Source organism: Ponticaulis profundi, from assembly GCF_042659465.1.
Lineage (GTDB): Bacteria > Pseudomonadota > Alphaproteobacteria > Caulobacterales > Hyphomonadaceae > Ponticaulis > Ponticaulis profundi.
This window is the reverse complement of sequence record NZ_JBHSSW010000001.1, coordinates 55438-169182: the sequence shown is the minus strand read 5'-3', so window position 1 is coordinate 169182 and position 113745 is coordinate 55438. Positions and strand designations below refer to the sequence as shown.

The 113745-nt window shown below is 56.9% G+C and carries 111 protein-coding genes and 2 tRNA genes (2 of these 113 cut by a window edge); 39 read left to right on the top strand and 74 right to left on the bottom strand.

Annotated elements, in window-relative coordinates:
- Positions 1-73, top strand: partial view of a hypothetical protein gene (locus tag ACFQDM_RS00865; protein WP_377374220.1) — the 3' end only. Its footprint begins 578 nt before the window's first position; only the last 73 of its 651 coding nucleotides appear in the window; the start codon falls outside the window, past its left edge; its stop codon occupies positions 71-73.
- A gap of 12 nt (positions 74-85) precedes the next feature.
- Here ACFQDM_RS00865 and ACFQDM_RS00860 read toward each other — a convergent pair whose 3' ends face one another.
- Complete coding sequence (locus ACFQDM_RS00860; RefSeq protein WP_377374217.1) at positions 86-568, bottom strand: CinA family protein; 483 nt, start codon at positions 566-568, stop codon at positions 86-88.
- Positions 569-673: 105 nt separating this feature from the next.
- Here ACFQDM_RS00860 and ACFQDM_RS00855 point away from each other — a divergent pair, with 105 nt between their 5' ends.
- A complete protein-coding gene (locus ACFQDM_RS00855) occupies positions 674-1150 on the top strand; it encodes a MaoC family dehydratase (RefSeq protein ID WP_377374214.1) in 477 nt (158 codons plus the stop codon).
- Here ACFQDM_RS00855 and ACFQDM_RS00850 read toward each other — a convergent pair.
- Complete coding sequence (locus ACFQDM_RS00850; RefSeq protein ID WP_377374211.1) at positions 1147-1332, bottom strand: hypothetical protein; 186 nt, start codon at positions 1330-1332, stop codon at positions 1147-1149. The genes ACFQDM_RS00855 and ACFQDM_RS00850 overlap by 4 nt on opposite strands.
- Before the next feature lie 87 nt (positions 1333-1419).
- Between ACFQDM_RS00850 and ACFQDM_RS00845 the strand changes: the two genes are divergently transcribed.
- The 4 genes from ACFQDM_RS00845 to ACFQDM_RS00830 all read left to right on the top strand — a co-directional run bounded on the left by ACFQDM_RS00845 (position 1420) and on the right by ACFQDM_RS00830 (position 3597).
- Positions 1420-2358, top strand: coding sequence for a lipid II:glycine glycyltransferase FemX (locus ACFQDM_RS00845; RefSeq protein ID WP_377374209.1), 939 nt, complete (start codon positions 1420-1422; stop codon positions 2356-2358).
- Between the two features lie 52 nt (positions 2359-2410).
- The gene (locus ACFQDM_RS00840) at positions 2411-2548 is read left to right on the top strand and encodes a hypothetical protein (protein WP_377374208.1); all 138 of its coding nucleotides are present in this window, start codon (positions 2411-2413) and stop codon (positions 2546-2548) included.
- A gap of 105 nt (positions 2549-2653) precedes the next feature.
- Complete coding sequence (locus tag ACFQDM_RS00835; RefSeq protein ID WP_377374206.1) at positions 2654-3286, top strand: glutathione S-transferase family protein; 633 nt, start codon at positions 2654-2656, stop codon at positions 3284-3286.
- A gap of 98 nt (positions 3287-3384) precedes the next feature.
- Complete coding sequence (locus tag ACFQDM_RS00830) at positions 3385-3597, top strand: hypothetical protein (RefSeq protein WP_377374203.1); 213 nt, start codon at positions 3385-3387, stop codon at positions 3595-3597.
- On the opposite strand, the gene ACFQDM_RS00825 is transcribed toward ACFQDM_RS00830, so the two are convergent.
- The 6 genes from ACFQDM_RS00825 to ACFQDM_RS00800 all read right to left on the bottom strand — a co-directional run bounded on the left by ACFQDM_RS00825 (position 3598) and on the right by ACFQDM_RS00800 (position 8680).
- Entirely contained in the window at positions 3598-3738 is a 141-nt protein-coding gene (locus tag ACFQDM_RS00825) for a hypothetical protein (RefSeq protein ID WP_377374200.1), read from the bottom strand.
- Positions 3739-3803: 65 nt separating this feature from the next.
- Entirely contained in the window at positions 3804-5597 is a 1794-nt protein-coding gene (locus ACFQDM_RS00820; protein WP_377374198.1) for an ATP-binding protein, read from the bottom strand.
- Between the two features lie 218 nt (positions 5598-5815).
- The gene (ccmE, locus tag ACFQDM_RS00815; protein WP_377374195.1) at positions 5816-6259 is read right to left on the bottom strand and encodes a cytochrome c maturation protein CcmE; all 444 of its coding nucleotides are present in this window, start codon (positions 6257-6259) and stop codon (positions 5816-5818) included.
- A gap of 34 nt (positions 6260-6293) precedes the next feature.
- The gene (locus tag ACFQDM_RS00810; RefSeq protein WP_377374192.1) at positions 6294-7670 is read right to left on the bottom strand and encodes an ATP-binding protein; all 1377 of its coding nucleotides are present in this window, start codon (positions 7668-7670) and stop codon (positions 6294-6296) included.
- On the bottom strand, positions 7670-8359 hold the full coding sequence (locus ACFQDM_RS00805) for a response regulator transcription factor (protein WP_377374190.1): 690 nt from the start codon (positions 8357-8359) through the stop codon (positions 7670-7672). The genes ACFQDM_RS00810 and ACFQDM_RS00805 overlap by 1 nt, the downstream gene beginning before the upstream one ends.
- 18 nt (positions 8360-8377) lie before the next feature.
- Positions 8378-8680 (bottom strand): PepSY domain-containing protein, encoded by a 303-nt coding sequence (locus ACFQDM_RS00800; RefSeq protein WP_377374188.1) that lies wholly within the window; start codon positions 8678-8680, stop codon positions 8378-8380.
- Positions 8681-8819: 139 nt separating this feature from the next.
- Between ACFQDM_RS00800 and ACFQDM_RS00795 the strand changes: the two genes are divergently transcribed.
- A complete protein-coding gene (locus ACFQDM_RS00795; RefSeq protein WP_377374185.1) occupies positions 8820-10061 on the top strand; it encodes an APC family permease in 1242 nt (413 codons plus the stop codon).
- 72 nt (positions 10062-10133) lie between these two features.
- Here the strand turns inward: ACFQDM_RS00795 and ACFQDM_RS00790 are convergent, their stop codons facing one another.
- Positions 10134-11072, bottom strand: coding sequence for a DnaJ C-terminal domain-containing protein (locus ACFQDM_RS00790; protein WP_377374183.1), 939 nt, complete (start codon positions 11070-11072; stop codon positions 10134-10136).
- Between the two features lie 185 nt (positions 11073-11257).
- On the opposite strand from ACFQDM_RS00790, the gene ACFQDM_RS00785 reads away from it, so the two are divergent.
- Entirely contained in the window at positions 11258-11803 is a 546-nt protein-coding gene (locus ACFQDM_RS00785) for a low molecular weight protein tyrosine phosphatase family protein (RefSeq protein ID WP_377374180.1), read from the top strand.
- Positions 11804-11811: 8 nt separating this feature from the next.
- On the opposite strand, the gene ACFQDM_RS00780 is transcribed toward ACFQDM_RS00785, so the two are convergent.
- Complete coding sequence (locus ACFQDM_RS00780) at positions 11812-13056, bottom strand: Glu/Leu/Phe/Val family dehydrogenase (RefSeq protein ID WP_377374178.1); 1245 nt, start codon at positions 13054-13056, stop codon at positions 11812-11814.
- Here ACFQDM_RS00780 and ACFQDM_RS00775 point away from each other — a divergent pair.
- A complete protein-coding gene (locus tag ACFQDM_RS00775) occupies positions 13055-13975 on the top strand; it encodes a thioesterase family protein (protein WP_377374176.1) in 921 nt (306 codons plus the stop codon). The two genes, ACFQDM_RS00780 and ACFQDM_RS00775, sit on opposite strands and share 2 nt — an antisense overlap.
- On the opposite strand, the gene ACFQDM_RS00770 is transcribed toward ACFQDM_RS00775, so the two are convergent.
- From ACFQDM_RS00770 to ACFQDM_RS00700, 15 genes are all read right to left on the bottom strand, one after another.
- Positions 13972-17835 (bottom strand): baseplate multidomain protein megatron, encoded by a 3864-nt coding sequence (locus ACFQDM_RS00770; protein ID WP_377374174.1) that lies wholly within the window; start codon positions 17833-17835, stop codon positions 13972-13974. The two genes, ACFQDM_RS00775 and ACFQDM_RS00770, sit on opposite strands and share 4 nt — an antisense overlap.
- On the bottom strand, positions 17836-18276 hold the full coding sequence (locus ACFQDM_RS00765) for an NlpC/P60 family protein (protein WP_377374171.1): 441 nt from the start codon (positions 18274-18276) through the stop codon (positions 17836-17838).
- The gene (locus ACFQDM_RS00760) at positions 18273-18920 is read right to left on the bottom strand and encodes a DUF2163 domain-containing protein (protein WP_377374168.1); all 648 of its coding nucleotides are present in this window, start codon (positions 18918-18920) and stop codon (positions 18273-18275) included. The genes ACFQDM_RS00765 and ACFQDM_RS00760 overlap by 4 nt, the downstream gene beginning before the upstream one ends.
- Positions 18917-19543 carry a phage distal tail protein, Rcc01695 family gene (locus tag ACFQDM_RS00755; protein WP_377374166.1) on the bottom strand — a complete coding sequence of 209 codons (627 nt, stop codon included), beginning with the start codon at positions 19541-19543 and terminating at the stop codon, positions 18917-18919. The genes ACFQDM_RS00760 and ACFQDM_RS00755 overlap by 4 nt, the downstream gene beginning before the upstream one ends.
- The gene (locus ACFQDM_RS00750) at positions 19540-19968 is read right to left on the bottom strand and encodes a phage tail tape measure C-terminal domain-containing protein (RefSeq protein ID WP_377374163.1); all 429 of its coding nucleotides are present in this window, start codon (positions 19966-19968) and stop codon (positions 19540-19542) included. Before ACFQDM_RS00750 ends, ACFQDM_RS00755 begins: the two co-directional genes overlap by 4 nt.
- A 3-nt stretch (positions 19969-19971) precedes the next feature.
- Entirely contained in the window at positions 19972-20160 is a 189-nt protein-coding gene (locus tag ACFQDM_RS00745; RefSeq protein WP_377374161.1) for a phage tail assembly chaperone, read from the bottom strand.
- Entirely contained in the window at positions 20150-20449 is a 300-nt protein-coding gene (locus tag ACFQDM_RS00740; RefSeq protein ID WP_377374158.1) for a gene transfer agent family protein, read from the bottom strand. Before ACFQDM_RS00740 ends, ACFQDM_RS00745 begins: the two co-directional genes overlap by 11 nt.
- Before the next feature lie 19 nt (positions 20450-20468).
- Positions 20469-20885, bottom strand: coding sequence for a phage major tail protein, TP901-1 family (locus ACFQDM_RS00735; protein ID WP_377374155.1), 417 nt, complete (start codon positions 20883-20885; stop codon positions 20469-20471).
- A gap of 193 nt (positions 20886-21078) precedes the next feature.
- On the bottom strand, positions 21079-21495 hold the full coding sequence (locus tag ACFQDM_RS00730; protein WP_377374152.1) for a DUF3168 domain-containing protein: 417 nt from the start codon (positions 21493-21495) through the stop codon (positions 21079-21081).
- Positions 21492-22067 carry a head-tail connector protein gene (locus tag ACFQDM_RS00725; RefSeq protein ID WP_377374150.1) on the bottom strand — a complete coding sequence of 192 codons (576 nt, stop codon included), beginning with the start codon at positions 22065-22067 and terminating at the stop codon, positions 21492-21494. Before ACFQDM_RS00725 ends, ACFQDM_RS00730 begins: the two co-directional genes overlap by 4 nt.
- 56 nt (positions 22068-22123) lie before the next feature.
- The gene (locus ACFQDM_RS00720) at positions 22124-23320 is read right to left on the bottom strand and encodes a phage major capsid protein (protein ID WP_377374148.1); all 1197 of its coding nucleotides are present in this window, start codon (positions 23318-23320) and stop codon (positions 22124-22126) included.
- 97 nt (positions 23321-23417) lie between these two features.
- Positions 23418-23834 (bottom strand): HK97 family phage prohead protease, encoded by a 417-nt coding sequence (locus ACFQDM_RS00715; RefSeq protein WP_377374145.1) that lies wholly within the window; start codon positions 23832-23834, stop codon positions 23418-23420.
- Positions 23824-24963, bottom strand: coding sequence for a phage portal protein (locus tag ACFQDM_RS00710; protein ID WP_377374143.1), 1140 nt, complete (start codon positions 24961-24963; stop codon positions 23824-23826). Before ACFQDM_RS00710 ends, ACFQDM_RS00715 begins: the two co-directional genes overlap by 11 nt.
- A gap of 8 nt (positions 24964-24971) precedes the next feature.
- The gene (locus tag ACFQDM_RS00705; RefSeq protein WP_377374141.1) at positions 24972-26213 is read right to left on the bottom strand and encodes a DNA-packaging protein; all 1242 of its coding nucleotides are present in this window, start codon (positions 26211-26213) and stop codon (positions 24972-24974) included.
- Complete coding sequence (locus tag ACFQDM_RS00700) at positions 26182-26523, bottom strand: hypothetical protein (RefSeq protein ID WP_377374139.1); 342 nt, start codon at positions 26521-26523, stop codon at positions 26182-26184. The genes ACFQDM_RS00705 and ACFQDM_RS00700 overlap by 32 nt, the downstream gene beginning before the upstream one ends.
- 170 nt (positions 26524-26693) lie before the next feature.
- Here ACFQDM_RS00700 and ACFQDM_RS00695 point away from each other — a divergent pair, with 170 nt between their 5' ends.
- From ACFQDM_RS00695 to ACFQDM_RS00675, 5 genes are all read left to right on the top strand, one after another.
- A complete protein-coding gene (locus ACFQDM_RS00695) occupies positions 26694-27815 on the top strand; it encodes a serine hydrolase domain-containing protein (protein WP_377374136.1) in 1122 nt (373 codons plus the stop codon).
- Between the two features lie 102 nt (positions 27816-27917).
- Positions 27918-28214 carry a hypothetical protein gene (locus ACFQDM_RS00690; protein WP_377374133.1) on the top strand — a complete coding sequence of 99 codons (297 nt, stop codon included), beginning with the start codon at positions 27918-27920 and terminating at the stop codon, positions 28212-28214.
- Positions 28215-28298: 84 nt separating this feature from the next.
- Positions 28299-29576 (top strand): O-acetylhomoserine aminocarboxypropyltransferase/cysteine synthase family protein, encoded by a 1278-nt coding sequence (locus ACFQDM_RS00685; RefSeq protein ID WP_377374130.1) that lies wholly within the window; start codon positions 28299-28301, stop codon positions 29574-29576.
- A gap of 202 nt (positions 29577-29778) precedes the next feature.
- Positions 29779-31746 carry a transglycosylase domain-containing protein gene (locus tag ACFQDM_RS00680; RefSeq protein ID WP_377374127.1) on the top strand — a complete coding sequence of 656 codons (1968 nt, stop codon included), beginning with the start codon at positions 29779-29781 and terminating at the stop codon, positions 31744-31746.
- A 101-nt stretch (positions 31747-31847) separates the two neighbouring features.
- Positions 31848-32795: a M20/M25/M40 family metallo-hydrolase gene (locus ACFQDM_RS00675; RefSeq protein WP_377374124.1), complete on the top strand. Its 948-nt coding sequence runs from the start codon at positions 31848-31850 to the stop codon at positions 32793-32795.
- A gap of 3 nt (positions 32796-32798) precedes the next feature.
- On the opposite strand, the gene ACFQDM_RS00670 is transcribed toward ACFQDM_RS00675, so the two are convergent.
- The 3 genes from ACFQDM_RS00670 to ACFQDM_RS00660 form a co-directional block, all read right to left on the bottom strand.
- On the bottom strand, positions 32799-33269 hold the full coding sequence (locus ACFQDM_RS00670) for a PaaI family thioesterase (protein WP_377374121.1): 471 nt from the start codon (positions 33267-33269) through the stop codon (positions 32799-32801).
- 90 nt (positions 33270-33359) lie between these two features.
- A complete protein-coding gene (locus ACFQDM_RS00665; RefSeq protein ID WP_377374118.1) occupies positions 33360-34385 on the bottom strand; it encodes a response regulator in 1026 nt (341 codons plus the stop codon).
- Between the two features lie 227 nt (positions 34386-34612).
- Positions 34613-35920, bottom strand: coding sequence for a methyl-accepting chemotaxis protein (locus tag ACFQDM_RS00660; protein WP_377374115.1), 1308 nt, complete (start codon positions 35918-35920; stop codon positions 34613-34615).
- A gap of 138 nt (positions 35921-36058) precedes the next feature.
- Between ACFQDM_RS00660 and ACFQDM_RS00655 the strand changes: the two genes are divergently transcribed.
- Complete coding sequence (locus ACFQDM_RS00655) at positions 36059-36259, top strand: hypothetical protein (protein ID WP_377374114.1); 201 nt, start codon at positions 36059-36061, stop codon at positions 36257-36259.
- A gap of 133 nt (positions 36260-36392) precedes the next feature.
- Complete coding sequence (locus tag ACFQDM_RS00650; RefSeq protein WP_377374111.1) at positions 36393-36827, top strand: FKBP-type peptidyl-prolyl cis-trans isomerase; 435 nt, start codon at positions 36393-36395, stop codon at positions 36825-36827.
- A gap of 79 nt (positions 36828-36906) precedes the next feature.
- Here the strand turns inward: ACFQDM_RS00650 and ACFQDM_RS00645 are convergent, their stop codons facing one another.
- The gene (locus tag ACFQDM_RS00645; RefSeq protein ID WP_377374108.1) at positions 36907-37356 is read right to left on the bottom strand and encodes a hypothetical protein; all 450 of its coding nucleotides are present in this window, start codon (positions 37354-37356) and stop codon (positions 36907-36909) included.
- A gap of 309 nt (positions 37357-37665) precedes the next feature.
- Between ACFQDM_RS00645 and ACFQDM_RS00640 the strand changes: the two genes are divergently transcribed.
- Positions 37666-38424 carry an SDR family NAD(P)-dependent oxidoreductase gene (locus tag ACFQDM_RS00640; protein ID WP_377374106.1) on the top strand — a complete coding sequence of 253 codons (759 nt, stop codon included), beginning with the start codon at positions 37666-37668 and terminating at the stop codon, positions 38422-38424.
- Between the two features lie 70 nt (positions 38425-38494).
- On the opposite strand, the gene ACFQDM_RS00635 is transcribed toward ACFQDM_RS00640, so the two are convergent.
- Positions 38495-40564, bottom strand: a complete 2070-nt coding sequence (locus tag ACFQDM_RS00635; RefSeq protein WP_377374103.1) for a hypothetical protein — start codon at positions 40562-40564, stop codon at positions 38495-38497.
- Between the two features lie 179 nt (positions 40565-40743).
- Between ACFQDM_RS00635 and ACFQDM_RS00630 the strand changes: the two genes are divergently transcribed.
- The gene (locus ACFQDM_RS00630) at positions 40744-41343 is read left to right on the top strand and encodes a hypothetical protein (RefSeq protein WP_377374101.1); all 600 of its coding nucleotides are present in this window, start codon (positions 40744-40746) and stop codon (positions 41341-41343) included.
- 41 nt (positions 41344-41384) lie between these two features.
- Here ACFQDM_RS00630 and clpB read toward each other — a convergent pair whose 3' ends face one another.
- From clpB to ACFQDM_RS00610, 4 genes are all read right to left on the bottom strand, one after another.
- The gene (clpB, locus tag ACFQDM_RS00625; protein ID WP_377374098.1) at positions 41385-44009 is read right to left on the bottom strand and encodes an ATP-dependent chaperone ClpB; all 2625 of its coding nucleotides are present in this window, start codon (positions 44007-44009) and stop codon (positions 41385-41387) included.
- Between the two features lie 189 nt (positions 44010-44198).
- On the bottom strand, positions 44199-45608 hold the full coding sequence (locus tag ACFQDM_RS00620; protein ID WP_377374095.1) for an efflux transporter outer membrane subunit: 1410 nt from the start codon (positions 45606-45608) through the stop codon (positions 44199-44201).
- Positions 45605-48745 carry an efflux RND transporter permease subunit gene (locus ACFQDM_RS00615; RefSeq protein ID WP_377374093.1) on the bottom strand — a complete coding sequence of 1047 codons (3141 nt, stop codon included), beginning with the start codon at positions 48743-48745 and terminating at the stop codon, positions 45605-45607. The genes ACFQDM_RS00620 and ACFQDM_RS00615 overlap by 4 nt, the downstream gene beginning before the upstream one ends.
- A 12-nt stretch (positions 48746-48757) precedes the next feature.
- The gene (locus ACFQDM_RS00610) at positions 48758-49984 is read right to left on the bottom strand and encodes an efflux RND transporter periplasmic adaptor subunit (RefSeq protein ID WP_377374091.1); all 1227 of its coding nucleotides are present in this window, start codon (positions 49982-49984) and stop codon (positions 48758-48760) included.
- Between the two features lie 104 nt (positions 49985-50088).
- Between ACFQDM_RS00610 and ACFQDM_RS00605 the strand changes: the two genes are divergently transcribed.
- Positions 50089-50682, top strand: a complete 594-nt coding sequence (locus ACFQDM_RS00605; protein WP_377374089.1) for a TetR/AcrR family transcriptional regulator — start codon at positions 50089-50091, stop codon at positions 50680-50682.
- An 11-nt stretch (positions 50683-50693) separates the two neighbouring features.
- Here the strand turns inward: ACFQDM_RS00605 and ACFQDM_RS00600 are convergent, their stop codons facing one another.
- The gene (locus ACFQDM_RS00600; RefSeq protein ID WP_377374087.1) at positions 50694-51572 is read right to left on the bottom strand and encodes a branched-chain amino acid aminotransferase; all 879 of its coding nucleotides are present in this window, start codon (positions 51570-51572) and stop codon (positions 50694-50696) included.
- 188 nt (positions 51573-51760) lie between these two features.
- Here ACFQDM_RS00600 and ACFQDM_RS00595 point away from each other — a divergent pair, with 188 nt between their 5' ends.
- Genes ACFQDM_RS00595 through ACFQDM_RS00585 form a run of 3 tightly spaced genes read left to right on the top strand, consistent with a single transcriptional unit; the run spans position 51761 to position 54231 of the window.
- Positions 51761-52201, top strand: a complete 441-nt coding sequence (locus tag ACFQDM_RS00595) for a MarR family winged helix-turn-helix transcriptional regulator (protein WP_377374084.1) — start codon at positions 51761-51763, stop codon at positions 52199-52201.
- Entirely contained in the window at positions 52198-52881 is a 684-nt protein-coding gene (locus ACFQDM_RS00590; protein ID WP_377374082.1) for a response regulator, read from the top strand. The genes ACFQDM_RS00595 and ACFQDM_RS00590 overlap by 4 nt, the downstream gene beginning before the upstream one ends.
- A gap of 3 nt (positions 52882-52884) precedes the next feature.
- On the top strand, positions 52885-54231 hold the full coding sequence (locus tag ACFQDM_RS00585) for an ATP-binding protein (RefSeq protein WP_377374079.1): 1347 nt from the start codon (positions 52885-52887) through the stop codon (positions 54229-54231).
- Positions 54232-54418: 187 nt separating this feature from the next.
- On the opposite strand, the gene ACFQDM_RS00580 is transcribed toward ACFQDM_RS00585, so the two are convergent.
- The 4 genes from ACFQDM_RS00580 to ACFQDM_RS00565 all read right to left on the bottom strand — a co-directional run bounded on the left by ACFQDM_RS00580 (position 54419) and on the right by ACFQDM_RS00565 (position 58353).
- Positions 54419-56269: a lysozyme gene (locus ACFQDM_RS00580; protein WP_377374076.1), complete on the bottom strand. Its 1851-nt coding sequence runs from the start codon at positions 56267-56269 to the stop codon at positions 54419-54421.
- Positions 56270-56344: 75 nt separating this feature from the next.
- Entirely contained in the window at positions 56345-57736 is a 1392-nt protein-coding gene (mgtE, locus tag ACFQDM_RS00575) for a magnesium transporter (RefSeq protein WP_377374074.1), read from the bottom strand.
- 186 nt (positions 57737-57922) lie between these two features.
- Positions 57923-58007: transfer RNA gene (locus ACFQDM_RS00570), tRNA-Leu, on the bottom strand.
- A 94-nt stretch (positions 58008-58101) separates the two neighbouring features.
- Positions 58102-58353, bottom strand: a complete 252-nt coding sequence (locus ACFQDM_RS00565) for a FliM/FliN family flagellar motor switch protein (RefSeq protein ID WP_377374072.1) — start codon at positions 58351-58353, stop codon at positions 58102-58104.
- A 67-nt stretch (positions 58354-58420) separates the two neighbouring features.
- Here ACFQDM_RS00565 and lipB point away from each other — a divergent pair, with 67 nt between their 5' ends.
- Complete coding sequence (gene lipB / locus ACFQDM_RS00560; RefSeq protein ID WP_377374069.1) at positions 58421-59125, top strand: lipoyl(octanoyl) transferase LipB; 705 nt, start codon at positions 58421-58423, stop codon at positions 59123-59125.
- Between the two features lies 1 nt (position 59126).
- Here the strand turns inward: lipB and ACFQDM_RS00555 are convergent, their stop codons facing one another.
- The 8 genes from ACFQDM_RS00555 to ACFQDM_RS00520 form a co-directional block, all read right to left on the bottom strand.
- Positions 59127-59639, bottom strand: coding sequence for a GNAT family N-acetyltransferase (locus tag ACFQDM_RS00555; RefSeq protein WP_377374066.1), 513 nt, complete (start codon positions 59637-59639; stop codon positions 59127-59129).
- A gap of 3 nt (positions 59640-59642) precedes the next feature.
- Positions 59643-62294 (bottom strand): alanine--tRNA ligase, encoded by a 2652-nt coding sequence (gene alaS / locus ACFQDM_RS00550; RefSeq protein WP_377374063.1) that lies wholly within the window; start codon positions 62292-62294, stop codon positions 59643-59645.
- Between the two features lie 113 nt (positions 62295-62407).
- A complete protein-coding gene (gene recA / locus ACFQDM_RS00545) occupies positions 62408-63484 on the bottom strand; it encodes a recombinase RecA (RefSeq protein WP_377374061.1) in 1077 nt (358 codons plus the stop codon).
- A gap of 161 nt (positions 63485-63645) precedes the next feature.
- Entirely contained in the window at positions 63646-66219 is a 2574-nt protein-coding gene (locus tag ACFQDM_RS00540; protein WP_377374058.1) for an ATP-binding protein, read from the bottom strand.
- Positions 66220-66284: 65 nt separating this feature from the next.
- On the bottom strand, positions 66285-67349 hold the full coding sequence (gene flhB / locus ACFQDM_RS00535; protein WP_377374055.1) for a flagellar biosynthesis protein FlhB: 1065 nt from the start codon (positions 67347-67349) through the stop codon (positions 66285-66287).
- A 3-nt stretch (positions 67350-67352) separates the two neighbouring features.
- Entirely contained in the window at positions 67353-68105 is a 753-nt protein-coding gene (gene fliR / locus ACFQDM_RS00530) for a flagellar biosynthetic protein FliR (RefSeq protein WP_377374052.1), read from the bottom strand.
- Positions 68106-68369, bottom strand: coding sequence for a flagellar biosynthesis protein FliQ (gene fliQ / locus ACFQDM_RS00525; protein ID WP_377374050.1), 264 nt, complete (start codon positions 68367-68369; stop codon positions 68106-68108).
- A gap of 140 nt (positions 68370-68509) precedes the next feature.
- Positions 68510-69487, bottom strand: coding sequence for a D-2-hydroxyacid dehydrogenase (locus tag ACFQDM_RS00520; RefSeq protein WP_377374047.1), 978 nt, complete (start codon positions 69485-69487; stop codon positions 68510-68512).
- Between the two features lie 138 nt (positions 69488-69625).
- Between ACFQDM_RS00520 and ACFQDM_RS00515 the strand changes: the two genes are divergently transcribed.
- Together ACFQDM_RS00515 and ACFQDM_RS00510 are read left to right on the top strand one after the other, a co-directional pair.
- The gene (locus ACFQDM_RS00515; RefSeq protein WP_377374044.1) at positions 69626-71584 is read left to right on the top strand and encodes a DUF885 domain-containing protein; all 1959 of its coding nucleotides are present in this window, start codon (positions 69626-69628) and stop codon (positions 71582-71584) included.
- A 210-nt stretch (positions 71585-71794) separates the two neighbouring features.
- A complete protein-coding gene (locus ACFQDM_RS00510; RefSeq protein ID WP_377374041.1) occupies positions 71795-72106 on the top strand; it encodes a UrcA family protein in 312 nt (103 codons plus the stop codon).
- Between the two features lie 131 nt (positions 72107-72237).
- On the opposite strand, the gene ACFQDM_RS00505 is transcribed toward ACFQDM_RS00510, so the two are convergent.
- On the bottom strand, positions 72238-72876 hold the full coding sequence (locus tag ACFQDM_RS00505) for a class I SAM-dependent methyltransferase (protein WP_377374039.1): 639 nt from the start codon (positions 72874-72876) through the stop codon (positions 72238-72240).
- A 263-nt stretch (positions 72877-73139) separates the two neighbouring features.
- Between ACFQDM_RS00505 and ACFQDM_RS00500 the strand changes: the two genes are divergently transcribed.
- The 5 genes from ACFQDM_RS00500 (at position 73140) to ACFQDM_RS00480 (ending at position 79115) form a co-directional block, all read left to right on the top strand.
- Positions 73140-75017, top strand: coding sequence for a DUF885 domain-containing protein (locus ACFQDM_RS00500; protein ID WP_377374036.1), 1878 nt, complete (start codon positions 73140-73142; stop codon positions 75015-75017).
- 177 nt (positions 75018-75194) lie between these two features.
- Complete coding sequence (locus tag ACFQDM_RS00495; protein WP_377374035.1) at positions 75195-76673, top strand: hypothetical protein; 1479 nt, start codon at positions 75195-75197, stop codon at positions 76671-76673.
- A gap of 200 nt (positions 76674-76873) precedes the next feature.
- On the top strand, positions 76874-78349 hold the full coding sequence (glpK, locus tag ACFQDM_RS00490; protein WP_377374032.1) for a glycerol kinase GlpK: 1476 nt from the start codon (positions 76874-76876) through the stop codon (positions 78347-78349).
- 11 nt (positions 78350-78360) lie between these two features.
- Entirely contained in the window at positions 78361-78852 is a 492-nt protein-coding gene (locus ACFQDM_RS00485; RefSeq protein WP_377374031.1) for a DUF3429 domain-containing protein, read from the top strand.
- A gap of 71 nt (positions 78853-78923) precedes the next feature.
- Entirely contained in the window at positions 78924-79115 is a 192-nt protein-coding gene (locus ACFQDM_RS00480; protein WP_377374028.1) for a hypothetical protein, read from the top strand.
- A 6-nt stretch (positions 79116-79121) separates the two neighbouring features.
- Here the strand turns inward: ACFQDM_RS00480 and ACFQDM_RS00475 are convergent, their stop codons facing one another.
- The 7 genes from ACFQDM_RS00475 to ACFQDM_RS00445 all read right to left on the bottom strand — a co-directional run bounded on the left by ACFQDM_RS00475 (position 79122) and on the right by ACFQDM_RS00445 (position 83322).
- On the bottom strand, positions 79122-79301 hold the full coding sequence (locus ACFQDM_RS00475; RefSeq protein WP_377374025.1) for a hypothetical protein: 180 nt from the start codon (positions 79299-79301) through the stop codon (positions 79122-79124).
- Between the two features lie 9 nt (positions 79302-79310).
- A complete protein-coding gene (locus ACFQDM_RS00470) occupies positions 79311-79595 on the bottom strand; it encodes a hypothetical protein (RefSeq protein ID WP_377374022.1) in 285 nt (94 codons plus the stop codon).
- A 14-nt stretch (positions 79596-79609) separates the two neighbouring features.
- Positions 79610-80029 carry a D-Ala-D-Ala carboxypeptidase family metallohydrolase gene (locus ACFQDM_RS00465; RefSeq protein WP_377374019.1) on the bottom strand — a complete coding sequence of 140 codons (420 nt, stop codon included), beginning with the start codon at positions 80027-80029 and terminating at the stop codon, positions 79610-79612.
- Between the two features lie 26 nt (positions 80030-80055).
- Positions 80056-81444 carry a DUF2793 domain-containing protein gene (locus ACFQDM_RS00460; protein WP_377374017.1) on the bottom strand — a complete coding sequence of 463 codons (1389 nt, stop codon included), beginning with the start codon at positions 81442-81444 and terminating at the stop codon, positions 80056-80058.
- Positions 81445-81574: 130 nt separating this feature from the next.
- Positions 81575-82000, bottom strand: a complete 426-nt coding sequence (locus ACFQDM_RS00455; protein ID WP_377374014.1) for a type II toxin-antitoxin system VapC family toxin — start codon at positions 81998-82000, stop codon at positions 81575-81577.
- A complete protein-coding gene (locus ACFQDM_RS00450; RefSeq protein WP_377374011.1) occupies positions 81997-82248 on the bottom strand; it encodes a FitA-like ribbon-helix-helix domain-containing protein in 252 nt (83 codons plus the stop codon). Before ACFQDM_RS00450 ends, ACFQDM_RS00455 begins: the two co-directional genes overlap by 4 nt.
- Positions 82249-82323: 75 nt before the next feature.
- Positions 82324-83322 (bottom strand): NAD(P)H-dependent flavin oxidoreductase, encoded by a 999-nt coding sequence (locus ACFQDM_RS00445; protein WP_377374009.1) that lies wholly within the window; start codon positions 83320-83322, stop codon positions 82324-82326.
- Positions 83323-83531: 209 nt separating this feature from the next.
- Between ACFQDM_RS00445 and ACFQDM_RS00440 the strand changes: the two genes are divergently transcribed.
- On the top strand, positions 83532-84782 hold the full coding sequence (locus tag ACFQDM_RS00440; protein ID WP_377374007.1) for a mechanosensitive ion channel family protein: 1251 nt from the start codon (positions 83532-83534) through the stop codon (positions 84780-84782).
- 27 nt (positions 84783-84809) lie between these two features.
- Here the strand turns inward: ACFQDM_RS00440 and ACFQDM_RS00435 are convergent, their stop codons facing one another.
- From ACFQDM_RS00435 to ACFQDM_RS00425, 3 genes are all read right to left on the bottom strand, one after another.
- A complete protein-coding gene (locus tag ACFQDM_RS00435; protein ID WP_377374005.1) occupies positions 84810-85910 on the bottom strand; it encodes a DUF2336 domain-containing protein in 1101 nt (366 codons plus the stop codon).
- A 189-nt stretch (positions 85911-86099) separates the two neighbouring features.
- The gene (locus tag ACFQDM_RS00430) at positions 86100-87950 is read right to left on the bottom strand and encodes an ABC-F family ATP-binding cassette domain-containing protein (protein ID WP_377374249.1); all 1851 of its coding nucleotides are present in this window, start codon (positions 87948-87950) and stop codon (positions 86100-86102) included.
- Between the two features lie 106 nt (positions 87951-88056).
- The gene (locus ACFQDM_RS00425; protein ID WP_377374002.1) at positions 88057-90225 is read right to left on the bottom strand and encodes a TonB-dependent receptor domain-containing protein; all 2169 of its coding nucleotides are present in this window, start codon (positions 90223-90225) and stop codon (positions 88057-88059) included.
- A gap of 381 nt (positions 90226-90606) precedes the next feature.
- Between ACFQDM_RS00425 and ilvD the strand changes: the two genes are divergently transcribed.
- A complete protein-coding gene (gene ilvD, locus ACFQDM_RS00420) occupies positions 90607-92454 on the top strand; it encodes a dihydroxy-acid dehydratase (RefSeq protein WP_377373999.1) in 1848 nt (615 codons plus the stop codon).
- A gap of 444 nt (positions 92455-92898) precedes the next feature.
- Here the strand turns inward: ilvD and ACFQDM_RS00415 are convergent.
- The 5 genes from ACFQDM_RS00415 to ACFQDM_RS00395 form a co-directional block, all read right to left on the bottom strand.
- Positions 92899-92975, bottom strand: a tRNA-Pro gene (locus ACFQDM_RS00415).
- 138 nt (positions 92976-93113) lie between these two features.
- Positions 93114-93926, bottom strand: coding sequence for a hypothetical protein (locus ACFQDM_RS00410; RefSeq protein WP_377373998.1), 813 nt, complete (start codon positions 93924-93926; stop codon positions 93114-93116).
- 25 nt (positions 93927-93951) lie between these two features.
- Positions 93952-94689: a hypothetical protein gene (locus ACFQDM_RS00405; RefSeq protein WP_377373995.1), complete on the bottom strand. Its 738-nt coding sequence runs from the start codon at positions 94687-94689 to the stop codon at positions 93952-93954.
- A 199-nt stretch (positions 94690-94888) separates the two neighbouring features.
- Complete coding sequence (locus ACFQDM_RS00400) at positions 94889-95332, bottom strand: hypothetical protein (protein WP_377373992.1); 444 nt, start codon at positions 95330-95332, stop codon at positions 94889-94891.
- Positions 95333-95465: 133 nt separating this feature from the next.
- Complete coding sequence (locus tag ACFQDM_RS00395) at positions 95466-96686, bottom strand: NADP-dependent isocitrate dehydrogenase (protein ID WP_377373989.1); 1221 nt, start codon at positions 96684-96686, stop codon at positions 95466-95468.
- A 215-nt stretch (positions 96687-96901) separates the two neighbouring features.
- Here ACFQDM_RS00395 and ACFQDM_RS00390 point away from each other — a divergent pair, with 215 nt between their 5' ends.
- A complete protein-coding gene (locus ACFQDM_RS00390) occupies positions 96902-98776 on the top strand; it encodes an acyltransferase family protein (RefSeq protein ID WP_377373986.1) in 1875 nt (624 codons plus the stop codon).
- A gap of 50 nt (positions 98777-98826) precedes the next feature.
- Here ACFQDM_RS00390 and ACFQDM_RS00385 read toward each other — a convergent pair whose 3' ends face one another.
- Positions 98827-99027 (bottom strand): hypothetical protein, encoded by a 201-nt coding sequence (locus tag ACFQDM_RS00385; protein ID WP_377373985.1) that lies wholly within the window; start codon positions 99025-99027, stop codon positions 98827-98829.
- Between the two features lie 27 nt (positions 99028-99054).
- Here ACFQDM_RS00385 and ACFQDM_RS00380 point away from each other — a divergent pair, with 27 nt between their 5' ends.
- Positions 99055-99864, top strand: a complete 810-nt coding sequence (locus ACFQDM_RS00380) for a putative zinc-binding metallopeptidase (protein WP_377373982.1) — start codon at positions 99055-99057, stop codon at positions 99862-99864.
- A 16-nt stretch (positions 99865-99880) separates the two neighbouring features.
- On the opposite strand, the gene ACFQDM_RS00375 is transcribed toward ACFQDM_RS00380, so the two are convergent.
- Positions 99881-100483 (bottom strand): exopolysaccharide biosynthesis protein, encoded by a 603-nt coding sequence (locus ACFQDM_RS00375; RefSeq protein WP_377373979.1) that lies wholly within the window; start codon positions 100481-100483, stop codon positions 99881-99883.
- A 137-nt stretch (positions 100484-100620) separates the two neighbouring features.
- Here ACFQDM_RS00375 and ACFQDM_RS00370 point away from each other — a divergent pair, with 137 nt between their 5' ends.
- A complete protein-coding gene (locus ACFQDM_RS00370; protein ID WP_377373977.1) occupies positions 100621-101256 on the top strand; it encodes a DUF1579 domain-containing protein in 636 nt (211 codons plus the stop codon).
- A gap of 6 nt (positions 101257-101262) precedes the next feature.
- Here the strand turns inward: ACFQDM_RS00370 and ACFQDM_RS00365 are convergent, their stop codons facing one another.
- Positions 101263-101913, bottom strand: coding sequence for a TetR/AcrR family transcriptional regulator (locus ACFQDM_RS00365; RefSeq protein WP_377373974.1), 651 nt, complete (start codon positions 101911-101913; stop codon positions 101263-101265).
- Between the two features lie 157 nt (positions 101914-102070).
- Between ACFQDM_RS00365 and ACFQDM_RS00360 the strand changes: the two genes are divergently transcribed.
- From ACFQDM_RS00360 to ACFQDM_RS00350, 3 genes are read left to right on the top strand one after another with little or no spacing between them, the layout of a single operon-like run.
- Positions 102071-102610, top strand: a complete 540-nt coding sequence (locus ACFQDM_RS00360) for a cupin domain-containing protein (RefSeq protein WP_377373972.1) — start codon at positions 102071-102073, stop codon at positions 102608-102610.
- A 20-nt stretch (positions 102611-102630) separates the two neighbouring features.
- Positions 102631-103428 carry an SDR family NAD(P)-dependent oxidoreductase gene (locus ACFQDM_RS00355; RefSeq protein ID WP_377373969.1) on the top strand — a complete coding sequence of 266 codons (798 nt, stop codon included), beginning with the start codon at positions 102631-102633 and terminating at the stop codon, positions 103426-103428.
- 10 nt (positions 103429-103438) lie between these two features.
- Positions 103439-104500 carry a zinc-binding dehydrogenase gene (locus tag ACFQDM_RS00350; RefSeq protein ID WP_377373966.1) on the top strand — a complete coding sequence of 354 codons (1062 nt, stop codon included), beginning with the start codon at positions 103439-103441 and terminating at the stop codon, positions 104498-104500.
- Positions 104501-104588: 88 nt separating this feature from the next.
- On the opposite strand, the gene ACFQDM_RS00345 is transcribed toward ACFQDM_RS00350, so the two are convergent.
- Positions 104589-105362 carry a hypothetical protein gene (locus ACFQDM_RS00345; RefSeq protein WP_377373963.1) on the bottom strand — a complete coding sequence of 258 codons (774 nt, stop codon included), beginning with the start codon at positions 105360-105362 and terminating at the stop codon, positions 104589-104591.
- 188 nt (positions 105363-105550) lie between these two features.
- Here ACFQDM_RS00345 and ACFQDM_RS00340 point away from each other — a divergent pair, with 188 nt between their 5' ends.
- Entirely contained in the window at positions 105551-106915 is a 1365-nt protein-coding gene (locus ACFQDM_RS00340; protein ID WP_377373961.1) for a serine hydrolase domain-containing protein, read from the top strand.
- 4 nt (positions 106916-106919) lie between these two features.
- Here the strand turns inward: ACFQDM_RS00340 and ACFQDM_RS00335 are convergent, their stop codons facing one another.
- The 7 genes from ACFQDM_RS00335 to ACFQDM_RS00305 all read right to left on the bottom strand — a co-directional run.
- Entirely contained in the window at positions 106920-108341 is a 1422-nt protein-coding gene (locus ACFQDM_RS00335) for a M20/M25/M40 family metallo-hydrolase (protein WP_377373960.1), read from the bottom strand.
- A gap of 121 nt (positions 108342-108462) precedes the next feature.
- Positions 108463-109185 (bottom strand): hypothetical protein, encoded by a 723-nt coding sequence (locus ACFQDM_RS00330; RefSeq protein ID WP_377373957.1) that lies wholly within the window; start codon positions 109183-109185, stop codon positions 108463-108465.
- Entirely contained in the window at positions 109182-109922 is a 741-nt protein-coding gene (locus tag ACFQDM_RS00325) for a hypothetical protein (protein ID WP_377373956.1), read from the bottom strand. The genes ACFQDM_RS00330 and ACFQDM_RS00325 overlap by 4 nt, the downstream gene beginning before the upstream one ends.
- Positions 109919-110740 (bottom strand): hypothetical protein, encoded by an 822-nt coding sequence (locus ACFQDM_RS00320; RefSeq protein ID WP_377373953.1) that lies wholly within the window; start codon positions 110738-110740, stop codon positions 109919-109921. Before ACFQDM_RS00320 ends, ACFQDM_RS00325 begins: the two co-directional genes overlap by 4 nt.
- Positions 110741-110855: 115 nt before the next feature.
- Positions 110856-111113: a YjhX family toxin gene (locus ACFQDM_RS00315; RefSeq protein ID WP_377373950.1), complete on the bottom strand. Its 258-nt coding sequence runs from the start codon at positions 111111-111113 to the stop codon at positions 110856-110858.
- Positions 111114-111662: 549 nt separating this feature from the next.
- The gene (locus ACFQDM_RS00310; RefSeq protein WP_377373948.1) at positions 111663-113270 is read right to left on the bottom strand and encodes an outer membrane protein assembly factor BamB family protein; all 1608 of its coding nucleotides are present in this window, start codon (positions 113268-113270) and stop codon (positions 111663-111665) included.
- Positions 113271-113385: 115 nt separating this feature from the next.
- Positions 113386-113745: the 3' end of an outer membrane protein assembly factor BamB family protein gene (locus ACFQDM_RS00305; protein WP_377373945.1), read on the bottom strand. Its footprint extends 1326 nt past the window's final position; only the last 360 of its 1686 coding nucleotides appear in the window; the start codon falls outside the window, past its right edge; it ends in the stop codon at positions 113386-113388.

Sequence of the window (113745 nt, the reverse complement as noted above, 5' to 3'; positions counted from 1 at the left end):
CGAGCTCATGCAAATAGAAGCTGAAGGACGTATGGCGATTTTCAATCGCTGCCTCTCCCAGATCGAAGAGTAAAACACGCATCGATCAGGACAGTGTTTCCAGGGCGAATTCGAGTGCGAATTTTGCAAACAGGCGCATGTTTTCAACCCGGTCTGTCAGCCCGGTTTCCAGCGTGCGGGAAATGTTGACGCCATCGCCGACCATCGCAACGCAGACATGACCTGCCGCGTCACCATAACCATTGCCTGATGGCCCGGCAGCGCCGGTCTCGCACAATCCCCAGACGCCGCGGGTCTTCGCCCGGATCGTGCCTGCAATCATGCGCGCATAAGGCTCGGTCGCCGAGCGCATGCCTTCAATATCTTCACGGGTGAGGCCGAGCAGTCCTTTATAGGCCTGCGGCGTATAAATGACGCCGCCGCCCCGATAAAAGGTCGATGCCCCGGCTTGCGCCAGCAGGGATGCGGATATCAGCCCGCCAGCGGAGGATTCAGAAACCGCGAGATTTTCACCGCGGGCTTTCAGCCGTTCGCCCACGGCTTCGGCAAGAGGAAGAAGTGTCTGCATGGGTCCATCATGACAAGCCCGCTCCGAAGCGCAAGAAAAAGCGTGACGCTTCGTTTGACGCCCCCTCATGATGTATCTACAAATCTCGCACGGAGGGCATATTGAATGCGATATTATGAAGACCTGGTCGTGGGTGAAGTGTCTCACTCTTCGCGCAGCTATGACGTTACCCGTGAAGAGGTGATCGAATTTGCGGGGAAATACGACCCTCAGCCATTTCACCTGGACGATGAGGCTGCCGCGAAGACGTTTTTCGGGCGTCTGTCAGCGTCTGGCTGGCATACGGCAGCCATGACCATGCGAATGATGGTCGAGACCTGGAAAGACGGGGAACCGACGGCAAGCCTTGGCTCACCCGGCGTTGATGAACTGAAATGGATCAAGCCGGTTTATCCGGGCGATACGCTTCGCGTGGTCATGACCCTGATCACCAAGCGCCGCATGAACAGCCGCCCGGAAATGGGGCTGATGAAATCCAAGCAGGAAGTCTTCAACCAGAATGATGAACTGGTCATGAGCATGGTCAGCAATGGCCTGATCAAGGTGCGCAATCCCGACGTTTTCGAAGACGAAACCGCCTAGCCCCGCACGCACCAAAGACCGGTGCACACACCGAATATCAGCTGGGTGGCCAGATCGAGCAGGCCGCCCAGCAGTAGAATTGGCAATCCAATCCAGACAAACGCCAGCCAGATGGCCGTCAGCGTCACGCGCGGTTCTGGCAAGCGATGACCAGAGATGGTCTGCACTTTTCCTTTGCTCATGATCGCCTCCTCAGACATGTTTGACTGATCTTATGGTTAACTGACCGTCGAGAAAGCATTAACCGAAACTGGCTAATGCTTCGTTTCATGAGCGAGACCTGGCATATCCGTTTTGATGATCTGAGCCGCCCGCAATGGGATGGCGCGCTCGCTGGCACGCCTGCGCCCTACCAGCAGGACTGGGCCTATGGCGTTGTGATGGCCGAAAATGGTGCCAGGCTGAAGCGCATAGCGATTTATGATCAGGATGATGTGCTGGTCGGCCTCGCACAGATGCTGCTGAGGCCATTCGCACTGATCGCGACCTTCGGATTGTGCAGTTACGGTCCGGTCTGGCTGAAAGATCTCGACGAAGCGGAGAAGACGGCAGCTCTGGTCGCGCTGCGCAAGGCAATCAAGCTTCGCTGGCCGCGCCTTGTTGCGTTCACACTGGATGAGACCTTTGCGCCGAAAGGGTTTCGGCGTGTGATGACGGGCGATGCGACCATCCGGCTGGACCTTACCCAGGATGAAGACGCATTGCGCAAAGCGCTGGATGGCAAATGGCGCAACCGGCTCGTCGCCGCTGAAAAATCCGATTTGCGCTTTACGAGCGCGGGGACCAAGCCCGGACAGTATCAATGGCTGCTGGATGAAGAGATCAAGCAACGCAAATCGAAAGGCTATCGCGGCCTGCCGGTCGGCCTGACGCATCACTGGCAGAGCGAGAAATCGCGCGCCAGGGGCGCAGACAAGCGCGGCGGCGTTTATGTCTATCGCGCTGATCTCGGCAAGGAAGCCGCCGGTGCCATGCTGTTTCTCACGCATGGCGCCATGGCGACCTATCATATCGGGTGGAGTTCCGATGACGGACGCAAGACCGGCGCACACAATCTGGTGCTCTGGAACGCCATGCTGGCCCTGAAGGAAAAAGGCATTCGCGTGCTGGATCTTGGCGGCGTGAACACGCAGTCCGGCGCAGGCATTGCCCGCTTCAAGATCGGCACGGGCGGCGCCCTGCATCAACGCAGCGGAACATTTGTATAAGGCACCAACAACGCCTAACTAAAAGCCATACTGCCCTGATCGAGATAGTTCCGTGTTTGCCTTGTTCCTTTTGCCCATCCTTATTGTTCTGTTTTTCGGCTATCAGGCCATGCGCAAAAACCGGCTGAAGAAGCAACGCGCGCGCGACTATCCGGACCGGGATGATTTCAAACCCGGCGATTTCGGCTAGCGGCCATTCACGAAGCCGTGAACAACCCTCTCCCCGCGTCATGGATTGCTGTTTCACACGCAGACGCGACACTGCTTGCGAGCATTTAACGCCAGGGAGCACGCCATGATTACCATTCACCATCTGGGCATTTCGCAGTCGGAGCGGATCATCTGGCTGTGCGAGGAATACGCCATTCCCTATGAGGTGAAGCGTTATGAACGCAATGAGCACAATCGCCTTGCGCCGGATGACTATAAAGCGCTGCATCCCATCGGCACGGCACCTGTGATCACCGATGGCGATGTCACACTCGCCGAAACCGCCGCGATCTTTGATTATCTCCTGGGAAAATACGCGCCAGGTAAGGGGCATTTGGCGCCGGACGATCCGAACTTCGCCAATTATCTGTTCTGGTATCACTACACCAATGGCAGCTTCACGCCTGCCGCGATGGTGCGGATGACGGCTGCGGCTCTGGGCGATGCTCTGCCGGAAGCGGCGCGAGAGGGCCTGAGCGGCCGATTTACGCGCGGCATGGATATGCTGGAAAAGCAGCTCGCCGACAACGACTGGCTGGCCGGTCCGGCCTTCACGCCGGCTGACATCATGATCGCATTCTGTTTCACGACCATGCAGCATTTCGTGCCGATGGATTTATCCAGCTTCCCGGCGATCACCGCTTATGTCGAACGTGTGAAAAAGCGCGAGAGTTATCAGCGCGCTATGAAAGCCGCGGAACCGGACTTTGCTTCATAAATGTCTGAAAGAAGCGACGTCGAACTGACATGAAACCCTGCTAGCGTTTTTCACTCCTAAGGCGAATCAGGCCTACGAAAACAGGAGGGAACGCTGGCATGAGAGAGTTCGACGCGGAAAGCCAGAGCCTGCTCAGGCAGATCGCGCGCAATACGGCGCGGCAGATCGCTGAGCTTGGGTCCATCGCCTATATGACCGGTCTGTTTCTGTCACTCGGGATGAATCTGGCTCTGGATGACGGTAATATTCTCTGGTGTTTCTTTTCCTGGGTGAATGTGGGTCACATCCTCACCAACCTTTTGGGTGGATGATCAGATCCCGGCACCAAAGAAGACAAAGAGCAGACCAACAACGAGCGCGGCCGCAATGGTTGAGACCGCCAGGACTGTTGGCATACCTGATTTGCGTTCGCCTTGGCGTGCTTGTTCAGTATCCAGATTTGGGTGACTCATGCTTTTTTCTCCTTCGCCAAATCAACGCAGGCGCCGGAGGAAAAGTTCCGATTTTTCAGAAATGATCAGGGGGTGTGATAGTCACGAACCTGATCAAGCTTGGTGATCAGATCGACGGCCCGAACCGGCTTGGCGATATGATCGTCGAAACCATCGGCCAGGTATTGTTCGACCTGGTGCTTCATCGCATGTGCCGTCAGAGCAATGACCGGGACCCGGCGTTTATCAGTCTCCGCCTCGATCTCACGAATGGCTTTTAGGGCGCTCACGCCGTCCATAATGGGCATCTGAATGTCCATGATGATGAGCTGAACCTTGTTCGTCTGATACATGCGGACCGCTTCTTCGCCATTCACGGCAAAGATCAGCTCCGGGTTCAGAGGCTCCAGCATAAGCTCCAGCATGCGACGGTTCTGCGGATGATCCTCGGCAACCAGAATGGTGAAGCTCTCTTCAAGGTCCGGCGCCATCACGGGCTGAGTTTTATGTTCGGTCACTGGCCGACAGGTTCGACCGTCCGCGCATTCTTCGGTCGCGACCGGAAGCACGCATGAAAAGCGGAAGGTTGATCCCTTGCCGAGCTCGCTCTGAACCGAAAGCTTGCCGCCCATTTGCTGCGCGAACTGATTGGCGATGGAGAGCCCGAGCCCCGTGCCGCCATGAATGCGGCTGAGTTCGACATCGCCCTGCATGAAGGGCAGAAAAATCCTGGTTTGCTCATACTCGCTGATGCCGGGGCCCGTATCGATGACATCAAAGGCCGTGTGAACGGTCTGCGCGTCTTCATCAAGCTGCGTGGAAACGCGCAGCGTGATCGTACCCGTTTCCGTGAACTTGATGGCGTTCGACACAAGATTGCTGACAATCTGGCGAATGCGGATCTCGTCACCCATGAGACACAGCGCCTGCGCCGCATCGACGTCCCTGACGAACAGTAACTGCTTCTCCAGCGCGCGCACTTCTGCGGTCGCGCTGATCGTATTGATCAGGTCTTCCAGATTGAACGCCTTGATTTCCAGATTGATCTGGCCCGCTTCGATCTTGGAGAGATCAAGCACGTCATCAATGACCCGGATCAGCGTATCGCCGGAGGCCTGAATGATATCGACCATTTCTTTCTGGCGTGGTGACAGCACGGTCTCATCGAGCAGTGCAGCCATGCCCAGAACACCGTTCATGGGGGTGCGGATTTCATGGCTCATATTGGCCAGAAACGCACTTTTCGACTTGTTGGCAGACGCCGCTTCAATGATCGCCCGGCGCAGCTCAGCCTGCTTGCGGATGAACTTGTTGGTCGTCGTGACCGCATAATAAAAAAGGGTCGCAAAACAGGTTGCGACCACAATCTTGTAGGTAACGTCTGCCTCGCCGAAGACCACCATGGTCGGCAGGACCAAAAGGCCTGTCGCCAGCGGCAGCATGGAGCAAAAAGCCCCCTTCCACCAATCGGAATAATTGAACGCGACATGGAGTGTCCCGCCAATAATGATCGCGATGGCAAAGAGGTTTTCAGCCGTATTCCAGGACGTCCAGAGATAGATGGCAAGGCCAGACCACATCGAACCGCCGCAGACCCAGTTGAGCAGATGGGCATACAGAATACGGGGACGAAAGGCCGGGTTTTTCAGGAGTGCGCGATTGAGATTGACCTCAATGATTTCGTTCACGCTGATCAGGGTCATCCAGATAATCGCTTCGGGAATGCGTCCCAGAAGCGCGAGCAGGATGGCTGCGATGACGGCCGGGGCAAAGCGTCGCCAAAGGTCTGCCTGCAGGACAGCGACCATAACGCGCGCATCTCTGTCGTCATCAAGACCGATTTTCAGAAAGTCAAATCGGTGCCAGCCCCGCCCCGACATGACTACTTACCCCAAACCAATATGCACACCCTCCCAAGGCGTCGTTCGACACTTGTACGGGTTTACTTTACGCGTTCAAGTAAATTTTAAAAATTCACGCAATCTGAAAGCGCGCACCGCAAAGCCCCACCGCGCAGTACTCATTCAAATACCCACTCAGGAGTACACACGCGTAAACTGTGCCGAATTGGCACTTTTCCTTGCGTAGGGTCAAGCCTTTATTGAACAGCGCCCTTGAAGACACCCTGCTCTTTCAATTTGTCTTCAAGTTCTTTCGGCATGTAGGATTCATCATGCTTGGCGAGCAGTTCATCGGCGCGGAAAGACCAGGCTTCGGTAAACTGACCGTTTGCAACCACGCCCTGCCCTTCCCGGAAAAGATCCGGCACGAAGCCGTTATAGCTGACGATAATCTCACCCGAGCCGTCTTCGACAACGAAGCGGATGTCACCACTGTCGAGCTGTTCAAGCGTGCCTTCCTTGACCAGTCCACCGATGCGGGCGCGTTCACCAATCTGGCCACCGCCTTGGGCCACCAGATCAGCAGGCGTATAGAAAAGTGCCACCTGATTGCGCAGCGCAAACAGGGTCAGACTGACCGCGCTGATCAGAATCGCTCCGGATACAATGACAAGCCAAAGTCGGCGGGTGCGGGCACGCATACGTCTACTCCATAAATCGTCGGCTCTATCTGGATCAGGCCGCCGGGAGCTTCAATGTGGCACGAAGTCCCCCCCAGGGACTTTCACTGAGCTCGAAGCGCCCTGAATACATTTCAGCCAGGTCTTTGACAATGGAAAGCCCCAGTCCGGTGCCGGGCGCGGTTTCATCGAGACGCACACCGCGTTCGACAGCCTGTTTGCGTTCGTCTTCCGTCAGTCCCGGACCGTCATCATCCACATGAATGAGCAGCAGGCCGTCTTCGTCATCCCTCATGGCGGAAACGCGCACTTTGGTTTTGGCCCATTTGCAGGCGTTCTCCAGGAGATTCCCCAGCATCTCTTCCAAATCCTGACGTTCGCCTCTGAAACTCAGTTCGTCCACCCGGCCCGGCGCGACGCTCAGCCCCTTTTCCGTGAACAAGCGCTGCAACAACCGCGTCAGATCGTCGATTGGGCCAGCAATCGGCGTTCGCGCCCCAAGCGTTTGCGCGCGGGCAGCGGCTTGTGCGCGCTTGAGATAATGATTGACGTTGGAGGACATGTTTTCGGTCTGACGGCGGACCAGAACAGCGAGCGGATCATCGCCCCGCGCTTCATTCATCAGCACAGCAATCGGTGTTTTCAGCGCATGCGCCAGATTGCCGACATGGGTCCGCGCCCGCTCCACAACCTTGCGATTGTGTTCGATCAGCTTGTTGAGCTCGACAGCAAGCGGCGCGATCTCCTGCGGATAATCTTCGCTCAGCTTCTCGCGAGACCCTGCGCGGATTTCCGAAAGATGCTTCTCAATCCGTCCAAGCGGCTTCAGGCCAATACGCACCTGAATGAGCATTGCGATGATCAGGCCGACGGCCAGAACAATCATGGCGAGCGTCAGCGTGATCAGGAATTGCTGTGTGATCCGGTCGGTTGGGCTGCGATCAGCCGCCGCAATCAGCAGAACGGGAATATCCTGCCCCAGCAGCACGGATTTTGCCGCGTAATGCAGGCGTTCGCGGTCCGGGCCCAACGTATCGCCATAATAAATCTGGCCGGGATTTTCGCTCGCTTCCGTCAGCTGCAGGTTTGACCAGGGCACGCTCCAGTCCCAGACAGAGTTGGAGTTCTGATAGCTGGCCACCTGTCCGTTCTCATTGAGACGCGCAACCAGCCAGTACCGGCCAGAAAGTGGCCGTGTGAAACGCTCATCCGTCGGCGCGAAATTGCGAAAGAGCGTGACCTCGCCGCTTTCCGACACATCTGCCGCACGCGTCAGCGTCGTCAGGGTGGCATCAAGCTCGGCCTGTAACAGCCGGACCGTCTGAGACTGATTGAGAACGGTCAGAATGGAGCCCGTCACGATCAGCATGATCAGGCTCCAGACAGCGGCGCCAACGAACAGGCGCCGGGCAAGCGACCAGTTACGCCCCATCAGGCGTTATCGGCGCTGGCGTCTTCTGATGTCGGGTCGATCAGGCGATAACCGAGGCCGCGCTCCGTCTGGATATAGTCAGACCCGATCTTCTTGCGCAGACGACCGATAAAGACCTCAATCGTGTTGGAGTCGCGGTCAAAGTCCTGATCGTAAATGTGTTCAACCAGTTCGGTACGCGGCACGACGCGGCCCTGATGGTGCATCATATAGCTCAGGACGCGGTATTCATGCGCCGTCAGCTTGATCGGCTGACCTTTGATCGTCGCGCGGGCTGCGCGCGTATCGACCCGAAGGTCCCCCAGTTCCAGATGCGCACTTGCATGACCGGATGCCCGGCGCAGCAGAGCCCGCAGACGTGCCAGCAGTTCTTCGGTGTAGAATGGCTTGGTCAGATAATCATCTGCGCCGGCATCAAAGCCCGCCACTTTTTCTGACCAGCGATCACGGGCTGTCAGGATGAGGACCGGAAACAGTTTGCCATCTTCGCGCCAGCGCTCGAGAACGGAAACGCCATCGAGAATCGGCAGACCAAGATCCAGGATCACCGCATCATAAGGCTCGGTATCACCCAGGAAATGCCCCTCTTCACCATCGGCAGCCTGATCGACTGCATATCCTGATTGGGTCAGCGCATCCGTCAGCTGTCGGCGCAGATCCGGGTCATCTTCAACGACTAGAATTCTCATAGGACTCCCCTCTCTCGACTATCCAGCCCCGCGTTCGCTCATCACCCGGCCCGTGCGCGCATCGACCTCAAGGTCCAGAACGCGACCGCCGCCGGTTTCCCAACGAATCTGATAGGTATCACCGTTTCGCAATTGCGCGTCCAGCGCCTTGCCACCATAACGCTTGCGAAGGCCGGAATAGATGTCGGACAGGCTTTTGATATCGCCTTTCTTGACGGCATCACGCGCCTGAGACGGCGACCAGTTGTTCTGGCTCCACTGAGCCTGAGCAACAGGGACGGTCAGGCCGCCAAGAAGAAGTGCAATTACGACAGATTTCATAGTCACAGGCTCTACGCTTGAATCCCTGAACGGTGTCTGAACAAACCGTTTGGGTTGCATTGGCCACCTTTGCGTCTTGCCGCTTTCCAGGTCCAGCCCCGCACTGGAACTTTTCACATCTCCTGGAATTAAGCCCCGTATGAGCAAACCGCAGGCAAAGGCAGAATCATCTGCCAAACTCGAACGCTCGATGGGACTAACCGGGCTCATCTTCTATGGTTCAGGGACCATTCTGGGTGCCGGCATCTTCGTGGTCATTGGTGAGGTCGTTGGTGAGGCAGGTGCCTTGTCGCCCCTCGCTTATTTGCTCGCAGGACTGGTCGCTGTCACGACGGCGCTGTCCTTTTCAGAAATCGGTGCGCGCGTACCGACAGCCGCCGGTCCAATCGACTATCTGCAGCAAGCCTTTCACAGCAGACACCTTGGCACGATCACAGGATGGGCGCTCATCCTTGCCAATATCGTTAGTGGAGCGACCATCACAACTGGCTTCGTCAGTTACCTATCGACGATTTTCGCCATGCCCGACTGGGTCGCGACGCTGGGGCTGATTGTGCTGCTTGGTATCATCTCTATCGCTGGCATGAGGGCCAGCGCCGTCTTCATGACGATCACCACGGTCGTCGGCATTCTCACACTGCTCTTCGTTCTGTTTGTGACGCGTGAATCCCTCGCCGCAGCGCCAGAACGCTTGATGGCTGACCTCAATGCGTTCGATCGCACGGCAATGAGCGGTCTTTTCGCCGGAGCATTTCTCGCCATCTATTCCTTCATCGGCTTCGGAGATATGGCGCAAACCGCGGAAGAGGTAAAAGACGTCAAGAAGAACCTGCCTCGCGCGATTATCATTGCCATCTTCATCGTCTTCTTTTTCTACCTTGCGGTCTCGGCAGCCCTGATCGGGCGCGAAGACACCGCCGCCATCACAGACGCTGAAGCCCCCCTGGTCCAGGCCGTCGTTCGTGAAGGCTGGCCGGGCCTACCGGTCGCGCTTGCCAGCCTGTTCGTGATTGTGAATGGCGCCCTGACCCAGATCATCGCCGCGGCGCGACTGCTAATGGATCTCGGTCGGGACAATCGCATGGCGCCGAGCATTCTGGGCAAGGTCAATCGCAAAACCAACACGCCTGTTGTCGCGACCTCGCTGACACTCGCGGTCGTGCTCGTTCTGGCGCTGTTCATTCCGCTGAAGGAACTTGCGAGCGTGACCAGCCTGACCATTCTGATCATTTTCACGGCCGTGAATGCTGCATTGTGGCGGATGAAACAGGAAAGTCAGCCAGACTCTGTGCCGAATATCTGGCGCATCATCCCGGCCCTTGGTGTCCTGTTCTGTCTGACGGCCATTCTTGGTCAGGTCTGGATCTGGGTCGTCGGTTAAGGTCGGCGCGCGTGATTTGAAACCGTGGCACAAAGCAAGAAAGGGCACCATCGGGCGCCCTTTTCAGTATCATTATCGCTTCGGCGTTTCGTCTCGCTGGTCCCAGTCTTTCAGGAACTTCTTGAAGTCTGATGATGGCTTCTCGGGCAGCATGATCTGCAGCTCAATATAGAGATCACCGGGCTTGTCCTTCACCTGAACACCAAGTCCGCGCATGCGCAGAACGCCGCCGGAATTCGCGCCGGATGGCACGGATAGAGACTTGCGCCCCATCGGCGTTTCGACCTGCACTTTGGCACCTTCGACCGCTTCGACGATGGAGATCGGCAGTTTTGTCCGCAGGTCATTGCCATCGCGTGTGAATTTCGGGTGCTTCTTGATCCGCACTTCCAGAAGCGCATCGCCGGGAGGTGCACCGCCAACGCCTGGATGGCCCTGACTGCGCAGGCGCAGTTTCTGTCCGGTTTCGACACCTGCCGGAATGTTCACATCCAGCACTTTGCCATCGGTCATGGCAAGGCGGCGCTTTGCGCCGGTGACCGCATCCATAAAGTCGACATCGACAACATATTTCGCATCCTGACCGCGCGCGGACTGCCGACGTCGCTGACCACCAGCGGCGCCGCCTCCGAACAGGCCGGAAAACAGGTCTTCAAACCCGTCAACGCCCGGCTCGCCGCGTCCCTGACCAAAGCCATGATGGCCGCTGCGAAAGCCGCCACCACCGCCGCCGAACGGGTTGCCGCCACCACCTCCAAAAGGATTTCCGTGGAACTGTGCCCGTTCCTGACCTTCTTCGTCGATTTCGCCGCGATCATATCGCGCTTTCTTGTCCGGATCAGACAGCAGATTGAACGCAGCCGTCGCACGCTTGAAGGTCTCCTCTGCTTCAGGATCGTTCGGGCGTACGTCGGGATGGTTTTCCTTGGCCAGCTTGCGATAGGCCTTTTTGATAGCGGCAGCATCTGCGCCTTTCGAGAGGCCAAGCGCCGCGTAGGGGTCCCAACTCACTAGTATGATATCCTTAGTTTTTACTCAGGGTATTTCTCTTACATCACAAGTAGGTGAGGTCTATCGCTATTTCAAATACACGAACGTGTTGAATCAGCCTTGTTCACGCCTTTATTTGCAAGTATTGACCGATCCCATTCGTGTTGCCGCGGCTGCTGAACCCGACAGCACGAAAGGAATGGGCCATGCCCTTCACAAAAAGAGACCGCGCCTGGAGACGGGCGCAGAAGCAGCGCCATGATGATCATCATGGTCCGAGAACCCGTGGCTTTCGCTATGGCGATCCCTGTCCGAAGCGTTGGTATGAGGTGTATTACCGACGCAACAAGCTTGCGCGCGCCCGTCAGATCGGGCTGATCTGGCCATATGCAGAATGGAAAGCCCTCATGACGGACACAACGACGCTGAACCTGTTGTTCATCTGCTCGCACAATAAGTGGCGCAGTCCGACCGCCGAAAAGCTGTTTGCCGATCTGGAGGGCGTGTTCACCCGATCTGCCGGAACGGCGCGATCAGCCCGGCATCAGGTCAGCCTGAACGACATTCGCTGGGCCGACATGATCTTTGTCATGGAAGACAAGCACGCCAATCGGCTGAAAGCGGACTTCCGTCAGGAGGTCGCTTACAAGCCGCTGCATGTTCTGGATATTCCGGATGACTTCGCTTTCATGGATGTGAAACTGATCGAGGAGCTCAAGCTGAGTGTCCTGCCTTTGCTGGACCGTGCCTGAGCAAGGCTTCAATAGTCAGCCTGACTGCCGAGCACCTCGACCGAGTCGGCAATGCGCCGAATGGCCAGCTCATAGGCTGCCTTGCGCAGATGCGTATCTTCCTTCGCAAGGTCGGAAACGGCTTTCGCAGCGATACGCATCTGTTTCTCAAGGCGTGAGGTGACCTCTTCTTCCGGCCAGTAGTCGCCTGCGCGATTCTGCAGCCATTCATACCAGGAGACGATCACCCCGCCAGCATTGGCGAGAACGTCCGGAATGACCACAACGCCCATATCCTCCAGTGCGTCATCGGCTTCCGGCTCGACCGGACCATTGGCGACTTCAAGAATGGCTCGGGCTTTCACTTCGCTGACATTGTCACGCGTGATGACCCCGCCCAGAGCGGCAGGCACGAAGAGATCGGTTTCAAGCGTCACGATGGCATTGCGATCGGTTGTCTCTGCGCCGTCGAAATCCTTCACCGAACCGGTCTTCGATTTGTGTTCGGCGAGCGCATCCGCATCGAGACCTTCAGGATTGCTGACGGTCGCCCTGGAATCCGATGCCGCGACCAGCACCATGCCGCGGTCGCACAAATCCTTTGCGATCTCGGCGCCTGCATTGCCGAAACCCTGTACGGTAAAGCTCGCGCCTTTCAGGCTGAAGGGAAGCCTGTCTTCCAGTGTATCGAGGCAGATGGCTGCGCCTTTGCCGGTTGCCGCATTGCGCCCTTTCGATCCGAAAAAGGCCAGCGGCTTGCCGGTGATGACATCCGGGCGCTGACCATCGATCAGGTGAAAATACTCATCCGCCATCCAGGCGATGGGCTGGCCGCCTGTCGCGACATCCGGCGCTGGAATATCGCGTTCCGGACCGATCATGCCTGAGAATGCACGGATATATCCACGCGAGAGGGCTTCCAGTTCGCGTCGGCTCAGCTCGCTCGCATCAATCTGCGCGCCGCCCTTTGCGCCGCCAAACGGCACATCTGCAATCGCTGTCTTGATGGTCATCCAGAAGCCAAGGGTCATGACTTCATCCATGGTGACGGATTTGTGGAACCGAATACCGCCCTTTGTCGGGCCACGCAGCCGGTTATAGCGGCAGCGCCAGGCTTTCACGAGCAGAAGCGAGCCATCATCACGCCGGACCGGAATGGTCGCCGAAAGTGTTTCGGCCGGATATTTCAGACGCAAATGCGCCTCTTTGAAATTGCCCTGCTCTTCACATACGGTTTCCAGACGCGTCAGCGCATCGCTCAGCATTTGTCCCATGAAATACCTTTCCTTTCTGACAGAATTGAACCCGGCGTGGCTCATCCTGTTCCAGATAGTTCGGTTCACATCCCTGTCAGCTTTTGCGCTTCCTGCCGCGACGTTACCGATTGCGGGAGTGGACTACAGTGAATACCGTCCGGCAAAAATTGAGGGGAGCTCCATGTACTGGGAAAGCAAACGCCGCGCCGACAATCCGAATGTGTTTGACCTTGAACTGACGGAAGAGGCCTGTGTCGGGCCGGCGGACTACCAGTATCTGATGGGCGGGGTCAGCCTTGGCGCTGGCATGTATGCCATGGAGCAGGTCACAGGCCGACCGATGATCTGGGCGAGCGTTCAGTTCGTTTCCAATTCACCTGTGGGCGCAAGCTGCACCGTGACGACAGAAGTTCTCGCCTCTGGCCGACGCGCCATTCAGGCCCGCGCCGTGATTGCGGAAGGTGACCGACCGATCCACTATATCTATGGAGCGCTTGGCACGCGCGAGACAGAAAACCCGCAATCCTATCTCAAAATGCCAGTCGTTCCGGGTCCGGAACAAAGCGAGCCAAAGCCGCTCATGGGTGACAAGCCACGCAATAATCTGCTGTCGCGACTGGAAATGCGCACAGCGCGCGCCGACCACGCCGAAGGCAAGGAATATATCTGGTTTCGTAGCAAGGATGGGCTGACGATGTCGCCGCAATGGCTCGCCATTGTCGCCGATTTCATGCCCGCCGGACACCCGGCCTCCTCCATGAGCCGGAGCCTCGACAACACGCTGCGCCTGCACAAGCTGGTGGAGAGCGAATGGGTGCTTGGCGAGGTCCAGCTCTTTGAAGCCCGCAATGGATATTTCCACGGAGACATTCGCATGTTTGCCGAGGATGGCACCTTGCTCGCGACGGGCGGCCAGACCGGCATTACGCTCGCTTAAGCCGCAGAAAAGGTCGAAAGAGCGGGAATGCCGTCACCAAATACAGGTGATAGCTGACAGACGCGCGCGCGATGAACGGCGGGAGAAAAGCCGTCTGCCGCCTGCATGGCAACGCTATAAACCCACATACTTTCAGAGACTTCTTCTGATCTCACAAGGGTCTCGCCGGAAAGGATCTCCACCCGGAAACGCAGCTCATCTTCCAGCAGCGGGACATCCGGCGTGTCCCAGCGGTCCGCCGAATGACGCGCGCGCCGGGTCCAGCTCAGTGTGAGATCGCCGGACACACCCTCAGTCGCGCGCAGATGACCGGGGCGTAGCGGAGACCGCGCACGGCCTGAAGCAGTCGCCTCAAACACCAGAGGTTCAGCCTCTGCTGTCTGCCCTGCGACATGCCAGTTCAGCACCTGTCCGACTTCATGGTCTGCAAGCTCAGCACGCACGGGTGATGCATCAAGCATGACGATGCGTGCGCCTGTTTCAGCGCCCAGCGCACTCAGATCTTCTGTGCCATAAAGCCCGGTCAGCAAGCCGGAGAGTTCCCATGTATCAGATGTGCACAGCTCAGCCGTCTTGAACGCACCAACCATCCAGCCGCCACTTGTTTCGATTGCGAAATGGTTCGCTCCCGCGAGCATGGAGGCTCCCGTCACCGAGGACAGATCGCCCTGCGGGAAACGCACCAGCAGGCGCGCGCCCGGCCGGAACCGGTCACCGGGACCCGCCGGAAAATCGTCTAGCAAAGACCCCATTTTGGCCGACTTAACGATCTCCGCGCGCGTGGTCCGCATGGTTGCGTCAGCGCCCGCCGCAACGCTCAATGCGCCCGGCCATGGCCTTGCGAACGCCGCGATCACGGGACGGACATCATCTTCTCCGCCCGGCAGGCTCGGCAAGTTGATCAGAACACCGTCCGGCCTTGGGGCGTGTGCGGGAGGCGGATTGCCGGTTGAAACCTCTGAACTTCCGCCAAACACGTCGCGAACTGGCTCCAGCGCGGCGCGAAGGTGATGACCTCGCTCAAGCGCCGCAATTCGAAGCGGCGCTGCCTCACCGTCCAGAAGCAGAAGATCGCCCACTTCAACGGCCTGATATTGCGGCGAAAGGTCAATCTCGCGCGTATGCGCCCCGGTCTGAAGTCGAACCATCAAATGACCGGCAAGGCGCGCAGCACTATCGGCGTCCAGCGCGAAAGGCAGCTGGATATGCGTATCGCGATCGCCTTCCTGCACGCCGATATGCACGCTCGCTGGCTGATAGTCCGCAGACGGGTCGAGCACGCTGAGACGGAGCCCCCGGACGGCATGCTCTGTCACGTTTCGCGTAAAGCGCTGCGCTGAGCTCCTGCTGTCTGCCAGAACGAGGTCCTGTTCAGGAATGGAAATGGCGGCCTGATCTCCGCCATTTGCGAATACCAGCCCGGTTTCACTCTGCCGGCACCGCAGATCAAAGGCATAGACGAGTGGCTCGATTGCCTCTCGCACCGTCTGAATACCGTAAATGGCATACCCCGGCAGGCTGGCGATTGCGGCAGACAAATCGGCAGGCACGTCAGCGGCTGCGAGCAATTCAGCCAACACATCCGACAGACCGGATCGCGCCGTTCGCCCATTCAACCAGTGACCCAGCGTCCAGTTCTCTCCATCCGACCAGACATCGGAGCGCACGGGAAATGCCGGATAGGGACGCGCGTCAAATGCCCAGACGGATAAGCCGTCATCCGGAACCATCGCCCCGCCATAGACCGCCGATACCGGATTTTCGAGCGACGTAACCGACCAGTGCTGGCAGAGCGCGCGCAGCGCTGCTGCCTGTATGTCGTCATCCCGTGTGCCGTCGGAAAAGGGTGGAAAGCCGCTTTCCGCACTTTTCGGATCATGAAAAACATTCGGCGCGTTGGTGCCTTTATCGACAGCTCCGCAGCCGATTTCGATCAGACGAACCGGCTTGGATTGCGGCGTCCACTCCGTCGAAACAGGCTGACGCGTTCCGCCCGGACGTTCATGGTGGGCATTTTGCCACCAGCCGCGAAGATCCTTGACGCGAAACATCCAGTCTTCGCCATGGGCGCTGTCTGTGATCGGCGTTCGTGTTTGCGCCAGCCGGTCGGCATCACTGGCATAATACCAGTCATACCCTTCCCCGCCCGCAACATTGGCGGCCAGATAATTCTGATCATAAATGGACGACCAGAGCGCGCCATCCAGATGGTCCCCATCCCGCCAGTCGGAAAGCGGCGCATACCAGTCAATGCCAACAAAATCGATATTCTGATCGGACCAGAGCGCATCCAGCGGAAAGCGCACATCGCCTGTTCCATCATCTGGATGGTAAGCGCCGTATTCTGTCCAGTCGGCCGCATAGCTGATCTCCGCAGCCGACCCGAGCACAGCGCGCACCTCACCCGCCAGCGCTTTGAGTTCTTCAACGGCCGGAAACGCGCCCGTGTCATCGCGCACCCGTGTCAGGCGCACAAGTTCAGAGCCGAGCAGAAAACGCGCCGCCACGCCGGACGCCTTTGCCAGCATGGCAAGATGCAGAACGAAGCGACGATAACTCCACGCATCTGGTCCCGTATAGGTCACAGCGTCACCGTTCAGGGTAAAATCGCTTGCACTGGCCCTGCCGAAAAAGCTTTCGACCTGGGCCCGCGCCGCCGATGTCTTGTCACCGCTGAGCGCTGGAAAACAGGTGATCCGCCCGCGCCATGGAAAAACCGCCTGCTCGGCCTCTCCATAAGGATCGGGCAGACCATTGCCCGGCGGAATGTCCATCAGAAGGAAAGGCGACACCGTCACTGCAAGGCCGCGCGCTGCCAGTTCACGCATCAGCGCGATGACCGATGCATCGTCCGGTGTCCCGCCATAATAAGGGCGCCCGGCTTCGTCCCGGCTGATCAGATGAGCGCTCTCGCGCGTCTGCCCGCCTGCTTTCCAGTCACGCGGCAGATTGATCTGATCACGGGTCTCCACACCCGGCCGGACCTCGCAATGCCCACATCGAAGATCCGTGCCAAACCAGGCAAGCGTCAGATTTACCGACGATACATGGGGCAATTCTGCCTGTAGCTGATCAAGCGCCTGCACGACATCGACCTTACCGGAGCCGGAATGCCGGTTCAGCGTTTCCTCCCAGCCCGGATATTCAATCCGCCGGACGAGTTCAGGGCTGTAGACCCATTCGCCGCTTGCCGGGATGAGATTGACGCTTTTGATGAGATCGCGAAGTGCTGGCCCTTCGGAGGATTGCACGGGGCGAACCACCTCAAAGGACAATTGCGGCAAGCGCGCGCCATAGGCATCGAGTGGAAAATCCTCGAACACGATATAGGCGAGCCCGCGATAAGCAGGCGCGCTGCCCTCCACGGCTTCGATCAGCGGATCTGACCATTGCGTTTCACTGCCGTGATAGAGCCGGTAATTGAGACCCGCGAGCGAGATCAGCTCACCATTGGCCCAGATGCGATCAATACCGGTGATTTCACCTTCACACAGGCCAACGGCAAAGCTGACCGAATAGCTGTATTCCCTGACGCTCGGGCCGCCTTTCCCGCCGGTCTGGTGCGTCGACTTTCGCTCCTTCAGATGGGTGGCCCAGATGACTTGGCCACCCATGCGCATCCGGCCAAAGACCTGCGCCATGTCAGCCCCTTCCCGGCTTTCCAGAAGGGTCAGACCATCGCGGCGCGAGCCCTGCGCGACCGGGCCAGCAAGCGCCTGATCGACGGCGCGGCCTGCCAGACCGCCAAGCGTCGAACCGATCGAACGCCCGGCCATTTCGAACCCGAGAACGGAAAGGCCCTCAGGCAGAAGCTGCGCCCCAAGGCGCGCGCCGACTTCAGCGAAAACAAGCTGTGCCATTTAATCCTCGTGCGAGATGTCAGGAAATTCGAAAACGGCGGCAATCCGCCTGCGCCACCAGGGCACCAGCCGGGTTTCGCAGACCGATCGCCCCCAATAGGCGTGAATAATGGTGTCTTGCCCGCTCATAATGGCGGCGTGTTTGGCGGGTGTGCCGAGCCCCATTCGAAACAGGATCAGATCGCCCGATCGCGCATCGCCAATTGCCTGCTCGGTCATATGACGCCGGGCGGCCTCCAAAAGCGTGTCCTGACCGAGCGCTTCTGCCCAGTCGGGCGTATAGGGTGGCGGCGCTTCAGGTTCAGCCTGATAGACCGCGCGCCAGATGCCGCGCACCAGCCCCAGACAATCCGTCCCTGCGCCCTTTACGCTCGCCTGGTGGCGATAAGGCGTTCCGATCCAGCTGCGCGCTTCCCTGAGGATCTGTTCCTGCAAGATCATGTCTCAATCCCTCGCGATCCACCGTCCCGGTGATCGCCTGGACCGGAAATCACGGCGTCATTGCCGGGCATGTGCGGGAAGCCTCTGAAATTGGCGCTGTTGGAGAAGACATCGCGGCAGGTCGAGAAGCGCTTGTCGCATGTCGATTGCGGTGCGTTTTCCACATCCACGCCGCAACGTCCGTCGCCAAAACCTGCATCACAGCGTCGCCCGTAAATCCGGCCAATTGTCCGCTCAAGCATGGCTTTGTTCGATGCGAGCCGCACGGAGAATGCGCCGCCCTGCTCTTCAATCTCGCTCAGAAACCCAGACCACAGCCACTGGCCAAAAGCCGGTGCCAGCCAGTCGACCCGAAAGATCGAAACCCGTGCGCCATCCCAAACGCCAGCGCGCAAATCGGCTGCCAGAAGCCCGTCTGCCTGCAAAGCGCCAGACAGGTCCAGAGGTTCAGGCGCCAGGGTCAGCGTCTGGCGCAGAGTTGAGCTTTCAAGCGCGAGGCCCGGCTCATATGTCTCGGAACGATAGACAACCGACCGGTCATGATCGGTTGCACGAACGGTTTTCCCGCCATCCGCCGTGACCAGCTTCCAGCAGGTGCAGAGCGTGGTGACGCCGGTCAGGCGCTCTGCAGGGATCGCGTTCATATCGCCACCTCGCGGATTTCCACCAGTCCCAGCTGAACGAGCTGAAAACCGCCGGGTCCCGGGCGGGCAAGCTCAAGCCGGTCCTGTTCAAAGCGAACGGGCGTGTCATAGGCAAAGCCTGCCGTGATCGCTGCCCCATGACCCGGCGCGGTCTCAAAGGTGACGAGACCGGTTGCATCATCCAGCGTAAAGCCATCTGTTTCCGTGCCCGCGATTGCGACCCGCATGGTGCTGGCCACCGGCCGGGTGATCGGGCGCGGGACATCTGCTCCATCATCGATCACCAGCTGAAACGCGCGGGTCACGCCATCGCCTGTCGCAATGGCCTGATCGAAGGGCGTGATGTCGCTGCCCGGCGTTCCGGTCTGAAAGCCAAAAGGATCACGAAACCGAAAGCCCTGATGTGCACCGCGCCGGGCGTTGAAGAAATGCGTCAGGCTTTGCAATGCCTCGGCCGTCAGAACGACGCCCGCAAGATGCCAGCGCCGAAGCGGACCGGACCAGAGCGCATTTCGCACTTCTGCTCCGCTGGCGAGCGAGACAATCTCGCTCTTCCAGCCTGGCCCGCCGCTTGTCTGAAATCCAATGGGCGGATCAAAACGGAGGTTAACGACCGCGCTCAAGAGAAGCGTCCTCCGGACAACACCGCCTGAGACAGCGCCGCTGCAATCTGCCCCTGAGCGGACACAAGGCTCGCGCCATCACTGCCCTGCGGCACATTCACGTGAACGGCGATGGGCGCGGCCTGGCCGGCAACGCCGGTCAGACCCGAAAAGACCTGATCCAGCACAGCATTCGCGCCGAGCCGGGCAAGGTCTGCCAGCATGGCGGTGATCAGGTTTTCAAAATCGATCTGACCCGTCCGTGTGGCGCGGGAAATCGCGCTCTCGATGCGTTCACTGGCGGCTTCAAAAGCCTCAGCCATGGCATCAGCGGTGCGCGGCACGGTCACGGACGCCAGAAGGTCGAGCTCCTGTTCAAAGTCGAAAACGTCGTCAAACGCCCCTGAAAGGTCAAAGGCGGCGGATGTCTGGTCTCTGTCAGCCATGATCTAATCCTTGTCCGGAAATCGGGAGAGGAGCGCAGAGAGGTCTGCGCGTCCGAACCCGGTGTTTTTTGTTTTCAGCGTGAGCGCCTGCCATTCGCGCAGGCTGAGCTGCCAGAATGCCTGCGGGCTGAGCCCCATGCGCAAGGCTGCCTGCAGCATGAGCGGCCAGGGTGTCCGAGCATCATGTTTCATCGAAGTTTGCGCCTCTGAAACAGGCGAGAATAGCCGCCATGGCATCCTTCGGATGGATGCAATGTGTTTCGATCTCACCTGCGAGATTCCTCTCGCCACCTCCACGCAGGAGGGCTTTGAGAAGCTTCATCAGGTCGCGCGCCGAAACCGACTTCAGACGCAGCGACAGGTCTTTCAGCGTGTCACAGCCAAGCGCAGCCTCGATCTCTGCAAGCGCGCCAAGCGTCAGGCACAGCTTTCTCATCTCGCCATCAATCATGATGGCGGCTTCACCGCGTTGCGGGTTCATATCCTGTCCTTTCCGTTGATCAGAGGTCGGTGACGCTCACTTCGCCTGCGCTTTCCAGTGTGATGGAAAAGGTCGCTTCGCCGTCAAAGTCTCCGCCATAGGTGAGCTGCGAGATCTGAAACGGTCCTGCAAAACGCGCAAAGTCCGGCACGATGAGTTGCCAATCCGCGTGAAGGCGCTGCAGAAACACATCGCGCATACGCTTGTCGCAGGCGTCATCGCGAAACACGCCGGAGCCGGTGACTTTTACCGTTTTCACGCCGGCACCTGAGAGCAATTCCCGCCATCCTCCGGCACTTCCGGTATGCGTGGCGTCGACCAGTCCGGCATTCAGAGAGATGGTTTTCGCACGAATGCCTGCCACAGTCAGAAACGCGCCAGGATTTGCCTCATCTTCGAGCTTGATCAGCACATTTTGGCCTGCTTGCGTTGCCATTTTTTATCCTTACTTTTCAATGCAGTATAAATTAATCAGGTTTTTTGTCGTTTTTTCTGGAACGGCCGGGAACAACCTTTCTGCTCAGGCGTATTGTGAGGGTCCGAAGGATTTTGCCCGAGATCCGGACACACAAAGCGCCGTCGGGGTTCTTTCCCCCCAGCAATCACCCCGACGGTCGCGCCCCCCTCTCTCAGACATTCGAAACCGCTTCGCTGAGCACACGCAGACGCAAGAGCCCGCGAAAGCTCGTCTGATCTGACTGCAGGAAGACATCGCTATAGACGGCGTGGCAAAGCACGACATGCAGCCCTTCCGGGGCCAGCACAGCCGTTCGCAGCGTTTCCTCAACCAGATGCAGCAGACGGATTGCCTCTGCCCGACCGCCCGCACGGGAAAACACCTCCAGTGACAATCGATGCTCAGCCGGGCCGTCATGCGCACGCGCGTCCGCTCGAAACTCATGCCGGATGAAACGCAGGAATGGGATAGCCGAACGCGTCTGATCGGCTGAAACAATCCGCACCGGCGTTCCAAACGCAGACTGGATCGGCTCAGAGCTGGAGAGCACGCGCGAGAGCTCTGTTTCCAGCAGAATTTGTGCGCTCATATCCGCACCTCCCGCCAGGGCTGGAGCCATTCGTCCAGCTCGGTTGTCAGAGCCTCATGAGCGCGCCAGTCCCGGCTGCCCTGATGCTCAACACCGAAAGCAACGATCCGCTTCACCGCATGGACAAGATCCTCTGGAACCGTCTCAGCCGCACCAAAGCCCGCCACCCAGTCGATTTCGATCCACTGATGGACGGAGTGCGGCCATGGCCATGCGAGGCCGGACTGCGGTTTCAGCTGAGGTGAGAGCCCCGGCGTCAGCTGAAACTGATCCGTGATCAACGTCGCTTCCACACCGTCCGTCAGCCGCACCGCCGTAAGGCCTTGCGCCGGACGGCGGGGCAGCCGCATCACGCCCTGCTCCAGAACGCCAATTGGCCAGTCCTGAAGTGTCAGGCGCAGGCTTTGCGTGACCAGAGCGAGGCCGGTTTCGGTTTCCACGCGCGCCCGTGCAGCAGCGATCAGCTGCCCAATCAGCGCGTCATCATGGTCTGACCCGACACGTGCAAATGCCTTCGCGTCGGCAAGACTCAAGGGTTCACCGCTGGGCGGTGTCAGGGTTGTTATGTGCATTTTCTGTTACCCGGATTTTTCAGTTTGCTCGAACGCAGAACCGCGCTCGAGCAGAGCTATGATGCCGAGAATTTCATCAGCTTGATCGCGTCGAAATTCTGAACGCCGCCCCCCACACGCTTGGTCGTGTATAAGAGGACATAGGGCTTGGCAGAGTATGGATCACGCAGCACGCGGGCGCCCTGGCGATCTACGATCAGATAGCCCTTGCGGAAGTCCCCAAACGCAATCGGCGTCGCATTGGCCGCCATGTTGGGCATGTCTTCAATCTCTGTGATCGGGAAACCCAGCAGGCTGGATGCCTCTCCGCCCAGACCCGGCGCAAAGATATAGCGGCCATCGCCATCCTTCACCTTGCGCAGAGCTGCCAGCACGCGGCGGTTCATCACAAAGCGCGCATTGCTGCGGAAACCCGGCTTCAGAGCATAAATCAGATCGAGCAGACGCTCGACATCCTCACCGCTGGCAAAAGCGCCTGCGGCACCGGAAGCGACATACCCGATCTTGTTCCAGAGATGGCTCGGCTCAGCGACCTGATCATAGTCCAGAAAACCACGCGGCTGGCTCGTTCCCGTCCCAGACACAAAGGCGGCATTTTCCTGCGTCGAGAAGGCATCCTGCACCTCGTCCGCCAGCCATTCATCAATGTCGACATACGCGTCGTCCAGAAGGGCCTGCGTTGCAGCGGGCATGGCGTAAAGTTCCGCCGCCGGGAAATCGAGCAATGACAGGGTTGGCGCTGTGGTTTCCGTTCGCGCGCCCTCTTCCGCCGCCCATGCGGCAGACGCACCAAGGCTCACCGGCTTTTTGAACGTACCGGCACTTGTCTGGCGCACGGTTGCGATCTGGCGCATCGGACTTGCTGACAAAAGCCGTGCCTCAATCAGGCGGTCGAGTTGAGGCGGCGCAACATAGCCGCCTTCACTCTCATCGCCCTGATTGAGCGATTTCATGTCGAGCCGGGAAACACCGCGTTCATCACCGGAGCGGAGATACGCACTCCAGCCTTTCGGTGCAGGCTCGGCTTCGTCACCGATAAAAGGCGCGGCTGCCGACATGGTGAGCCGGTCGAGCGCGCTCTTGGTTTCAGACAGGGACGCATCAATCCGGCTGACTTTTTCATCGAGAAGCACGTCAGCTGTTTTCGCTTCAATCGCGGAAAGGCGCGCATCGTTTGCCGCCTTGAAGGCTTCAAACTCGGCAAGGAGTTGTGTTTCCAGTGCGCTTGTTTGCGGGGTTTGTTTGGTCTGCATGTGTGTTCTCCTGCACATTCTCATTTGTTCATTGCGCGCGGCGCGCATGTCTGTGTGTTCTGCTGAAAGGGCGCTGAGGATTTGACGATCTCTGCCATCACGCGGCCCGCTCCACCGTTTGACCCGTGGCTTGAAATCTCGCGGAGGGCGCCATCGGGTTTGCGACGAGAGAGATCTCGACCAGCTCGACTTCGAGGAGATCGCGCCCGCCATCCGGGCGATAACGCCAACGCCTCGGGTGAAATCCGATGGACAGTCCATCAAGGCCCTGGCGAATGCTGTTTCGGGCGAGCTTTCCATAAGCGGTCGGCGCATCGACGAGACCGCGAACCGCAAGGCCGCGGGCGGTTTCCTGCAAATGCGTCCACTGACCGACAAGACGACCCGGCATGTGTCGCCAGAGCATTGGCACAGGGCCTGATCGTTTCAGGCTTTCGGCAAAGGCACCCGGCCGAACGCGATCACCAGAGCTGTCTGTCTCCAGAAAGACTGAGGCCATTCCTTCAATCAGCATGACGCACCTCGCGTGGGGCAAAGCCCGCAATTTCGCGCTTCTCATCCTCTGAAAGGAAATCTGCCGCAGAAAGCCGGCTCCATAGCGCCTCGCGCTCCGGGCCGAGCGCGGGCACGGCATCCAGATCGGCTTTCAGTCGGACCTCGCCGCGCACCGCGCCGCCCAGCCAGTCTTCCAGACCGCGCACGGTGCGCTGAACAAGCGGCAGGACCGTCAGACGCCAGAAAGCGAGATTGGCTTCGCGATAATTGGCATAGGTGTTGTCGCCAGGAATGCCGAGCAACATGGGCGGTACACCAAAGGCGAGCGCGATTTCGCGGGCCGATTCCCGGCGCGCTGCGATGAAGTCCATGTCCGTCGGCGTGAGGCCCATCGGCTTCCAGTCCAGCCCGCCTTCCAGCAGCAGCGGACGCCCGGCATTGCGCGCGCCAGAATGAGCGTCTTCCAGCTGAGACTTCAGCCGATCGAACTGATCAGGTGTCAGGTGATTGCCGTCGCGCCCATAGATGAGTGCGCCCGAAGGTCTGGCCGCATTGTCCATAAGGGCCTTGGCCCAGCTGGCACCTGCATTGTGGATTTCGACCGCGCGGCCAGCCGCCTGAAGCGGTGACATGGAAAGGCGCTCTGATCCGGGGTCCAGCGTGCGCAGGTGAAAGAGCGCGGACCATCCACGCGCATCGGGGCGAATGATACGGCGACCATTGGCCGTGCGAATGGCATATCCGGCACGCCCTTTCAGCACGTCAATCGCACCGACCGGAATACGCTGTAATCCCACCAGCGCGTCGTCACCGCGCCGGACCAGCTCGAGAAAGGCATTTCCGCTGACCTGCAGGTCTCCATAAATGGCTTCCAGCAAGGAGTGTCCGGTCTCACCGGCACTGGGGTTGGTCAAAAGCCGGATCAGCGTTTTGCCATCAGTGGCGTCATGTTCGCTCACCAGCCGGACGGGCACGCTCGCAGCCGTCTCAGCGATCATGCGGATACAACGATAGCTGATCGGGTTTTGCCGGAAGCCCGCTTCAAACAGGCGGCGCGGCGTGCCCGTCTCCCATTGCGCGTCCCCCAGCCCGGATAGGGCAATCAGGGCCTGCGCGCCGGATTTGGTGTCGTGTCGTTTCCAGAACATCTGTGTCCTCACATCAGCGCGATGCGCGGGTCGCGCGTTTTCAGAAGAAGTTGGGTGACGCCCCAGACGAGCGCATCAAGCCGGTTCGGGCTGGTCTTCGCCTCACCAAAGGCGATCATCTCGTCTTCCAGAGCTTTGAAATGGCCGACATGATGGATGCGACCGGCGCCATAAAGCGCAGCGACAGGACCGGCACGGCGGCGCTTGCTGACCCGTGCATGGATCAGTCGAATGGCACGCCCGGTTCCGGCCGCAGCAATCACGCTTCGCACCATTTCCCCGCCCTGATTGGCTTCGGCGATGATCTCATCTGCGCCCCAGACGTCGGCCAGGTCGGCGATACGCGCCGCCCAGACATCCGGGATCACGCCCTGAACCGTCTCATCAGCGAGCAGATAGGCATCACCGCCCGCACGCCCGACAGCGACAATGCCGCAAGCGTCTGACCTGGCATGCGCCATGGCAGGCGGGTCCACAGCGATGACGACAGCGTCGAGCTCCGGCATGGTCTGCACCCGCGCGGCATCGATCAGCGACAATCGGAACAGCGCATCTTCGCGCTCTTCGACCAGTTCGCCGTCCAGCTCCTGTCTGCCAAGGCTCGAATGCCCGTATTGGCGACGCATCGCCTCCAGAAAGTGGGGCGCGAGATTGGCCGCATTGGCCTCGCTCTTTGCGTGCGTCAGCGTGCAGCCCGGCTCCCGGACAAGACGTCGGATCAGCTTTGTGGTTCGCGGAGTCGTCGTTGCCACCACACGCGGCGTCTTACCAAGGCGAAGCCCGAATTGCAGCATGTTCCAGGTCGCTTCGGCACGGGACCACGCGCCCACTTCATCGACCCATGCGGTGTCGAATTGCGGCCCGCGCAAACGTTCAGGTTCTTCGGCCGAAAAGGCATAACCGACAGCGCCATTTGGCCAGCTCAGCCGCTGCCGGGATGGTTCATAGCTTGGCTGATCACAGGGCAGGCCAAGCGATAGCAGCCCGCTTTCACCGCCAATCATCACTTCTCGCACGTCGTTCATGGTTGCCCCCACAAGTGCGATGCGTCTGGCCCGGCCAGACTGAATTTCAGACAGAAGCCATTCGGCACCGGCGCGCGTCTTGCCCGCGCCCCGCCCGCCCATAAAGAGCCAGCTGCGCCAGTCGCCGGACGGTGGTAATTGATCCTGGCGGGCCCAGAACGCCCATAAATGCTGGAGCACATAGATGGCCGCATCACTCTGCGCCCTCACCCAGGCGGCCTGCACGGATGGTCTTCGAGATCCGACCCAGTCGGCGCAGGAGGTCAGCTCGCGCCGCCTCGATATCTTCTCTGGCAAGGAATACGCCTTCTCGCTGTTCGCTGGTCTGTGACGTTTCGAGCTTCACCTGCGCTTCCAGCGCGCGGATCAGCTGAAGCGTGGCCTTGCCGAGCGCCTCGGCCTCACGCATTCGCCCCTCCGCCAGCATGGTCTGCGCTTCGAGAATGTTATCGCGCAGCTCGGCCGTGAGCTTGCTCAGATCGCCCGCGCCCTGCGGCTCCGGGTGTATGGTTCTGGAAGAAGGTGTGCTCGTCATCATGTCGAGCATTATGCGGTCAGATCACCGAAGTAGGATTACTTTCCTAGATCCACTGCCCTTTGTCCGGCGGTAAAGCCCTGAACACGTTGACAATCACGCGGCGTCGGTGAGTAACTCATGCAATTCGGCGTTGTCGGCGACCGAGTGACAATGCAAAGGACGCCCAGATGCTTCGCCTTCACTTCCTCTTGCCCGGCCTTGCGCCCTTGCTCTTTGCCTGCGCGGCGGAAGACCCACCACAGATCGAAGCATCGCCAGCACCGGACATCAGCGAGGCAGTCGAACCGGAAACAGAAGCGGTCGACACATCAGGCCCGCTCATGACCCGCGCACAGATGGAAGGCCTTCTGCAGACCATCGACGTGCCCGGCATGGCCACAGCGACGATCACCAGCTGTGAGGTCACAGATGTGAGCACGGCGGGTCTCGCCATCGTGGAACCGGCAATGCCGGTCACGCCGGACACAGCGTTTGAAGCGGCGTCCCTATCAAAACCGGTTTTCGCATGGCTGGTCATGTCGCTCGTCGATGACAGCGTGATCGATCTTGATGAGCCTTTTGCGGAAACCTTTGAATATCCGCGCATTACGGATGCCGAAAACTACGCGAAGCTCACGCCGCGACTGGTGCTGACGCATCGCACAGGCTTGCCGAACTGGGTCGATGAAACAACCGATTTCTGGGACCGGACGGCCGAAATCCCTTTCAACACACCGCCTGGCGACGCCTTTTCCTATTCCGGTGAAGGCTTCCAGCTCCTGCAGATTTTCATTGAACAGAAGACCGGCAAACGTCTGCAACAGATCTTCGAAGAACGTCTCGGCGGGGTGATGGCGAACTCAACCTTCGCACAGCCTCTGCCAGACACGGTGATCGCTTCGCGCGGCTATGGCAGCGCCAGCGACGAAGAGAGCGGACGCGATATGGACAATCTGTATCCCCGTGCCGTTTCCGCCGGATCGCTCGTCACAACGCCCGGCGATCTTGGCGCGTTCCTCGCCATGGTCTGCCGCCGGGAGGGACTGAGCGCTGCGAGCTATGAAGATATGCTGACGCCGCAATCGCCTGCGCCTGGCGGGCCGGACATGCCTTCCTCCTCATGGTCGCTTGGCTGGATGAATGCCGATATGGGCGAGGTCACGTTCATTGGCCATAATGGCAATAATGACGAGTACAAATCCTTTGGCGGCTTTCTGAAGGAAACCGGTGACGGTCTGGTCATTCTTACAAATGGCGCGCGCGGTGACGAACTGATTGGCCAGATCATCGGCTACACCTCGCCTGAGTGACGCAAAGCGTGCGTCCTGCAGTTGGCGCACGGAACACTCATCGCTCATCCGGCGTTCCTCCTTCGATACCTCTCTCAGAAGATCGAAGAAGGAGCGATCCGTATGAAAACGTCACAGCTTTTATTCCCGGCGCTGTCTGGCCTGGCCCTGCTCGGTGCCTGCGCTGCAACACCTCCGCCGCCAATGGATTCCGCCTGCATGGCCGGTGGCTCGGTTGTCGATGCCGAAGTGCTCGGCTTTGAAGGAGATTCAGTCATCGTGATGGGCCCGGATGGACCCTACAATGTGTCCATGGCGTATCTGAACGAGATGCCACGTGTCAGTGACAAGCTGCGTATCACGCAGGAATATGTCGACAATACCTGCCAGCCCGTCGTCTATAATCCTGCGGGATATTAGAAGCGGGTAAACATCCGATATTCTCAGATTGCGCGCCGATCCGCCCTCTCATAAAAGACAGTCAGTCCAATGAGGGAGGATAATATGAGTGAAGAACAACAGGGTTTTGACACCCGTCAGATTCACGCAGGCGCGCAACCTGATCCGGCCACCGGCGCCCGTCAGGTGCCGATCTACCAGACCACGGCTTATCAGTTCCGCGATTCCGCACATGCCGCTGCTCTGTTTGGCCTGCAGGAAGTCGGCTTCATCTATTCCCGTCTGACAAACCCGACCATTGCCGCGCTGCAGGATCGCATTGCGCAGCTCGAAGGCGGCGCAGGCGCTGTCTGCTGTTCATCCGGACACGCTGCACAGATCATGGCGCTGTTCCCGCTGATGATGCCAGGCTGCAATATTGTGGCCTCCACGCGCCTTTATGGCGGTACGCTGACCCAGTTCACGCAGACCTTCAAGCGCTTTGGCTGGTCGGCCAAGCTGGTCGATTTCGATGACACCGACGCGGTCAAAGCGGCCATTGATGACAACACGCGCGCCATTTTCTGCGAAACAATCGCCAATCCGGGCGGATACATCACCGACCTTGATGCGATTGCCGCCATCGCAAATGACGCGGGCATTCCGCTGATCGTCGACAATACGACCGCAACGCCATATCTGTGCAATCCGATTGATCACGGCGCCACGCTGGTCGTTCATTCCCTGACAAAATACATGACCGGAAACGGCACGGTGACAGGCGGGGTCGTTGTCGACAGCGGCAAGTTCGACTGGTCTGCGTCCGACAAATTCCCGTCTCTTTCACAGCCAGAGCCTGCCTATCATGGCCTGAACTTCCACGAGACCTTCGGTCCGGCGGCCTTTACCTTCCACGGGATTGCCATTGGTCTTCGTGATCTTGGCATGACGATGAACCCGCAGGGCGCTCACTACACGCTTATGGGCATTGAGACGCTCTCTCTGCGCATGCAGAAACACGTTGCCAATGCGCAGGCGGTTGCCGAATGGGCTGCGAAGGATGACCGGATTTCAGAGGTCACCTATCCTGGGCTCACCGCCTCGCCTTATCATGACCGGATTTCCCGCATCGTGCCAAAAGGCGCAGGGGCCCTCTTCACCATCCGCCTGAAGGGTGGCTATGACGCGTGCGTCGCCAGTGTCTCCAACATGAAACTGTTCAGCCATGTCGCAAACCTTGGTGATGCGCGCTCGCTGGTCATTCACCCGGCTTCCACGACACATAGCCAGCTGACCGAAGACGAGCAGATCAAGTCTGGCGCCGCGCCGGATGTGCTGCGTCTGTCGATCGGCATTGAAGATGCAAAAGACATCATTGCTGACCTGGATCAGGCGTTGATCTGATCAAAGGCCAGATCTGACACAGCTGGCCACACCCTGACCGCCCGGCGCTGAAATATGGACATTTATCAACTGGACATGTTCAGCGCCGAACCGGTAAGGAATTTTAATTGCGATCGCCTAGTCTGACGCTTGCGATATCGCAGTTTCGAGAGATTGCCGCGCGGTTCTGGTCGCGGCCATCAGGGGTTTACGCTGTCAGATCATGACATATCGAGCTGATCTTGAGCATCAAAAATGGCGCCAGCGACGCAACTGGCGCCCGCTCATTCTGTCTGCTCTGCTTGTCATCCTGCTGGCCGGTGCCGGTTTTGGCCTGTTTGGCTGGAACTATCTTTTCAAGGGCATGCCGACCCTGCCGGACAAGGAAACGCTCTGGACGATGGGGCGGAGTTCGGCCATCGAGTTTCGCACCTCAGACAACAAGTTGTTGCTGCGTCGCGGCCCCTTTTATGGTCGCGCCGTCAGCGCACAGACTCTGCCGGACTATGTCGTAAACGCCTTTATCGCAGGCGAAGACAAGCGCTTTTACAAGCATGACGGCGTCGACACGATGGCGATTTTCCGGGCCATGTTTGCAAACTGGGAAGCTGGCTCCACCGTTCAGGGCGGCTCCACCCTCACCCAGCAAATCGTCAAGAACCTGCTGCTGACACCCGAACAGACACTTCGCCGGAAGGCTCAGGAAATGCGTCTGGCGCTGGAGATCGAAAAGCGCCTGTCCAAGGACGAAATCCTCGCCCTCTATCTTAACCGGATTTATCTCGGCAATCGCGCCTATGGCATTGATGGCGCCGCCCTTGCCTATTTCGACAAGCGCGCCACCGAGCTCACCTTGTCCGAGGCAAGCTTTCTCGCGGCCCTCCCCAAAGCACCGACACGGCTGAGCCAGGAAAACGACCTCTCGGCTGCGCGCACGCGCCAGAAATACGTGCTGGATCAGATGGTCAGCGCAGGCTTTGTGAGCGCCGAAGAGGCCGCAACGGCGTTCGAAACCGAGATCAGTTTCGTCGACTACAATCCGGAGGACCCGACACTTGGCTATGTCGCGGATTATGTCTCTGGTCAGCTCAAGACACTTCTGCCCAAAGTCCCGGACGACGCCATTGTCACGATCACGCTTTCGCCGGACCTCCAGAATATGGCGAGCGAAAAGCTGAATGCTGTGCTGGACGAAAAAGGCACCACGCTGAAAGCCCGAAATGGCGCCATCATGATCATCGACAAGTCCGGTCGCATTCGCGCCATGGTCGGTGGCCGTGATTATCAGACCAGCAAGTTCAATCGCGCGGTTCAGGCCATGCGCCAACCGGGCTCAGCCTTCAAAGCCTTTGTCTACGCCGCCGCCATGGAAGCGGGACTGACACCCGGCACGGTTCGCGTCGATGAAAAGACCTGGATCACCAAAGACTGGGCACCGCGGAATTATACAGGCCGCTATTATGGTCCGGTCATGCTGCAGGATGCGTTTGCGCATTCCCTGAATGTCATTGCAGCGAAGCTCACCCAGGAAGTCGGGCAGAACAAGGTGATCAGCACAGCGCACAAGCTGGGTCTTGGAACCGATCTCTTGTCTGTGCCATCCATTGCGCTCGGCTCTGACGAAACAACGCTTCTTGATCTCACCCGCGCCTATGGCGCGTTCGCGCTGAAGGGCAAACGGCTCGACCCGTATATCATCGAAAAGGTCGAGGATAGCCGCGGTGAAATCCACTATCAGCGCAAACCGTATCCGCCTGCGAGCGTCCTGACAGAGCGGGCTGCAGAGAATATGGACTTCCTGCTTCGCCGCGTAGTCTCGAATGGATCTGGCTGGCGTGCTCAGCTGGAAAACCATGTAACGGCCGGAAAGACAGGCACGTCTCAGAACTGGCGTGATGCCTGGTTCATTGGCTATGCAGGCAATTACATTACCGGTGTCTGGGTCGGCAATGATGACAACACCCATATGAACAAGGTGACCGGCGGCTCCCTGCCCGCCGAGATCTGGAAATCGGTCATGACCGAAGCCCTGAAAGACGTGCCCGCCGACACCGAAACGCCGAACACACAGATGGTGGTCGGAGAAATGGCCAGAGCCCGCGCAGATTTCTACAGTGAGCTATCCTCCGCTTTCGATGCCGCACAGCCGCGCCAGATGGCCGTGCTGCCGGGTGGTCGGGCCGCGCAATAGGCCGGCCCTTTGCGGCAGATCAGCCCATCGCCTGAACAAGGCTCGACCTGATTTCTCCAGCGCCATAGAAGAGACGAACGCACCAGCTATGGGAACGTGATATGCGGACTTTCGGAATCATCCTCGTCGTCATTCTCGGCCTGATCGGGCTTACCTTTGTCGCCGGACGCGGCGGACATGAAAGCTATGACTCGAAGACCTTCAAGCCTGGCCCGGTGATCGGCATGGTGAAAGGTCTCAGCGATGATGCGCTGGAAGGTCGCCAGACCGGCACAGAAGGCGCAAAACGCGCCCGTGAGATGATCATTTCGAGACTCCAGGCACTGGAGCTTCTGAAAGTCGGCAATTCCTACGCGCACCCTTATGAACTCGATCTTGAGGGGCAAACGGTTGAAGGGGTAAACCTGATCGGTGTGATCGGTGGCACGGCCAAAAGCCGGGACCGGATTGTCATCACAGCCCATTACGATCATCTGGGCACGAAAGATGGCGAGATTTATAATGGCGCTGATGACAATGCATCGGGCGTCGCCGGCCTTCTGGCGATTGCCGAACATTTCAAACGCCGGAAAAGCCCACCAAAGCACACATTGATGTTTGTGTTTTTTGACAACGAAGACGCCATGAAAGCTGGTTCAAAAGCCTTCATGGCTGAGCCGCCTCTGCCGCAGAAACAGCTCGCCTTCAACCTCAGCCTCGACCAGCTGGCGCGCGCTGAAGATGGAGTTTTCTGGACATCCGGCGCCGCATTGGCACCAACCCTGACACCCGTTATGGAACGCGTCTCAAAGGAGGCCCCGCTCGATCTGAAACAGCTCGCAGCGAACGGCAATGATCTTGCGAATGGTCTCGTTGAGGCAGACCTGCCATATATCGCACTGCGCGCGAGCGGAGCCGAGACAACACCCGACGCAACCGACACGTTCGATAACCTTCATCAGGACACCTTCCTGAAGTCTGTCGAAACCGCTGTTATGGTCGCGCAGGCCATCGACAATCAGTTGGAAGACCTGCTTGGCCTGCCACCGCTGCCCTCTCAGGAGGAATAGACGCTAGCCTTTGGGGTTCAACTCATCCTGTGAGCGGATTGCTTTCATGGCGCTTGCCTGCGCAATCAGTTTTCCGCGTTCATCGGTGTAATAGGCTTCAACAAAGCCGCTGGTCCGCCCCCGATTGATCAGCTTGCCCTCAACATGGATCAGCCCCTGCTGCATCGGTCGAAACATGCGCGTGGTGAGCTCCATTGTGGTGAACCATTCGCCATCATCCAGCGCACTTGCCATGGTGATGGAGACAATGTGATCGGACAAAGCGGCGATCCAGCCGCCAAACACGCGACCATCCCCGATATTGCGCTCTCCGGTATTGGGCCACTCATATCTGACATGGCCATAACTCGCCTCTTTCAGCCAAAGATGCGGCGCAATGCCGAGATTCTTCAGGCCCGGTGGCAGTTCCCAATCCCCTGACTGCAGGTTCGCAATGAATTGCGTCGCCTGAGCCGACATATCTTTTTTTGTCATACGCCAAAGATAGCGGGGTATCGTGAAGTCTGGCTAGCCCTTTCCGCGTCGCTCAGAAACATTTCCGACATGCCCTAAGGAGAGGGCTGATCAGAGGAAAACCACCAGATGCTGGGTCGCCTCATCTGTAAAACTCACGACCTGCGTGCTGCCAACGCCCAGCAGCAGCAAACCAACCTGCATGGAGCAGAAACCGGCAAGATCGACATTATCCGGCTCGATCTGCGTTTCGAACAAACGGCTGACGTCTTGAACCATGCGCCGGTTCGAGGTGATGGCGAGCTTGCTACCATTTTCCGTCCGCTCCAGACGCAGATGGACGTGATCATCAGCCTCCGCCATCATCAGGCATCCGGCAATCAGACGGAACAATCCGGCAGGCGTCAGCATGTCCGACCCGATCTGCGTATGCCAGCTTTCTTCCAGCTGGAGTTCAAAGTCGACGCCGCGGACTTCTGCAAAATTGCGCAGCTTCTGTTCCATACCCAACAGGCAAACCGACAATGGGACCCGGCTGGAACCGGTCAGGTCTGATTGCGCAAAAGATCGCAAATCATCCATCAGGTCATCGACAAAATCGAGCCGGAAGCGATCGTCTTCAGACAGGGAAGACCGAAACGAGCGCAGGGTTTCCTGCACGCATTTCATCGACAGATTCAGCCGGTCGAGATTGTGGTTTGGCAGGATCGAAGCCGGGAATTCGTCATCCGGCTCAAGCGGCGTTTGCAGCAGAGATGCTCGCTCTTCCAGCTCATCGCCCTGCCCCAGATTGTAGAAAATCTGTTTGAGCACTTCCGACGACACCGTCGCTTTCTCGATCAGCGCCTTGGCGCCCGCGCGCAACGCCCGGTTGCGCATATCTTCGGCATCATTTCCGGTAATGAAAACAATGGGTGCGTCTGTCATTTCACGGATGCGGCGAATGTCGTCTTCGAGCGATCTGGCATCAGGCCGGATGACATCCAGAAGCACGCAGTCGACGCCTTTTTCGGCCATTTGCTCACGTAATTCACCAAGAGACCGACTGACCCGAATATCGAGATCCTGAACCACTTTTGCCATCTGGGTCAGCAGGATTGCGTCGAGATTATCGTCCTCGACATAGTGAATATGCATGATTCCATCCCTTTTTGATTGAATCCATACCACACGTAATGCGTCCATTAAACATGATCAGTTCGATCAGAGATTGCCAGACACATCTGATGGAACCGTCAGCCTTTTTGTCGATCGTTGCAGCTTTGGGCAGAACGCCCGGTTTCCTGCTTCATTCAGGGCAAAGAAAAAGGGCTCCCCGAAACGGAGAGCCCTGAGTGGTTCTTAGGTTTTATCGTTGTCTGAGGTCATGACGCCTTTTTCAGGGATGACAGAAAGCTCTCCATCGCCTGGTTGATGTCGTTCAGGCGTGATGACGTTTCCTGCGCTGAACCGGCTGTCTGATTGGCAAGTGCATAGCTCTGATCTGCGATACCAAGCGTCATCTGCGCATTCTCTGCCATTTCGTGGACAGCGGTGCTGGAGTATTCTGCATTCTGTGCGATTTCAGACGATGCCGCTTCCTGCTGCTCAACAGCAGCGGAGATATGCGTGGCGCCTTCGGCAACTTCATTCACGCTGTTTCGAACTTCGCCAAGTGCCTGTGAGATCTGTTCAACGGTTCTCTGCAGGCTTTCGACATTGCCAGAAATGCCTTCCGTGGCATTGGCCGTGTCCTGAGCGAGTTTCTTGACTTCCTGGGCGACAATCGCAAAGCCGCGACCGGCCTCACCGGCACGCGCTGCCTCGATGGTTGCGTTCAGGGCCAGCAGGTTTGTCTGGCTCGCAATGCCATTAATCAGACCGGTGATCTGTGAAATCTGCTTGGTCACTTCCAGCAGCGTGTCATTGGTCGACATGACATTGTCGACATTGCTCGAGATCGCGTCGACATGGGTCTTGTTCTGGTTCATCCGGTCGGAAATGCTGCCAATCGTTGCCGACAATTCCTCTGCAGCGGCCGCAACCGATTCCACATTCGCCTTCACCTGATCCGGCGCCGCGTTGGAACTGGACAGAGCCTTGCGGACCTTTTCGGTCTCATTGCCGAGCTCCTTGGAATTTGCTTCGATGTCGGCGATGGCTGAGCGCATGTCATCAAATGATGTTTTCACCGTCGCCGTGAAATTCTCGGCCAGCGCTTCCCGTTCGCCAGCGGCTTTGTCATTCGCGTCGCGGAAGAAATAATACATGACCACAGCGGCATCGGTGAAGATCGAACGCAGCAGCAGACGCAGATACTGCGAGCGCTGATTGGCCATGTTTTTCGGCATCTGCTCGACAAAGGTATTTACCAGCGCAAAGCAATATTCGTGATAGCCGACCATATAATCGAAGAAGTCGATCTGGCTGGCGACATTCCTGGCGATCTGCTCCTGGCTTTTCAGATACTCGCTGTCGAACTGCCCTTGCAGAATGCGGTCGAATTTGAAGCCTTCCAGCTGTTCAACATCGGCCGGCAGCTTGTCCCAGTCAGCACCGATCGCATTTTTGTAAGTGTGGAGCATCATCGCTTCGAAATGCGGTTTCAGAACCTGCATCGTTGATTTGCCGAGTTCACGTTCCGAACCCGAATACGGCTTCATCTTCTCTTCGATCTTAAATGCCATGCTCATTCTAAACAGCCCTGCATATTGCGGAAATGGAATGGCTCCACTCCTAAGCGAGGATGGTTAATAAAGGGGGCGGGAGACGTAAGGAATTCAACGCTTTTGGCTCATGGAACCATAAGGCGACGCACGCGCTGATCTGACATGAAACTCAATCTGCTTCTCGGCGCGATTTTCGTACTCAGCGCCCTCTTCGCCATCTTTGCGCTCTTCATGTATGGCTCGATGATCGCCCTCGGGCTGATGGGCGTTGCAGCCCTGGCCCTGCTTGCCTGGCTTTTTGTCCGCAGGACACGCCGCGCCGCCGATCACGCCTTCAATGATCTGACATCATCGTCCGACTGACCGCTCATACGGCCCGCCATTTCCTGCTGCATTTGCACAATGCGCCCGCCTGCGTTAGGTTACGCGCGCGCACGAGCACCCACGCACTTCGGTGTGGCCTCGTAAATTCACCTTCAACGCAACAGGATATTTCATGACCGAAGTCACAAGCGGCGATACAGTCAGCATTCACTACACTGGTACGCTGAAAGACGGCACTGTCTTTGACTCCAGCAATGGTCGCGACCCGCTTGAATTCACCGTCGGTTCTGGACAGATCATTCCCGGCCTCGACAAAGCGATCCCAGGCATGACCATCGGCGACAAGAAAACCGTCGAAGTGCCATGTGACGAGGCTTATGGCCCGCATAACCCACAAGCTCAACAAGCTGTGCCACGTGCCGAAATCCCGGCTGATATTCCGCTGGAAATTGGCGGACAGCTTCAGGTTGGTACGCCACAAGGCCCGCTGATCGTTACGGTCGCAGAAGTCACGGACGAACAGGTTGTGCTCGATGCAAACCACCGTCTGGCTGGCGAAGATCTGATCTTCAACATCGAACTGGTTGAAATCAAAGCCGCTGCATAAGCGCTCTGACACACTGAACAAATGAAAAGGGCGGGATGAACTCCCGCCCTTTTTTTTCATGTCTCATCTGCGAAGCAGGCTATCGCCATTCGACCGCGACAATTTCTTTGCAATTGTCATGAGACTGCGCATTGAAAACCTTGCAGGCATTTTGCTCCGTGCCGGCGCGATAGCGAATACTCAGCCGGTCGCCCCCTTCATGCAATTTGTACTGCCCCAGCATCGTCGCGACGGACTGAAAGAAAACCGGATTGTCATCACTGATGACATAGCGTTCCAGATCGATGCCCGGTGACAAATCCTCGCAATCAATCGAAAGCCAGGACACACCAACCGTATATTCGATATCCTTGCAGAGGACCGTGTCCTGACCGGGAATATCCTGTGTTTCCAGCGTGCCGGGCCGCGGATCGGCTGGCACTGGCGTTGCACGTTTCAGCGTCCCCGTCTGGGCCGTCGCCAGAGGCGCCGCAAGCAGAAGCGCTGTCACCGCGCCGCAAAAACCACGATAGAATACTCGATGTGTCATGATGGGCCTCCTCCACCGCTCACCCTGAGGGACAACTTAAGGCAAAACGACAAAGGAGACCACAACCAGGCACAGTTGACGGCTTGTCAGGAAAAACGACGCGACATGGCAAGACGTACCGCCCTTACCAGAAGATACGTCATTGAGACGCCGAACCGGCCAATATCCGCGAAAAACAACGCAGAAACATCTTCCGATATCCGTGACAAAATGCGCGGGAACTCATGCGAAACTGTCGTGTTCCCGTATTTGCTTTTTGTTATTTTTACAAAGCAAAACAAATACTTACGATAGAGGATTTGAAAACAAGTGTCCTTACTTGAGAACAAGGCCGGGTTTGTCACCGGCGCGGCAAACGGCATTGGCAAAGGCATCGCGCTCGAGCTTGCCCGTGAAGGGGCCTATGTCATGGTCAGCGATATAGACGCGGCCTGGGATGATGGCGAAGCCGTCGTCAGGGAAATCCGGGAGATGGGCGGACGGGCCGAATTCATGGTCTGTGATGTCAGCAAACCAGACGACATCAAGGCGCTGGTCAAATGCACAAAGGATCTGACAGGGGAGCTGAACTTTGCCGTCAACAATGCCGGTATCGGCCCGAAAGGCAAATTGGCGGAGAGTGATGATGAGATCTGGGACAAGACAAACGACATCAATCTGAAGTCTGTCTTCATCTCCCTGCGCGAAACGCTGAGCGTCATGCGGGAACAGGACAAAGGCGGCGCCATCGTCAATATTTCATCGGTTGCCGGCATTGCACCGCTTGCTCAGATTGGCATTTACGCCGCAACCAAGCATGGCGTGCTTGGCCTGACAAAGGTGGCAGCCATTGAAAACGGCGATGCGAATATCCGCGTGAACGCCATTCTGCCAAACGGTATCCGCTCCAGACTGATGGACGGCACACCCGATGATGTCCTGAAAACCATTATGGACCCGCAGGCCATCAAACGCCTCGGCGAACCAGAAGAAGTCGGCGCAGCAGTCGCCTTCCTCCTCTCAGACAAGGCTGCCTTCATCACCGGCGCCAGCCTGCCTGTCGATGGCGGCTTTCTCGCCGGGGGCTAACATTCTATCTAGTGGAAAGAGCGCCGCCTAAGGCGCTCTTTCTCACACAGAAAACCCCATGGGATTGAGTTTACTCCGTTGTATTCAGCTCTGGGAAGATATTCTCGATCCTGATTTGGCCGTCCAAGCCAGTTCGATCAGCGAGACCTTTTCCTGAAAGGATATAAACCTCTCCGCCTCGTGACACATCATTAGGGTCTGCCGCAAAAGCACCAATCAGCAAATCCTGCTGACCATCTCCGTCAAAGTCTCCGAAAGATGTGTCTGCTCCAAAAATGTCAAATTCATCCATGCCAACCAGTCGAAGTCCTTCAACTGTCGTACCAACATCCGCAAGACTTAGAATAGAGGGCTGGAGTGATTTACCATAAACTATGTATACTTCGCCAGAGTTTATAAGATCATTGCCATCGGCAAAGCCTGCAGAAATGATGACGTCATTACGCCCATCATCATCCATATCCCCACCGGGAAGTCGCCGAACATCCACATTATCGTAGGGACGTGCACCGTTCATCTGGACACCAAGATCATACAAAACCGCCTGATCGAACAGATAAACACCCTTCGAATTTTCATCATTGAGATCTGGCGAATACCCACTGGCAGCGATTGCTTCCAGATTGTTTCCACCAAAAATTATGAAATGGACGCCAGCATTGTATATCTGGTCGGGGTAAGTCGTGCTGCCGCCACTAATCAGTATGTCATTGTAACCATCTGCGTTCACGTCCCCAATAGCAGCGACATTGCCTCCGGTCGCGGCGCGGCTGCTGAGCGCTACAAACGTCATTCCCTGTTCGTTTGCAGCGAGATCATCATAGAAAATAGTGGTACTGCTCTCACGAGCGGCCGCAATTGCCTGTCCGAAAAGGAGATGTGTTGCGGAGCTCGGACCGACTGGAGCAAACGTCCAGCTAGGGTCAGGCAGCAAAAGGTCATCTATGCTGTCGCCATTGAAATCGCCGGCACCAGCCCCCGATTCACAACCGAAGTTTTGTCCACTTTTTTGACGGATGAGCACGGCCTGATCATTTGAAACCACATCTGAAAGGCTGATGCTGTCACCCGTCACCATCGCTTGAAGAAACGCATCTCCAAACAAAACATAACCCAAAGATGTTCGGTAATCGGGATCGCCTGAATCTGACCATGGTGCACAAATGAGTATTTCTTCCACGCCATCCTGATCAAAGTCACCAACGGCCCGAGTGAGAAGTCCGACACCTCCGTGGATGGCTGGATCACCTAATACTTCAACGGCCATACCGAGGCTGGGCGTATCTCGAAGCTCTATTGCGGCATCACCTCGCGAAAACGCATTGGCTAACTCATTTCCCAGAAGGAGGTAGACTCGCTCATCCCCATTAGCCCCCATTCCGATCGCGAGTTCATCGAACCCGTCACCATCCAGATCTCCCAGCGTATCGACACCTAATCCAACCATATCCATTTCGGCCGAGCCATCGAACCGGAGAACTCCGTCCGGCAAGCCTTCTGCCAGATCAAGATATTTTGCGGTCGTCGTATTCAAAAGCCGGCTACCAAATATGTAGACAGCACCGTCATAGCTAGCCGACGAGCCATCCACCCTTGAAGCCGAAAAGACTACCTCATCTTTTCCATCACCATCGAGATCAGAGATGGCAGCAACTTGAGCGCCCATATCCTTGTTCGTTTGGTTTCCTAAAATAGCAACAGCGCCGAGGTCAGCCAGTCCTTCAACGACATTCGTAACAGAAACGCTGATCGTTACACTTGTGGTCGAACGTCCATCGCTGATGTCCAACTCAACAAGATAGACATTATCTTTATTGGCATCGCTTGGTGTCTCAAAGTCGAAAACACCATTGGATACAATGGTGTTGCTCGCTGCGTTATATTCAAAGAAACCACCATCGCCGCTCGAAGTGATGCTAACTGTCAGATCATCTCCGTCGGGGTCTGAAACGGATATTTCTGTCTCAAATATTTCATTCTCTGCAACAGAGAACTCTGTCCCACTACTGAAAGCCGGGGGTGAATTGGATGGGGGATTCGGCGTTGGCGCAGGATTGCCGCCGGAGCCACTGCCTCCGCCACCTCCGCATGCAGCCAAAATTAGAAAAAGACTCGAAGCTGCTAAAATATTTTTACTCAAATCAACCCCCAAAATACGACTCAAATTCACGTTGCAATTTCACCCACAGGATAAAAAATCGCAATGATGCGCGTTACACAATCGCAGAGCTTATTGACGATGCATGGCTCACTGCCAATTCCGATTGACGAAACCGCCTTTCCGGTGTCCGCTCACACACCATATCCGGGGGGTTTTTGATGCGACTTTTCCTTGCGAGCGCGATCTGCGCTGCGACCATTCCATTTATCAGTATCGCCGAGGCCTGCACCTGCCCGCCTTACCCGGATGCCGCAGCACATGCCGGCCAGTTTGACTTCGTCGCCCTCGGCCATGTCGAAGAGGTCTACACCCTTCAGGATCCCGAACTGGCGGCCCGTTTCGCCTATGAGCTGGCTTATAATGAGGCCCTGACACTTTACATGCTTGATGTTGAGGCGGGCGACGACACCCGGACATTGCGCGAGTTCGAAGAAGACTATCAGGCAGAAAATCCGCCCCGTCCCTTCCAGTTCATGGGCAGCGGGTACAGCACATTGACGCGCATCACGATTTCAAACGTGCTGAAAGGCGAAGAGACCAGCCAGATTTACGTCCATTCTGCCCCACCCGGCTCTCCAAGCTGCGGCATGAACTATCGCCCGGACACCGACATGGTCGTGCTGACGGGTTATCGCTACGGCAAACATGGCGCTTGGATGTGTTCCATCCCGATGTTTTCCAAAGAGGCTTATGAAGCCGCGCTCAGTGAAGCAGAAGCCGCGCCCAGTGAAGAAGAAACCACGCCCAGTGAGGAATAAAAAAGGCGAGCACTTAGCCCGCCTTTTTCCTTTATGGACGCTTAGTTCACTGCCGTTTCACCCTTCACAATGCCCGATGGCATGCCATCGATCACCAGAGAGCCAGCCTCGGCAGAGACTTTGACCGTCTCGCCGTCCTTGATCCGACCTTCCAGAATGAGCCGGGCCAGAGGGTCCTGCACTTCGCGCTGGATCAGACGTTTCAGCGGACGGGCACCGTAAATCGGGTCATAGCCACGATTGGCGAGCCATTTGTGCGCTTCTTCGTCCAGCGAGATCGTGATGTTGCGATCAGAAAGGAGCTTGGACAAACGCTGGATCTGGATGTCGACAATCGTATTGATCTCAGAGCGACCAAGCCGTTTGAAGAACACCGTCTCATCAATCCGGTTGAGGAATTCCGGGCGGAAGTGCGCGCGGATCGCCGCCGAAACGGCGTCACGTGCGGTACCGGAAATTTCATCCTCACTCGGGTCATTCGCCAGCGCATCTGCACCGAGGTTTGACGTCATGATGATCAGCGTATTCTTGAAGTCGACCGTCTTGCCCTGACCGTCAGTCAGACGACCATCATCGAGAACCTGCAACAGCGTGTTGAACAGATCCGGGTGAGCCTTCTCGACCTCATCGAACAGGATGACCTGGTAAGGCCGACGTCGCACAGCTTCGGTCAGCGCACCGCCCTGATCATAGCCGACATAGCCCGGAGGGGCACCGATCAGACGACTGACCGAGTGTTTCTCCATGTATTCCGACATATCGAGACGCAGCACCGCTGTTTCATCATCAAAGAGGAAGCCCGCGAGCGCCTTGGTCAGTTCGGTCTTACCGACACCTGTTGGACCTACGAACAGGAAGGAACCGATCGGACGGTTCGGATCCTGCAGACCCGCGCGAGAGCGGCGAACCGCGTTTGACACAGCCGAAAGCGCTTCTTCCTGACCAACGACGCGCTTGCGCAGTTCGTCTTCCATGCGAAGCAGTTTTTCGCGCTCGCCTTCCATCATCTTATCGACCGGCACGCCGGTCCATTTGGAGACGACCGCCGCGATGTTTTCCGAGCGGACCACCTCAGAGACGAGGCCTTCCTCACGGGTTTCGCCATCACGTGCTTCGGCTTCCTTCACCTGTTGTTCAAGCTGAGGAATTTCACCGTATTTCAGCGCGCTTGCGCGGCCCCAATCCTGACGGCGTTCGGCCTCGGCAAGCTCGGCGCGCAACTGGTCGAGCTTTTTCTTCGCTTCGGTCGATCCGGCGAGCTTTTGCTTCTCGGCCTGCCAGGCTGTCGTCAGCTCCGCGGACTGGGTTTCCAGATCAGAGATTTCATCGCCAATCTTGGCGAGGCGATCCTTCGACGCATCATCGGTTTCTTTCTTCAGCGCTTCGGCTTCAATGCGCAGCTGCATCAGACGACGGTCGATCTCGTCCAGCTCTTCTGGCTTGGAGTCGACCTGCATCCGCAGACGCGAGGCAGCCTCATCCATCAGGTCGATGGCTTTGTCCGGCAGAAAGCGGTCGGTGATGTAACGGTTCGACAGTGTTGCCGCCGCCACAATCGCCCCGTCAGAGATGCGCACACCATGGTGGACCTCATAACGGTCTTTCAGACCACGCAGAATGGAGATCGTGTCTTCCACCGTTGGCTCATCAACAAAGACAGGCTGGAAGCGACGAGCAAGCGCTGCATCCTTCTCAACATATTTGCGGTATTCATCGAGCGTTGTCGCACCCACACAGTGGAGCTCACCGCGCGCGAGCGCCGGCTTGAGGAGGTTCGAAGCATCCATCGCACCATCCGATTTGCCTGCACCAACCAGCGTGTGCATCTCGTCAATGAAGAGCACGATTTCGCCCTGCGCCGCCTGCACTTCATTCAGCACGGCTTTCAGACGTTCCTCGAATTCACCACGGAATTTCGCACCGGCAATCAACGCGCCCATGTCGAGCGCCAGCAGGCGCTTGTTCGTAAGGCTTTCAGGCACATCACCATTGATGATGCGCAGGGCAAGGCCTTCCGCGATGGCCGTCTTACCAACGCCCGGCTCACCGATCAGGACCGGATTGTTCTTGGTCCGTCGTGACAGAACCTGAATGGTCCGGCGAATTTCCTCGTCGCGGCCAATCACCGGATCGAGCTTGCCGGATCGCGCATCTTCGGTCAGATCGCGGGCGTATTTTTTCAGGGCTTCATAGCCTTCTTCCGCGTTCTCGCTGTCGGCTGTGCGCCCCTGACGCAGCTTATCAATCGACGTGCTCAATGCTTCAGGTGTGACCCCGGCGCTACGCAGTACATCGGCTGCTTTGGCGTCTTTGGTTTTCGCGATGGCGAGCAGCAGGCGTTCCACCGTGACGAAGCTGTCGCCAGCGGCTTTGGCCTCTTTCTCTGCGGTCTGGAAGACCTGCGCGGTTTCGCTTGCCATATAGATCTGGCCATTGCCACCGGATACAGCTGGCAGTTTGGTCAGAGCATCTTCAACGCCGGAGCGGACCAGATCGGCCCGTCCACCGGACGCGGTGATCAGATTTGCAGCCAGCTGGTCCTTGTCCTCCAGCATCGCCTGAAGCAAATGCTCCGGCGTAAATTGCTGATGGCGCGCCGCCAGAGCTGACGACTGAGCGGCCTGGAGTATGGCGCGTGCGCGCTCTGTAAAAGTCTCTGGATTCATAGACCTGGCTCTCTTTCGAAATGGATTGGCGCGACATGCGCCTTCGTTCTCAAAAGAGGTAGTGTGCTAAATTTATCACACAAGGAGTGCCCGCATTTTTTCTGCGGGATTCATTGTCGCAGGCTGGAAAATCGGAAGAAAAAATTCAGCCAGCCCCGTAGTGCGGAGACTGGCTGAAGTGAGGAGCAACTATTGTTCTGGCGTTCCGAAATTGACGCCAAGTGCCTGGAACAGCGTGACCTGATTGATGGCCTGATCACGCTGGGCGTTGATCAATTGCTGGCTGGCATCAAACGCGGATTGTTGCGCATCGAGCACGGAGAGATAGTCATCCACACCGACGCGGAAACGTTCCTGAGATAACTCCAGCGTGACAGACGTGTCTTCTTCGAGCTGGGTCAGAGCCGCCAGCCGCTCATCAATGGTTTCCGCCACTGCAAGGGCATCAGCCGTTTCCTGAAAAGCGGTCTGAATGGCTTGCTCATACTGAGCGACGGCCAGATCGCGCTGCGCCTGAGAGGCTTCCAGATTGGCCTGACGCTGACCATTGTCAAAGATCGGCAGGCTGATCGACGGACCAAAGCTCCAACCCGTTCCAGCGTCACCCACAAGGTCACCGAGATCGGTGCTGATGGCACCAATTTCACCGGTCAGGCTGATGCTTGGATAAAAGGCTGCGCGTGCAACGCCAATGTTCGCATTCGCTGCGATCAGGGCATATTCGGCCTGCAGAACGTCCGGACGGTTGATCAGAACATCCGAATTGAGGCTCGACGGCGCCTGCAGCAGAACAGGCTCTGGTGACAGCGTCGCCGCTTCCAGAATTCCCGGTGGCAGGTCTGTTCCGACCACAAAGCGCAGCGCGTTCAGATCCTGACGGATTTGCGCCTTGGACTGGGCGGCCTGAGCCCGCGCGGTTTCCACGCTGGTCGAGGCCCGACGCGTATCGAGCTCCGTTGCAACGCCGGCATTGAGAAGCTCACGCGTCAGATCAAGAGACTCGCCCTGCACGCGAACGGTTTCTTCGGCGAGATCAAGCAAGGCTTTATCGGTTGCGAGCTGCACCCAGAGCTGCGCCACTGTAGAAGCAATGGCGATCTCTGCGCTGCGCTTGCCCTCAATGGTCGCCAGCCAGCTTTGCAGTGCCGCCTCGTTCTGATTGCGAACCCGTGAGAACAGGTCGAGCTCATAAGAGGTCACACCGACATTGGCGCGCGCGCCTTCTGCATAAGTCTGTGACGCAGCCGGTGTGGAGTCAAACGTGTCACCAATGGTGGCGCCGCCTGCGACCGCGACGGATGGCAAGAGCGCTGATCGGCTGATGCCATATTGCGCACGTGCGATCTCGATATTGGCCGCCGCGATCCGCAGATCACGGTTTTCCTGCAGGGCCAGAGCGATCAGCGACTCCAGCTCTTCAGACTGAACCACATCCTGCCATGTCAGAGCCGTGACATTGTCGAGCCGGCTATCGAGTTGCGCCTGAATGACTGGCGGAACCGGCACATCCGGACGCTCATAGATCGGCGCGAGGTTGGTGCAGGCGGTCACGGCGAGTGCCGAGACCGTCAGCATGGACATACGCATCAAAGTCTTCATGCGCCTTGCTCCTGCTTGGAGGAACCGACCGGCTTGAGCGGTTTCGCGCCTGTCAGTTTCCGAACGAATACATAGAATAGCGGTGCAAAGAAGATACCGAACAGCGTGGAGGCGATCACACCACCCAGCACGATCGTGCCAACGGCAATCCGTCCGCCAGACCCTGCCCCGTGGCTCAGCGCCAGCGGGATCACACCGAAGCCGAAGGCGAAGGATGTCATCAGGATCGGACGCAGACGCATACGGACTGATTCAATCGTTGCTTCGAACAGTCCTTTGCCCTGCTCTTCCAGCAATTTGGCGAATTCCACGATCAGAATGGCGTTCTTGGAGGCCAGACCGACCGTTGTCAGAAGACCAACCTGGAAGAACACATTGTTTTCCAGCCCGCGGATATGCGCCGCGGCAACCGCACCCAGAATACCAAGTGGTGCGACCAGGATCACAGCAACCGGAACCGTCCAGCTCTCATAGAGTGCCGCAAGGCACAGGAAGACGAACAATACAGAGATGGCATAAAGCAGTGGTGCCTGGTTGCCAGACTGTTGCTCCTGCTTACTCAGACCCGTCCACTCAAAGGACACACCCTGAGGCAGTTGAGAGACGATCCGCTCCATGGCAGCCATCGCGTCACCGGAACTTGTACCCGGCGAAGGCATGCCCTGAATGTTATAGGACGAGAAGCCGTTATAGCGCTTGAGAAGCGGCGAACCATAGGTCCATTCCACCGTGGAAAGCTCCTCGAGCGGTGTCATTTCACCGGACTCATTGCGTGCATACCAATAGCTGAGATCTTCAGGCTGCATGCGGTATTCCGCATCACCCTGCACATAGACCCGCTTGATACGACCACGATCAAGGAAGTCGTTCACATAGGTACCACCAAATGCCGTCGACAGAACCGACGTTGCAGAAGATGGCGCCACACCAAGAGCCTGTGCTTTTTGGAAATCCAGATCGACATTCAGCTGCGGCGCATCTTCAATACCGTTCGGACGCACAGCCATGAGCGCAGGATCCTGCGACGCCATGCCAAGCAGCTGATTACGGGCGGCAAGGAAGGCTTCAGAACTCAGGCCACCGGTGTTCTGCAGATACATGTCGAAACCGGAGGCGTTACCAAGTTCACGAATGGCTGGCGGAACAACCGCGAAAATACGGGCTTCTGTTGATTGAGAGAAGTGCGCGGACGCACGGTTCACAATCGCAGCCACGCCATTTTCTTCGCCTTCACGTTCTGACCAGTCTGCCAGACTGACGAAGACCGTACCGTTATTCTCGCCCTGACCCATGAAGTTGAAGCCCGCAATGGAGAAGACACCGGTCACATTGTCGGCCTCTTCCTCATTGAGATAGTTCACCGCGTCTTCCAGCACCTCAGAGGTACGTTCCAGACTGGAGTTCTGTGGCAACTGGATCATCGCAAACATGTTGGCCTGGTCTTCTTCCGGCAGGAATGCAGACGGCAGGCGGACAAAGGCAGAGCCCATCAGACCAACAAGCAACAGGAAGACCACCATGAAGATCCAGCGGCGACGGACAATCCGCTCGACGATCGAGGTGTAGCCGTCCTGCATCTTGTCGAAGCCCTTGTTGAACAGGCGTGCAGGCGTACCGAGAATGCCGCCATCGCCATGCTTCGGCTTTAAGAGGGTCGCACACAGCGCTGGTGACAACACGATAGCAACGAGCACTGACAGCAACATGGCCGAAACAATGGTCACAGAGAACTGACGGTAGATGATACCGGTCGAGCCTGGGAAAAACGCCATCGGAACGAAGACCGCAGAAAGCACAACCGCGATACCGACAAGCGCACCCGTGATCTGATCCATGGATTTCCGTGTGGCTTCCAACGGCGGCAAGCCATCTTCTTCCATCACGCGTTCCACGTTCTCGACCACAACAATCGCGTCATCCACCAACAGACCAATCGCCAGCACCATGGCGAACATGGTGAGCGTGTTGATCGACATACCGAACGTCCACAGCACAGCGAATGTGCCAAGCAGGACGACAGGAACGGCAATCATTGGCACGAAGGATGCGCGCAAACTCTGCAGGAAGATCAGAATGACCAGGAAGACGAGGATAATCGCCTCAATCAGGGTTTTCTGAACCTCGTGAATCGACGTTTCGATGAAGGGCGTGGAATCGACCGGGAAGCTGTATTCGACACCTTCAGGAAACGAGGCCGACATCTCCTCAATGACGTCTTTCACGGCCTCGGCCGTGTTCAGCGCGTTGGCACCAGCCGCCAGAGATACCGCGAAACCCGAAGCCGGTTTGTTGTCCTGAGCCGTCTTGAACGCATAGTGCTCCGTGCCCTTTTCGACACGTGCAACGTCACGCAGGCGGACCGAACCACCTTCCGGCGTCGTTTTGATCAGCAGGTTTTCAAACTCTTCAACCGTGTTGAGCAGAGACTGCACCGTGACGGTCACGCTGATGTCCTGGCCTTCGACAGAAGGCGCACCACCGACCGAGCCCGCAGAGATCTGCGTGTTCTGCTCTCTCAGTGCATTGGAGATGTCAGATGGCACCAATCCATATTCGACCAGCTTGTCCGGATTGAGCCAGACACGCATGGCGTATTGAGACCCGAAGACCCGCACATAACCGACCCCATCTGTCCGGGCGATCTGATCATACAGGTTCGCATAGATATAGTCGGCAAGGTCGATCGCTGAATAGTCGCCATTCTCTGAATGGAGCGCCGTGATCAGCAGGAAGCCAGGCGCCGCCTTGTCGACCGTAACACCCTGTTGTTGAACAGGTTCTGGCAGGAGCGGCGTCGCGAGACCCAGCTTGTTCTGCACCTGAACCTGCGCAATATCAGGATCGGTTCCGGCAACGAATGTCACCGTGATTTCACTTGTGCCGCTGGAGCTGGAAGACGACGAGATATAATCAAGTCCGTCCAGACCGGTCATCTGTTGCTCGATGACCTGCGTAACGGAGTCTTCCACGGCCTTGGCCGACGCACCCTGATAGTTTGCGCGGATGGAAATGTTTGGTGGCGCGATGTCAGGATACTGCGCGACAGGCAATGCCCGCACAGCCATGATACCGGCCAGCATGATGATGATCGAGATAACCCAGGCAAAAACCGGGCGATCAATAAAGAAACGTGCCATGACTAAGCCTGACTACTCCGTTGCCGCATTCGCTGGCGCTGATGTCGCCGCCATATTCGGCTGACCTTCGACCACCGCGACCTGCGTCGGACCCTGGATATTCTGGAAACCGCTCGAAATGATCCGGTCACCGTCTTCGAGACCCGAGGTGACGATCCACTGGCCATCTTGCGTGCCATTCACAGACAGAATTTTCTGTGTCGCCATATCGCCTTCACCGACGACATAAACAAAAGGCTCGCCGCGTTGCGTGCGCTGAACCGCTCTCTGAGGCACGAGATAGATGTTCTCCAATGCGCCGGCAGAAAAGCTCGCTTTCACGAACATGCCCGGCAGCAGGAGGCCATCTGTGTTTGGAACGACAGCACGCAGAATGACCGTACCAGCCGCTTCATCCACATTGATCTCTGAAAATTCCAGCGATCCGGTTTCATTGAAGGTTTCACCGTTTTCGAGCTGAACCGTGACCGGAACGCTTTCATTGTCGCCCGTCGTCAGGATCTCGCCGCGCTCAACCTGGCGACGCCATTTCAGGAGCTCGCTGGAAGCAGCCGTCATATCGACATAGACCGGGTCGATATTCAGAACTCGGGCAAGCGCCGTGGACTGGTTCGCTGTAACGAGCGCGCCAGGTGTGACGTTTGAACGACCAATGCGGCCCGAAATCGGTGATCTCACCGTTGTACGGCGCAGATTGATGCGAGCACTTTCAAGCGCCGCTTTCGCAATGCCGATATTGGCTTCAGCGCGCTTGGCGGCAGCAACCGCTTCATCATATTCCTGCTTTGAAACCGCATTGATTTCAGCAAGACGCTTGAAGCGATTTGCAGTTTCGCGGGCTGACGCAGCGTTTGCCTCAGCGCCGGCGAGGTCCGCCGCTGCGCTGTCGACCGCTGCACGGTATTCGCTGCTTTCGATCTGATAGAGGGCTTCACCCTCTTCCACATCCTGTCCTTCCACGAACAGGCGTTTCTGGATCAGACCAGAAACCTGCGGGCGAATTTCCGCTTCCGCATAAGCATGAACGCGACCGCTCAATTCGCGGACGCTCTCTACGGTTGTTGATTGTGCGTTCAGGACGGTGACAGACACAGCACGTTGTTGCTGTCCCTGCATGCCGCCAGGTCCGGCGGCCCCGCCTTCATGCGAGCCTCCGCAAGATGCCAGCACGAACGCAGATGCAATAATGGCCATGGACAGGCGCTTCTGGCGTCCGATCAGGCTGGTCCCCAGTGTCATGAAGAAAAACTCCGACTTGATTTCACCGGAAAGGTGTATATTTCTAGAATGAACATTCGATCTAATGATGCGGCGCAGCAAGTCAAGGTGAAATAGAAATAAAAATGACGAAGGCGGTTCAGACGAAATCACAAAAACGTCAGGAGGCGCGACACGCGCAAATCCTGGATGCCGCTGCGGCATGTTTCGTAAAGGAAGGCTTCCACGGCACAAGTATGTCGAAAGTTGCTGCCGAGGCCAAAATGAGCGTCGGCCACATATACCATTATTTCGCCAGTAAAGAGGAAATCATCCTCGCGCTGGTCGAGCGTGAACAGGAACAGACGCTGGTCAAAGTGAGTGAAGCGCTCACCATTCCTGCAGAAGATCTGGTGGAAGGCTTTACGGAAAGACTGTCAGATTCTTTGTGCAATCATGCCACGCCGTTCCAGTCGATCCTGAATCACGAAATCCTGGCCGAAGCACAGCGAAATCCGAAAGTCGCCGAAAAGGTCTATGAGACAGATGCCATGGTGCGCGAAATCTTCACCAAGATGTTCCGCGAACGTCTCGGCATTGAAGACTGCGAAGCCCGCATCGAAGCCATGAGCGCCATGTTTCACGGCCTGGGATCACGCACACAGCGCAATCCCAATATCGATATTGATGGCCTGCTGCCGATCACGCGCGAATTTCTCCGGCAGATCTTCGGCAAATAAGCGCCAGCCGATTAAATCGGCTGACCGCGTACCAGCTTGTCGTAATCATCAACCATGAGACCCGTCAGCTCTGCGGGCTTGTAGGTATGCTCACCAATCTCTGACACCGGTGTGACCTCAGCGGCAGAGCCCGTGATGAAGCACTCAGAGAAGGTTGGGAGCTCATCCGGCATGATGGCGCGTTCAATGATTTCGATCTGACGGTCCTTGGCCAGACCAATCACAGTCTGACGGGTCAGGCCGTTGAGGAAGCAATCCGGCGTTGGCGTGTGGATGGCACCATCACGAACGAAGAAGATGTTTGCGCCTGTCGCTTCGGCGACCTGTCCGCGATAATCGAGCATCAGCGCATCAGCATAACCATCTTTTTCGGCGGCATGCTTGGAAAGGGTACAGATCATATAGAGACCTGCCGCTTTCGCATTGCATGGCGCCGTGTCAGGTGCCGGACGACGCCATTGCGCATGGGTCATGCGAATGCCCTTCATCTTGTCCTGGAAATAATCGCCCCACGGCCAGACAGCGATTGCAAGGTGAATGGTGTTGTTCTGAGCTGAAACGCCCATCATTTCAGAGCCACGCCAAGCAATGGCACGCACATAAGCGCTATCGAGACCGGTTTTTGCCAGCGTCTCTTTCTTTGCGGCTTCAATCTGCTCAACCGTAAACGGGATGTCGAAACCCATGATCTTGGCAGAGTTATGCAGGCGCTGAGAGTGCTGCAGGGATTTGAAGATCACACCGTTATAGGCGCGCTCGCCTTCGAAGACAGCCGAACCGTAATGCAGCGCGTGCGTCAGCAAGTGCACACGCGTGTCCCGCCACGGCACGAACTCGCCGTCCATCCAGATATAGCCATCACGATCATCATAAGCTTGGGACTGGGACATAGTACTACTGCTTTCAAACCTCGAAAAGTTTACGCCGCGGCGCAAAAACCTAGTGATACTCCCTCACACGCAGTTGGCAATGGAAATCACTCTGGCGGACTTGCGCCTTTCCATGTCAAAATACTGATATGAGTGTCAATCTACCTCCGGGAAAAGCGAGATTTGATCGACCAGATGGTCGACTTTTCTTGACTGACGAGAATCTGGACCGCGGCATGCTCCTTCTGATGGCAGCTTCGCGGCGTCTGGATGTGCGCCTGCGTTCCCTGGTTGCGGATGAAGGCTTGTCGCCGCTTGAGTTCTCCATCCTGATGGAGCTCCTTTACGACCCCGGAATCGATGTCACAGAGCTTCGAACGCGCCTCGGCAGTACCACACCGACCATCGCGCGCGTGATTGCAGGCCTGGAGAAGAAAGATCTGATTCTGCGCCCGAGACAGACAGGCGATGGACGGCGCCGCGCTCTGCAATTGTCGGAGCGCGGTAACACGTTGCTGCTGTCTGCATTTGCCCATTTGCGTAAATCCATGACGCAAGTCTATCGTCAGGCCGGTGAGCCATCCGTGTCCGGTGCGCTGGACCTGCTTGAAGCCGTTGCTGAATTTCCGCCGGAGGACGCCGACCCGTGAACGCAATCCCCAACCACATTCTGGTTGTCGATGATGATGACCGCATTCGCGAATTGCTACGTCGCTATCTGTCCCAACTCGGCTACCGGGTCACCACCTCACCAGATGGCGAGAAAGCCCGCCAACTGCTCGAACAATTGATGTTCGATCTGGTGGTGCTTGATGTGATGATGCCCAAAATGGACGGGTTTGAGCTACTCCAGCACATACGCCAGCGTGACAAGGTCACTCCGGTCATTCTGCTCACGGCGCGCGGCGAAAGCTCCGACCGGATTGAAGGGCTGAAAATTGGCGCAGACGATTACATCGCCAAGCCGTTCGAGCCCGAGGAACTGGCCCTTCGGATTGCGGCGGTCCTGCGCCGGGTCACGATTGATGAGCCGGTCGAGGAAATCGAAATGTCCGGCCTGATCTTCAACATACCACGCGAGGAGCTGAAATCCGGCGATAAGCGCATTCGTCTGACCGATGGCGAATTGCAGCTTCTGAAGATTCTCGCGCAGCATGCCGGTGAACCCGTCAGCCGCGAGGCGCTTGCCTCTGGCAGCAGCGCTGTTGTCGATCGATCCGTCGACGTGCAGATCACACGCCTGCGTCGCAAGATCGAACCGGACCCGAAAGATCCCATTCATATCCAGACCATTCGCGGTGTGGGCTATCGTCTGATGCCGGACGCCTAGCCCATGTCCTGGTTTCGGTTTCGCGATGTCACGCCCAGAGGTTTCTACGCCCGCAGCGTTCTGATGGTGATCCTGCCATTGATCCTGCTTCTCTTCGGCATGACCTATGTGTTCTTCAATTCACATATTGCGCAGGTCAGCCGGAAGCTGTCGCAGAATATTGCCGGCGATGTGGCGCAGGTTCAGGCGATCATTACATCCGAAACAGACACGCGTCCGCTGGATGCACGAATTTCCGAGCTGCAGGATACGCTGCGCATGGATGTCATCGTGACACCAGATGGCCGTTTGCCAGCAGAACGCAATTCCCCCTTCTGGACGGCCAGCCGGGACGCCATTCTCGACCACGAACTGAGCGTAAGCCTTGGCAAGACCCCTTACTGGTTCACCACCAGTGCAGACCGTTCCAAGGTCGATATCCGCATCGCGCCGCGTAACGAAAACAGCGTTATTCAGGTGCTGGTCGATCGAAAGCGCACCTTCGCCACAATGGGACATATCTTCATTGTCTGGGTGATCGTCGTATCTGTGATTGTCTGCGCCATCGCCCTCGCCTTTCTGCGCAACCAGGTTCGCTCCGTCCTGAAACTGGCCACAGCAGCAGAGGCCTGGGGGCGCGGCGAAGACATTGGCGTCTACCGCCCCTCCGGCGCGACTGAGGTGCGACAGGCAGCACGCGCCATCATCCAGATGCGTTCGCGCATTCTCGCCCATGCCGATCAGCGTACCGCCATGCTCGCAGGTGTCAGCCATGACCTGCGCACCCCGCTGACCCGCCTCAAGCTGCAACTCGCACTGCTGCCACCGTCTGATGACCTCAAGGCCGCGCGCAAGGATCTCGACGAAATGTCGGCCATGCTGGACGAATATCTGGCCTTTGCCCGCGGTGAAGAAGGCGAAGCCTATGAAGAACGTGACCTCGCCGCCATTACCCGTGAGACCGCGCTGAACATTCAGGACCGCTGCGATGTCTCCATCACCGCGACGCCTGATACCATGATGCGCCTGCGCCCACTCGCGATCAAACGTGCCCTTGCAAATCTGATCAACAATGCTGCCGATCATGGTCGGACCGTTGCGATCACCGTCACCAAAGGCAAGCGTACCGCCGATGTGATCATTGAGGATGATGGTCCGGGCATTCCGGAAGATCAGTATGAAGAAGCCTTCAAACCTTTCTCGCGGCTGGATGCGTCCCGTAATCAGAACAAGTCAGGCGTTGGCCTTGGCCTCGCTCTTGCCCGCGATGTTGCCCGCAGTCATGGCGGAGATGTCTATCTCTCCAAATCCGGGCTTGGCGGACTGAAAGCCGTGCTGCATCTGCCGCTGGAACGGCGCGCCTCGCTTTAGCGCAATCGCCCGCTGCGCCGTTGAGACATCATGTCGTCTTCAAACGAGAGGAGCCTGTCGATACCGCGACCAAAAGAAAAAGCAGGCCTTTCAGCCTGCTTTTTTGGAAGATGTCTTCATGTTCATCGCCGCCAACGTCCCCTGACTGAAACACAGTCGACGCGGGATCAGGCGACAGGCTCAAGCCTTATTTCACGAACAGTTTCCGGATCAGGAAATAACCACCGAAAATAAAGCCAAAACCGCCAATCAGGGTGAGAAACGGTCCGGCATAGAGCTGGTTTTCATTCACCGGCGTTTCAGAACGGATCAGGCTCAGCCAGTCAATCACGCCCAGAATGGCCATGCCGAGACCGATGAGCGCCAGCAGAGCAAATGGCAGCATCATCAGCCAGCTTTTCTGATCCTCGGCTTCGGCCACTTCCGCCTCATCGAGATCGGACGTCGCTTCATCGAACAGCGGATCAACAATCGTCGCCTTCGGAGCAGTTTTCGTGTCTTCCGGGTCAATGTCTTCGAATTCGGCATCCTGATAGGAAACCGTCTCGTCACGATCCCAGGCCGCAGGGCGACCCATATCCACATCTTCGTCGGAGGCATCGCGAACCGCGATCACTTCAACGTCGTCTGTGGTGTCTGCCTCATTGTCCGCTTTCAGCTCATCGTCGCTGAGTACACCGTCCAGTGAACCCAGCGAGACGAAATCAGTCTTCTCATCGTCAGCGCGCTCTTCGGTTTCGACAACCGGTGCCTCTTCCTCGGTGCTGGCTTCGGCCTCGTCCTCGTCGTCGAACAGGTCTTCCAGATCGACTTCCGTGACGGTCAGGACATCATCGCCTTCTTCGGTTTCTGCTTCCGCTTCCGTTTTCGGCTCGTCTTCCGGCTCATCGATCAGATCGGCAAGCGTTGGGATCTCCGACATGGATTCAACCGGCGAAACCTCATCAGAGGCATCATCCTCTTCCGGGTATGCCGCTTCAACTTCCGCCACAGCCTCGATATCGGCATCGGCGCTGTCATCTGCTTCGTCGTCTTCCTGATCAACCGCCAGGCTCGCAGCCGCCATGGCAGCCGTCAGCTGTTCGTCGGCGAGATCATCCTCATCTTCTTCCGCGTCATCATCAAAAGCGCTCAGCTCGTCATGATCATCGCTGTCCAGATCGCTTGGGTCCCAGATGGAGCCACTGGCTTCATCCTCAAGCTCGGATTCGATTTCTGTCTCCTCGTCCGCGTCGTCGACCGGCAAGTCAGACACGACGGAAGGCGCAATCGCAGCCGCCGCAGCCATGGCCGCCATCGTGCTGTCCTTGTCTGACGCTTCGTTATCCTTTTCCTCAACGGCGTCTTCTGCCGCATCAGACGCTTGCTCAATCGCCTCGTCAGAAACACGCTCTCCGGCTTCGCTCGTATCCACGCTCGCCAGACCAAAGGCAGATGTATCCGTCGCTGGCGCCACCGGGACAGCCTGCTGCGGATCATTCATCCGCGCCTCAATCGACAGAGCACCATCCGACAGCGCCAGAATGGATGCCGCAACATCGAGTTCCGGACGGACGATCAGAGATGGCGCTTCCGGCGGTCCGCTTGGATGGCTCAGAAAGAGATTCTTCTCAGCCGTCCGACGGCGAACCAGTGCGTCGACGACAATCAGGCGTCCGCCAATGCGTGCCTTGCGCCAGGCCGAGAAGCTCTCAGCGGCAGCAAGCATTTCACCAGCATTCACATAATTGACGACGTCACTCTTCAGAAACGCTTCGCGCCCGATATTCCATGCCAGCGAGACCAGCGCATCAAACTCATTCTGATTGAGCGGCGCGTGGATGGCATGCGAAACCAGCTCTTCCACTTCCTGAAGATCATAACGTAAGAGATATTCCGCCTCGCGCTCGGTGACTTCAACACCTTCGCGGGCAGATCTTGTGTGTCCATACCCGACGATCCAGCCGCCATTTGGTAGTGGCGCTGATCTACGACGAAGACCTTCGAACCCCTTAAGGAGTTCCAGCCCGGTCTTCGAGATTCGGTTAACCTGACCCATGAATTGCTTCTTTCTGGCACATGTTGACGCGTTCTGTCGTCAGTCATGCAAGATTAACGCCCTTGCCCGTGCAGGTCACAATAAAAGCAGAGTCGCGAGGCCGAGGAAACTCAGGAAACCGACAATATCCACCGTTGTTAAGAGGAAAACTGAGGATGAAACGGCCGGATCGGCACCTAAACGCTGTAAACCAAGCGGAATCAGGATTCCGGACAGGCCTGCCCAGAGGAAAGTTCCGATCATTGCAATCGCTATCACGAGCGATAATCGGACATCTGCGAACCAGAAGAACGCAATCACCGCCACAGCGGCGGAAAACACAATACCATTGATAATGGCCGTCAGAAGCTCGCGCACAATGGCGCGGCGAGCCGCCGAACCAGACAGTTCACGCTCGGCAATACCGCGCACGGATACGGCGAGCGTTTGCGAGCCCGCATTACCGCCAAGCGCGACCACCACCGGCATCAGAACGGCCAGCGCGACATAACTGTCAATGGTTGCCGAAAACATGGAAATCACACCGGATGCGATAAAGGCTGTGAAGACATTGATCAGCAGCCAGGGCGCCCGCGAACGGAAAGACGACACGACCGTGTCAAATCCACCAGCCGAGCTGACGCCCGAAAGCGCCAGAAGGTCTTCCCGGTTTTCTTCCTGGATAACGTCGACGACGTCATCAATCGTGACCATACCGGTCAGGCGCCCGGATTCATCGACAACCGGCGCAGAGGTCAGGTCATATTTCTGGAAGAGGTAAGCGACCTCTTCCTGGTCCATGTCCGGACCGATCTCAACCTCAATCTCTTCTGCGATCTGACCGAGTGGCACGCTGCGCGGTGTCCGCATGATCTTGTGCAGCGGGACCGCGCCAACCACGCGGAATGCCGGGTCGATAATATAAATCTCGAAAAACACGTCCGGCAGGTCTTCAGCATTGGCCCGGGCATGATCGACCGCCTGCCCCACCGTCCAGAATTCCGGCGCAGCGAGAAAATCACGCTGCATGAGGCGACCGGCAGACTCTTCGTCAAACGCAAGAACCCGTTCCAGCTCCTCGCGGTCGCGGATTTCCATGTTCTCGAGGATCGCGCTCTGACGGTCTTCCGCCAGGTCTTCGAGAATGAGCGCTGCATCATCACTGTCGAGCGAGTTGACGGCTTCGGAAATCGCAGCGTCCGGCAGATTGTCGACAACAATCTCACGATACTCATCGCGCAGCTCAAGCAGGATTTCGGTTGGGAATTGTTCGCCCAGCAGCTCCGCCGTTTCGGACAGAACGCTCCGCGGCAATTGCTCCAGCAGGTCGGCCGCATCGGCCGGGTGATAGGCATCCAGATTTTCAAGAACTTCGCCGGGCTTACCGGTCTCGAAGGCTTCGATCAGCTCAGAAAGCTGTTCGGCTTCAAGCTCTTCTTCGGTGAGTTCCTCTTCCAAGCGGGTATCTGGTTCATGTTCTGCTTCCATGACGCACCCCTCGAAAAACTGGTTTCACTCATGCTCTCTGATCTCAGAGAGCTGGAAGGTGGTCAATGGTGGATTTCGCTCAGACGCTTCGCAAACTGCTGAACGGTCGTAATCGGTAGGGGATTGGGCTGATGCACCGAAAGATGGGCAGCGCGTCTGCTGGTGTTTCTTCGAAGAGAGAGAAAATGGTGCGGTCGAGAAGACTCGAACTTCCACGGGTTGCCCCACAGCGACCTCAACGCTGCGCGTCTACCAATTCCGCCACGACCGCACGCAACAGAGGGGCGCTCATAACCTGAAACATCATCGCTTGTGAAGTGGCTTTTTTCAGATTTTTCGGGAAAAATCATCCGACAAGCGTCGGATCAGTCGATCACATTGAAATCCTGCGCATTTGCAGGCCGTGTCACGACGACAGACATACGCTCGCCTTCGATCTGAATATCGCCCTTTGCGATCGGGTGATCATTCGCCAGAATCCACACCTCGTCGGTGTCTTTTGTATCAAGTGGAATCACCGCACCGCGACCCATTCGGAGCAATTGGTGCATTGGAAGCTTGGAACGGCCCAGAATGACCGCTATTTCGACCTTCACAGCATCAAGTTGACGCGCCATATCCGATATCCATCTGTCAGAAAGTTCGGTCAGTTTTGCGCTGTCCGGTTAGTTTGGAGTTAAGATTTTGAAAAACCCGGCTTCCGAAACCATTGAATGGGCTGTTTCGGATGAGCTTGTCCCATATGATTTCGCGCACGACTATATGCACCAGCGCGTCGCCGATATTGTCGATGGCCGCGCCAGCGAACTTGTATGGTTTCTCCAGCACCCCCCGCTCTACACGGCCGGCACCAGCGCCAATCCGGCAGATCTGCTCGATCCGGAACGCTTCCCGGTATTCGATGTCGGGCGCGGCGGTCAGTACACCTATCACGGCCCCGGTCAGCGCGTCGCCTATGTGATGCTGGATCTGCGCGAACGAGGACGCGATGTGCGCCAGTTCGTACAAACACTCGAACAGGTGGTGATTGACGCTCTGGCCGCTTTCAATGTTGAAGCCGAGCGCCGTGATGGCGACCGGATCGGCGTCTGGGTCGATCGCACGCCAGCCAATGGTGAATTGCGCGAAGACAAGATCGCCGCGCTGGGCATAAGGCTGAAAAAATGGGTGAGCTTTCACGGGCTCAGCCTGAATGTCGAACCGGACCTTTCGCATTTTCAGGGCATCACGCCTTGCGGCGTCTCAGATCCGCGCTTTGGCGTCACAAGTCTTGTCGATCTCGGACGGCCCGTTTCCATGGGCGATGTCGATATTGCCCTGAAAGATGCCTTTGGGGATCATTTCGGCATTCTGAAACGGGTCGAAGCGCCAATCCTGCCGACTGACTGAGCTATCGCAGGGCTCGCGCATAATACGCGACGGCTTTTTCACCCGGCTTGAAGACCTGCTCACCGATGGGCTCAAAACCGCATCGTTTGTGAAAGCGGTGCGAGCCGGGATTGTCCGGTAATGTGTTGACCTCACACGTTATCACATCGCGATCCGAGAATATTCGATAGGCATCCTCATAAAGCATGGGACCAACGCCCTGCCCGCGCGCAGCTTCTGCAAGCGCAATCCGGTCAACATAGATCTGAGTCCGGCCGGTTTTCTCCTGCCAGGCTTCCAGCCAACGCAGATTGTCACTGCCATAAGCCAGAGTTCCGGGCTCAACCAGATTGATGAAACCCATCACTTTACCATCGGCGCCGACCGCCACGCGGCAAATGCCAACAGACAGGATCTGCCGAAGACTTTCCTGGCTTTCCTGGCTGACACCCGGCGTGGACGCTTCGTTGATTGCGAAGACGGCCTCAAAATCACCGGGCGCGTAATCCCGTATGGTCAGCGTGTGCCGGGTCAAAGCCTAGAGAGCGGAGAGAAGGTCGCGCACCGCCTGCAGACCGTCTTCGGCCTTGTCGCCATCCGGACCACCAGCCTGCGCCATGTCCGGGCGACCACCGCCGCCTTTGCCGCCCACAGCACCGGCTGCCGCTTTCACCAGATCGACCGCTGAAACCTTGTCCAGCAGATCTTTCGTGACGCCGGTCGCAACCGCTGCCTTGCCGTCATTCACGGCGATGAAGACCGTGACGCCGGACCCGATGCTCTGCTTGGCTTCATCAATCAGCGTGCGCAGATCTTTCGCCGGAACACCCTGGAGAACACGCGCCATCAGTTTGATGCCATTGATCTCTTCCGGGCCTTGTGCCGGCCCGCTGGCAGGGCCTGCCATTGCAAGCTGGCGCTTGGCTTCAGAGAGTTCTTTTTCAAGGTCCTTGCGCTGATCCAGCAACGCTCCAACACGGTTCGACAGTTCAGACAAAGGTGTCTTCAGACGGTCGGCAGCAGCTTGTCCAAGCGCCATCTGACCACGCAGATACTCAAACGCCGTCCGTCCGGTTGTCGCTTCGATCCGGCGGATACCCGCTGAGACACCGCTTTCGGACAAAATCTTGAAGACCGCGATATCACCTGTCCGGTTCACATGCGTACCGCCGCAGAATTCCATGGAAAAATGCGCTTCGGCATCAACGCTGCGTCCCATGGTGAGAACCCGGACCACATCGCCATACTTTTCGCCGAACAGCGCAAGCGCGCCTTCTTCAATGGCCTGATCGGGCGACATCTCACGGGTTGATACATCTTCATTCTGGCGAATGATCGCATTGACCTGATCTTCGACGGCCTCGATCTCGGCATCGGTCATGGGCTGGCCATGGCTGAAGTCAAACCGCAGTCGATCAGCTTCAACGAGTGAGCCCTTCTGCGTGACGTGCGAGCCGAGCACATTGCGAAGCGCCGCGTGAAGCAGGTGCGTTGCAGAGTGATTAGCCTTGATCGATGTACGGCGCTCAATGTCGATAGACAGTTCGCCCTGATCGCCTGTGCTGATCGTACCCGAGACAAGCTCGCCGACATGGGCATGCAGGCTACCTGCCCGCTTCTGCACATCGGTCACTTTGAACGCCGCGCCGTTCGCAAAAATGATCTCGCCATGGTCGCCCGACTGACCGCCGGATTCCGCATAGAACGGGGTTTCATCCATCAGGATTTCACCCGCACCTTCGCTCAGCGCTTCAACCAGCGCGCCGTTCTGAACAATTGCCAGAACTTCGCCAGACCCCTTGGTGCTGTCATATCCGGTAAAGCGCGTCGGGCCGAGACGACCGACAAGCTCATGCCAGATTTCACCTGTTGAGGCGTCACCAGACCCTTTCCAGTTTGCCTTGCCGGATGCACGCTGTTCCGCCATCGCCGTGTCAAAACCGTCTGTATCGACCGTCAGACCGCGACCACGCAGCACGTCCTGGGTCAGGTCGAGCGGGAAGCCATAGGTGTCATAGAGTTTAAACGCCGTCTCACCTGGAAGCGCTTCGCCTTCTTTCAGAGCGCCCGTTGCATCGTCCAGCAGCGCCAGACCCCGGCCGAGCGTCCGCTGGAAGCGAGCTTCTTCCTGTTCGAGCTGAGCTGTGATCAGCGCTTCAGCGCGTTTCAGTTCCGGGAAGGCCTCACCCATTTCCGTAATAAGGGCTGGAGTCAGCAGGTGCATTTTCGGTTCTTCAGCGCCCAGAAGGTGGGCGTGACGCATGGCGCGGCGCATGATGCGACGCAGCACATAACCGCGTCCTTCGTTCGACGGCATGACCCCGTCTGCCAGAAGGAAAGCTGATGAGCGCAAATGGTCTGCAATCACACGGAATGACGCGAGCTGGTCGCCCGCGGCCTTGCGGCTGAATACATCTTCTTCCGCCGCGATCAGCGATTTGAACAGGTCGATATCGTAATTGTTGTGAACGCCCTGGAGAATGGTGGAAATCCGCTCCAGCCCCATGCCCGTATCAATGCTTGGCTTTGGCAGGTTTTCACGCGTGCCATCTGCAAGCTGGTTGAACTGCATGAAAACGAGGTTCCAGATCTCGATGAACCGGTCACCATCTTCTTCCGGGCTGCCCGGAGGGCCACCCCAGATATCGGGGCCGTGATCATAAAAGATCTCCGAGCATGGACCGCATGGCCCAGTATCGCCCATGGACCAGAAGTTATCAGAGGTCGCGATGCGGATGATCTTGTCATCAGACAGACCGGCAATCTTCTTCCAGAGCGTCGCCGCCTCATCGTCTTCGGCGTAAACCGTGACAAGCAGCTTGTCTTTGGCGAGGCCGAAATCACCCGTTACCAGATCCCAGGCCTGCTTGATCGCCTCTTCCTTGAAATAGTCGCCAAAGGAAAAATTGCCGAGCATTTCAAAGAAGGTGTGGTGACGCGCCGTGTACCCGACATTGTCGAGGTCGTTATGCTTGCCGCCAGCGCGCACACATTTCTGAGACGTCGTCGCACGCGGTGATGTCGGCTTTTCGGCACCTGTGAAGATGTTCTTGAACGGCACCATACCGGCATTGACGAAGAGCAGCGATGGATCATTCTCTGGCACCAGCGGCGCTGAGGGTTTGACCTCGTGACCGCGTCCTTCAAAGAAGGACAGGAAACCTTTTCGAATATCCGATACACTCGTCATCAATCACACCTTACGGGTTGTCTTTCGGCCAGAGCGCGCATTTCCACACACACTAAGACCCCGGATATATAGATGACCGGGGTCTTCGCCAACCGCTTTGCGTAAGTGTGAGCTTATTCGTTGACGGCAGCGTCGTCTGAAGAGTCATCACCAGACAGCATGACGTCCGCAATCAGGCCGGCATGGGCCCGGATCGCATCTTCGATTTCATGCGCAATTGCCGGGTTTTCACGCAGGAACTTCTTCGCATTCTCGCGTCCCTGACCAAGACGGTCTTCCTTATAGGAGAACCATGAACCTGACTTGTCGACGACATCCGCCTTCACCCCGAGGTCCAGCAATTCGCCCATTTTGGAGATCCCCTCCCCATAGACAATGTCGAACTCGACCTGCCGGAAGGGCGGCGCCACCTTGTTCTTCACCACCTTCACGCGTGTCTGGTTGCCCACCACTTCGTCGCGATCCTTGATCGAACCGATACGGCGAATGTCCAGACGAACAGATGCGTAGAATTTCAGCGCGTTACCGCCGGTCGTGGTTTCCGGGCTACCGAACATCACACCAATCTTCATCCGGATCTGGTTGATGAAGATCACCATGCAATGAGATTTGGAGATTGAACCGGTCAGTTTGCGCAGTGCCTGGCTCATCAGACGCGCCTGAAGACCTGGCAGGGAATCCCCCATCTCGCCTTCAAGTTCCGCGCGCGGCGTCAGGGCTGCAACCGAGTCGATGACGAGAACATCAATCGCGCCGGACCGGACCAGTGTATCGGCGATTTCGAGCGCCTGCTCACCGGTATCCGGCTGAGACACCAGAAGGTCATCAAGATCCACACCGAGCTTACCGGCATAAACCGGGTCAAGCGCGTGCTCAGCGTCTACGAATGCGCAAACACCGCCGTTTTTCTGCGCTTCTGCAACGCAGTGCAGAGCCAGTGTCGTCTTACCAGAGCTTTCCGGACCATAAATTTCAATGATGCGGCCTTTCGGCAGACCACCAATACCGAGCGCAATATCAAGCCCCAGAGAACCGGTGGAAACCGCTTCAATGTCCATGGCCTGATTGTCGCCCAGTCGCATGACGGAGCCTTTGCCAAAATTGCGTTCAATCTGACCAAGTGCTGTCTGAAGTGCTTTTTGTTTATCCACGCCGTTCCCATCCACGAGTCGAAGAGCTGGTTGTGCCATAATCTATCTCCTACTTAACTGAGTCTCAGACCGTCCACCAGCCCGATCGCTTCAAGTTCTGAGGAGTATGTACCACATTTGTTCCATGAGAACAAACGGGAAACATCATAAAAAGAAACAGCCCCTATATATTGGGGCTGCCTCCCGGTTCGACCGCTAGATCAGGCGGCTGAAAGCTCTTCTTTCACGCGTTCTGCCAGCTTTTCCATGCGGAACGGCTTCGGCAGGAAGGAAATTGCGCGCTCTTCATCCAGCGTTTTTGTGAGGTCGCCCTCGGAATAACCGGAAATAAACATCACCCGCGCATCACCGAGATACTCGCGCGCCTGTTTCAGAAGGCTCGGCCCATCAATTCCCGGCAGAATCACATCAGAGATCAGAAGATCGATCTCGCCCTGATTCTCGATGATGAGATCAAGCGCCTCTTCACCATCGGCCGCTTCAATCACGTCATAACCGCGATTACGCAGAAGGGTCGCCGCTATGTTGCGAACGCCGTCTTCATCCTCGACCAGCATGATACGGCCACGGCCCGCCAGATCGCGCGGCGCCTTGACCTTTTCTTCCACATCATTGGCCGGCACATCGCGAACCGCGTCCAGCTCTTCAGCTTTCAGCGCTGGCAGATAGATGAAGAAGCTCGTCCCCTCACCGACCTTGGATTTCGGACAGATATAGCCGCCCGACTGTTTGACGATGCCATAAACGGTCGCAAGCCCCAGGCCCGTTCCCTTGCCCTGTTCTTTGGTTGTGAAGAATGGCTCAAAGATGTTTTCGATGACCTCTGGCGGCATGCCAGAGCCGTTGTCACGGACTTCGACGCAGAGATATTCGCCCTCATCGACATATTCAAAGCCATTGTCATGCGCATCTTCGCTGGTCACGCGTGATGTGGAGATGGTCAGCTCGCCGCCACCTTTCTCAATCATCGCGTCACGCGCATTGGTGGCCAGGTTGATGATCGCGTTTTCCAGCTGACCCTTGTCCGCACGGATCATTGGCAGGTCACGGCCATGATGCATTCTCAGGACCACACGTTCATCCAGAAGCGGACGAATGAGGTAATTCAGCTCGTTCAGAACGTTTGAAACATTCAGGATTTCGCGCTTGAAGGTCTGCTGACGTGAGAATGCCAGCAACATTTTCACCAGTTCCGCAGAGCGCGACGACAGCTCATGGATTTGCTGCAATTCATCAAAGCTTGGGTCGCCAACCGTATGACGCTCCAGCAGCTTGTCGGTATGCAGCATCACACCGGTCAGCATGTTGTTGAAATCATGCGCAACGCCGCCCGCAAGCGTGCCGATCGCCTGCATTTTCTCAGAGTGGATGAGACGGTTCTTGAGCTGCATCTGCTCCGTCATGTCCATGGCATATGCAAGGTTCGGCTTACCGGCAGAATCCAGCGTCACGACCAGCGTCACATCCCGCTGTGGCTTGGTCTGTGTCTGCAACTCGACCGGATGGTCGACGGCGGAGAGCAGAACCTCCTGCATGTCGCGGTCATCGGAGTCGCATTTGAAGAGATCAGCGAATTTCGCACCCGGCGTCGCCTTGCCTTCGGTCAGCTCGACCAGAGAGCGGTTGGCATCGACAATGCAGGCTTCTGACAGGCTCTCACCTTCCAGCCGCGCCACGCCAAAAGGCGCATCATCGAACATCGGATCATGATCGGTTTTCTCCGGCCGCGCAGACGACGCCGCTGTCAGCCGTTCGTTGCCGAGTTTCGGCGCATTGACCGGCGAAAGCACAATGGTCCGTGCAACCGAGTCAGCACCTTTGCCGGTCCAGGTCGTCGCCGTCTTGACCACATTCTCAACGCCATCACGCGCCCGGATGTGCAGATCCAGCCAGACCGGCTGGCCTGACTGTTTCTTGTCGCGGCGAAAAATCTTGACCGACTCGGGGCGCAGAATGTCTTCAACTTTCACATCAACGAGTTCATCGGACAGGCCGAGGAAATTGCGCAGCCAGCTATTGGCATAGGAAATCTGGCCATTCGCGCGCGTGATGAAAAAGCCAATCGGCGCTTCCTCGACGAACAGAGCCCGGGAATCCGCTGCCCCCATCGCCTCGCTCATGCCGGACAGCCGGCGCAGACGCCAGAGCGTGCGTTCATGATCCAGCGGAGACACAGCCACTTCGAACTGCGCAGGCACATTGTCATCACCAATGGCAATCGCGGGCAGCACTTCCCGGCGGGACTCGCCCGCTTTCGCAGCCCGCGACAGGCGATAAATCGGCGCATTCAGGCCCGGATTTGCGCCGAACAGGCGATCAACCGTTACGGCGCGCTCGGTCTCGGTGACAACGCCCAGCTCATTCGTCAGCGCTGTATAGGCATCATTGGAAGATACAGCACCGCCGCCTTTTTCCGTTACGATTACCGCCTCATCAAGCGCATTGATCCAGGCAAATGGCGTCTTGCGCCGGGCCGCAACCTCTTCGACAGCACCGCGCGCCGGAAACAGGCCAAGGCGTTTGCCAGCCCCGCGCAAGATCCAGACAAGAAACACCATCCCGCCCGACGCCATGGCGATCAGCAGAACTGGCCCAGTCTGGCCGACAGCGTCCGGACGGACAATCGCGACACATGCTGCGATGACCGCGATCAGAAGAGACAGCCAGAACACCGCCTGAAACATATCCAGACCACCCGATTCCGGGACGGTGTCGTTATCCGGCGCATGCTTGGCGATCGACGGCTCGATCATTGGGTCAGGTGTATCAGTCATGGAAATGCTCACTTGTGTGTGCGTAATCTGTCACGATTCGGGGATGGCTCGTTAGCGTCATCGCTTTAGCGGCCTCCGCGCTTGGTGCGCATGACAAAGCTGATGATCTTGGCCACCGCTTCGTAATGTTCTTTCGGAATAACTTCATCCACTTCGATGCGGGCATAGAGGGCGCGCGCAAGCGGTGGGTTTTCGACCAACGGAATGTCATGCTCTTCGGCAATCTCGCGGATACGCAATGCCAGATCATCAACACCCTTGGCGATACAGATCGGCGCCGGTGTGGAGTCGTCATATTTCAGCGCAACAGAATAGTGCGTCGGGTTGGTGATGATCACACTGGCATCCGGCACCGCGGCCATCATGCGCTTGCGTGACCGTTCAATGCGCAACTGACGGATCTTCGCCTTGACCTGCGGATCACCTTCGGACTGCTTGTGCTCGTCCTTGATCTCCTGCCGGCTCATTTTCATTTTCTGATCGTATTGCTGCTTCTGGAACAGATAGTCGATCGCCGCCACCAGACCGACAACGACCAGCGTTGCAATCAACAGACGTCCGGCAAGCGATTGCAGCACACCGGCCAGGAGCGCGAGTTCGACCCCGCCTGCCCGTTCGATCAGAGAGAGATGCGGCCAGACCGCATAAGCCAGCGCCAGAGAGACCGCAGACAGCTTCAGAATGGACTTGAAAAGGTTCATCCAGCCCTGCGGTCCGAACATCCGCTTCAGCCCGTCAATCGGCGACAGCTTGGACAGCTTCGGCTTCATCTTTTCCGCCGTCCAGTTGGGCGGGTTCTGGATGAGGTGCCCGGCCACCGCAAACGCCATCATCACGCCGAACACGATGGCAGCGACTGGCGCGACAGCCCAGATCAGAGACCGCGTCAGCGTCATGACGCCTTCGCGCCCCACATCAAAGGAATGCGGATGATCAAGCAGGGACACCAGAGGATGCGCCAGCATCCTCATCAGCGGCACCGCCGCCGAGACCAGTACGGCAATGCCCATCATGGTAAACCAGATGGGCACATCCTGACTTCGGGCAACATCACCCTTCTTTCGCGCGTCGTCTAACCGTTTCTGGGTGGGTTCTTCGGTCTTCTGACTCTGGTCTGGTTGTTCAGCCATGCCTTAGATCCCTCCCTGATTCAGAAAACGGTCAAAGCCTTCCAGCCATGCCAGCATGCCTGCGCCCATGCCGAGCATGACGACAATCAGGCCAAACATGATCGAGCTTGGCATGGCGATGAAAAAGATCTGGATCTGCGGAATGAGCCGAGCGGCCAGACCGATGGCCAGATTGAAGATCAGACCGAACGCAATGGCAGGCGCGGCAATCTGAATGCCCAGCCGGAAGGCTTCGGTAAAGGCCATCACACCATATTGGGTGGCGTCTGAAATGTCTGGCAGCGTGCCAACCGGGAAGAGATCATAACTGTCGACCGCGCCTTGCAACATCCAGCGATGAATACCGGCACCCAGAACCAGAACGACAGCGATCAGCGACAGAAACGTCGACAACACCGCCCCTTGCTGGCCTTGCATCGGATCAAGCTGCATGGCAAAGCCGAGACCGGTGTGCAGCGAGATCACCTGCCCGGCGATGGAGGCCGCCGACATCAGAATACGCGCTGCAGCGCCAAACATCAGACCAATCAGGATCTCACCGATCAGCATGGTAATCGCAGTGCCAAGGTTTTCCGGTTGCCCCGGCAGATCTGCAAACAGGCCCGGTGCCAGCGCAAAGGTCGCCAGCAAGGCAATGGTCAGCCGAAAACGCGCAGGGATGGCCGCCTCCCCAAATCCGGGAGCCAGCATCAGTACAGAGCCCAGCCGCGCAAACAGCAAAGCGCCTGCCCAGACATATGGCAAAAGGTCCAGCATCTACATACTTGCGATCATCGCAAAGGTTTCCTGCGCATAAGCCGCGATCAGCGCGCCCATCATCGGCAGAAAGATCAGGAGCGCGATAAAGATAGCCACGATCTTCGGAACGAAGACGAGGGTCATTTCCTGCACCTGGGTCAATGCCTGCACGAGTGCGATGATCACGCCGACCGCCAGACCAATAATCATGGCTGGCGCCGCCATCAGGACCGTCGTCCAGAGCGCTTCTCGTCCGAGATCTAGTACTTCTGCACCCGTCATAATTCTTACCCTGGTAAGCGCGACAATTAACCTTTCCAAAGAAAAGGTTAACAAAGCGCTTAAACTTTGTGGCTTTTCGCTGATACGCCGGGGCAATCAGACAATGAGTCTCGTTTAATTTCCAGCCGCAGCGTCAGGCCCTATTTCGGTGCCAGATGGATCAGCTCTTCTCCGGCCAGATAGCGTTTTAGATTGGCAAGGAACGTCTCGTCAGCGCGCACAAAGGTTCCGAGGGTCAGAGAGCTGTCATGTGGTGTAATCGCGATGTTCGGATGACGCCAGAGCGGGCTCGCTTCCGGCAGAGGCTCCGTCGCGGTCACATCCAGCGCCGCAAAGGCCGGTTTGCCGCGATCCATTTCCGCAATCAGCGCAGCCTCATCCACCAGAGCGCCGCGCCCCAGATTCATGAACATGGCATCATCCTTCATCGCGGCGAAGAAATCGGCATCGGCCATGTTTTCGGTCTCCGGCGTGTGCGGCAGACAGAGAAGCGTGATGTCAGCGTCTCTCAGCGCCGCACCCATCTCTTCTGGCGTCACAATCGCATCTGCATAGTCATCGGTTCCGCCTGACCGGCGCACGCCTGTCACCAGACCTCCGAGGGCTTTGACACGCCGCGCGACCGCCTGACCGATCGCGCCATAACCGACGATCAGCCATTTGGAGCCGATGAAATCACGATGATAGATGCGATGCCACTCGGCCTCTTTTTCCTGCGCCCGGTGCTGACGCCCGGCCTTCAGCCAGTCCAGCGCCTGCCAGATCGCCCATTCGGCCATGGCTTCGCTTTGCGTATGATTGGTCGTGTAAAGGCGCGCCTTGGCATGCACCGCCTGCAGGGTTTCATTGTCCATGCCCGCGGCCGAGGACTGAAACCAGTCCAGGTCCGGTAAATCGATCAGAAATCTGAAAAATGCGCGTACTTTTGGTCCGAAAAAGAAATCGGTATTGCCGAAGACCATATCGGGAACCGGCTGTGACACCGGCTCACCTGTGAATCCATTCGCAAAAACGCCCTCATCATCCATGGTGATGAAGTCCACCTCTGCCGCATAGCCGCGCAGCTCATCTTCCATGCGCCGGAACGCCTTCTGGTGGAGCAAGCATGTTCTGGTCATTTCACCATCCTCCCTTGCCAACATTACGTGCTTGTAATGCCCGCTTTCCTCAATTCCAGACTTCACGGCTTTCCTGTGCCTGACAACACGGTAAGAATGCAAACCCAGTGCTTTATTCAGAGGAAAGCGAGAAAATTCATGCGCAGCCTGCTTCTCACCACAGCCGCTGTCTTTGTCCTGGCCGCCTGCGACCCAGCGACGGAAACACCCACGAACACGACAGAAACGACCACGCCTGCCGTCACAGAAACGGCTGCAACTGAGGAAGCGATTGCTGAAGAATCCGCGCGCCTCAATGCCTGGTTCGACGAGAAATACGAAGAAGTCCTGCAAAGCAGCCCGATGAGCATGACGCAACTCGGCCGCAAGGATCGCTATGACGAAATTGACGACATGTCATTCGAAGCGCAGCGCGAGCAGATTGACTGGCGTCTCGCGACCGTTGACGAAATGAAGTCGAATTTCGACTATGATCTGCTCGATCAGGAAGCCAAGACGTCTTACGACCTCTGGATCTACAATGCAGAACGAGCTGAAGCGAGCTGGGACTGGCGCTTCCATTCCTATAATTTCGAACAAATGGGCGGGTCACAGGCCTGGATCCCGCAATTCCTGATCAACTTCCACAAAGTTGATACCGAAGAAGATATGGTCGCCTATATCTCACGGGTCAGCGAATCCGCTCGCGCCATCCGTCAATTGCTCGAGCAGACGCAACAATCGGCAGAAAAAGGCATCCGCGCGCCAACCTTCGCATATGAAGGCGCGATCCAGCAGGCAAAGAACGTGATCACCGGCGCGCCTTTCACAGACGGCGACGATTCCGCGCTGTATGCGGACCTGAAATCTGAAATCACGACACTCGAAGAGGCTGGCAATGTCACGCCGGAACGCGCCGAAGAGCTGATGGCGGACGCCGAAACAGCCCTGATCGAAGATTTCGGCCCGGCTTATCAGGCGGTCATCGACTGGATGAGCGACGATATCGAGAACACGGCAGCCGAAACGGTCGCCGGCGACCTGCCGGATGGCGCTGCCTTCTATAACTACCGCCTCGCCTCTTCGACCACGACTGACCTGACCGCCGACGAAATCCATGAAATCGGCCTGTCTGAAGTGGCGCGTCTGCGTGAGCAGATGGTCGCTGTGAAAGACAGCTTCGGCTTTGAAGGCTCTCTGGAAGAGTTCTTCGTCTTCCTGCGTGAGAACACAGATGATGAGCGCCTTTACTACCCGAACACGGATGAAGGCCGCCAGGGCTATATCGATGATGCCACGGCAGACATTGAAAACATCAAACAGCATCTGCCGGAATATTTCGGCATTCTGCCAAAAGCCGATGTCATCGTGAAACGCGTCGAGCCTTTCCGTGAGCAGGCTGGCGCCGCACAGCACTACAATTCCGGCACGCCGGACGGTTCACGCCCGGGCATCTACTATGCGCACCTGCTCGACATGAAAGCCATGCCGAAGCGAGAGCTGGAAGTGATCGCCTATCACGAGGCCATTCCGGGCCACCATATGCAGATCTCGATTGCTCAGGAGCTGACGGGCATTCCGCAATTCCGCACACAGCAATTCTTCAACGCTTATGTCGAAGGCTGGGCGCTCTATTCGGAATATCTCGCCAAGGAAATGCCGGGCACATATGAAGATGACCTGTCAGAATTCGGCCGTCTCGGCTCGGAAATCTGGCGCGCCATTCGTCTGGTGGTCGACACAGGCCTTCACGCGAAAGGCTGGACCAAGCAGGAAGCCATTGATTACTTCCAGGCCAATTCAGCCATCACGGACGCGCAGGCCCTTGCTGAGGTCGAGCGCTATATCACCTGGCCGGGCCAGGCGACCGGCTACAAGATCGGCATGCTGAAAATTCTCGAACTGCGCGAGAAAGCGAAAACCGAGCTTGGAGACGACTTCGACATTCGTGGGTTCCACGATGCGGTGCTGGGTGGCGGCGGCCTTCCTCTGGAAGTCCTGGAACACCGTATTGAGGCATGGATCGCTTCGGTCAAAGACGGCACCTATGTGCCAGCCCCGATGCCGACAGACACCTCTGAACCAGCAGGCGCCACCGAAGACGAACCGGCTGAATAAGCCGAAAACAGATCTCAGAACGAAAACACCGGCCTCGCGCCGGTGTTTTTTTATGTCCTAAAATCTACCCACTTTCAGTCACTTACACATATCTCTCAATTTTGTGATCGCTGAGCAGCCCTTTGTAACCGGAATTTCACTCGACTTTTTTGATCAATTTGTGGACATGTGATACCTATATCGCACAAATTATAGACAGGGAGGTCTTTTATGCTGCGTTCTATCACTTTTGCCCTTGCGGTGACTTTTCTCGCTCCAGCGGCACTCGCAGGCACCCAATCGAATTTTCAGGTGGCTATTTCCGTAAACACGTCAGCGCTTTCAAACAGCGCGACAGCAGCTGCGGAACTGGACAATGTGAAAAATCAGGCTCGTGATGCTTGCCGGTATCGCCCTGAGTCTGTGCTCTCAAACCGTGTTGATTCCCGCTGCGTCGACAGCATTGTGAACAATGTCGTCGAGCGCTACAGCAACCCAGCACTCGTCCAGGCCACGCAAGCGGCCTCGTCGACCGAAGGTTGACCCCGTAAAGGCAGGCCGGGTTTTCCCAACCTGTGTCTCTAACCAGACTCTGGCTAAGACCCCTCAATCCGGTCTGCCGACACGTTGAATGCCCTTCCCCCAGGAAGGGCATTTTCGTATCCGGGCCTCTGTCAGTCCGCAGCCTTGCGAGCAATCACAAGCTTCGCAGCGCCTGCATCAGGCCAGTATGTCTGAAGGACGTGAAAGCCCGCCGCATCAATCCAGGCTTCCAGCTGATCTTCGGTAAAGCTGTTCACGAAAGGCGCCTTCCCGAGCAGGCGCGCAACAGGCAATGCAAGGCGCAGAAGCGGATTCATATGTCCGACAAGGCCTGTGCTCTGCACGAAAATACCGCCCGGCTTCAGCCATTGGTGGATGCGCTTCATTTCTGCCAGCGGGTCTTCTGTCAGATGCAGAAGATTCATGGCGAGCACGACATCATAGCTTTCCGGCGCGATCGAAAGGCCTTCCAGATCCGCCTGCTCGAAGGTGACATTTTCAACGCCAGCACTCTGCGCACGCTCACGGGCGTGCCGAAGCATTTCATCGGAAATGTCAGTAGCTCGAATGTGGCGAACAAACGGAGCGTGTTCCAGCGCCGTTCCACCTGTCCCGCAGCCAAGCTCCAGGACATCCATATTCGGCATCAGAAAGGCCTGTGTCAGTCGGAGCTTGTGTTGATAGGCTTCCTCATCAGCAATCGGTCGGCGCGCATAACCATCAGCCATCTTGTCCCAGAACCCACGCGCACCCTTTTCACCAATTCCCATAAACGTTCTATTCTCCTTCGCTAAAATCAGAATATATCGTTTTTCGATATTATTGTAAATCGATAATTTTTGAGACGGCGAATGGGACTGCTTTGAACCAGGACCGTATTGGTTGAGAGCCCACTCATTCCCTCTGCGACCTGCATATTGGAAATGTATTTCAGAACGGAGCCGCCCAATGGCGTCGTTTGTCAGGATTGTACTTCCCGGGGGGAATGTTAAGCCTAACGCTTGGGAAATTAGTTTGGAGGAAACGTCACACCATGAAGACCACTATGACGGCCATGGCCCTCATCCTGTCTCTGTCCGCCTGCGCGACACAGACCGAAGCACCTGCACCGGCAGCCGCGACACCACCGCCAGCAACAGATACCGCGACCGAAGTAGCAGAGATGACGGAATCGGAGCGGCTCAACGCATTCTTCGAAGATGTCTTCATGGAAATGGTGATGCGCAGCCCGCAAACGCAGACCTATCTGGGCATCAAGGAAGATTACGACAAATGGAATGACGCTTCAGATGAGCGCGCCATCGAAGACTTCGAGCTTGAAACCGCGCGCTACAATCAGATGAAGTCGGAATTTGATTACGACAAGCTCGATGAGAGCGCCAAGCTGTCCTATCGCCTGTATGAAAACCAGTACCAGCAGGACAAGAAGGCGTTCGCGTATCGCGACTATAACTACACCTTCAATCAGATGTTCGGCGTCCAGAGCTCGGTTCCAGCCTTCCTGATCAACCAGCACAGCATCTCGTCCAAGGCAGAAGCGCAAGACTATATTTCCCGTCTGGAAGGCGTTGCAGACTATCTCGAGCAGCACGTCCAGAACGCTGAAGACGCCGCCGAAAAAGGCATTCGTCCACCTCTGTTCGTCTATGACTATGTCATCTCGGATGCGCGCAATGTGCTGACGGGCTACCCGTTCACCGAAACAGAAGACATGAGCGACAGCCCGCTCATGCAAGACTTCCGCAAAAAGATCGATGCACTGATGGAAGACGGCACGATCAATGAAGACGAGTATGAAACCCTGCTCGCTGATGCCGAAGCCGCCTTGCTGACATCCGTCAATGAGGGCTTTCAGGCCGTGATCGATTTCATGGAAGCCGATGTTGAGAATGCGACAACGGATGATGGCGCCTGGAAACTGCCAGACGCGGACGCTTATTACGCCATGCGTCTGAACCGCATGACGACAACGGACATGACGGCGTCAGAAATCCATGACCTCGGACTGTCTGAGGTTGCCCGCATTCATGACGAAATGCGCGCCATCATGGACCAGGTCGGTTTTGAAGGCACACTGCAGGAGTTCTTCGAATTCACCCGAACGGACCCGCAATTCTTCAAGCCCAACACCGAAGAAGGCAAAGCTGAATATCTGGCAGAGGCAACCGCTCTGATCGACACCATGCGTGACGAGCTGCCGGACATGTTCAACACCTTCCCGGAAGCAGATCTGATTGTGAAAGCCGTAGAGCCTTTCCGCGAGAAATCTGCGGGCAAGGCGTTTTACCAGCGCCCGGCACCAGATGGCTCTCGCCCGGGCACCTATTATGCCAATCTCTATAATATGGCGGACATGCCGGTCTATCAGATGGAAGCCCTCGCCTACCACGAAGGCATTCCGGGCCACCACATGCAGATTGCCATTGCGCAGGAGCTGGACGGCATCCCGAGCTTCCGCAAATTCGGCGGCTACACCGCCTATACCGAAGGCTGGGGATTGTATTCGGAATACTTCCCGAAAGAGTTTGGCTTCTATGACGATCCGTATTCTGACTTCGGTCGTCTGGCCATGGAGCTATGGCGCGCGGCACGCCTCGTGGTCGACACAGGCATTCACGACAAGAAGTGGACTCGTGAGCAGGCCATTGACTATCTGATGACCAACACCCCGAACCCGGAAGGCGACTGCATCAAGGCCATTGAGCGCTATATCGTCATGCCGGGTCAGGCGACGGCTTACAAAATCGGCATGCTGAAAATTCTCGAACTTCGCGAGCATGCCAAGACAGAACTTGGCGAGGATTTCAACATTGCCGAGTACCATGACACAGTTCTGCGCAATGGTGCGGTGCCACTGGATGTCCTGGAAAGCCTCGTCGAGGATTGGATCGCCACCAAGAAAAATGGCTAATTCCACTCTTAATTGAGATTAAAACCGCCCGATTTTCCCAGTCGGGCGGTTTTTCATATTTTTATGAGTAAATGCGTTAAATACACCCTAACGTGCCTTATTCTGTTTACGTCTCATTAAGACCTCAACCTGATTTTCGCCCGGATCGACGTTAAGTCGCAATGCTTGGGGAAAATCATGAGAAAATCGCTTCTAGCGACCAGCCTCTTATGCTTGGGCAGCATAATGATGGCAGGGGCGCCAGCTATCGCAGATCCGACCAGTCAGGAACTGCTGGACCGGATCGAGAAACTCGAACAACAAAATGCCGCGCTGATGAAAACCGTCAACGCGCTGATCGCCGAGAAAGATCTCGAGCGTCTGCCTGCCGACACGGCAGAAGACCCAACGGTCAAGAAAACCTCACAAGGGCTTGTCGGCACGAATTCAAGCTATGCTTACAAAGTGCTCGACCCGGCAGAAGACGTGAACCGCAAACTGCTGATCCAGCTCGAAACCCGCCAGAAAGGTGAGCTGGATACGCCGGTCACGCTCTCTGGTCAGGTCATTGCCATTGCCAATGCGCAATCAAGCAACCGGGATGACAAGTTCGGCTATCTGATGCGCAATCCGACATCCGCCAACCAGATTGGCGACTATGTCAGCGAGGCGCTGATCCACTCTGCTCAGCTTGCTGTAACCGCCAATATCAATGACTGGCTGACCGGTTATGTGGAGCTGCTTTATAACCCGGAACAGAATTTCGGATCGGGTACGATCACCGATCTCGACCGTAACAAGATTGTGGCGCGCCGCGCCTATCTTCTCGCAGGCGATCTTGACCGCTGGCCGGTCTATGCCGCGATCGGCAAGCTCGACACACCCTTCGGTCTGAACGATACCGTGTCACCGTTCACCAACTCAACGAACTGGCACTCGTTTGCCGGTCTCGCCTATGGTGCTCAGGTCGGGTATGTGAAAGACGGCCTTCTGCTACGCGCCATGGCCATTCAGGGCGGCGCACAGTTCCGCGCGGCCAACACGCCGGTCAAAGGCACGAATGTGCCGTCTCGGGTGAACAATTTCGCGGTCGACGCAAACTACACCTTCGAGTTCGGCGAAACGGACAGCCTGTTGTTCGGTGCCAGCTATGAGCATGGCAGCCCGTATTGTCAGAACTATCCGGTCTTCCACTTCAATCCATGTGACGAAAACAATCCCGCCTGGGCCACCTACGGACGCCTGAACTTTGGCGAGCTGGAACTCCTTGGCGAGTTTGCTCAGACAACCGAAGACTGGCCGGGGTCTGCGGTTCCGGACCCAACCAATCCGCTCAGCATTTATGATGCGCAGAAGACCCGCTCCTGGACACTCGGCGGCCGCTACGGTTTCGGTCCGCTGCTTGATGGCGGCGACCGCAATCAGTTCGTCTCGCTGGAGTTTTCCAAATTCCGCGCAGGCGATGACGGCGCCCCATGGGAACGCCAGGACCAGTTCGTTCTGGGTTATTCACGCTTCCTTGCTGAAAACCTCAACCTGTTTGCCGAATACATTCACGTGAACGGTTTTGCGCCTCTGAACTTTGTGAGCGGCGGAAACTTCCCGGATGGCAGCACATGGTCAGACAATGATGCCAAGACCGATGTGATCATGGTGGGTGCACAGACGGCCTTCTAGGCGCCGACAACACAGTCTTCCCAAAAGAGCGGCTCAGGCCGCTCTTTTTTTTGTGCCCGGGAAACCCCGAACATCTTTCAGGCATTTCCTACCCGGTAAGCGTCACCTCGACGAAAACATGACAAAATCCGACGCTCTGCGTTTTGCGTCCCGGCAAATCCGGGTGCTATAGCTGAGCGTGAGGAAAAGGGAGCGGCACATTGAGCGATTATATTCTGGTTATCGACGAAGGAACGACATCCACGCGAGCCATTGCCTTTGACAAATCGCTCAACCCGCAGGCCAGCGCGCAGGCCGAAATTCCGCTGACCTTTCCGAAGGATGGCTGGGTCGAGCAGGACCCGGAACAGATCTGGGAAAAAACCCTCGATGTCTGCAAACAGGTGATCAGTGCCAGTGGCGGGGTCGAGAAATTCTCCGGCATCGGCATTGCCAACCAACGTGAAACTACCCTGCTCTGGGACAAGGAAACAGGCAAAGCCTTCGGACCGGCCATTATCTGGCAGGACAGACGGACAGCGGCCCGGTGCGAAGTCCTGCGAAAGGAAGGCAAGGAGCGCGATGTTCAGGCGCTGTCTGGCCTGATCCTTGATCCGTACTTTTCCGCGACCAAAATTGGCTGGCTTCTGGAAAACGTGCCTGGCGCGAAAGAGGCCGCAGACGCTGGCAAGGCCGCGTTCGGAACGGTTGACAGCTTTCTGCTCTTTCGCCTCACCGGAGGCCGCGAACACGCGACCGACGTGACCAATGCGTCCCGGACCGCGATGATGGATCTGTCCACGCTCGCCTGGTCTGAACACTTATGCAAACTGTTTGATGTGCCCTGGTCTACGCTTCCGACCATTGCGCCAACCGGCAGCGAATACGGCGAGACAGATCAGGCACTCTTCGGCAAGTCCCTGCCCATTTCGTCCATGGTCGGCGATCAACAGGCGGCCCTGATCGGTCAGGCCTGCGTCCAGCCGGGCGAAGCCAAGATTACCTATGGCACCGGTGCGTTCCTGGTTGCGAATACCGGGCTCGATATTCCAAGTTCCAAGAACCGCTTGCTCGGCACCTGCGCCTATCAGGCCCAAAGCCGCACCCATTGGGGACTGGAGGGCTCGATCTTCAATGCGGGCACTGTGGTCAAATGGCTGCGCGATGAGCTCGGGCTGATCAGCGATGCAGCGGCCTCGGAAGCCATGGCCGCAGAACTTCCGGACAATGGCGGCGTTTATTTCGTCCCTGCCTTCACAGGCCTTGGCGCACCGCACTGGGCGCCGGATGCACGTGGCCAGATCACAGGGCTGAGCCGTGGCACACGCGCCGCACACATCGTCCGTGCAGGGCTCGAAGCGGCCGCCTATCAGACCTATGACCTGCTACAGGCCTTCGAAAGCGATGGCTGTAATGTCGGCATTCTGCGTGTCGATGGCGGTATGGCGGAAAATGACTGGCTGCTACAATTCCTCTCCGATATCACCGGCCTTGTCGTGGAACGCCCGCCCTATCCTGAAATGACAGCGCTTGGCGCAGCCGTGATTGCCGCTGGCGAACTTGGCTGGATGAGCCTTGATGACTGGCACGAGGCGCGCGCCATTGCGAAAGTCTATGAGCCAAAAATGGCGGCGAGCGAAAGAGAGCAGTTGATTGAAGGCTGGGAAACGGCTCTAGACTACGCCATCGGGAAATAGGCCAGACTCACATGGAAAAGCGCTTCAGCCTCACCGTCACACTGCTGACGTTGCTCGGGATTGTGCCGTTTATCGCGTCAGCGCTGGTCGCCAGCTATGAGCGCGAAGTCGCGACCTATCTCCTGCACCGCCCGTCGGACGCCGAACTGGTCGGACTTGTCGGACGCACCTCTCTGATCGCCTATGCTGGCAGCATTCTCAGCTTCATGGCCGGTGCACGCTGGGGCGGCGAGTTTGGTAAGTCTGGCGACCGGATCAATGCTGGCGTGATGGCGCTGGCCGTCATTCCATCCATCATTGCCTGGGTCATGCTGATTTTCGGCATGTTGCCGGGCACATGGGTTGCCGGAGCAATGCTCGTACTAAGTGGCTGCTTTCTCATGCTGCTGGCATGGGATTCCACCGCGCGATATCCGGCCTGGTATATGACGCTCCGCACGATCGCGACACTAAGCGCACTGACCTGCCTGATCGCCGTCGCCATGCAGATCCTGCCAGGCTGATCCGCGTTATCGCGTCACATGTGACACCCTGACAACGTCGAAACACGCAGTTTTGCGCTATATAGGGTGCCATGCAGGCGAACGACTTTCTTTTCGATGACTCTCCCGATCAGGCCAATTGGCTGAGCGAACAGATTTCCCTCATGGAAAACTGGCTGGCGGAGAAGCGTGCCGATCCACGGGTCGGAACGGACGAAATTGAAACGCTTCAACGCCATCTCAGCTGGCTTCAGGACCGACTTAAGGCCATCGCAGGGAACTGAGGCGCATTAAATAGGCCTTTCTTTAACGCTGGACCGATCTCCGAACCACCAGAGCGTTGCAGCCGTCGCAGCGAAGACAGCGGTTTCGACAATCCGGCCACGCATGCCACCATCGACGCCGAAGAAGACCAGACAGCACAACAGCCAGAGCAGAAATGTCAGACATGGCCGGGTCAGCGCACGCACGGCATTCACTCATTTATAGCTGTCAGGAATCGACGCCTCAGCATTCAGACTGGCAGCAAGCCCATCCCAGCTACCCTGTGCCTGTGTCAGCGCAATCTCCGCTTCGGTTTCCTCGCGCTTTGCATCCATCTGAAGGCGCAGAAGATCGGTTTCATGGCCCCAGCGTGCCATTTCGAATTTCTGTTCCTGGCGCTTTTCAAAATACCCGGCAATGCGGCCAAGGGCGGTGCCAATGACACCGAACAGACCACCACCCGCAGCGCTCGCAGCCATGCCGAACCATTCATTTTCCATGTCTTTGCTCCCGATCAGCTTTTCCAGAGGTTTCGGCTTTTCTGGCCGTAATACCATGTGGCCGGAATGCTCCGGCGATCCACATGCAGAAAGGTCTGCGCCAGCCCCAGGCCGTTGAAGCCAGCACTGCGCGCCGCGTTCAGAACCGCGTGGCGGTCGTGTCCCATCAGGGAAATGTCCGCCGCAATGGTCTTGTGTCTGGATCTCGGCGCACCATCGACCGCCGCATTCCACAAGGCGCATCGATGCCCGGAATTGATGACCAGCGGCCCCAGGACATTCCGCATGGCTTGCAGACGATCCAGAAAATCCGGATCGTGCCAGTATTCACCCTTGCAGAACCGTCCGCCGCATTTGCAGGCAAATTCATGCGCACGGAAATTCGGCCAGCGCGCCTTGTCCCAGCTCACCTGGCTTGCGCGTGCATATCGCATGCCCGCCCCCTTTTGCTTTGAGAAAATCAGGCGATCTGAGCGCCCCAGAAATAGTTCGTGTCGGCCTCGAGATACGCATCATCGCCGTCAAAGCGACCGACGCACGCGACCGTGTCACCTGCGCTGAGTTGCAACAGGCTGGTCATCGTCACCATTGGGGCAAATCGCTCGCGGCCTGCTGGCGGCAAGACCGCAAAGAAGAAGTCCGCGTCCCCTGCCACGTCAGCGGCGCCGCTATTGTCACCTGCCAGCAAATTGATGATGAAGCTGCTTGCGGTCTGGTTCTCGACGACCGGCTTGATGTCGCTATAGACACCGGCAACGCCTGTTACGGTCGCCAGCACGACATAATCCGCAGACGGCATGGCTGTGGCGAGTGTCACTGTATAGCGACCGGTCGAATTCCGCGTCACGCTTGCCCCCTGGGCGACGGCTGCGCCGGATGATCCGGTGACTTTGCCGGTCGCATGCGCGCTCATGGTTTCCGGCCAGGTGAAGCCGACACGCCGGTCATCGCTCGGGGCTGCACTGTTCACTGATAGCCCCAGGCAGAAATCGACAGGCGGGGCCGCATTCAGTTTCAGCCTGCCGCCACAGCCGAACAGATACACACCGTCATGCGGCGCTGTGAAAACACCGGCTGACACGGCACCCTGCGTATTGTGGCGGAAATTGTTGATGTCGACCGCGAACCACGCCCCCGCTGCATGATACTGATCGTAATTGCAGTAACCGCTGAACTTCGGATGCTGTTTCAGCGCCACAGCGCCCGTTGCTGGCCCCACTTGCAGCGCCTGTTTGAACGCGGATCCATCAGGAGAAACCTGTAGCGTCAGCTGGTCGTCATTCAGCAAGCCAAGCTCTGCACGTGTCGAATAACCTGTCTGCAACAACAGGGAGAGGACATCGCCGGACGCTTCCTTGTTCAGCTTGAAGCGCAAATCGCCCGATCCGCCTGATCCTGTTTCCAGCGCCGTAAACAGCGCAGCATTCAGCTTGGCCAGCAACGGATTGGACCCATCCGCTGTTGCACCAAGCCCCAGCCGCTCAAGGTTCTGCAAGGCGTCGGGTGTCACACCGCGCCATGCCTCGTCATGCTTCACGAGCAACAGGGCTTCATCTTCGATCCAGCAAACCCATCCCGTCTGCGGCGAAGAATACAGCCATCCCCCATCGACAAAGCATGAAAGCAGGCCTGACTTCCCGCTCCAGTCTCCGCTGGCACCCCCGGCAATCAGATACCGGTCGCCCTCTGACGGGCTCGCTGGCGGGGTCGTCACACTGCGCGAAACGACCGAGAGGAAAAGCAGACCGTCCAGAGCCTGCAGGCTTTCATTCAGGGTTACATGCTTCTGGGCCTGATTGGACAACAGGTAAGGCAAACCCAGATGATGGGTGAAATCTGATGCACTCATGAAAAATGCCGCTCCTTTGGATAGAAGCGGCATTATAGGAATATATTCATCAAGGTCGGATAAGTTCCGCCTCTTCGGCTAGTCCGCGGCTGCCGTCAGCGGATTTTGCCGAATAGAAGCGCTCAACATCTCAATCACTCTGGAATCCGAATGGATTGACGAGTGACACGCCGGTAAATTCAAAGTCTTTTGTATTTCTTGTCACGAGCAAGCCGTCCGTCAGTAGCGCAATAGAGGCGATCATCCTGTCAGCTTGACTTACATTCCGTCCTATTGATTTCAGACGTTGAGACATTTCTGCATAAATTTCGGCGGCGTTTTGATCAAACACCAGAATTGCTTCGAAGAAAGACCGGCGTAATTCATACAGCGCGAGTCTTAGCTGCTCTTTCCGCTGACCATCTGGCAGTCGGGCGATCCCCTCCAGAAGCTCGGCATATGTGATGGCTGTGATGGCGATTACGTCACGACGCTGGTGCGAAGCCCACTCGAAAACACCAGGGTCCGGCGACGACTTCATCAATTCGGATATGATATTGGTGTCGAGAATGATCACGCTTCGAAATCGACCGATGGTCGCGCCGATTCGCGTTTCTCTATGTCGAGGTCATCGGCAAAACCGGCTTCCTCGAACACTTTACGCATGACGATGAGAGCGTCCTCAACCCGTCTTGGGCGCTTGTTCACGGATTCCAGGAGGATCGATCTCGCTTCGGCTTCCATGGACCGACCATGCCTTGCCGCTTGCTCCCGCAACCGGTCACGAACCTCGTCGTCTAAGTTTCGAATTGTTAAAGTCGCCAAGCTGCACTCCACATTTTGACAGCATAATGCAATCAATGCTGTCAAAATGCAAGCAAGTAGCGAAGGCAGCCCTTATCAGACCGTCGCCGTCAGCGCTTTAAAATCAAACGCCTCACCACGGGAAACCGCCGCAATCGCAGCCTTGTACTCACGCTCAAAGCGATCGACGAGTTCAGACACCGGACCACGCTTTTTGATCGCGCCAATCCCCTGGCCGCAGCCCCAGATATCCTTCCACGCCTTGGCTTCCTGATTGCCGCCAGAGCCGAAATTCATCTTGGATGGATCGCTTTCCGGCAGATTGTTCGGGTCGAGCCCCGCCTTCGCGATGGATGGTGCGAGATAATTGCCATGCACACCGGTGAACAGGTTGGAATAGATGATGTCCTTGCTGTCGCACTCGACGATCATGTCCTTATAACCTTCCGTCGCAACGGCCTCGTCGCAGGAAATAAAGGCGGATCCGATATAGGCAAAGTCAGCGCCCATGCATTGCGCCGCCGCAATGGCACCGCCATTGCCGATTGCGCCGGAAAGCGCCAGCGGCCCGTCCCAGAACTCACGAATGTCCTGAATCAGTGCCATGGGTGAGCGCGTACCGGCATGACCACCTGCGCCCGAAGCAACCGCGATCAGACCGTCAGCACCCTTTTCGAGCGCCTTGCGCGCAAAGATCGTATCGATCACGTCGTGCATGACGATACCGCCATAGGAATGGATGGCATCATTCACAAACTGCTGTGCGCCCAGCGACGTAATCACCATTGGCACTTTGTATTTCACGCACATTTCGAGGTCATGCTCGAGGCGATTATTCGTCTTGTGGACGATCTGATTCACAGCGAAAGGCGCCGCCGGACGATCAGGATTGGATTTATTATAACTGTCGAGTTCAGACGTAATCTGGTCCAGCCACTCATCCAGCAGACTTTCCGGGCGCGCATTCAGCGACGGAAACGAACCGACGATCCCAGCCTTACATTGCGCGATCACCAGATCCGGCTGTGAAATGATAAACAGCGGCGATCCAATCACCGGCAGACGCAGATTCTTCAGAACTGCAGGTACAGTCATAAGCTTTCCTCCCAAAAGGCATTGCGTGGGAAGATAGCCTGCCCAGACGCCACGACAAGTCTGACCCTGCGTCAGTTGTATATGCAATTCAAGACGTGAATTCTGATAGCGGACAATTTTGACGAGGCTGCCGACTGAGCCTGTTCGAAAGGTTGACGAACCTCCCCGCCTTTCTAAAACAAGCCGGGCTGATATCGGGGAGTGCACAGATGATTTGGATGGGCAGGATTCAGGAAGCACCTGAATGGACGGCATCTTTGCCGACCTGGGCACAGGATGCTTACGCCTATATGGTCGATATCTGGTTCAAGGGTGTGTTTGATCTCACATATGGCCAGATCTTTCTGGCCCTCGGCATTATGCTCGCGGCACTCATGTTGCGTGGCCTGTTCGCCCGGTTTGTTGTCCGCGCCATTACGCGCGCCGCTGCCGGCACCCGGACCAATCTCGATGATGCGCTGGTCTCCACCATTTCCGAGCCTCTGAAAATCGTGCCGATCATTGTCGGCATCTACATTTCCACTCAGGTCATCCAGCTTGCAGAAACACCGCAGCATATCGCAGATCAGATCTTGCGCTCCCTCGTCGCGGTCTCGATTTTCTGGACACTGAACCGGGCTGTTGGCGCATTCTCCTTCCTGTTTACGGGCCTGCGCGAAACCCTCTCCGGCGCCATTGTCGACTGGATGGTCAAAACTCTTCAGGTGCTGTTCCTCATCATCGGCGCCGCCGCTGTTCTGGATATCTGGGGCTTCTCCATCGGCCCAATCATTGCCGGTCTCGGCGTGTTCGGCATTGCGGTCGGCCTTGGCGCGCAGGATCTGTTCAAGAATCTGATCGCCGGCATGCTCATACTGACCGAGAAGCGCTTCCTGCCAGGCGAATGGATCGCCATTGACGGCGTCTGCGAAGGCACAGTCGAAAAGATCAATTTCCGCTCAACGCTCATCCGCCGCTTCGACAAAAGCCCGATGTATGTGCCGAACTCCAAGCTTTCGGACAATGCCGTGACCAACTTCTCGCGCATGACCCATCGCCGGATCAAATGGGCTGTCGGCGTGGAATACCGGACAACCGTCGACCAGTTGAAATACATCCGTGATGAGATCGAAGCTTATCTCTGGGCCAATCCGGCTTTCGCCAAGCCGCCGGCCGCCAGCCTGTTCGTGCGCGTCGATAATTTCAACGCAAGTTCAATCGATTTCCTGATCTATACGTTCACCAACACCACCAATTGGGGTGAATGGCTCGCACTGAAAGAAGAATTCGCCCTGGAAATCATGGACATTATCGAAAAGGCAGGCACCGGCTTCGCCTTCCCGAGCCGCACCGTCTATATGCAGCAGCAGGACCCGCCGGAAATCATGTCACCGCCAGAGCTTTCAGATCGTGTCGAACGCGCACGCGTCGAAAAGCTCGCTCATGAACAGGCAAACGGCCTGAGTGACGGCGAAGAATAAAAACTGTCTGAGAGAAGAAGCCGCAGATTAAGCGGCTTCGCTTGCGTTCGCACGCACTTTCCAGAAGCGCAGCGCACGGCGCGCAGCGTCTGCCGGAACATCCTTGTAGATGCCCGCATAGCGCTTCACCTGACTGACCGCATCCGACACGCCAGCGATATAGGCAGCCGTCGTTGCGAACAGCGGCAGCGGCGCATCCATGGCTTTCATCGTCATGGCAAGGCTGTCGACATCGCGGTCGCGATAGATCTTCATTGCGTTTTCATGGCCGATGCCACTCATGCGGCTGAGCACTTCAGCAAACGCATGCGGGCTGTTTTCCTGAAGATATTTCAGCAGATATTCCAGCTTCAGAGGGCCGCGCTGTTCCATGCGGTTTACTTCTTCAACCGCAGCCTTGCGCTCGCGCGACGTCTTTCCGAAGGATTGCTTCACAACACGACGGCTCTTGGCCAGCGCGGCTTCAAGTTCCTGTTCGCTGACATTCTCAAAGCGTTTGAGAATTTCGCTGCGCAGGTCTTTCTGAACCACTGTGACAAGCTCGTTGAGCAGATCGAGCGGCACTTCATCGCGATTGACGAAGCTCTTCTGGATCGTCGCGCTCTTAACCGCGCGGTCCGTCACCTTCTCCATCGACTCACGGTCGATGATCGCACCGGAGTTCTCCAGAAGTGAGGCGACAACCGCATCGGTACCACGATCAACGATCGCACCCGAAACGCGCTCACTCACCGTCTCACGACGTGTGACGGCCAGCATGTGTTCCTGTGTTTTGTTCGCGATGACTTCGACAAGATCGTCTTCCGTCAGCGCTTTCGATCGCTCGAGGATGGGACGGGCGACTTCAATGTCGTCATCCATCGCAAAGCGTTTCAATGTGTTGGTGATGGGCGCACCGGTATCTGCGAGCTTATCGGACAGCTCCGCACGAACCGCGCTTTCCATATCTTTCACGACGGCAGAGATCACGTCATCAAACAGCATGCACTCTGTTTCTGAACGATCACATGGATCGCCAAGGAACATATCCGTCACAGAGCGCAGCAACTCCCGGCGTTTTTCGCTGGAAGTTTCAGTCGCGAGGTCTTTCAAACGGGCAAAAGTAGAGACTGCGTTTTGATCGTTCATGGCCATCACAATTGTTTTTTATGTCTGGCCCTGAGGTTGTCATACAGCGGTTAACAAAGCTTAGGTTTAAGGAAGCCATTTTTACGCATTCAACGCCTTAAGGACGAAAATAGCGCGAATTTTCCGGCGTGTTTGTGGATTATTTCAAACACGGTTAACGGCGAAGAAAGGAACTTCGAAGCTGGTCCGCTATCCCTGAAGCGCTTCTTTCTTCTCTTCGAGTTCCAGCCATTCCATCTCGGCTTCCTCAAGCGCCTCACGTTTTGCTTCCAGCTCGCCGCTCGCCTTGTGGAAGCGGTCCGCATCCCGTGTGAACAGCTCCGGGTCAGCCATTTCGGCCTCCAGCGCCTCAATCTGGCCCTGCAGTTTCGGCATCAGCTTGTCGAGTTCTTCCAGGCGATGCTTGTCCTTGAATGACAGCTTGTTCTGCGCCTTGCCGCCGGAAGGCTTGTCCGATTTCGCCGACGATTTCGAACCACCGGATTTACCGCTCGTGCTCGCGCCGCGGATTTCCTTCAGCTGACGTACAGCGTCTTCATACCCGCCCGGCGTCTCCAGCCATTTGCCATCACCCACCGGCGACAGACAGGATGTCACCACACCGTCCAGGAAGGCCCGGTCGTGGCTGACAAGGATCAACGTGCCATCATACTCGGCCAGCATGTCTTCCAGGAGCTCCAGCGTCTCCATATCGAGATCGTTTGTCGGCTCGTCCAGCACCAGAAGGTTGGAGGGTTTGGCGAGCGCGATGGCCAGCAGCAGGCGGTTACGCTCCCCGCCGGACAAGGCAGACACCGGCTGGCGCAATTGTTCGGATTTGAACAGAAAGTCCTGCGCATAAGAGGCAACATGGCGCGGCACACCGCGCACAACGATCTGATCACCGCCCTCCGGCGCCAGAGCCTGCCAGAGCGTATCTTTCGGATCGAGCTTGGCACGTGACTGGTCCAGATAGGCAATCTCGAGATTGGTGCCGAGCTTCACCGAGCCGGTATCTGGCTCCAGCTCCCCGAGCAAAAGCTTGATCAGGGTGGATTTGCCGGCGCCGTTCGGACCGATAATGCCCAGACGATCGCCACGCTGGATGCGAATGGAAAGATCCTGAACGACGGGCAGATCACCTGCCGGAGTGCTGAACGTCTTGGAAATCCCCCGCGCTTCGATGACACGCTTGCCAGAGCCCTCAGCTGTTTCCAGCGTCATGTCAGAGGTCGCCCGGATTTCATTGAGGCTGGTCTTGCGGGACTGGCGTTCTGCGCGCATGTCCATGACCTTCCGCAAACGCCCCATATTGCGCTTGCGCCGCGCGGTAACGCCGCGCTCCATCCAGCGCTGCTCGGCTTTGAGCTGCGTGTTCAGACGCTCCAGCGCCTTCTCTTCTTCGGCTTCGACCTCATTGGCCCAGTCATCAAAGAATTTATAGCCGCGCGAATAGCGCCGAACCTGTCCCTGACGAAGCCAGAAACAGCTCGTGGAAATCGCTTCGAGGAACCGCCGGTCGTGGCTCACCATCAAAAGCGCGCCGCGATAGCTCGCCAGACGCCCTTCGAGTTGCTCAATCGCCGGAATATCAAGGTGGTTGGTCGGCTCGTCGAGCAGTAGAATATCGGGATCAGCCGCGAAAGCGCGTGCCAGGGCCGCACGGCGCTTCTGCCCGCCTGAGAGCTTTGCCGGGTCGGCTTCCGGGTCCAGACCCAGCGCCATCAGCTCTGCTTCTGCCAGATGGCGATCATCCGCGGAAATGGCCGGAAGGTCTGCCACCGCAAAATCGGCGAGCGTCTTGTATCCTGAAAGGTCCGGCTCCTGACGCAGATAAATGGCGCGCGTGCCGGGCTGGCGCCAGACTTCGCCCTCATCGGCTTCGATCTCTCCGGCAATGACCTTCATCAGGGTGGATTTACCCGCGCCATTGCGACCAACCAGAACGGCGCGTTCGGTCGGCCCAAGCGCAAGCGTCACGCCCTGGAAAATGGGTTTGCCGCCAAAGGTCAGGCGGACGTCGGAAAGTGTCAGAACAGGAGGTTGAGCCATGGCGCGTATGTCGGCGGGATCACAGCGTTTGGCAAGAGCCATCTTGTATGATGGCCTCAGGGAAATGAAGGCGCCCCCGACTGCACCAGAGGCGCAGCCGGGAGACATATAACGCCTAGTAGTTCAGATTAACCGAGAGCCACAGACGGCGCGGCTCCTGATTGATCGCATACTCGTTGGAATAAGCGAGCGATCCACGGCTTTCATACGGCATGTACTGAATGAAATCCTCGTCAAACAGGTTATCAATGGTCGCGTTAAACGTGACATTGTCATTGAGTTTCCAGCCGCCACCGAGATTGAACAGAACATAGCTCGAATAGTCACCGAGTTGTTCCTGTGCTTCACCAGCGCCGCGATAGCGCTCAGAGGCATATTCGCCTCGGATCCACAGATTGATGTCGGACGTCACATCCCAGTTCACACGCGAATTCAGCTGATGCTCTGGCACATTCACCAGAGGCTCGCCCTCGCTCGGACCGCTTTTCTGTTCGCTGTCCTGATAGGTGTAGTTCACCGACACGGTCACCCTGTCGAACGCCTTACGCAGTGAGGCCTCAATACCGCGCGTTTCCGCCTCATCGACATTGATAGACTGCGAATAGGTGGCCGGACGCGGCCAGTAGCCATAATCGACACAGGAGTCAGATGGCTCAAGCGCAGCATACTCTTCTTCCGTCAGACCATAGGAACAGTTGATCAGCTCCGGACCGTTCGCAATCTTGTCCTCAAAGACGTTCTGGAAAACGGTGATATTGCCGGTCAGGCCATTGCCGACATCAAAATAGGCACCGGCTTCATAGGTCGTGCTGGTTTCCGGTTGCAGTGTCGGCGTACCGAGCACCGGAATAGTCCCCTGCCCACGGAAGCCGATAATACCGGATGCAATCTGTTCCAGACGCGGTGTCTTGAAACCACGGCTGACGCCGCCTTTGAGCGTCAGATACTCATTCGCCGTCCAGACGAGATAGGCGCGCGGCGACAATTGCTCGCCGAACGTGCTGTGATTGTCATAGCGAACGCCGAGGGTCAGGGCGAGATCATCAATAATCTGCCACTGGCTCTCTGCAAACAGCGCCCATTGTTCATGAGTGAACTCATCCACCGCGACACCATCGGTCATTTCCGCGTCCCAGAACTGGCCACCGAGCGTGAAGGTGTGCGCACCAATCGTCCGATAGAAACGCGCATTATAGATGGTGTTGGTTGCTTCCAGATCGCGCGGATCACCTGCGAGACGATCTGTGCCTTCGACATCAGATGGCAGGACACGGCCAATGGTTTCTGTCGCGTTGCGCGTAATGTCGGCATCCACGACGCCGCCCAGCACATCGCCGGTATAGGCCAGCACGAATTGCTCGCGGTTAAACTCGAGCTCATCCGCATAGCCGCGTGTTCCGAGTGTACCGAGTTGACCTTCAGAATTGTCGAAGGCCTGCTTGTTCACATCCACATCGAACCAGATGCGGTGATCATCATTCGGCGTGTAGGTCAGACGACCGCCCGCAGACCAGATTGTCCCCTCGACAGGCGAAGGCCCACGCTTGGACACTTCAATCGGGTCGCCATTGGCATCGGTAAAGATCAGATCCGAGGCTTCACGCTCATAATAACGGCCGCGCACTGCAAATGAGAGCTGCTCCGACACAATCGGGCCATCGGCATAAAGCGTGGTGTTGTAGCTATTGCCGAAAGCGTCATCGCCCTGAAGCGTCGTGTCAAAGCCGAGATCGATGCCGAAATCCTCATCCGGCGTACGGGTGATGATGTTGATGACGCCGCCCATCGCGTCAGACCCGTAAAGGGTCGACATCGGTCCACGCACCACTTCGATACGCTCCGTCGCAGAAACCGGCGGAATAAAGTTCGAAGACGTGTCACCAAATCCGTTCGGCGTCACATTACCTGCTGCATTCTGGCGACGACCATCGACCAGAACGAGCGTGTAGTCACTCGGCATGCCGCGAATGGCGATGCTCTGCCCCCCGGTTTTGCCAACGCCATTCCCCACGTCAACGCCCGGAACATTGCGCAGCGCCTCCGCGAGGCTGTTCACACGTTGCTGTTCCAGTTCTTCAGCAGGCAGAAGCGTGATGCTTGCCGGCGCATCAACGATGTTCTGCTGATATCCCGCCGCCGTCACGACGATATTGTCGAGCTTGCGTTCCTTCTCGGAAGACGACTGTTCAACAGCTGCTGGTTCTTCTGCATAAGCTGTTGCGCCTGACAGAAGTACGATCCCGAGCGCGAGAGAACTCACGCCGCCCGTCATTGCAAATTTCATGTCCGCCCCATTTGCGAATTGTTCTCAATCTCGAAACGGGTGACTAATGTTACTGCAAACTATTTGCAACAGTAAACTGAAGGAAATGTGTCGGTTTTCGTAACTTTCCACAATCTGAGACCGAAAACGCTGCGTCAGCCAGTTTGGTCAAAACGACTGATCGAACACTCAACAATCAATCTTTTCTGATTTTCAGCCCTTCTTCGCAGAAACGTCCCCACAGAGGCATCATCAGACGCGATTTTCGCAAAATGCTTGCCGAAAGCGATCAATATCGCAGGCCGAGTTCTTGCGATGGCTGAACTTGGCTGTTAGGGCAAAGTCAGGCTTTGTGATGCGAATGACCGCAACGGCCTGATCATCCGAAAGAAAGAAGGACCTATGCCTCACTATCGTTCCCGTACTTCGACTCATGGCCGCAATATGGCTGGCGCACGCGGACTATGGCGCGCCACTGGCATGAAAGATGGTGATTTCGGCAAACCGATTATCGCGGTGGTGAACTCTTTCACGCAATTCGTGCCAGGCCATGTACACCTGAAAGATCTGGGACAAATGGTTGCCCGTGAGATCGAGGCGGCTGGCGGCGTTGCCAAGGAGTTCAACACCATTGCGGTGGATGACGGCATCGCGATGGGCCATGACGGCATGCTCTATTCCCTGCCCTCTCGCGAACTGATCGCAGACAGTGTGGAATATATGGTCAATGCGCACTGCGCCGATGCCATGGTCTGCATCTCCAATTGCGACAAGATCACCCCGGGCATGCTGATGGCCTCCATGCGCCTCAATATTCCGACCGTTTTCGTCTCCGGCGGCCCGATGGAAGCCGGCAAGGTGACCTGGGAAGGCGAGGAAATGGCACTCGACCTGGTCGATGCCATGGTTGCTGCTGCCGATGAGAATGTCAGCGACGAGAAACTTGCGTCGATCGAGCGCTCCGCTTGTCCGACCTGCGGCTCCTGCTCCGGCATGTTCACGGCCAACTCCATGAACTGCCTGACCGAAGCGCTGGGCCTTTCTCTGCCAGGCAATGGCTCTACCCTCGCCACGCACGCAGACCGCAAACGCCTCTTCCTGGAAGCAGGCCGTCTGATCGTCGACAATGCCAAGCGCTATTACGAACAGGATGATGAAAGCGTTCTGCCGCGCTCAATCGCCAGCTTTGATGCTTTCGAGAATGCCATGAGCCTCGACATTGCCATGGGTGGCTCCACCAACACCGTACTTCACCTGCTCGCAGCAGCTGTCGAAGGCGAAGTTGATTTCGGCATGTCGGATATCGACCGCCTCTCGCGCCGCGTCCCATGTCTTTGCAAAGTCGCACCTGCCAAGCAGGACGTGCATATGGAAGACGTTCACCGCGCCGGCGGCATCATGGCCATTCTCGGTGAGCTGGATCGCGCAGGTCTGCTGCACCGCAATCTGCCAACAGTTCACGCACCGACCATTGGTGATGCAATCGACCAGTGGGACATCGCCATCTCCAAGTCTGAAACGGCAAAGCAACTCTTCAGCGCAGCGCCGGGCGGCGTGCCAACCCAGACTGCTTTCAGTCAGGACCGTCGCTGGCCGAGCCTCGATACCGACCGCGAGCATGGTGTCATCCGAAGCAAGGAACACGCCTTCAGCCAGGATGGCGGCCTCGCCGTCCTGTATGGCAATATCGCCCTTGATGGCTGCATCGTGAAAACCGCTGGCGTGGACGAAAGCATTCTCACCTTTACCGGAACGGCAAAGGTCTATGAGAGCCAGGACGATGCCGTCTCCGCCATTCTGACCGGCAAGGTCGAGGCTGGTGATGTCGTCGTGATCCGCTATGAAGGCCCGCGCGGCGGTCCGGGCATGCAGGAAATGCTCTACCCGACCAGCTATCTGAAATCGAAAGGTCTCGGCAAAGCCTGCGCGCTCATCACAGATGGTCGTTTCTCCGGCGGCACATCCGGTCTCTCCATCGGTCACGCATCCCCGGAAGCAGCGGAAGGCGGCGCCATTGCGCTCATCCGTGATGGCGACACGATTGATATCGATATTCCGGGCCGGGGTATCTCTCTGCGCATTTCCGATGAAGAGCTGGCCAATCGCCGCCAGCAGGAAGAGATCCGCGCTGACAAGGCTTATACGCCGCTCAATCGCGAGCGTTACGTTTCCAAGGCGCTTCAGGCCTATGCCGCCTTCACCACATCGGCTTCAAAAGGTGCCGTTCGTGACGTGACCGGCAATAAATAAGCCGCACACGCAAAGTAAAAAACAAAAAAAGCCGGGCTGATGCCCGGCTTTTCTTTTGGAATTTTTGGGAAAATCCAAAGTCGTCAGGTGACACGATGAAGTCTTATCGACTTCGAAACCGCCGGGTGGGGGAAGGAGGGAGGGAAGCGGAAATCGCATCACCTGACTTTGGGTGGGTATCATCGAGAGATCAGCGAGGGGGGGGATGGGTGCTTCACTCTCGAGAACAATTCACCTCTAAACCGAATCGCAGTCGCGATGCAATACAGAATTTCAGAAATGTACGAAATGTCGCACTTGTTTAGAAAAACAGGAAAATATCGAAGTAACGATATAGTTACTCTATAGTTAAAAGTAAAACACTGTCAATTTTTTGATCGCACAATGCTTTATGAGACGCATTCGCGTGACAGAAAGTCTTGTTTCTATTCTTGAAGGGAAAAATGGTCGGAGTGGAGAGATTCGAACTCCCGACCCTCTGGTCCCAAACCAGATGCGCTACCAGACTGCGCTACACTCCGACGGGAGGCTGGTTAGTACGGATTTTTGAGCAGGAATCAACCCCAAAAATGCAAGTTGAGCCGAGCTGACTGAAAAGCCTGTTGAGAGCTGGGGGGCGCTCACTTCGTTCACTTTGCAAGCAGCCCCCCTCAAAACGCCTAGACGCCCTCGTTATCCTCGAGCGGCTCTACGTCATTATCGGCAGTCGGCGGCTGCACCACTTCGAGCTTGAATTTCTTGGACAAGTCAAATTCCCCATCCGAAGCCGCCTGAAATGCAATATCCATTTTGCCTTCCACATAAAGCTTGAGCGCTTCATAGGTCAGGTTCAGTGGCGTCACATTCACCTTCGCAGACATCTGGCCCAGATTAATCGTTCTGAGTGTCCGCAGGCCCTGCCAGTTCTCACCATCCGGGGTTCGCGGAGCATCCTTTGAGGTTGCCCACCCCAGTTGAAGTTCAGCGAGACCGAAGGCGAATTCAAAGTCGTCAGTTAGCACACCCTCCAGCGGACCATTATAAATCAGCCCCAAAACCCGCTCATGGACACTCTCTGGCGCACCCTCATATGGAGAAAACGGGATTGGCGTCACGAGACTGGAAGGCTCCCGCGCCATCAGGATGTTGAAGTAACGCTGCTCACGCGCTGTGGACCAGCGTCGCTCCAGTCGATTGTCACCATCCTGATCTTCATAGCAGTAGAATGCCTGCTGGCTGACACCGCAGTACAAATTCCCCTTCCCGGTTTCGACAACAGCGAGCTTCACGTCGTTGACCGTAACATGCGTGGCCAGCACCTGAGCATTCCAGGTAAAGAAAATCTCGCCCTGCTCAACCGACATTTCCTGAGGCTCTGTCGTTTCAGGTGTCAGGCTATATCCAAAAATCAAAGGTCTCGACTGATCTTCGGGTGGAACCGATGCACAGGCAGCCACACTAAGAAAAGTCACAAGTAAAAGAATATGACGCATGTAATTGCTCTTTAAAGTCCGTGTATCAGTAATAAACCATTCGCGTGGTCACGACGCGCGTTGCCTGCAAGCGGACAAAGCGGGACGGAAAGCCGGAGACGATCTCGACGTCGATTGTCTTGGCATCCGCATCATGGGATTTCAGCTTGAGCTTCACACCGCCGAGATCAACCTCTGCTGGTTCATCACCCTCTGCGGGTACGGAAACCATCTCAGTTCCGACCGATTTATCAGTCACGAAAGTCGTGAAGGCGATTTCGTTGCTTCTGGAGTAATACCTCCACTTGATGGCAACCGGCATACGAAGCCCTTCGCGGGGATCAACCCGCTCATAACCAGGTGTACCCGAGAGACTTTTTTCCCTCAGGCTGATCGCAATGATCGCACCATCAGACATAGCGTCTCCAGCGCCCCACGCTGTTTCAAAACGGCCATCTCCATCGGCGTCATGCAGACAATCGACGGATTGAGGCCGGGACGCTTCGGTCAGAAGGCTGAAGCCCATGGTCATCAGACCATCTGAAACCACACGGGTCGCGCGACTTTCAGCGTTCAGGTCGGATAGAGCACAATACGTCCAGACGGAGTCTTCATACCGGCCGAAAAGGATGTCACCCTTTTTCAAATCGACGCCTGCACCGACAACACCCACCGTGGCATCATCGGTCAGGCGAACAGCACGCGGAGAAATCGCTCCCGTCGTCAGCACCGGCTCGTCTTTACTGACCGTAACGCTTTCGCCATCAAGTTCGCTATTCGGCAAAATGATTATCGGAACCGGAACACTCGTAGAGTTTTGCCCTATTTGAGCCTGCGCCTGACAACCAAAGAGCACGCCGGCTATTACCAGTGCAAATCGCAACACATTCACCCCCATTCGTCCCAAAGTTGAGAACCAATGCTTAGGCTAGAATGATCCGTCGCAGACACGCAAGCAATTGCTCACATTTTTTCCGCCAGGGTTAGCTCTCTCCTTCCCGTGGGCGGCGACATCCGTGGCGCTTGCGAACAGAACTGGACGGCGTCGAGACCAGGTCGGGCTGGAAAGGCGGCTTGCAGGCCCAGGTCACAACGGTGCTGAACGCCTCTCCCATGGCACGCTTGTCGTCAAGATAGGTTGTCACGCCCTCACCTGGCTTCAGACGCTTGCTGCGACACACATCCTGTTCACGTCCCTCCTTCGAGATCAGGCAGTATCGGAAATTGATGTCTTCATCACAGGCATTGTTGAAGAAGGCTCCGTCAGCCGGAGCACCGCGACACTCGAAGACCTGCGCATGGCGGTGCGGCATGGTCAGACGCGTAAGATAATGGCTGCCAACACTAATACCGATGAACACCAACAGGCCCAGAAGCATCGGCCGCTGCCGCAATGATTTTCGAGGCTTGTCCGCGCTATCGTTCATCTCGCCTTCCCCCAGATTGGCTAACATCGCCAGCTTAGCGAGCCCTAACGCCATCCGCCTACCAAATTCAGGGGATGGCCATAAAAAAAGCCCGCCGGTTAAGGCGGGCTTTCTGAATATCTGCGGCTGGCGCTTACTTCGCAGCCATCGCTTTTTCGAAATTGTCACCAACCTTGTTGATGAACTCTTCCGTTGTCAGCCAGCCCTGATCCGGACCGATGAGCAGAGCGAGGTCTTTCGTCATGTCGCCAGCTTCGACCGTCTTGACGATCGTATCTTCCAGCAGCTCAGCGAATTCCTGAACTTCCGGTGTACCGTCCATGCGGCCACGGTGACCAATGCCGCGCGTCCATGCAAACATGGAAGCGATGGAGTTGGTCGACGTTGCTTCGCCTTTCTGGTGGTTACGGTAGTGACGTGTCACGGTGCCGTGCGCGGCTTCCGCTTCAACGGTCTGGCCATCCGGAGTCATCAGAACAGACGTCATCAGACCGAGTGAACCATAACCCTGAGCAACCGTGTCAGACTGCACGTCGCCGTCATAGTTCTTACAAGCCCAGACATAACCGCCAGACCATTTCATGGCCGCTGCGACCATGTCGTCGATCAGACGGTGCTCATAGGTGCCACCGAACTCTTTGAACTTGTCTTCGAATTCGTTCTCATAGACTTCCTGGAAGATGTCTTTGAAGCGACCATCATACTTTTTCATGATGGTGTTTTTCGTCGACATGTAGACCGGCCATTTGCGCTGCAGGCCGTAGTTGAAGCTCGCACGCGCGAAGTCGCGGATCGAGTCATCAAGGTTGTACATACCCATGGCGACACCGGAAGACGGGAAGTCAAAGATGTCATAAGTTTCAGCCGGGCCACCATCTTCCGGTTGGAAGGTCATGGTCAGCTTGCCTGGGCCAGGGATCAGCATGTCGGTTGCGCGGTACTGGTCGCCAAATGCGTGACGGCCGATCACAACTGGCTGGGTCCAGCCTGGAACCAGACGTGGCACGTTGGAGATCACGATTGGCTCACGGAAAACAACGCCGCCGAGAATGTTACGGATCGTGCCGTTTGGCGAACGCCACATTTTCTTCAGACCGAATTCTTCAACGCGGCCTTCGTCTGGCGTGATCGTCGCACATTTAACAGCAACGCCGTATTTCTTGGTGGCCTCAGCAGCGTCAACCGTGATCTGGTCATCGGTTTCATCGCGCTTCTGGATTGAGAGGTCGTAATATTTCAGGTCGACATCAAGATAAGGATGGATAAGGCGGTCTTTGATCATCTGCCAGATGATGCGGGTCATCTCATCGCCGTCCATTTCGACGATCGGATTTTTAACCTTGATCTTAGCCATGTGCATACGTCCTTTGTCAGCTGGAGTTGAGCTGCCTATAGCAGGTGATTGTATCGCGTCAAAAGGGATTAATTCGCTTATCGTCTAGGATATTAGGCTGAAAGACGTGCTTTTGCAGGATTTGGGATAGCTGCCCCGGTGATAACCTGCGAGAGAAAGCGACCCGTCACAAATCAAGCCGCCTGAATGAGCCCTGAAGAAACACCCCGATCCGTATGCTGAAATACCGCTCCGATATCGATGGTCTGCGCACCATCGCCGTGGCAACGGTCGTTGCTTACCATGCGGGCCTGCCGTTTTTCGGCGGCGGCTATGTCGGCGTCGATATTTTCTTCGTCATTTCAGGCTTTCTGATCACTGGCGTGATTACGCAAAGCCTGGAAGCGCATGGCTTCCGATTTACAGATTTTGCGGCGCGGCGCATTCGTCGGCTCCTGCCTGCGCTGGTGCCCGTGCTGCTGGTCGCGACGCTGATCGCCTATGTCCGGCTCTTGCCGGAAGATTTTGACCTCTTCACACGAAGCCTGATTGGCGCAGCCACCTATACGAGTAACTTCGTCTTTCTGGCGCAGAGTGATTACTTCGTCGAAGCCGCTGACATCAAACCGCTGCTTCACACCTGGTCGCTCGCCGTTGAAGAGCAATTCTATCTGGTCGCGCCGGTCGTTTTCTTCCTGCTCTGGAAAGTGGGCAGAAAACGACTGATGCTGCCCATCACGCTGTTACTCCTGATCGCGTCGCTCGTGAGCGCTGAACTGGTGTTACGAAGCGGCGCTGTCGCACAGGCTTTTTACAATCCCTTGCTCCGCTCATGGGAGCTCCTCGCCGGGGCCGCACTCAGCCTTTCCGCCCTTCGCTTGCCCGCCGGATGGCCAAGCGCCCTCGCGCGCCTCGCAGGCCTGATCCTCATCAGTTTCTGCACGGTGTTTTATACATCACAAACCCCCTTCCCGGGCCTGACAGCACTTCCAATCTTTGTGGGCACCTGCCTGTTGCTCGTTGCGTCCGGCGCGAAAAGCGATCCTGTCGGCAGACTTCTGGAATTCTCACCAGTCACTTATCTCGGCCGCCTCAGCTATGCGATTTATCTCTGGCACTGGCCTTTGCTCGTCCTCGCCAGACTGACCGCGCCGCATGACTGGCGAGCCACCACAGCGGCCATCCTCTTCAGTATCGCCCTGTCAGCGCTGAGCTATCACCTTCTTGAAAAGCCAATCCGTTTTGGTCGCATATTAAAGTCACCGGCACGCGCCTTCGTATTTCTGGCCGCTTTTTCCGTGCTGGGTCTGGCCGTGTCCTTTGGCGCATCAAACCTTTACTCAGCCGGAATAGGTCGATCGGGCGCAGATGACATGACAACCATGCTGTCTCGCAGTCGGAATGAACTCGCATGGTTCAGCCTGAATTGTCAGAAGCGCCTGCCCGGTCAGGAAAATAATTTCTCGATCTGTCTCGATCGGCCCGATCAGGACGCGCCAACTCTGCTCATCCTTGGTGACAGCCATGGGGAACATTTGATCCCAGGCGTGAAAGCCCGCTGGCAGGACGCGAATATCCTCACCATCACCGACGGCGGATGCAAAATTCTGCTCGCCTTTCAAAATCGCAAGCCTGAGTGTGACGCCATCCGCGACGCCGCCTTCGACAGCGATATCTGGCAGGATATAGATCACGCCATCATCGCCTTGCGCTGGAATGCGGACTTCTTTGAGAACGCGATTGAAACCGCCCGTTGGATGCATGAGCTGGGCATCACGGTCTGGCTGGTCACGCCCATGCCAGAATACAGTCCCGGTATCAGCACACTATACGCCTCAGCAACGGATGCTTCGCTGGAAACACTAACCAGCCTCTCGAATGAAAATCTGAAAGCCTGGCCCTTTGATGTCCGGCAACAGCTTCTGGAACGGCTGGGGACAGAGGCATTCATTCGCGTGATCGATCCGGTGGACCTGCGATGCGATACGAAGGCATCCTGCCAACTGTTTACGCCGGAGGGCGCTCCAATGACCTTTGATGAGAGCCATCTCACCATTGAAGGCTCCACATGGCTTGTTAAGCAGTTTCCCGATATTCTGGCCGCAGACTAAGCCCGGCACCTGCTCTGGAACCAGACGCCCCGGCAACGCGTTGATCGCCGTTAATTCATGCCAGAAACCGAAAGCACCCGAATATGCAAATCTTCACATGCCCTGTCTGTGAACAAGCTGTCTTTTTCAGCAATCTGCGATGCGGGTGCGGCAGCGAGGTCGTGTTCGACCCGGCCCATCAGCGCTTCACGCAGGATGCGCCCCATTGCGCCAATCGCAGCGAGATTGACTGCAACTGGCAGGCTGAACATGACGACGGCTTATGCCGGTCCTGTCACATGACAAAAGTCATCCCCGACACATTCCACGACACCAATATTGAACTCTGGAAGACCTCGGAAAAAGCCAAGCGATGGGTGCTGGCAAATCTGTCCCGCTGGGGCTGGTTTACGGCGAACGACCCGAATGAAATGCCGCGCTTTCACATGCTGGCAGAGGAAACCGAAGCCGGCCCCGCCAAGGTCATTATGGGCCATGACAACGGCCTCATCACCATCAATGTCGCAGAAGCAGACCCGGCAGAGCGCGCCAAGCGCCGCGAGGATCTCTCTGAACGCCTGCGGACCATGACTGCGCATTTCCGGCATGAAATCGCGCACTTCCTGTTTGTGCGCCTGAGTCATGATGCACAATTCCTGTCAGACTTCCGCGAGCTGTTTGGTGATGAACGCACAGACTATGGCGCAGCGATTTCGTCTTATTATGAAAAAGGCGCTCCGGAAGGTTATGGCGTCAACCACATCACCCGCTATGCCACCAGCCACCCGCATGAAGACTGGGCCGAAACAACGGCGCATGTCATGCATCTGACAGACATTCTGGACAGTGCCTCCGCCGTCAAGCTGCAGGCCGATGATGTGCCCGACCTTGGATATGATGCTTACAGGGAAACCGACAGCAAGGCGGTTATCCATCAGGCGCTGGAACTGAGTATCGCACTGAACCACATGAACCGGTCCATGGGCCTTCAGGATATCTATCCGTTTGTGGTGTCGCCCAATGTTCGAAAGAAAATGCGCTTTGCGCACAAATGGCTTTTCTCCGGCGCTTCGGTTCCGAGCAGCGGTGAGCTCGAGAACGCGGACTGATCCGCGATGGGCTTTTTTAAAAGCCCAGCCAGCTTCCAAGTGGAGAAAACACGACCAGAACGCCAATCGCGATCGCCGAAAGCGCGTAAGCGAGCAGCATCAGTGCACCATCGCGCGCGAGCAGCGCCACACCGACCATGCAGATGGCTGTGCCCGGAATCGCAACGGCAAACGGCACCAGCTCAAGCGGGATCATCGCAAGCGCCATCACAGACACCAGAATGGCTGCCACATATTTGGCAGGCCCGCTGGTTGCCCATTCCAGTCTTTCCGTGATCAGCTGATCAATAAACTTCAGGACGCCTTTGGACTTTTCATTTGCCGTCTCGATCTTGTCTTTCTTGATCGACAGTTTCTCGATGAAATCCGGCAACCAGATATGCTCGGCGCCAAAGATCATCTGCAGGGAGAACAGCAGAATAACCACGCCAACGGCTGCCGGAAGCCCTGGAATACCGCCCAGCGGTGGCACCACGGTCAACAGACCAAGCAAAAGGAAAATCGGGCCGAAAGAGCGGTGCGAATAAAGGTCCAGCAGATCACCCACAGACACCTTCTCGCCCTCTGCCTCTTCTGCAGCGGTCTCAAGAACATGTTCGAGTGGTTGTGTGTCAGCCATGCGTATCCGCGCTCCCTTGCCTGCCAGTTTGAACGCCATCTGAGCGCCAGGGTTCCAAACTGGCCCGATCTGCTGCGCGTGGTTGAAAGCTGCTCCATTCTGCGCTCTCTTGCCCGCGACAGAGGGAGACACCGTTCATGAAACATCGCTTGCTTGCCACCAGCCTGATCCTGTTCGCGCTCGCCCCTCCGGCTCTGGCACAGGCAACGCAGCCAAAACCCGTGACGGATCTTCTGAAAGACCGCGATGCGCTTCTGACCGAAGAAAACACGACACCTCAGGAAGAAGCGACGACGCAGCACCCGCTTGCCTTCATGTTCGGCGAATGGGTCGGCACATCCACCGGCGCCACGCCTGATGGCAATATCTACACGCTGAAACAGACCGAACGTGTCGGCCCCATTCTGAATGGCCAGGCCGTTGTCATTGAGGGCAAAGGTTATAAAGCCAATGGCGAGGTCGCGCTGAACACGTTTGCCATTATCTCCCCAACAGGTCCGGAAAATCGCTGGGAGATGCGCAATTATGTCGGCACGCATGCTGGTACATTTCCGGTCGTTCCAGCCGAGGATGGTTATGCCTGGGCAACACCTGCAGGCCCTGATGCCCGCATTGTCTACCGCGCGGAAATCAAGGATGGCCGCTGGCAGGAGACCGGCCAGCTCCAGCGCGACGGACAGGCCGTGCGGTCAACCTTTTCGATGGATCTGCAACGCGTTGGCGACACCGACTGGCCCGCCGGTGACCCGGTCAATCCCGATCAGGCCGACTAAACCGCCTCAGGCAATCCGTCCCAATTGCCGGTCGCAGTGCCGATTGTAGGATTTGCGCAGACTTTCCAGCGCATGACGCATGATCTCGCGGTCTGCATCATAGGATGTCTCGATCGTGATACCGCGCAGCGACAGGATCAGGATCCGGTGCTGCAGGCGAAAGTCTTCCAGATCGGATACACCCGCCGCGCGACCGTTTTCCAGCGCGATCCGATCGATTTCCTGCTCAATCACTTCGGCAATCGGACGCAGACCAGCCGCCAGATCGGTATCCCAGCGGGACGCGAGCAGAATCTCCGTCATCGCCGTGCCTTCCTTTTTGCCTTGCGCTTCCCAGGCCACGTCAAACATGGCGCGAAGACGGGCTTCCGGATCATCGATCTCGCTCAGGCGCTCAGCAGAATGCGCCATCATGGCGCGCATTGCGCCTTCTGCGGCTGCGATCATCAGATCAAGACGCGTCGGAAACTGGTTGAGCACAGAGCCGCGGCTGACACCGGCCACACTCATGACGGCGTCCACAGAGGTTGCCGCATAGCCTTTCTCATGAAGGCAGGTAATCGCGGATTCCAGCAAAAGCGCGCGCGTCGCCTCACCCTGACGGTTTCGCCGACGCCGGGTGGTTTCGAAAGAACGGGATTGGGCTGCAGACTTCAAAGACACGTTCTGGTTATTGTGTCATCCGCCCGTAACGTCAACTCAGAACGACATATTAGTCAGTATTGACTAACTTAAATTCCTCTGACACGCTGCGTGAATAACAAAACGGGCAAAATAAGCCCGACAAAAAGCATCATTTCCCGGGAGGAAAGCAATGAGTGACTCTACAACCATCAGTAAACCCACGTCCAATGCCGGCGGTTTCGAGATTTTCAAGACAGCAACAGCCCCAACTCTGGACGAAGAAGGGCATATGACACCTGCGGGCATGACGCCCGAAATCGAAAAAGGCATCGCGCTGACGGTGGAAGCGACCACCAAAGACGGCGGCAATATCGTCAAATGCCTGTTCTCCCGACCAGGCTTCAGCCTCACCTATGCGTGGTTCAAAAGTGGTTTCCCGCTTCCGCTTCACACCCACAATGCCGACTGCCTCTACTACATTACCGCAGGCACGCTTCAGCTTGGTAATGAAACACTGGGCGCAGGCGACGGCTTTTTCGTCGGCGCTGACAAGGCGTATCGCTACACGCCGGGCCCCGAGGGTGTGGAAGTCCTGGAATTTCGCCACGAAGAAGACTTCGACATCAAGTTTCTCGCGAAGTCCGTCGGCATCTGGGAAAAAATCGCAGGCGTTCTCGCTGACAAACAGGATGTCTGGCCGGACGAAGTCCCGCCAAGCACACGCAACTAATCAGGATCAGGGTTTATTGAATGTCCAAGAACCGTTTTGACGGCAAGATTGCCGTCATCACCGGTGCCGCATCTGGCATCGGTGCCGCGACCGCACGTCTTTTTGCAAGCGAAGGCGCCCTGCTCGTCCTGGCTGATATCAATGCAGAGGCCGGTCAGGCCATGGTTGATGAACTCGGCGCAGACAAGACAACATTTGTCACCTGCGATGTCTCGAAGATGGATGACATCGGCAAGCTGATCCAGACAGCCGTCAACAAGCATGGCCGCATCGACATCCTCTTCAACAATGCCGGCATTGGCAGCTTCGGCACCAGCGTAGAGATGACGGCTCAGACATGGGAACAGGTGATCGCGGTGGATCTGCACAGCGTGTTCTATGCCTGTCACCACGCCATTCCGCACATGTCGCCGGGCGCGTCCATCGTGAACACAGCCTCGATCTCTGGTCTGGGCGGGGATTACCGCTTTGCTGCCTATAACGCAGCCAAAGGCGGGGTGGTGAACTACACCCGCGCGCTCGCCATGGACCATGCCCGCGATGGCATTCGCGTGAATGCGCTCTGCCCCGGCCTGATTGATACGCCGATCACTGCCGCGACAAAGGAAATCCCGGGCCTTGCCGAAGACTGGACCAGCCGCATTCCGATGGGACGCGCTGCCCAGCCCGAGGAAATGGCGAGCGTCGTCGCGTTTCTTGCCTCCGATGATGCGTCCTATGTCACAGGCACCATCATGGTGGCGGATGGCGGCACCACGGCCTGCACCGGCCAGCCCGAAGTCGCACGCTTTGTCGATGATCCAAAAGCTCTGATGTAGGAGACCGCTCATGCGTGCTGCCGTTATGCAAGGCAAAACCATCGATGTGCGAACATTGCCAGATCCCGAACCCGGCTCCGGCAAACTGCTCGTCAAACCCTTCTACACCGGCATTTGCGGCAGCGATCTGAGCCTGCGAAAGCAGATGGCAGAAGCCGAAGACGCAGTGCCAGCGGCCAATCGCGACGCACTGCCGCAAATCGTGCCGGGCCATGAATTCTGCGCCGAAATCGTCGACATCCCGAAAGCGACCGAAACCGCCTTCCGGGTCGGCGATCTTGTCACCTCCATCCCCTTCACGCATGCCCATGACATGCCCCAGACCATTGGTCTCTCCCCAGAGTTCAGCGGCGGTCTTGCCAGTCTGACCTGTGTGGATGCTGTGCGCAGCTTCGCCGTGCCGGACGGGCTGGAAACAGACCTTGCCGCCCTGACGGAGCCCCTCGCCGTTGGCCTGCATGCTGCCAATCTGGCCAGCCGCAACAAAGGGCCGAATGTGGTGATTGGCTGCGGTCCGGTCGGCCTTGCGACCATTTTCGCGCTCAAACAACAGGGACGCGGCCCGATCCTCGCAGCAGATTTGTCGCCGGAACGGTCTGCCATCGCTGAAAAGCTCGGCGCTGATCTCATCGTCAATCCAGCCGAAACCTCTGCGCTCGACAAATGGGACAAGCTCGGCTTCACGCCATCCATGATGTCGCCGCTCTTGGAGCGTGATTTCAGGGGGCTGCCGCCCGGTGCCAACATCTTCGAGTGTACGGGCGTCAAAGGCATGCTGGATCAGGTCGTGACCGTCGCCCCCCAGCACAGTCACATCATCGTCGTCGGCGTCTGCCCGCATCAGGAAACCGTTACGCCACTGGAAGGCATTGTCCGCGAGCTCACCATAGAGTTCAGCTTCGCCTACCGGCCACTGGAATTCCAGGCTGCCATGCAGTCCATTGCCGATCAGCCAGACCTCGCGCGACTGTTCATCACCAGCCGCCGCCCGCTGGCAGAGACGCAAAGCGCCTTCGATGCCCTCGCCAAGCATCCTGATGAGATCAAGATCCTGATCAATCCCCAAGCCTGACAGGATAAAGCCAGACGAAAAAAAGAGGCCGCCAGTTGCCCGGCAGCCTCCTCGCGTGCGCTCGGCCCCACCCGAGCCGGTTTGGATGTCAGTTTCCGAAGATTGAGCCCAGAACGCGGTCGACGGCCCGGCGCCGTTCCTGATCGAGCCGATCCTCGATCTGATCACCGGTTTCTTCCTGGATCTGGCCTGCCTTGTCGTTCACATACGGATTTTCGGCGCCTGTCTGTCCCTCGGTCATCATGCCGAGATCGCCAAAGCCACCCATCATGCTGCCCATGTCATCGAGGCTCATCACCTTGTAACCAGCAGGCACTTCGAACAGCACCGGCGATTGCGGACCACGACGGACCTCGCTCATCTCAAACAGCACATCACCGTCACCGCTGACGCTGTTGAGCCAGATCCCATCACTGGTCATGCAGCTTTTATACTCTTCCACCTCGCCCGTTTCGGACTGCTGGACATAGCTGTAAATCGTGCAGGACATGCCCGCGACCGTGTCGCGACCGATTTCCGTCGCGAACTCGTCCGCCATAGGTGTCGGGCTCGTTGTCATGGTCATCGCCATGCGCATGGGCGGCTGCACATTGCCCGTCGGGAAGGTGTAAAACGTGCTGTCTTCCATATTCATGATGACCGCAGACCCGGTCGGCGCGCCGATATCCTCAGCTGCGATATCAATGCGGATTTTCTTGTCTGAGCCGCGAATGGTGACCGGCACGGTCTTGTTTTCCCAGGCATACTGGCCCTGCCCGACATAAGACGCGGTCATTTCAGGCGGCGCGGCATTGGCAGCCAGCCCGGCGCCACCAAGGATAAGCGCGCTTGCCAGAGCGCCTGTCATGCTCTTGAATTTCATATCTGTAGCTCCCGATTCCTTCGACCTTGTGAAGGCCCTTCATCAGTCTCCACACAATCGGACGCAGAAACCGGACATGCCCCGCTGCAAAAAATGCGTCCCACTGACCGCGAGACGGATAGTTGATCCACGCGGCTCGACAAATCGCGCCAGCCCATCACGCTTTCAATTCACGAAGGAGAACACCCATGGTTTGGAATCGTCAGAACGCCGGTCTGGTCTCAACCCTTGCCCTGTCGCTCGCGCTCATGTCCTGCGCGCAGGAAAATACGCAAACAGCGCCGCCCGCAGAAACGCCTGTTCCTGTCACAGAGACAGGCACGCCAGCACAGCAAGCGGCGAGCTTCCAGCCGAACACGCAGGCCGTCACGGACTTGCTGGAAAGCGCCGTGGCAGAAGAGCGCATTGCAGGCGGGATTGTCGTCATTCACCAGAATGGCGAGGAGATCTATTCCAAAGTCGTTGGCATGGCAGATCGGGAAGCCGAAACCCCGATGTCGCGTGAAGACACACTCTTTCAGATTTACTCCATGTCCAAGCCTGTCACCGGCGTTGCCCTGATGACGCTCTACGAAGACGGCAAGTTCCAGCTCGACGATCCGCTCTCCAAATACATTCCGGGCTTTGAAGACATGCAGGTCTTTGAAGGGCTCGATGAAAACGGTGATCCCATCCTCGTCCCGGCCGAGCGCGAAATCACCATTCTTGACGTGCTGACGCACACAGCCGGCTTCGGCTATCGCGTCTATGCCGAGCCTGCTGAAGATGACTATCTGAACGGCCTCTACTGGACGGTTTACCCGCTCAGCGATGACAAGACCCTCGAACAGATGGCAAGCGAAGTCGCAGACCTGCCGCTCTACTTCCAGCCCGGCACGCAATGGCAATACAGCCTTGCCGTCGACATGCAGGCACGCCTGGTAGAGGTACTCTCCGGCCAGTCCTTCCATGACTATCTGCAGGCATCTGTCCTCACGCCGCTCGGCATGGACGGCACCAGCCGTTTCCTGACACAGGCAGAGATTGACCAGCTCGCTGCAGGCTATTCCGCCGCGCCGGAAGGCGGCCTCGTTCGCATGGAAGACGACATGTTCTATGCCTACAACAACAAGGAGCACCCGCTCGAAACGGGCGGCGCAGGCCTTGTCATGCCGATTGATGACTATGTTGCCTTCGCACAGATGCTCGCCAATGGCGGCAGCTATAAGGGCGTCGAAATCCTGAAGCCGGAAACCGTGGAGCTGATGGCCACAGACCATCTCGACTGGCCGATGGACAACGTCAACACGCTCGGAAACGAGGAAGATCTCGGCTTCGGCATCGACTTTGCCGTGCGCCGCAAGCCTGCTCAGTCTGCCGAGGGCCTGTCCGGCCCACTCGGTGAGTTTTACTGGGACGGCTTTGCCTCAACCTTCTTCTGGGTCGATCCGGTCAACGACATGACCGCCGTGATGATGGTGCAGAAAGTCCCGTTTGACGGCGCCCTGCACAAGGATTTCCACGACGCCGTCTATGCCGGCACAGAATACGCCGCGCCGACTGAAGCGGAGTAAGCCGTCAGTCCTGAGCGGCGTCGCCGCTCAGGTCTTTCAGAATGATCATCCAATGGTCGAGCCCGCCATAGAACTGGTCAACCAGTTTGCGCTCGTTCAGGCCATGGGCAAAGGTGTCATTCGGTTTGGCGCCGCTGCCGCCAATACCGAGCGTGGTATAGCCATAGCCGCGATAATGCATGCCATCGGTTCCGCCGGATGACATGTACGGCACGATTTCCACCTCATCGAAGCCGCGCGCTTCGAGCGATTTGGAGAGCGCCGCCAGCACATCCTCGCGCATGCCGGATTCCGGCGTCTCGGTCACATCGCCGATGATCTCGAACTGGACGTCCTCATTGGCAATCACCTCTTCCAGACGTGACTGGGTCAGCTCCACGCCTTCGCCTGGAAAGATCCGGCAATTGACGGTCGCTGTCGCAGATTGCGGCAAGGCGTTTTCGGCATGGCCCGCGCGCAGCATGGTGGCGATACAGGTCGTGCCAATTGTGCCGACCGTAGACGGGTCCTTGCGCAGGAGTTCGATCGCTTCTTCATTCGTCGGGTCTTCAGAGAAGGTGCGCATCGCCCAGCCCAGCCGGTCCAGGCGCTTGCGCCCCGCCGTGCCGAGGAAAGAGCGCGTCAGCTTGCTTTCATTGACCGGAAATTTATAGCCCTCAATGGCTTTCAGCGCGTCGGCGAGTTCATAAATGGCGTTGTCAGCCCGTGGACGCGAGGAATGGCCGCCCGGATTTTTCACCGTGATTTCAAAGGTCGCATAGGTCTTCTCCGCGCCCTGCACCATGAAATCGACCGGCGCACCTTCTTCGTTCAGCGTCAGCCCGCCTGCATCCGAGTTCAGCACAAAGGCCGGGTCGATATTGTCCGCCACCCATTTTGCCTGCGCCATAGTGGAGGTCATGCTGGTTTCCTCATCTCCGGAAAAGACCAGCACCAGATCACGGCTCGGCACATAGCCTTCCTGCTTCAGGCGCAGAAAGGTCTGGGTCAGATTGGTCAGCCCGTATTTGTTGTCAGACGTCCCACGGCCAAAGAAATAGCCCTCTTCCTCGACCAGCTGAAACGGCTTGCGCACCCAGTCTTTTTCCAGCGCGTCGACCACATCCATATGCGCCAGCAGCACGATGGGTTTGGCGACCGGGTCTTCGGCGCGCAGCCACACCATCAGCCCTTCGACGGTTTCGCCTTCACTGTCATATTCGGTGACGGCGATATCGTCTTCGGCAAAGCCTGCCGCTGTGAATTCGCTGACCAGATAATCAACCACCTCCGGCACTTTGCCCTGACCGCGCGCCGAGCGGATCTCGACAACATTCTGATAGATCTCGCGGGCCTTCGCCTCGGCAGGTGTGAGATCATCGGCACAAACAGCCGGACTGAGAACGGCCAGTGTCATGGCAGAGGCAAGAGCAAGCGATTTCAGCATGAGTGGCATTTCTCCGTGACACGTGACAGGTCGATCATTTGAAAAGCTTAGCACCCACCGGACAAAACGCCATCGAAAAGCACGCCAGGGTTTTCGCATCGACAGGACATTGAGCGCGAGATCACTCACCCGCCTCCTCGCCGTCACCAAGGTATTCAGCCAGCACCGCATGCATCTTGTGCAACTCGGCATTGAACGCTTCGTGATACCTCAACATCATGGCGATCGTGAAAGTGGCCGTCTCAAGCTCTCTCATCAGAGCCTGATTATCCGCTGCTTCGTCAAAGCTGGTCAGAAGCCTGCGCGAGCCATCATCCCAGGCGAAATCGACGTTTGTGAAAACCTCCCCCAACGCACCCATATACACGCTGCCAAGGTTCGCGATGCTCGTGTCGCTACCTTCTAGATAATCGGCGAATTGCAGGATCTGATCTTTCAGCCTCGCATCATCGACCAGTGCGATCTGCCCGCCTTGCAGCTGGTCAAGCGTTGCTCGTATCGGACAAAGGTCTGTCCACGCGCCAATCTCCAGGAACCGCTTGCGAAACGCGTCCTCGCCGCCCTCGCCTGGCTGCCGGGTCCTCAATGCTTCAAAGATTCCCCTCGCCCGATGGAGGTTGTCCTGCATATAGGTCAAACAATCGGCCTCGTTCTCGAGAGAGATTGTCATCTCCTCATAGAGCCGCTCAACAAGTCTTTCACCCTCAGCGCGCTGCGCCCGAGCCGCATTCCAGTTGCCGAGCTGAATACCGAGATAGACACCCATCACAACGATCAAGGTCTCGATGGCGACGGCGAACCAGTCCTGCTTGCGGATGGATGTCGCGAGACGACGCAGGATCATTCGGAAGCCTCCAGCGTTTCCAGATAGGCGTTCAGACGATTGGCGACGGATTCCAGATACATCACGTAATAGGTCTGCGTTTGCGCTGAGTTGGAGACCAGTGCGACAAGCTCAGGATTGTTACAGACCCTCTCAAGTGTGCGAAATCTGATGAGGTCGATTTTTCCTCGATCCTCAAACTCATCCACAATCAGATTCAGGTCATCGGACTGAGACATGCCAGCCTGGTAATAAAGTTCCTCCGCGGTTTGTTTGGTAACGAGATATCGCTGCCATTGTTGTGTGATGAACTTCATTTCATTGGCGATGTCGCGTGTCGCCATCTCGACGCTAAGCGGTGACAGGATGGACATGCGCCCGGACTCGACCAGCCCCTCCGCCGTCGGCAGTGAGAAGCGTGGAGGCGGAAAATCACCAACAGCCAGGATCGCCAATTTGATCCGATCATCGAGCGTCCCGCAGCGAGCCTCGTCTTCCATCCATTTGATAAGGCCGAACGTCTCCAGATAGTTCGCACGGTGAAAGGCCGTGTAGTTTTCCAGTTCCGACAGAACGGCCTCGGTTTCTGACTGCAGGCGTTCCTTAACAGTCTGCGCCTCATTCTGATTGAGACGCGCCGCATTCCAGTTGCCGAGCTGGATACCCAGAAATACACCCATCACGACAATCAGCGTCTCGATGACGACGGCAAACCAGTCCTGCTTGCGGATGGATGTCGCGAGGCGTTGAAGGATCATGGACTTTCGACCTTCCCCACGAAGGATGGCTCACAGGGGCGCCCTGAGACCCGCGCCACCTCCGCGCACATCCTTTCCGCGCTTTCGAGTGTGCCTGACCACCATTCGGTCAGCGCAAGCTGACTTTGGTGACCGAACAGGACGTGCTCCAAAAAATCCGGATTTCGGACCAGCGTCTCGGTATCGAAAACAATTCGACGCTGCCTCGGCGCAGCTTCATCGAACACGCTGGAGACCCCTTCAAAGGATGTGATTTCAGGTCTGCGCAGCAGGAACTCACGCACATAATCGGTCTGTCCGGCCATGTAGTTGATCTGGGAATAGTAACTCGCCACCGCCGCCCGCATCTGCGCATCACCGAGCTCTGCAAAAAGTCCCGTACTGATGAGCTCGTCATACACAGTCCGGGTCGGTGTCACCGACGGCGCTACGGTGACAGACCTCAACGCAAACTCGAACGTCACGCTATCAAGCTCGTCGCAACTGCCGCCATCAAGGCACCGCAGAGCCAGAACACGCTCCTGATTTCGCTGTTCGAAATTTTCGGTAAAGCTGGCGACGAAGCCGACAACCTCCTCGACTTCATCCTGCAGCCTGTCAATTGCGGCTGCCTTCTGAACGTTCAGGTGACGTGCTTCATTCCAATTGCCGAGCTGAATACCGAGATAGACACCCATCACAACGATCAGCGTTTCGATAACGACGGCGAACCAGTCCTGCTTGCGGATGGAAGTGGCGAGACGGCGCAGGATCACTGCAATCGCTCCGTCTGACCGCTCCGTTCGTATAAGCTCTGCATTGCTCAGTTCCCCGCCCACCTAAACCTATGCATACTTTGACGGGAACGTCTAAATTTTCAGCCGTGAAACGGGTAAACCTCACGAAAAAGCCCTGAGAGCATGCTCTCAGGGCCAGTCTCAAGGCACATACGACCTAGCCGCAATTGTCGAACTGCGCGCGCACGAGCTGAAGCCCGCGGCGTGTGATCTGATATGGCCTGCCACCCCGTGATGCGATGGCACGTTTGCGCTTCAGCTTGCGGAACAGATGTGTGTCCAGTTGCGGATAGCGCCAGCCATCTCGCGTGAAGCATTCATAGATCAGGTCGTTATTGTCGTCTTTGAGTTTCTCGATCCGACCGCCCTGTGCGAGCAGATGGAGAATGCGCTGTTCAGCGCGTGAGATATCCATGTTTGAGAATTCCGGTTTGCGCGGCAAAAGCCGCAAACAGACATACGCCAGCCGGAACACCGGCGGCGGCTCGTATCTGTTCTGCCCGTCGCTGAAAGCTCAGCTTCGGGCTAACCGACAATCTCTAGTGATAAATGCATCAAAGCTCCGTTGGAGCGGGATATATAGGGCATGGCGGCGCGTTTGTCAGGGGGGGATTTCTTGCTCGGCTGTATGTTTCGGGTCCTGCTCATCACAAGCGACGCAAAGGTAAGTCCCTCTCCTGGCAGGAGTTAGTATTCCTGCCTTCACAGGGAAGTAGGTCGGATCAAGGTCCTAGACCGGATCCGACAAACACACCTCAAGCGTCGGGTCCGCTTCGTTTGCCCCCAACTACCTCAGTCTTCATACATGCCACCCACATAGGCGACCGCGCAGGCGCCAGACGCCCTCACCGGAGGTGAGGATCAGCGTCCGAGCAAAACGAAAACAACACACTCATTCCTGCAAAGGCACGAGTTTCAAAGGCCAGTACGCAAACACCCCAATGCTTTGCATCCCAAGAACAACTCAATCAAACAGGTGATATGCAACCATGCGTCCGGTACTTTTGAAATTACCATATGGGAGAGTTCGCTTCCCTTCCGTGATCAGCAACAAGTCCTCTGGCGCAAGCGTTAAACACCCGCCATGTGGGTGGGTCCACAGAATATCTTTTGTAGCAATATCAACTGCATAGACATTCTGATCCGTACTTACAATCACAGCGTTGTTGGTTGAGATTGTGTTGCACTCGAATATTTCAGAACCAGTCGGCGGCGTCCATGACCACACCACGTCACCATTTTGTTGATCAATCATATCCAGACTGGAAGGTTCATTTCTGGCAACGAAAAGGTGCGTTCCATTGAAAGCAGGCTGAGTGAAATAGTTATTGCTCGTTACCCATTGAACACTTTCATTCACGATCGAGAAATTCACAAGAGGTCGCCCTTTATGGTATCTCGCAGAAAAGTGCTCTCCGATCGAAAGGGAGCTGCTATAAGCAAACACGTTCTGATCTGAACCAATTATTGGGCTCGAAACGTAGTCATATCCTCCCCAAACGTAGTAGGGGTCAACAATCGATGCTTTTCTGACACCAGTCAGTCGGTCGAATACTTCCAAGTTTCCAGAATAATAGTATACGTTTTCGCCATCTACAGCAGGCGCTTCCATATTGGAAATTCCAGTCGCCGGAACGCCTTTAGTTTCCCAAAGCAAGCCGCCTGATGAAACATCGTGTCCATAAACCGTGTCAAAGAAATAACCAGCAGCAGTGTAAATCTCAGAGTCGTAAAAAACCGACGGCAGGAATTTCGACCATTGGGACGCAATTGTTAACGTGCGGACATCGGCTCCCGTTGATGCATTTAAAAGCTCAAGCGGAAGATTTTCGCTAGATGTTTCCTGCACAGCAAAGGCGACCAAACCGCCAGAAACCGCTGGCGCACCAATCGCGTTCTGCCCCGTATAATCGCGGCGCCAGCTTTCGGTGCCGTTCGTCGCATTTATCGCATACATGACATTCTGACCCACGCTAGAGCCTGTATTCTGAGCAAACTGTTCGGCGATAAAAATGCGTTCGCCTTCTGCGACAGGTGGCGTCAGGAAACCAAACCCATCACTTTGCCACGACCATGCCTCCGAAATAGAATTCGGCGCTATTATGAGGTTGGCATGAGCATTTTGAGAGGGGTTTCTTTGATAGGTTTCCCAGTTTTTGAGGGTAACCTTCAAGTCAAAGGTATAGGTCTTTGTTGTATTCGGATGCACCGAATTACAATTTGAATCTGCACACAGGCGGAACTTGATTGCATCTGTGTAGGAACCTGCTGCCAAGGCCGGGTTCCCGAGCAGAGAGAATGACAATCGATATTTATTACTCCCAACCGTTTGAATGCCGCCATTCAGTTCCAACAAAGACGTGTCGAATTCAACGTCGGGAATGATTGAACCAGTCGCAGATCCCGTCACACTAACATCGAAGCTGAACGTAAAATTCGTATCGTCTTCGACTTGTTTAAAACTCCCGCCCTGAGGCATCGCAACCTGCAAGCCAGTTGGCGTTGGTGTTGGTGTCGGCGCAGACGAACCACCTCCGCCACCAGAACACGCCCCCAAAAACCCTAGTGCCATGGCTGATGTGATAAAAGAAACTGAGTGCTTTATAGACATTTTCTAGTACTCTAAAATTATAGAGGCGCCGTAAAACACAAGTTTAGAACGGAGTTAAGGCGCCTCACGTCCTGAACTAATTCGATACGGAATAGGCCGTGATGACCCCGGTGCTGCGAAAGTAATTCTGAGTTCCGGTTGCTGGAACAACACCTTCCTGAATGATCAGCTTGTCCTTGGATGCAACTGATACACAACCAGGCGCATCATGTTTCCAGACTTGTGTCCTTGTCGCCAGATCGATGGCATAGACAGCCTCATCTGTGCTGAGAAACGCCAGATTGTCCGTCACCATTATATTGCAGTTGAAGGAATTGGCCTGGGCAGGCAACGGCCACGACCAAATCACATCACCGGTTGTCGCATCAATCGCATCCATACGATCATTTTCCGGACCTGCCGCATAAACGACGCCGTTCGCATGCGCTAAGCGAGT

Coding starts and splice junctions, on each gene's coding strand:
- ACFQDM_RS00735 (WP_377374155.1), bottom strand. CDS start 20,885: ATGGCAACGCAAGCAGGCCAAAATGTGCTGATCAAGCTCGAAGATGAG.
- alaS (WP_377374063.1), bottom strand. CDS start 62,294: ATGACGAGTGTATCGGATATTCGAAAAGGTTTCCTGTCCTTCTTTGAA.
- ACFQDM_RS00775 (WP_377374176.1), top strand. CDS start 13,055: ATGAAATACCTTTCCTTTCTGACAGAATTGAACCCGGCGTGGCTCATC.
- ACFQDM_RS00505 (WP_377374039.1), bottom strand. CDS start 72,876: ATGGGAATTGGTGAAAAGGGTGCGCGTGGGTTCTGGGACAAGATGGCT.
- ACFQDM_RS00460 (WP_377374017.1), bottom strand. CDS start 81,444: ATGAGTGCATCAGATTTCACCCATCATCTGGGTTTGCCTTACCTGTTG.
- ACFQDM_RS00330 (WP_377373957.1), bottom strand. CDS start 109,185: ATGATCCTGCGTCGTCTCGCGACATCCATCCGCAAGCAGGACTGGTTC.
- ACFQDM_RS00710 (WP_377374143.1), bottom strand. CDS start 24,963: ATGTTCTGGAAACGACACGACACCAAATCCGGCGCGCAGGCCCTGATT.
- ACFQDM_RS00695 (WP_377374136.1), top strand. CDS start 26,694: ATGCTTCGCCTTCACTTCCTCTTGCCCGGCCTTGCGCCCTTGCTCTTT.
- ACFQDM_RS00470 (WP_377374022.1), bottom strand. CDS start 79,595: ATGGAAAATGAATGGTTCGGCATGGCTGCGAGCGCTGCGGGTGGTGGT.
- ACFQDM_RS00830 (WP_377374203.1), top strand. CDS start 3,385: ATGAGAGAGTTCGACGCGGAAAGCCAGAGCCTGCTCAGGCAGATCGCG.
- ACFQDM_RS00325 (WP_377373956.1), bottom strand. CDS start 109,922: ATGATCCTTCAACGCCTCGCGACATCCATCCGCAAGCAGGACTGGTTT.
- ACFQDM_RS00715 (WP_377374145.1), bottom strand. CDS start 23,834: ATGCTGATTGAAGGAATGGCCTCAGTCTTTCTGGAGACAGACAGCTCT.
- ccmE (WP_377374195.1), bottom strand. CDS start 6,259: ATGCGTGCCCGCACCCGCCGACTTTGGCTTGTCATTGTATCCGGAGCG.
- ACFQDM_RS00780 (WP_377374178.1), bottom strand. CDS start 13,056: ATGGGACAAATGCTGAGCGATGCGCTGACGCGTCTGGAAACCGTATGT.
- ACFQDM_RS00655 (WP_377374114.1), top strand. CDS start 36,059: ATGAAACTCAATCTGCTTCTCGGCGCGATTTTCGTACTCAGCGCCCTC.
- ACFQDM_RS00605 (WP_377374089.1), top strand. CDS start 50,089: ATGACGAAGGCGGTTCAGACGAAATCACAAAAACGTCAGGAGGCGCGA.
- ACFQDM_RS00375 (WP_377373979.1), bottom strand. CDS start 100,483: ATGGCTGACACACAACCACTCGAACATGTTCTTGAGACCGCTGCAGAA.
- ACFQDM_RS00500 (WP_377374036.1), top strand. CDS start 73,140: ATGAAGACCACTATGACGGCCATGGCCCTCATCCTGTCTCTGTCCGCC.
- clpB (WP_377374098.1), bottom strand. CDS start 44,009: ATGAATCCAGAGACTTTTACAGAGCGCGCACGCGCCATACTCCAGGCC.
- ACFQDM_RS00515 (WP_377374044.1), top strand. CDS start 69,626: ATGCGCAGCCTGCTTCTCACCACAGCCGCTGTCTTTGTCCTGGCCGCC.
- ACFQDM_RS00690 (WP_377374133.1), top strand. CDS start 27,918: ATGAAAACGTCACAGCTTTTATTCCCGGCGCTGTCTGGCCTGGCCCTG.
- fliR (WP_377374052.1), bottom strand. CDS start 68,105: ATGCTGGACCTTTTGCCATATGTCTGGGCAGGCGCTTTGCTGTTTGCG.
- ACFQDM_RS00670 (WP_377374121.1), bottom strand. CDS start 33,269: ATGACAAAAAAAGATATGTCGGCTCAGGCGACGCAATTCATTGCGAAC.
- ACFQDM_RS00660 (WP_377374115.1), bottom strand. CDS start 35,920: ATGAGCATGGCATTTAAGATCGAAGAGAAGATGAAGCCGTATTCGGGT.
- ACFQDM_RS00820 (WP_377374198.1), bottom strand. CDS start 5,597: ATGTCGGGGCGGGGCTGGCACCGATTTGACTTTCTGAAAATCGGTCTT.
- ACFQDM_RS00310 (WP_377373948.1), bottom strand. CDS start 113,270: ATGGCACTAGGGTTTTTGGGGGCGTGTTCTGGTGGCGGAGGTGGTTCG.
- ACFQDM_RS00355 (WP_377373969.1), top strand. CDS start 102,631: ATGTCCAAGAACCGTTTTGACGGCAAGATTGCCGTCATCACCGGTGCC.
- ACFQDM_RS00440 (WP_377374007.1), top strand. CDS start 83,532: ATGATTTGGATGGGCAGGATTCAGGAAGCACCTGAATGGACGGCATCT.
- ACFQDM_RS00390 (WP_377373986.1), top strand. CDS start 96,902: ATGCTGAAATACCGCTCCGATATCGATGGTCTGCGCACCATCGCCGTG.
- ACFQDM_RS00805 (WP_377374190.1), bottom strand. CDS start 8,359: ATGAGAATTCTAGTCGTTGAAGATGACCCGGATCTGCGCCGACAGCTG.
- ACFQDM_RS00425 (WP_377374002.1), bottom strand. CDS start 90,225: ATGAAATTTGCAATGACGGGCGGCGTGAGTTCTCTCGCGCTCGGGATC.
- mgtE (WP_377374074.1), bottom strand. CDS start 57,736: ATGGAAGCAGAACATGAACCAGATACCCGCTTGGAAGAGGAACTCACC.
- ACFQDM_RS00675 (WP_377374124.1), top strand. CDS start 31,848: ATGCGGACTTTCGGAATCATCCTCGTCGTCATTCTCGGCCTGATCGGG.
- ACFQDM_RS00825 (WP_377374200.1), bottom strand. CDS start 3,738: ATGAGTCACCCAAATCTGGATACTGAACAAGCACGCCAAGGCGAACGC.
- fliQ (WP_377374050.1), bottom strand. CDS start 68,369: ATGACGGGTGCAGAAGTACTAGATCTCGGACGAGAAGCGCTCTGGACG.
- ACFQDM_RS00685 (WP_377374130.1), top strand. CDS start 28,299: ATGAGTGAAGAACAACAGGGTTTTGACACCCGTCAGATTCACGCAGGC.
- ACFQDM_RS00855 (WP_377374214.1), top strand. CDS start 674: ATGCGATATTATGAAGACCTGGTCGTGGGTGAAGTGTCTCACTCTTCG.
- ACFQDM_RS00745 (WP_377374161.1), bottom strand. CDS start 20,160: ATGAAACATGATGCTCGGACACCCTGGCCGCTCATGCTGCAGGCAGCC.
- ACFQDM_RS00540 (WP_377374058.1), bottom strand. CDS start 66,219: ATGACTGATACACCTGACCCAATGATCGAGCCGTCGATCGCCAAGCAT.
- ACFQDM_RS00765 (WP_377374171.1), bottom strand. CDS start 18,276: ATGATCTTGCAGGAACAGATCCTCAGGGAAGCGCGCAGCTGGATCGGA.
- ACFQDM_RS00680 (WP_377374127.1), top strand. CDS start 29,779: ATGACATATCGAGCTGATCTTGAGCATCAAAAATGGCGCCAGCGACGC.
- ACFQDM_RS00645 (WP_377374108.1), bottom strand. CDS start 37,356: ATGACACATCGAGTATTCTATCGTGGTTTTTGCGGCGCGGTGACAGCG.
- ACFQDM_RS00810 (WP_377374192.1), bottom strand. CDS start 7,670: ATGGGGCGTAACTGGTCGCTTGCCCGGCGCCTGTTCGTTGGCGCCGCT.
- ACFQDM_RS00650 (WP_377374111.1), top strand. CDS start 36,393: ATGACCGAAGTCACAAGCGGCGATACAGTCAGCATTCACTACACTGGT.
- ACFQDM_RS00620 (WP_377374095.1), bottom strand. CDS start 45,608: ATGAAGACTTTGATGCGTATGTCCATGCTGACGGTCTCGGCACTCGCC.
- ACFQDM_RS00345 (WP_377373963.1), bottom strand. CDS start 105,362: ATGAAATTCAAGAGCATGACAGGCGCTCTGGCAAGCGCGCTTATCCTT.
- ACFQDM_RS00835 (WP_377374206.1), top strand. CDS start 2,654: ATGATTACCATTCACCATCTGGGCATTTCGCAGTCGGAGCGGATCATC.
- ACFQDM_RS00445 (WP_377374009.1), bottom strand. CDS start 83,322: ATGACTGTACCTGCAGTTCTGAAGAATCTGCGTCTGCCGGTGATTGGA.
- ACFQDM_RS00610 (WP_377374091.1), bottom strand. CDS start 49,984: ATGACACTGGGGACCAGCCTGATCGGACGCCAGAAGCGCCTGTCCATG.
- ACFQDM_RS00400 (WP_377373992.1), bottom strand. CDS start 95,332: ATGAACGATAGCGCGGACAAGCCTCGAAAATCATTGCGGCAGCGGCCG.
- ACFQDM_RS00520 (WP_377374047.1), bottom strand. CDS start 69,487: ATGACCAGAACATGCTTGCTCCACCAGAAGGCGTTCCGGCGCATGGAA.
- ilvD (WP_377373999.1), top strand. CDS start 90,607: ATGCCTCACTATCGTTCCCGTACTTCGACTCATGGCCGCAATATGGCT.
- ACFQDM_RS00480 (WP_377374028.1), top strand. CDS start 78,924: ATGCAGGCGAACGACTTTCTTTTCGATGACTCTCCCGATCAGGCCAAT.
- ACFQDM_RS00700 (WP_377374139.1), bottom strand. CDS start 26,523: ATGACGAGCACACCTTCTTCCAGAACCATACACCCGGAGCCGCAGGGC.
- ACFQDM_RS00510 (WP_377374041.1), top strand. CDS start 71,795: ATGCTGCGTTCTATCACTTTTGCCCTTGCGGTGACTTTTCTCGCTCCA.
- ACFQDM_RS00795 (WP_377374185.1), top strand. CDS start 8,820: ATGAGCAAACCGCAGGCAAAGGCAGAATCATCTGCCAAACTCGAACGC.
- ACFQDM_RS00435 (WP_377374005.1), bottom strand. CDS start 85,910: ATGAACGATCAAAACGCAGTCTCTACTTTTGCCCGTTTGAAAGACCTC.
- recA (WP_377374061.1), bottom strand. CDS start 63,484: ATGGCACAACCAGCTCTTCGACTCGTGGATGGGAACGGCGTGGATAAA.
- ACFQDM_RS00750 (WP_377374163.1), bottom strand. CDS start 19,968: ATGGCTGACAGAGACCAGACATCCGCCGCCTTTGACCTTTCAGGGGCG.
- ACFQDM_RS00410 (WP_377373998.1), bottom strand. CDS start 93,926: ATGCGTCATATTCTTTTACTTGTGACTTTTCTTAGTGTGGCTGCCTGT.
- ACFQDM_RS00385 (WP_377373985.1), bottom strand. CDS start 99,027: ATGTTCAGCCTGCCAGTTGCAGTCAATCTCGCTGCGATTGGCGCAATG.
- ACFQDM_RS00770 (WP_377374174.1), bottom strand. CDS start 17,835: ATGGCACAGCTTGTTTTCGCTGAAGTCGGCGCGCGCCTTGGGGCGCAG.
- ACFQDM_RS00585 (WP_377374079.1), top strand. CDS start 52,885: ATGTCCTGGTTTCGGTTTCGCGATGTCACGCCCAGAGGTTTCTACGCC.
- ACFQDM_RS00580 (WP_377374076.1), bottom strand. CDS start 56,269: ATGGGTCAGGTTAACCGAATCTCGAAGACCGGGCTGGAACTCCTTAAG.
- ACFQDM_RS00615 (WP_377374093.1), bottom strand. CDS start 48,745: ATGGCACGTTTCTTTATTGATCGCCCGGTTTTTGCCTGGGTTATCTCG.
- ACFQDM_RS00370 (WP_377373977.1), top strand. CDS start 100,621: ATGAAACATCGCTTGCTTGCCACCAGCCTGATCCTGTTCGCGCTCGCC.
- ACFQDM_RS00845 (WP_377374209.1), top strand. CDS start 1,420: ATGAGCGAGACCTGGCATATCCGTTTTGATGATCTGAGCCGCCCGCAA.
- ACFQDM_RS00785 (WP_377374180.1), top strand. CDS start 11,258: ATGCCCTTCACAAAAAGAGACCGCGCCTGGAGACGGGCGCAGAAGCAG.
- ACFQDM_RS00850 (WP_377374211.1), bottom strand. CDS start 1,332: ATGAGCAAAGGAAAAGTGCAGACCATCTCTGGTCATCGCTTGCCAGAA.
- ACFQDM_RS00730 (WP_377374152.1), bottom strand. CDS start 21,495: ATGAGCGCACAAATTCTGCTGGAAACAGAGCTCTCGCGCGTGCTCTCC.
- ACFQDM_RS00335 (WP_377373960.1), bottom strand. CDS start 108,341: ATGCTGAAATCGCTTGCTCTTGCCTCTGCCATGACACTGGCCGTTCTC.
- ACFQDM_RS00350 (WP_377373966.1), top strand. CDS start 103,439: ATGCGTGCTGCCGTTATGCAAGGCAAAACCATCGATGTGCGAACATTG.
- ACFQDM_RS00315 (WP_377373950.1), bottom strand. CDS start 111,113: ATGGATATCTCACGCGCTGAACAGCGCATTCTCCATCTGCTCGCACAG.
- ACFQDM_RS00800 (WP_377374188.1), bottom strand. CDS start 8,680: ATGAAATCTGTCGTAATTGCACTTCTTCTTGGCGGCCTGACCGTCCCT.
- ACFQDM_RS00495 (WP_377374035.1), top strand. CDS start 75,195: ATGAGAAAATCGCTTCTAGCGACCAGCCTCTTATGCTTGGGCAGCATA.
- ACFQDM_RS00740 (WP_377374158.1), bottom strand. CDS start 20,449: ATGAACCCGCAACGCGGTGAAGCCGCCATCATGATTGATGGCGAGATG.
- ACFQDM_RS00760 (WP_377374168.1), bottom strand. CDS start 18,920: ATGAACGCGATCCCTGCAGAGCGCCTGACCGGCGTCACCACGCTCTGC.
- ACFQDM_RS00860 (WP_377374217.1), bottom strand. CDS start 568: ATGCAGACACTTCTTCCTCTTGCCGAAGCCGTGGGCGAACGGCTGAAA.
- ACFQDM_RS00665 (WP_377374118.1), bottom strand. CDS start 34,385: ATGCATATTCACTATGTCGAGGACGATAATCTCGACGCAATCCTGCTG.
- ACFQDM_RS00600 (WP_377374087.1), bottom strand. CDS start 51,572: ATGTCCCAGTCCCAAGCTTATGATGATCGTGATGGCTATATCTGGATG.
- ACFQDM_RS00465 (WP_377374019.1), bottom strand. CDS start 80,029: ATGCGATATGCACGCGCAAGCCAGGTGAGCTGGGACAAGGCGCGCTGG.
- ACFQDM_RS00720 (WP_377374148.1), bottom strand. CDS start 23,320: ATGCAGACCAAACAAACCCCGCAAACAAGCGCACTGGAAACACAACTC.
- ACFQDM_RS00725 (WP_377374150.1), bottom strand. CDS start 22,067: ATGCACATAACAACCCTGACACCGCCCAGCGGTGAACCCTTGAGTCTT.
- ACFQDM_RS00395 (WP_377373989.1), bottom strand. CDS start 96,686: ATGGCTAAGATCAAGGTTAAAAATCCGATCGTCGAAATGGACGGCGAT.
- flhB (WP_377374055.1), bottom strand. CDS start 67,349: ATGGCTGAACAACCAGACCAGAGTCAGAAGACCGAAGAACCCACCCAG.
- ACFQDM_RS00340 (WP_377373961.1), top strand. CDS start 105,551: ATGGTTTGGAATCGTCAGAACGCCGGTCTGGTCTCAACCCTTGCCCTG.
- ACFQDM_RS00360 (WP_377373972.1), top strand. CDS start 102,071: ATGAGTGACTCTACAACCATCAGTAAACCCACGTCCAATGCCGGCGGT.
- ACFQDM_RS00485 (WP_377374031.1), top strand. CDS start 78,361: ATGGAAAAGCGCTTCAGCCTCACCGTCACACTGCTGACGTTGCTCGGG.
- ACFQDM_RS00565 (WP_377374072.1), bottom strand. CDS start 58,353: ATGGCGCGTCAACTTGATGCTGTGAAGGTCGAAATAGCGGTCATTCTG.
- ACFQDM_RS00380 (WP_377373982.1), top strand. CDS start 99,055: ATGACAAAAGTCATCCCCGACACATTCCACGACACCAATATTGAACTC.
- ACFQDM_RS00630 (WP_377374101.1), top strand. CDS start 40,744: ATGCGACTTTTCCTTGCGAGCGCGATCTGCGCTGCGACCATTCCATTT.